The organism is Candidatus Gastranaerophilales bacterium (genome assembly GCA_028693235.1).
In the GTDB taxonomy this organism is placed as follows: domain Bacteria; phylum Cyanobacteriota; class Vampirovibrionia; order Gastranaerophilales; family Gastranaerophilaceae; genus JAQUVW01.
The window spans coordinates 1-115,343 of record JAQUVW010000003.1 but is presented as its reverse complement, the minus strand read 5'-3'; the positions used below and the strand labels follow the sequence as shown (position 1 = coordinate 115,343).

General features: G+C 34.3%; 115 protein-coding genes and 1 pseudogene (1 of these 116 running past the window's edge). 56 read left to right on the top strand and 60 right to left on the bottom strand.

Annotation, left to right across the window (positions count from 1 at the left end):
- Together PHV37_06025 and PHV37_06020 are read right to left on the bottom strand one after the other, a co-directional pair.
- Positions 1 to 99: the beginning of a SpoIID/LytB domain-containing protein gene (locus PHV37_06025; protein MDD3237640.1), read on the bottom strand. 732 nt of this gene lie to the left of the window's left edge; only the first 99 of its 831 coding nucleotides appear in the window; it begins with the start codon at positions 97 to 99; its stop codon lies off the left edge, out of view.
- Positions 100 to 157: 58 nt separating this feature from the next.
- Positions 158 to 463, bottom strand: coding sequence for a hypothetical protein (locus tag PHV37_06020; GenBank protein ID MDD3237639.1), 306 nt, complete (start codon positions 461 to 463; stop codon positions 158 to 160).
- Between the two features lie 176 nt (positions 464 to 639).
- Between PHV37_06020 and PHV37_06015 the strand changes: the two genes are divergently transcribed.
- The 11 genes from PHV37_06015 (at position 640) to PHV37_05965 (ending at position 10,810) form a co-directional block, all read left to right on the top strand.
- Complete coding sequence (locus PHV37_06015) at positions 640 to 1,332, top strand: flagellar basal body rod C-terminal domain-containing protein (GenBank protein MDD3237638.1); 693 nt, start codon at positions 640 to 642, stop codon at positions 1,330 to 1,332.
- 14 nt (positions 1,333 to 1,346) lie between these two features.
- A complete protein-coding gene (locus PHV37_06010; protein MDD3237637.1) occupies positions 1,347 to 2,060 on the top strand; it encodes a flagellar hook basal-body protein in 714 nt (237 codons plus the stop codon).
- A 33-nt stretch (positions 2,061 to 2,093) separates the two neighbouring features.
- Positions 2,094 to 2,441 carry a flagellar basal body protein gene (locus PHV37_06005; protein ID MDD3237636.1) on the top strand — a complete coding sequence of 116 codons (348 nt, stop codon included), beginning with the start codon at positions 2,094 to 2,096 and terminating at the stop codon, positions 2,439 to 2,441.
- A gap of 2 nt (positions 2,442 to 2,443) precedes the next feature.
- Entirely contained in the window at positions 2,444 to 2,887 is a 444-nt protein-coding gene (locus PHV37_06000; protein MDD3237635.1) for a flagellar basal body rod C-terminal domain-containing protein, read from the top strand.
- Positions 2,888 to 2,923: 36 nt separating this feature from the next.
- Positions 2,924 to 3,559 carry a lytic transglycosylase domain-containing protein gene (locus tag PHV37_05995; GenBank protein MDD3237634.1) on the top strand — a complete coding sequence of 212 codons (636 nt, stop codon included), beginning with the start codon at positions 2,924 to 2,926 and terminating at the stop codon, positions 3,557 to 3,559.
- A 12-nt stretch (positions 3,560 to 3,571) separates the two neighbouring features.
- Positions 3,572 to 3,910, top strand: coding sequence for a flagellar hook-basal body complex protein FliE (fliE, locus tag PHV37_05990; GenBank protein MDD3237633.1), 339 nt, complete (start codon positions 3,572 to 3,574; stop codon positions 3,908 to 3,910).
- 120 nt (positions 3,911 to 4,030) lie between these two features.
- Positions 4,031 to 5,689: a flagellar M-ring protein FliF C-terminal domain-containing protein gene (locus tag PHV37_05985; protein MDD3237632.1), complete on the top strand. Its 1,659-nt coding sequence runs from the start codon at positions 4,031 to 4,033 to the stop codon at positions 5,687 to 5,689.
- A gap of 18 nt (positions 5,690 to 5,707) precedes the next feature.
- The gene (locus PHV37_05980) at positions 5,708 to 6,655 is read left to right on the top strand and encodes a hypothetical protein (GenBank protein MDD3237631.1); all 948 of its coding nucleotides are present in this window, start codon (positions 5,708 to 5,710) and stop codon (positions 6,653 to 6,655) included.
- On the top strand, positions 6,633 to 7,343 hold the full coding sequence (locus PHV37_05975) for a flagellar assembly protein FliH (GenBank protein ID MDD3237630.1): 711 nt from the start codon (positions 6,633 to 6,635) through the stop codon (positions 7,341 to 7,343). The genes PHV37_05980 and PHV37_05975 overlap by 23 nt, the downstream gene beginning before the upstream one ends.
- Positions 7,344 to 7,352: 9 nt before the next feature.
- Positions 7,353 to 9,464: a flagellar biosynthesis protein FlhA gene (locus tag PHV37_05970; protein ID MDD3237629.1), complete on the top strand. Its 2,112-nt coding sequence runs from the start codon at positions 7,353 to 7,355 to the stop codon at positions 9,462 to 9,464.
- On the top strand, positions 9,461 to 10,810 hold the full coding sequence (locus PHV37_05965; GenBank protein ID MDD3237628.1) for a FliI/YscN family ATPase: 1,350 nt from the start codon (positions 9,461 to 9,463) through the stop codon (positions 10,808 to 10,810). Before PHV37_05970 ends, PHV37_05965 begins: the two co-directional genes overlap by 4 nt.
- A gap of 2 nt (positions 10,811 to 10,812) precedes the next feature.
- On the opposite strand, the gene PHV37_05960 is transcribed toward PHV37_05965, so the two are convergent.
- From PHV37_05960 to PHV37_05935, 6 genes are all read right to left on the bottom strand, one after another.
- Entirely contained in the window at positions 10,813 to 11,250 is a 438-nt protein-coding gene (locus tag PHV37_05960; protein ID MDD3237627.1) for a hypothetical protein, read from the bottom strand.
- 87 nt (positions 11,251 to 11,337) lie between these two features.
- Positions 11,338 to 13,824: a leucine--tRNA ligase gene (gene leuS, locus PHV37_05955; GenBank protein MDD3237626.1), complete on the bottom strand. Its 2,487-nt coding sequence runs from the start codon at positions 13,822 to 13,824 to the stop codon at positions 11,338 to 11,340.
- A 95-nt stretch (positions 13,825 to 13,919) separates the two neighbouring features.
- On the bottom strand, positions 13,920 to 14,684 hold the full coding sequence (locus PHV37_05950; protein MDD3237625.1) for a trehalose-phosphatase: 765 nt from the start codon (positions 14,682 to 14,684) through the stop codon (positions 13,920 to 13,922).
- A gap of 433 nt (positions 14,685 to 15,117) precedes the next feature.
- Entirely contained in the window at positions 15,118 to 16,107 is a 990-nt protein-coding gene (locus PHV37_05945) for a glycosyltransferase family 9 protein (protein MDD3237624.1), read from the bottom strand.
- 2 nt (positions 16,108 to 16,109) lie between these two features.
- On the bottom strand, positions 16,110 to 16,457 hold the full coding sequence (locus PHV37_05940; protein ID MDD3237623.1) for a hypothetical protein: 348 nt from the start codon (positions 16,455 to 16,457) through the stop codon (positions 16,110 to 16,112).
- A gap of 64 nt (positions 16,458 to 16,521) precedes the next feature.
- On the bottom strand, positions 16,522 to 18,066 hold the full coding sequence (locus tag PHV37_05935; GenBank protein MDD3237622.1) for a hypothetical protein: 1,545 nt from the start codon (positions 18,064 to 18,066) through the stop codon (positions 16,522 to 16,524).
- Between the two features lie 86 nt (positions 18,067 to 18,152).
- On the opposite strand from PHV37_05935, the gene pheS reads away from it, so the two are divergent.
- From pheS to PHV37_05900, 7 genes are all read left to right on the top strand, one after another.
- Positions 18,153 to 19,187, top strand: coding sequence for a phenylalanine--tRNA ligase subunit alpha (pheS, locus tag PHV37_05930; protein MDD3237621.1), 1,035 nt, complete (start codon positions 18,153 to 18,155; stop codon positions 19,185 to 19,187).
- A gap of 11 nt (positions 19,188 to 19,198) precedes the next feature.
- Positions 19,199 to 19,969, top strand: coding sequence for an imidazole glycerol phosphate synthase subunit HisF (gene hisF, locus PHV37_05925; protein ID MDD3237620.1), 771 nt, complete (start codon positions 19,199 to 19,201; stop codon positions 19,967 to 19,969).
- Positions 19,962 to 20,549 carry a hypothetical protein gene (locus PHV37_05920; GenBank protein MDD3237619.1) on the top strand — a complete coding sequence of 196 codons (588 nt, stop codon included), beginning with the start codon at positions 19,962 to 19,964 and terminating at the stop codon, positions 20,547 to 20,549. The genes hisF and PHV37_05920 overlap by 8 nt, the downstream gene beginning before the upstream one ends.
- Before the next feature lie 80 nt (positions 20,550 to 20,629).
- The gene (locus PHV37_05915) at positions 20,630 to 21,595 is read left to right on the top strand and encodes a HEAT repeat domain-containing protein (GenBank protein MDD3237618.1); all 966 of its coding nucleotides are present in this window, start codon (positions 20,630 to 20,632) and stop codon (positions 21,593 to 21,595) included.
- Positions 21,588 to 22,268 (top strand): 7-cyano-7-deazaguanine synthase QueC, encoded by a 681-nt coding sequence (gene queC / locus PHV37_05910; protein MDD3237617.1) that lies wholly within the window; start codon positions 21,588 to 21,590, stop codon positions 22,266 to 22,268. Before PHV37_05915 ends, queC begins: the two co-directional genes overlap by 8 nt.
- Positions 22,269 to 22,282: 14 nt before the next feature.
- Positions 22,283 to 22,864 (top strand): DUF366 family protein, encoded by a 582-nt coding sequence (locus PHV37_05905; protein MDD3237616.1) that lies wholly within the window; start codon positions 22,283 to 22,285, stop codon positions 22,862 to 22,864.
- Positions 22,848 to 23,519 (top strand): SPOR domain-containing protein, encoded by a 672-nt coding sequence (locus PHV37_05900; GenBank protein ID MDD3237615.1) that lies wholly within the window; start codon positions 22,848 to 22,850, stop codon positions 23,517 to 23,519. Before PHV37_05905 ends, PHV37_05900 begins: the two co-directional genes overlap by 17 nt.
- An 82-nt stretch (positions 23,520 to 23,601) precedes the next feature.
- On the opposite strand, the gene PHV37_05895 is transcribed toward PHV37_05900, so the two are convergent.
- On the bottom strand, positions 23,602 to 24,147 hold the full coding sequence (locus PHV37_05895; GenBank protein ID MDD3237614.1) for a hypothetical protein: 546 nt from the start codon (positions 24,145 to 24,147) through the stop codon (positions 23,602 to 23,604).
- A gap of 269 nt (positions 24,148 to 24,416) precedes the next feature.
- On the bottom strand, positions 24,417 to 25,283 hold the full coding sequence (locus PHV37_05890) for a radical SAM protein (GenBank protein MDD3237613.1): 867 nt from the start codon (positions 25,281 to 25,283) through the stop codon (positions 24,417 to 24,419).
- 238 nt (positions 25,284 to 25,521) lie between these two features.
- Between PHV37_05890 and PHV37_05885 the strand changes: the two genes are divergently transcribed.
- From PHV37_05885 to PHV37_05875, 3 genes are all read left to right on the top strand, one after another.
- Positions 25,522 to 25,692: a hypothetical protein gene (locus PHV37_05885; GenBank protein ID MDD3237612.1), complete on the top strand. Its 171-nt coding sequence runs from the start codon at positions 25,522 to 25,524 to the stop codon at positions 25,690 to 25,692.
- 96 nt (positions 25,693 to 25,788) lie between these two features.
- Positions 25,789 to 26,184 (top strand): thioredoxin family protein, encoded by a 396-nt coding sequence (locus PHV37_05880; GenBank protein ID MDD3237611.1) that lies wholly within the window; start codon positions 25,789 to 25,791, stop codon positions 26,182 to 26,184.
- Positions 26,177 to 26,890, top strand: a complete 714-nt coding sequence (locus tag PHV37_05875) for a cytochrome c biogenesis CcdA family protein (protein MDD3237610.1) — start codon at positions 26,177 to 26,179, stop codon at positions 26,888 to 26,890. Before PHV37_05880 ends, PHV37_05875 begins: the two co-directional genes overlap by 8 nt.
- A gap of 1 nt (position 26,891) precedes the next feature.
- Here PHV37_05875 and PHV37_05870 read toward each other — a convergent pair whose 3' ends face one another.
- Positions 26,892 to 27,893: an acyl-CoA dehydratase activase gene (locus PHV37_05870; protein MDD3237609.1), complete on the bottom strand. Its 1,002-nt coding sequence runs from the start codon at positions 27,891 to 27,893 to the stop codon at positions 26,892 to 26,894.
- Between the two features lie 180 nt (positions 27,894 to 28,073).
- Between PHV37_05870 and PHV37_05865 the strand changes: the two genes are divergently transcribed.
- Entirely contained in the window at positions 28,074 to 29,879 is a 1,806-nt protein-coding gene (locus tag PHV37_05865) for a hypothetical protein (protein MDD3237608.1), read from the top strand.
- Here PHV37_05865 and PHV37_05860 read toward each other — a convergent pair.
- The 5 genes from PHV37_05860 to clpP form a co-directional block, all read right to left on the bottom strand.
- Complete coding sequence (locus PHV37_05860; GenBank protein MDD3237607.1) at positions 29,876 to 32,170, bottom strand: DEAD/DEAH box helicase; 2,295 nt, start codon at positions 32,168 to 32,170, stop codon at positions 29,876 to 29,878. The genes PHV37_05865 and PHV37_05860 overlap by 4 nt on opposite strands.
- 15 nt (positions 32,171 to 32,185) lie before the next feature.
- Positions 32,186 to 33,235, bottom strand: coding sequence for a 3-deoxy-7-phosphoheptulonate synthase (aroF, locus tag PHV37_05855; protein ID MDD3237606.1), 1,050 nt, complete (start codon positions 33,233 to 33,235; stop codon positions 32,186 to 32,188).
- A 13-nt stretch (positions 33,236 to 33,248) separates the two neighbouring features.
- Entirely contained in the window at positions 33,249 to 34,244 is a 996-nt protein-coding gene (locus PHV37_05850) for an NDP-sugar synthase (GenBank protein MDD3237605.1), read from the bottom strand.
- An 81-nt stretch (positions 34,245 to 34,325) separates the two neighbouring features.
- Positions 34,326 to 35,711, bottom strand: a complete 1,386-nt coding sequence (gene ffh / locus PHV37_05845; protein MDD3237604.1) for a signal recognition particle protein — start codon at positions 35,709 to 35,711, stop codon at positions 34,326 to 34,328.
- Between the two features lie 127 nt (positions 35,712 to 35,838).
- Entirely contained in the window at positions 35,839 to 36,447 is a 609-nt protein-coding gene (gene clpP / locus PHV37_05840) for an ATP-dependent Clp endopeptidase proteolytic subunit ClpP (GenBank protein ID MDD3237603.1), read from the bottom strand.
- A 101-nt stretch (positions 36,448 to 36,548) separates the two neighbouring features.
- On the opposite strand from clpP, the gene PHV37_05835 reads away from it, so the two are divergent.
- Complete coding sequence (locus tag PHV37_05835; protein MDD3237602.1) at positions 36,549 to 37,067, top strand: hypothetical protein; 519 nt, start codon at positions 36,549 to 36,551, stop codon at positions 37,065 to 37,067.
- A gap of 65 nt (positions 37,068 to 37,132) precedes the next feature.
- A complete protein-coding gene (locus PHV37_05830) occupies positions 37,133 to 38,590 on the top strand; it encodes an FHIPEP family type III secretion protein (GenBank protein ID MDD3237601.1) in 1,458 nt (485 codons plus the stop codon).
- A gap of 55 nt (positions 38,591 to 38,645) precedes the next feature.
- Here the strand turns inward: PHV37_05830 and PHV37_05825 are convergent, their stop codons facing one another.
- From PHV37_05825 to rlmN, 9 genes are all read right to left on the bottom strand, one after another.
- Positions 38,646 to 39,656, bottom strand: a complete 1,011-nt coding sequence (locus PHV37_05825) for a hypothetical protein (protein ID MDD3237600.1) — start codon at positions 39,654 to 39,656, stop codon at positions 38,646 to 38,648.
- Entirely contained in the window at positions 39,656 to 40,813 is a 1,158-nt protein-coding gene (locus tag PHV37_05820; protein MDD3237599.1) for a hypothetical protein, read from the bottom strand. Before PHV37_05820 ends, PHV37_05825 begins: the two co-directional genes overlap by 1 nt.
- 190 nt (positions 40,814 to 41,003) lie before the next feature.
- A complete protein-coding gene (locus PHV37_05815; protein MDD3237598.1) occupies positions 41,004 to 42,035 on the bottom strand; it encodes an alcohol dehydrogenase catalytic domain-containing protein in 1,032 nt (343 codons plus the stop codon).
- Between the two features lie 2 nt (positions 42,036 to 42,037).
- Positions 42,038 to 43,045, bottom strand: coding sequence for an alcohol dehydrogenase catalytic domain-containing protein (locus tag PHV37_05810; GenBank protein ID MDD3237597.1), 1,008 nt, complete (start codon positions 43,043 to 43,045; stop codon positions 42,038 to 42,040).
- Between the two features lie 57 nt (positions 43,046 to 43,102).
- The gene (trmD, locus tag PHV37_05805; protein ID MDD3237596.1) at positions 43,103 to 43,843 is read right to left on the bottom strand and encodes a tRNA (guanosine(37)-N1)-methyltransferase TrmD; all 741 of its coding nucleotides are present in this window, start codon (positions 43,841 to 43,843) and stop codon (positions 43,103 to 43,105) included.
- The gene (gene rimM, locus PHV37_05800) at positions 43,840 to 44,352 is read right to left on the bottom strand and encodes a ribosome maturation factor RimM (GenBank protein MDD3237595.1); all 513 of its coding nucleotides are present in this window, start codon (positions 44,350 to 44,352) and stop codon (positions 43,840 to 43,842) included. The genes trmD and rimM overlap by 4 nt, the downstream gene beginning before the upstream one ends.
- A 2-nt stretch (positions 44,353 to 44,354) precedes the next feature.
- Complete coding sequence (locus PHV37_05795) at positions 44,355 to 45,413, bottom strand: hypothetical protein (protein MDD3237594.1); 1,059 nt, start codon at positions 45,411 to 45,413, stop codon at positions 44,355 to 44,357.
- 109 nt (positions 45,414 to 45,522) lie between these two features.
- Positions 45,523 to 47,466 (bottom strand): DUF115 domain-containing protein, encoded by a 1,944-nt coding sequence (locus tag PHV37_05790; protein MDD3237593.1) that lies wholly within the window; start codon positions 47,464 to 47,466, stop codon positions 45,523 to 45,525.
- Between the two features lie 20 nt (positions 47,467 to 47,486).
- Positions 47,487 to 48,524 (bottom strand): 23S rRNA (adenine(2503)-C(2))-methyltransferase RlmN, encoded by a 1,038-nt coding sequence (rlmN, locus tag PHV37_05785; GenBank protein ID MDD3237592.1) that lies wholly within the window; start codon positions 48,522 to 48,524, stop codon positions 47,487 to 47,489.
- Between the two features lie 51 nt (positions 48,525 to 48,575).
- Here rlmN and coaE point away from each other — a divergent pair, with 51 nt between their 5' ends.
- Positions 48,576 to 49,175 carry a dephospho-CoA kinase gene (gene coaE, locus PHV37_05780; protein MDD3237591.1) on the top strand — a complete coding sequence of 200 codons (600 nt, stop codon included), beginning with the start codon at positions 48,576 to 48,578 and terminating at the stop codon, positions 49,173 to 49,175.
- On the opposite strand, the gene PHV37_05775 is transcribed toward coaE, so the two are convergent.
- The 4 genes from PHV37_05775 to leuD form a co-directional block, all read right to left on the bottom strand.
- Positions 49,156 to 51,654 carry a DUF3536 domain-containing protein gene (locus PHV37_05775; protein MDD3237590.1) on the bottom strand — a complete coding sequence of 833 codons (2,499 nt, stop codon included), beginning with the start codon at positions 51,652 to 51,654 and terminating at the stop codon, positions 49,156 to 49,158. The two genes, coaE and PHV37_05775, sit on opposite strands and share 20 nt — an antisense overlap.
- A 30-nt stretch (positions 51,655 to 51,684) precedes the next feature.
- A complete protein-coding gene (locus tag PHV37_05770; GenBank protein MDD3237589.1) occupies positions 51,685 to 52,197 on the bottom strand; it encodes a hypothetical protein in 513 nt (170 codons plus the stop codon).
- A 314-nt stretch (positions 52,198 to 52,511) separates the two neighbouring features.
- A complete protein-coding gene (gene leuB / locus PHV37_05765; protein ID MDD3237588.1) occupies positions 52,512 to 53,594 on the bottom strand; it encodes a 3-isopropylmalate dehydrogenase in 1,083 nt (360 codons plus the stop codon).
- A 5-nt stretch (positions 53,595 to 53,599) separates the two neighbouring features.
- Positions 53,600 to 54,100: a 3-isopropylmalate dehydratase small subunit gene (leuD, locus tag PHV37_05760; protein MDD3237587.1), complete on the bottom strand. Its 501-nt coding sequence runs from the start codon at positions 54,098 to 54,100 to the stop codon at positions 53,600 to 53,602.
- A gap of 105 nt (positions 54,101 to 54,205) precedes the next feature.
- Here leuD and PHV37_05755 point away from each other — a divergent pair, with 105 nt between their 5' ends.
- From PHV37_05755 to cysE, 5 genes are all read left to right on the top strand, one after another.
- Positions 54,206 to 54,403 (top strand): winged helix-turn-helix domain-containing protein, encoded by a 198-nt coding sequence (locus PHV37_05755; GenBank protein ID MDD3237586.1) that lies wholly within the window; start codon positions 54,206 to 54,208, stop codon positions 54,401 to 54,403.
- Between the two features lie 103 nt (positions 54,404 to 54,506).
- Positions 54,507 to 55,709 (top strand): tryptophan synthase subunit beta, encoded by a 1,203-nt coding sequence (trpB, locus tag PHV37_05750; GenBank protein ID MDD3237585.1) that lies wholly within the window; start codon positions 54,507 to 54,509, stop codon positions 55,707 to 55,709.
- A 10-nt stretch (positions 55,710 to 55,719) separates the two neighbouring features.
- Complete coding sequence (gene tyrS, locus PHV37_05745; GenBank protein MDD3237584.1) at positions 55,720 to 56,958, top strand: tyrosine--tRNA ligase; 1,239 nt, start codon at positions 55,720 to 55,722, stop codon at positions 56,956 to 56,958.
- Entirely contained in the window at positions 56,959 to 57,879 is a 921-nt protein-coding gene (gene cysK / locus PHV37_05740; GenBank protein MDD3237583.1) for a cysteine synthase A, read from the top strand.
- Between the two features lie 2 nt (positions 57,880 to 57,881).
- On the top strand, positions 57,882 to 58,535 hold the full coding sequence (gene cysE, locus PHV37_05735) for a serine O-acetyltransferase (protein ID MDD3237582.1): 654 nt from the start codon (positions 57,882 to 57,884) through the stop codon (positions 58,533 to 58,535).
- Between the two features lie 80 nt (positions 58,536 to 58,615).
- Here the strand turns inward: cysE and PHV37_05730 are convergent, their stop codons facing one another.
- The 3 genes from PHV37_05730 to PHV37_05720 form a co-directional block, all read right to left on the bottom strand.
- The gene (locus PHV37_05730; GenBank protein ID MDD3237581.1) at positions 58,616 to 59,287 is read right to left on the bottom strand and encodes a hypothetical protein; all 672 of its coding nucleotides are present in this window, start codon (positions 59,285 to 59,287) and stop codon (positions 58,616 to 58,618) included.
- Between the two features lie 122 nt (positions 59,288 to 59,409).
- Positions 59,410 to 59,958, bottom strand: coding sequence for a chromate transporter (locus PHV37_05725; protein MDD3237580.1), 549 nt, complete (start codon positions 59,956 to 59,958; stop codon positions 59,410 to 59,412).
- On the bottom strand, positions 59,955 to 60,500 hold the full coding sequence (locus tag PHV37_05720) for a chromate transporter (protein ID MDD3237579.1): 546 nt from the start codon (positions 60,498 to 60,500) through the stop codon (positions 59,955 to 59,957). Before PHV37_05720 ends, PHV37_05725 begins: the two co-directional genes overlap by 4 nt.
- Before the next feature lie 37 nt (positions 60,501 to 60,537).
- Here PHV37_05720 and PHV37_05715 point away from each other — a divergent pair, with 37 nt between their 5' ends.
- Positions 60,538 to 61,095 carry an HNH endonuclease gene (locus tag PHV37_05715; GenBank protein ID MDD3237578.1) on the top strand — a complete coding sequence of 186 codons (558 nt, stop codon included), beginning with the start codon at positions 60,538 to 60,540 and terminating at the stop codon, positions 61,093 to 61,095.
- Positions 61,096 to 61,285: 190 nt separating this feature from the next.
- Here PHV37_05715 and PHV37_05710 read toward each other — a convergent pair whose 3' ends face one another.
- From PHV37_05710 to PHV37_05700, 3 genes are all read right to left on the bottom strand, one after another.
- Positions 61,286 to 62,674, bottom strand: a complete 1,389-nt coding sequence (locus PHV37_05710) for a hypothetical protein (GenBank protein ID MDD3237577.1) — start codon at positions 62,672 to 62,674, stop codon at positions 61,286 to 61,288.
- Between the two features lie 96 nt (positions 62,675 to 62,770).
- Positions 62,771 to 64,462, bottom strand: coding sequence for a hypothetical protein (locus tag PHV37_05705; protein ID MDD3237576.1), 1,692 nt, complete (start codon positions 64,460 to 64,462; stop codon positions 62,771 to 62,773).
- Positions 64,463 to 64,642: 180 nt separating this feature from the next.
- Positions 64,643 to 65,269 carry a DedA family protein gene (locus tag PHV37_05700; protein MDD3237575.1) on the bottom strand — a complete coding sequence of 209 codons (627 nt, stop codon included), beginning with the start codon at positions 65,267 to 65,269 and terminating at the stop codon, positions 64,643 to 64,645.
- Positions 65,270 to 65,429: 160 nt separating this feature from the next.
- Here PHV37_05700 and PHV37_05695 point away from each other — a divergent pair, with 160 nt between their 5' ends.
- From PHV37_05695 to PHV37_05685, 3 genes are all read left to right on the top strand, one after another.
- Positions 65,430 to 65,777: a hypothetical protein gene (locus PHV37_05695; protein MDD3237574.1), complete on the top strand. Its 348-nt coding sequence runs from the start codon at positions 65,430 to 65,432 to the stop codon at positions 65,775 to 65,777.
- A gap of 64 nt (positions 65,778 to 65,841) precedes the next feature.
- Positions 65,842 to 67,008, top strand: a complete 1,167-nt coding sequence (locus tag PHV37_05690; GenBank protein ID MDD3237573.1) for a tetratricopeptide repeat protein — start codon at positions 65,842 to 65,844, stop codon at positions 67,006 to 67,008.
- Entirely contained in the window at positions 66,975 to 67,436 is a 462-nt protein-coding gene (locus PHV37_05685) for a YkgJ family cysteine cluster protein (GenBank protein ID MDD3237572.1), read from the top strand. The genes PHV37_05690 and PHV37_05685 overlap by 34 nt, the downstream gene beginning before the upstream one ends.
- Position 67,437: 1 nt before the next feature.
- On the opposite strand, the gene folP is transcribed toward PHV37_05685, so the two are convergent.
- Positions 67,438 to 68,631: a dihydropteroate synthase gene (gene folP, locus PHV37_05680; protein MDD3237571.1), complete on the bottom strand. Its 1,194-nt coding sequence runs from the start codon at positions 68,629 to 68,631 to the stop codon at positions 67,438 to 67,440.
- 79 nt (positions 68,632 to 68,710) lie between these two features.
- Between folP and PHV37_05675 the strand changes: the two genes are divergently transcribed.
- Complete coding sequence (locus tag PHV37_05675; protein MDD3237570.1) at positions 68,711 to 68,992, top strand: hypothetical protein; 282 nt, start codon at positions 68,711 to 68,713, stop codon at positions 68,990 to 68,992.
- Between the two features lie 129 nt (positions 68,993 to 69,121).
- On the opposite strand, the gene PHV37_05670 is transcribed toward PHV37_05675, so the two are convergent.
- Positions 69,122 to 69,766 carry a hypothetical protein gene (locus PHV37_05670; protein ID MDD3237569.1) on the bottom strand — a complete coding sequence of 215 codons (645 nt, stop codon included), beginning with the start codon at positions 69,764 to 69,766 and terminating at the stop codon, positions 69,122 to 69,124.
- Positions 69,767 to 69,929: 163 nt separating this feature from the next.
- A complete protein-coding gene (locus PHV37_05665; GenBank protein ID MDD3237568.1) occupies positions 69,930 to 70,817 on the bottom strand; it encodes a mechanosensitive ion channel family protein in 888 nt (295 codons plus the stop codon).
- A 152-nt stretch (positions 70,818 to 70,969) separates the two neighbouring features.
- On the opposite strand from PHV37_05665, the gene secA reads away from it, so the two are divergent.
- The 5 genes from secA (at position 70,970) to rpsR (ending at position 76,129) form a co-directional block, all read left to right on the top strand.
- On the top strand, positions 70,970 to 73,774 hold the full coding sequence (secA, locus tag PHV37_05660) for a preprotein translocase subunit SecA (protein ID MDD3237567.1): 2,805 nt from the start codon (positions 70,970 to 70,972) through the stop codon (positions 73,772 to 73,774).
- A 2-nt stretch (positions 73,775 to 73,776) separates the two neighbouring features.
- The gene (locus tag PHV37_05655; protein MDD3237566.1) at positions 73,777 to 75,048 is read left to right on the top strand and encodes a 3-deoxy-D-manno-octulosonic acid transferase; all 1,272 of its coding nucleotides are present in this window, start codon (positions 73,777 to 73,779) and stop codon (positions 75,046 to 75,048) included.
- A gap of 98 nt (positions 75,049 to 75,146) precedes the next feature.
- Positions 75,147 to 75,440 carry a 30S ribosomal protein S6 gene (gene rpsF, locus PHV37_05650; protein ID MDD3237565.1) on the top strand — a complete coding sequence of 98 codons (294 nt, stop codon included), beginning with the start codon at positions 75,147 to 75,149 and terminating at the stop codon, positions 75,438 to 75,440.
- Positions 75,441 to 75,453: 13 nt separating this feature from the next.
- Complete coding sequence (locus tag PHV37_05645; GenBank protein ID MDD3237564.1) at positions 75,454 to 75,849, top strand: single-stranded DNA-binding protein; 396 nt, start codon at positions 75,454 to 75,456, stop codon at positions 75,847 to 75,849.
- Positions 75,850 to 75,895: 46 nt separating this feature from the next.
- On the top strand, positions 75,896 to 76,129 hold the full coding sequence (gene rpsR, locus PHV37_05640; protein MDD3237563.1) for a 30S ribosomal protein S18: 234 nt from the start codon (positions 75,896 to 75,898) through the stop codon (positions 76,127 to 76,129).
- An 80-nt stretch (positions 76,130 to 76,209) separates the two neighbouring features.
- Here the strand turns inward: rpsR and PHV37_05635 are convergent, their stop codons facing one another.
- The 3 genes from PHV37_05635 to PHV37_05625 form a co-directional block, all read right to left on the bottom strand.
- Positions 76,210 to 76,644 (bottom strand): GtrA family protein, encoded by a 435-nt coding sequence (locus PHV37_05635; protein ID MDD3237562.1) that lies wholly within the window; start codon positions 76,642 to 76,644, stop codon positions 76,210 to 76,212.
- A 139-nt stretch (positions 76,645 to 76,783) separates the two neighbouring features.
- The gene (locus tag PHV37_05630; protein ID MDD3237561.1) at positions 76,784 to 77,656 is read right to left on the bottom strand and encodes a hypothetical protein; all 873 of its coding nucleotides are present in this window, start codon (positions 77,654 to 77,656) and stop codon (positions 76,784 to 76,786) included.
- 70 nt (positions 77,657 to 77,726) lie between these two features.
- Positions 77,727 to 78,320: a hypothetical protein gene (locus PHV37_05625; protein MDD3237560.1), complete on the bottom strand. Its 594-nt coding sequence runs from the start codon at positions 78,318 to 78,320 to the stop codon at positions 77,727 to 77,729.
- 109 nt (positions 78,321 to 78,429) lie between these two features.
- On the opposite strand from PHV37_05625, the gene PHV37_05620 reads away from it, so the two are divergent.
- Positions 78,430 to 79,218 (top strand): glutamate ABC transporter substrate-binding protein, encoded by a 789-nt coding sequence (locus PHV37_05620; GenBank protein ID MDD3237559.1) that lies wholly within the window; start codon positions 78,430 to 78,432, stop codon positions 79,216 to 79,218.
- On the opposite strand, the gene PHV37_05615 is transcribed toward PHV37_05620, so the two are convergent.
- Positions 79,215 to 80,129 (bottom strand): hypothetical protein, encoded by a 915-nt coding sequence (locus PHV37_05615; protein MDD3237558.1) that lies wholly within the window; start codon positions 80,127 to 80,129, stop codon positions 79,215 to 79,217. The genes PHV37_05620 and PHV37_05615 overlap by 4 nt on opposite strands.
- 154 nt (positions 80,130 to 80,283) lie before the next feature.
- Here PHV37_05615 and PHV37_05610 point away from each other — a divergent pair, with 154 nt between their 5' ends.
- The 5 genes from PHV37_05610 to PHV37_05590 all read left to right on the top strand — a co-directional run bounded on the left by PHV37_05610 (position 80,284) and on the right by PHV37_05590 (position 84,249).
- Entirely contained in the window at positions 80,284 to 80,883 is a 600-nt protein-coding gene (locus PHV37_05610) for a tetratricopeptide repeat protein (protein MDD3237557.1), read from the top strand.
- A gap of 63 nt (positions 80,884 to 80,946) precedes the next feature.
- Entirely contained in the window at positions 80,947 to 81,867 is a 921-nt protein-coding gene (gene bioB / locus PHV37_05605) for a biotin synthase BioB (GenBank protein ID MDD3237556.1), read from the top strand.
- Positions 81,867 to 82,499 carry a Holliday junction branch migration protein RuvA gene (gene ruvA, locus PHV37_05600; protein ID MDD3237555.1) on the top strand — a complete coding sequence of 211 codons (633 nt, stop codon included), beginning with the start codon at positions 81,867 to 81,869 and terminating at the stop codon, positions 82,497 to 82,499. The genes bioB and ruvA overlap by 1 nt, the downstream gene beginning before the upstream one ends.
- Before the next feature lie 9 nt (positions 82,500 to 82,508).
- The gene (locus PHV37_05595) at positions 82,509 to 83,954 is read left to right on the top strand and encodes a glycogen synthase (protein ID MDD3237554.1); all 1,446 of its coding nucleotides are present in this window, start codon (positions 82,509 to 82,511) and stop codon (positions 83,952 to 83,954) included.
- Positions 83,955 to 84,009: 55 nt separating this feature from the next.
- Complete coding sequence (locus PHV37_05590) at positions 84,010 to 84,249, top strand: hypothetical protein (GenBank protein MDD3237553.1); 240 nt, start codon at positions 84,010 to 84,012, stop codon at positions 84,247 to 84,249.
- A gap of 38 nt (positions 84,250 to 84,287) precedes the next feature.
- Here the strand turns inward: PHV37_05590 and PHV37_05585 are convergent, their stop codons facing one another.
- Together PHV37_05585 and PHV37_05580 are read right to left on the bottom strand one after the other, a co-directional pair.
- Positions 84,288 to 87,281 carry a DEAD/DEAH box helicase gene (locus tag PHV37_05585; GenBank protein ID MDD3237552.1) on the bottom strand — a complete coding sequence of 998 codons (2,994 nt, stop codon included), beginning with the start codon at positions 87,279 to 87,281 and terminating at the stop codon, positions 84,288 to 84,290.
- 196 nt (positions 87,282 to 87,477) lie between these two features.
- The gene (locus tag PHV37_05580) at positions 87,478 to 87,750 is read right to left on the bottom strand and encodes a hypothetical protein (GenBank protein ID MDD3237551.1); all 273 of its coding nucleotides are present in this window, start codon (positions 87,748 to 87,750) and stop codon (positions 87,478 to 87,480) included.
- A 177-nt stretch (positions 87,751 to 87,927) separates the two neighbouring features.
- Here PHV37_05580 and uvrC point away from each other — a divergent pair, with 177 nt between their 5' ends.
- Complete coding sequence (gene uvrC / locus PHV37_05575) at positions 87,928 to 89,760, top strand: excinuclease ABC subunit UvrC (GenBank protein MDD3237550.1); 1,833 nt, start codon at positions 87,928 to 87,930, stop codon at positions 89,758 to 89,760.
- Here the strand turns inward: uvrC and PHV37_05570 are convergent.
- Entirely contained in the window at positions 89,757 to 90,332 is a 576-nt protein-coding gene (locus PHV37_05570; protein ID MDD3237549.1) for a hypothetical protein, read from the bottom strand. The two genes, uvrC and PHV37_05570, sit on opposite strands and share 4 nt — an antisense overlap.
- A 41-nt stretch (positions 90,333 to 90,373) precedes the next feature.
- Between PHV37_05570 and lysA the strand changes: the two genes are divergently transcribed.
- The 4 genes from lysA to gcvPB are packed head-to-tail and all read left to right on the top strand — an operon-like array spanning position 90,374 to position 94,769.
- Complete coding sequence (gene lysA / locus PHV37_05565; protein ID MDD3237548.1) at positions 90,374 to 91,768, top strand: diaminopimelate decarboxylase; 1,395 nt, start codon at positions 90,374 to 90,376, stop codon at positions 91,766 to 91,768.
- Between the two features lie 8 nt (positions 91,769 to 91,776).
- Positions 91,777 to 92,670: a diadenylate cyclase CdaA gene (cdaA, locus tag PHV37_05560; protein MDD3237547.1), complete on the top strand. Its 894-nt coding sequence runs from the start codon at positions 91,777 to 91,779 to the stop codon at positions 92,668 to 92,670.
- 11 nt (positions 92,671 to 92,681) lie between these two features.
- Positions 92,682 to 93,302 carry a bifunctional 4-hydroxy-2-oxoglutarate aldolase/2-dehydro-3-deoxy-phosphogluconate aldolase gene (locus PHV37_05555; protein MDD3237546.1) on the top strand — a complete coding sequence of 207 codons (621 nt, stop codon included), beginning with the start codon at positions 92,682 to 92,684 and terminating at the stop codon, positions 93,300 to 93,302.
- 27 nt (positions 93,303 to 93,329) lie between these two features.
- Positions 93,330 to 94,769, top strand: coding sequence for an aminomethyl-transferring glycine dehydrogenase subunit GcvPB (gcvPB, locus tag PHV37_05550; GenBank protein MDD3237545.1), 1,440 nt, complete (start codon positions 93,330 to 93,332; stop codon positions 94,767 to 94,769).
- Positions 94,770 to 94,921: 152 nt separating this feature from the next.
- On the opposite strand, the gene aroE is transcribed toward gcvPB, so the two are convergent.
- The 14 genes and pseudogenes from aroE to PHV37_05480 form a co-directional block, all read right to left on the bottom strand.
- Complete coding sequence (gene aroE / locus PHV37_05545; GenBank protein ID MDD3237544.1) at positions 94,922 to 95,773, bottom strand: shikimate dehydrogenase; 852 nt, start codon at positions 95,771 to 95,773, stop codon at positions 94,922 to 94,924.
- Positions 95,766 to 98,024, bottom strand: a complete 2,259-nt coding sequence (topA, locus tag PHV37_05540; GenBank protein ID MDD3237543.1) for a type I DNA topoisomerase — start codon at positions 98,022 to 98,024, stop codon at positions 95,766 to 95,768. Before topA ends, aroE begins: the two co-directional genes overlap by 8 nt.
- Before the next feature lie 2 nt (positions 98,025 to 98,026).
- Entirely contained in the window at positions 98,027 to 99,136 is a 1,110-nt protein-coding gene (dprA, locus tag PHV37_05535) for a DNA-processing protein DprA (protein MDD3237542.1), read from the bottom strand.
- Positions 99,137 to 99,188: 52 nt separating this feature from the next.
- Positions 99,189 to 99,443, bottom strand: a complete 255-nt coding sequence (locus tag PHV37_05530) for a hypothetical protein (protein ID MDD3237541.1) — start codon at positions 99,441 to 99,443, stop codon at positions 99,189 to 99,191.
- Positions 99,444 to 99,534: 91 nt separating this feature from the next.
- Entirely contained in the window at positions 99,535 to 100,203 is a 669-nt protein-coding gene (locus PHV37_05525) for a response regulator transcription factor (GenBank protein MDD3237540.1), read from the bottom strand.
- 93 nt (positions 100,204 to 100,296) lie between these two features.
- Positions 100,297 to 101,169, bottom strand: coding sequence for a glycosyltransferase family 2 protein (locus tag PHV37_05520; protein MDD3237539.1), 873 nt, complete (start codon positions 101,167 to 101,169; stop codon positions 100,297 to 100,299).
- A 1-nt stretch (position 101,170) separates the two neighbouring features.
- The gene (gene rfbA, locus PHV37_05515) at positions 101,171 to 102,034 is read right to left on the bottom strand and encodes a glucose-1-phosphate thymidylyltransferase RfbA (protein MDD3237538.1); all 864 of its coding nucleotides are present in this window, start codon (positions 102,032 to 102,034) and stop codon (positions 101,171 to 101,173) included.
- A gap of 1 nt (position 102,035) precedes the next feature.
- Complete coding sequence (gene rfbD, locus PHV37_05510; GenBank protein ID MDD3237537.1) at positions 102,036 to 102,884, bottom strand: dTDP-4-dehydrorhamnose reductase; 849 nt, start codon at positions 102,882 to 102,884, stop codon at positions 102,036 to 102,038.
- Positions 102,884 to 103,894: a hypothetical protein gene (locus PHV37_05505; GenBank protein ID MDD3237536.1), complete on the bottom strand. Its 1,011-nt coding sequence runs from the start codon at positions 103,892 to 103,894 to the stop codon at positions 102,884 to 102,886. The genes rfbD and PHV37_05505 overlap by 1 nt, the downstream gene beginning before the upstream one ends.
- Positions 103,895 to 103,897: 3 nt before the next feature.
- Positions 103,898 to 105,187: a UDP-glucose/GDP-mannose dehydrogenase family protein gene (locus tag PHV37_05500; GenBank protein MDD3237535.1), complete on the bottom strand. Its 1,290-nt coding sequence runs from the start codon at positions 105,185 to 105,187 to the stop codon at positions 103,898 to 103,900.
- Positions 105,184 to 106,135, bottom strand: a pseudogene (locus PHV37_05495) (SDR family NAD(P)-dependent oxidoreductase). The gene PHV37_05500 and the pseudogene PHV37_05495 overlap by 4 nt, the downstream one beginning before the upstream one ends.
- Positions 106,136 to 107,116: a dTDP-glucose 4,6-dehydratase gene (gene rfbB / locus PHV37_05490; protein MDD3237534.1), complete on the bottom strand. Its 981-nt coding sequence runs from the start codon at positions 107,114 to 107,116 to the stop codon at positions 106,136 to 106,138.
- Positions 107,113 to 107,670, bottom strand: a complete 558-nt coding sequence (rfbC, locus tag PHV37_05485; protein ID MDD3237533.1) for a dTDP-4-dehydrorhamnose 3,5-epimerase — start codon at positions 107,668 to 107,670, stop codon at positions 107,113 to 107,115. Before rfbC ends, rfbB begins: the two co-directional genes overlap by 4 nt.
- The gene (locus tag PHV37_05480; GenBank protein MDD3237532.1) at positions 107,660 to 108,586 is read right to left on the bottom strand and encodes an NAD-dependent epimerase/dehydratase family protein; all 927 of its coding nucleotides are present in this window, start codon (positions 108,584 to 108,586) and stop codon (positions 107,660 to 107,662) included. Before PHV37_05480 ends, rfbC begins: the two co-directional genes overlap by 11 nt.
- An 84-nt stretch (positions 108,587 to 108,670) precedes the next feature.
- On the opposite strand from PHV37_05480, the gene PHV37_05475 reads away from it, so the two are divergent.
- From PHV37_05475 to PHV37_05455, 5 genes are all read left to right on the top strand, one after another.
- Positions 108,671 to 109,897 carry a glycosyltransferase family 4 protein gene (locus tag PHV37_05475; GenBank protein MDD3237531.1) on the top strand — a complete coding sequence of 409 codons (1,227 nt, stop codon included), beginning with the start codon at positions 108,671 to 108,673 and terminating at the stop codon, positions 109,895 to 109,897.
- A gap of 184 nt (positions 109,898 to 110,081) precedes the next feature.
- Positions 110,082 to 111,344 carry a hypothetical protein gene (locus PHV37_05470; GenBank protein MDD3237530.1) on the top strand — a complete coding sequence of 421 codons (1,263 nt, stop codon included), beginning with the start codon at positions 110,082 to 110,084 and terminating at the stop codon, positions 111,342 to 111,344.
- The gene (locus PHV37_05465; protein ID MDD3237529.1) at positions 111,344 to 112,114 is read left to right on the top strand and encodes an SDR family NAD(P)-dependent oxidoreductase; all 771 of its coding nucleotides are present in this window, start codon (positions 111,344 to 111,346) and stop codon (positions 112,112 to 112,114) included. Before PHV37_05470 ends, PHV37_05465 begins: the two co-directional genes overlap by 1 nt.
- 1 nt (position 112,115) lies before the next feature.
- Positions 112,116 to 113,300: a glycosyltransferase gene (locus PHV37_05460; protein MDD3237528.1), complete on the top strand. Its 1,185-nt coding sequence runs from the start codon at positions 112,116 to 112,118 to the stop codon at positions 113,298 to 113,300.
- Between the two features lie 6 nt (positions 113,301 to 113,306).
- Positions 113,307 to 114,110: an SMP-30/gluconolactonase/LRE family protein gene (locus PHV37_05455; GenBank protein MDD3237527.1), complete on the top strand. Its 804-nt coding sequence runs from the start codon at positions 113,307 to 113,309 to the stop codon at positions 114,108 to 114,110.
- Here the strand turns inward: PHV37_05455 and PHV37_05450 are convergent, their stop codons facing one another.
- Positions 114,111 to 115,202 carry an FkbM family methyltransferase gene (locus tag PHV37_05450; GenBank protein MDD3237526.1) on the bottom strand — a complete coding sequence of 364 codons (1,092 nt, stop codon included), beginning with the start codon at positions 115,200 to 115,202 and terminating at the stop codon, positions 114,111 to 114,113. It lies immediately after the preceding gene.
- Positions 115,203 to 115,343 lie beyond the last annotated feature (141 nt).

The window sequence follows — 115,343 nt, the reverse complement described above, 5'->3', positions numbered from 1 at the left end:
TCTTGCGTTAATCAATTGTGCTTTATTTGATGATGCAATGTAGGTTTGAGATGCATCAGTAATTAAGCCGACCTTTACAGCTTCTGCTTTGGTTGACATCGTTAAAATTGAAATAAACGTTAATAATAATATTAAGTATTTTTTCATAACTTTAATCTTATTTTATTTCGGCTTGTTCTAATATTTTAATTAGCTCAAGTGCGATTGTTTTTCTTAAAGACTCCGGTGACAAACGTAGATATTCCATTGCGTCTGACAGACTTTTTTCTTCATCATACCATCTGCGAAAGACGGCATTGATTTTTGGGACAATTCCTTGTGGAAATTCAATGTTATTGTTTTTTGCTTCAGCAATTATTAAATTTGCACAATCAAGCTTGCTGTTTTCTGATGAATTTTTCATCAAACTTACGGCTAAACTTACGGTTGGATTTTTATCGTACCATCTTTGTCTTTTTTTCATTCTTGCTCTCCGACATTTTAATTTTATCATATAAATCTAAAAAATATTACCCATTTCATACAAATAATGTAGAAAACAAATTGCATACTGACATATTTCTTCTAAATAGATGATTTATTTTGACTTTCAATCCTATATTATTATATAGAAAATATGTATTTGATAAGGGAAATTGTATGTACTTACGTGGTGGCATAAATTTTATCGAGAACGGATTGACTTGTAATATCAGGGCAATGCATTTGCAAACAGAATTAATGGGGATTACGAGTGAAAATATAAACGGATTTGATAAGATTGGTTATCAAAGAAAAGATCCTGTTGTATCTTCATTTTCTGAATATATTGGAGCACATGGGCTTTCAACTGCTATAGATGATACTGTTGGCAGGTTGGGGCAGTCTGAAAATCCTTTGGACATTGCTCTTGGTAATAAGGGCTATTTTCAATATTTGGGAAAACATGGTGTTAAACTTTCCAGAGATGGTAGGTTGAAAGTTGATAAAACAGGAAATCTTATGAATGAAGCAGGTGAAAAAGTCCTTGCAAACGACGGAACTGCAATTAAGCTGCCCTTTTTGCCCGATGAACTCAGCCAAATAAAAATAGACACAGAAGGTAATGTAAGTGTGTTTAATAAAAAAACGAATAAGCTTGATTATGTATCGACACTTTCTGTAGTTACAACTGAGGGCGTAGCTGTGATGGCACCTAACGTAAGGCAAGGTTTTAATGAATTTTCAAACGTTTCTCTTTCAACTGAATTTATGCAAGCAATGCCGATAGTCAGAAATTTTGATGCAAATCGTCAGCTTTATCAAATGCAAGCAAATTTGCTTTCTAAAGCAGTTCAACAATTAGGTAGTTAATTTTAGAGGTTTTTATGTCTAGTTTTCAAGGTGTAATAAGAAGAAATATTATTAACGCAAATACTCAATTTGAGAAGTTGGGTTATATTTCAAGTAACATTTCAAATTATAATACAACTGCTTATAGGGCGGTTCGTTTTGATGAAATGCTAGGCGAAAACGGATATTTAGACGGTGTTGTTCGCCGTAGTTTTACAGTGGGGGCTCCATTGAGAACCGATCAACCTTTTGATGTTTCATTGTCAGGTGCAGGATTTATTCCCGTTACATCAAGAACAGGTGATGTAACTTATACTCGTGACGGGGCTTTTAAATTAGATAAAGATGGTTATTTAATCACAAATGATGATTGTTTGGTTGGTGATGGAATAAAAATTCCTGCAAATTATGATGCAATAATAATTAAGCCAAATGGTGACGTAACTGCTGTCTTAGAGGCAGGTGGTAAAGAAAAAAAATTGGGTACAATTCCTGTTGTTAATTTCTTAAATCCCGAAGGCTTAAAAGGTGGCGATGGCAATAAATTTATATGTACAGATGACTCAGGTGAACCTATCCTTATGACCAATCATCATAGTGTTATGCAAGGTTATTTGGAAAGACCTAATGTTGACATGTACGATCAGGTCAACACCGTAATGAGATTGAATGCATCAATGCTTGCAAGTTTTAAAGTCATGAAAGCAGTGGATGACATGTACAATAAAGCTGTTACACTAAATCAATAGAAACAATTAAAAAATAGTATGTAGAGGTAAAGTATGTATACTCCGAGTGATTCATTTGGAAAAATTAATTTGATGTTGGATTTGGTTGCCCAAAGACAAAGGGCTCTTTCTGCCAATCTTGCTAATATGGACACACCGGGTTACGTTAGAAAAGATATTAAATTTGATTCTTATTTGGGAACTATGAATAGCCCATTAGAAACAGAATTATCATCTAAACTCGGGCCTTCCGCCATTATTGAAGATAGACAACAAGGTCCTATTAATGCGGCTAATGAATTAACTGAGATGCAAAAAAATTCCTTGATGTATTATGTTGCATCAAGAAATATGACCTCTTTGATAACTAATATGAAGACAGTAATGAATGTAGGTAAATAATTATGAGTTTATTAAATTCAATTGATATAGGTGCAAAAGGGATGACCGTACACGGAAAGCGTATGGATATAAGTGCTAAGAACATTGCGAACTTAGATACGCCTAATTATGTAAGAAAAATCCCTGTTTTGACAGCAACTGATAATATTTCGTTTGCAGGTTTATTAAGCTCAATGAAAGAAGATTTGTTTGGTATGGGGACAGTTCCTTTTCTTCAAGGCGGAGTGGCTATGTCTGGCGTGGTAGAGGATCCTACGCTTGGTGATAGGTTATATCGCCCGGGGCACCCTGATGCTGACTCTAACGGCTATATAAGGACATCTAATGTAAATCCGCTTGTTGAAATTGCAGATGCTTCAATGGCACAAAGAGCCTACGAAGCCAATTTGGCGGTGGTGAATATTACCAAAACAATGGCTCAAAGAGCTTGTGAAATAGGGAAATAGTTAATTTATATATAACAGAGGGTACAGGGTAGGAAGTTGTTTTCACAAAATATACAAAACTTAATAAATACAAGTGGTAAAGAAGCCGCAATTAAACGTGCAGCTCAGATTAACACCTATGTTAATAATCTTGAGAAATCAGTTTTAGAAGAACCTTCAAATAATACGGTTCAGCCTTTTTCTGATGTTTTAAAGTCCAGTAATGCAATTGATTCAAAGTTTAAAGTTCTAAACGCTGATGATGTTAACGCTGTTTCTGCTTTGCCTTCTGTAAAGCACGGAGTAAAGGCATCAAAATCTCAAATCATGAATATTATTTCTCACATGGCTAAAAAATATGACATTGATGAAAAATTAATTAAAGCATTAGTAAAGCAAGAATCAGGTTTTAGATCTGATGCGGTTTCTTCTTGTGGAGCCATTGGACTAATGCAGTTGATGCCTGCTACAGCTCGTGGGCTCGGGGTTAAAGATCCGTTTGACCCTATTCAAAATATAGAGGGCGGTGTCAAATATCTTAAATCAAAATTGAAAAGACATAACGGAAATTTAATACTTGCTCTAGCTGCATATAATGCGGGTTCGGGCAATGTAGATAAATATAATGGAGTTCCTCCGTTTAAAGAAACTCAAAATTACGTAAAAAGTATATTGGCAAATTACTTAGGATAAGGATTATATAGGATGATTAAGCAAAATTTAGTACCAAATATTGATTTGTTTCAAAGAATAGAGCCTTCAAAATATACCGATTTTGGAATTGAGGGTATGAGAATGAAGTCAGTAGAGCAACCTGAAACTGAGAATTTTAAATCAGTAATGTCAGGTTTGGTTTCTAATTTAAACCAAGAAATGTCAAAACCTGACGAATTGTTAAAAGATCAAATGATGGGAAATTCAAATGTTGATATCCATGATGTTACAACTGCAATGGCTAAAGCTGAACTGGGAGTAACCTTGGCAACTCAAGTCGCTGGGAAAGTCATTCAAACGTATGAAAAAGTTATGCAAATTTCAATATAACATTACCTTATATTTAAAATAATAGTATAATATTAGCATGGGTGAGGTAAAATCGTAGAGCATGAACTTTTCGATTGACACTGATTATGAGTGTAATTATTAATTATAGATAGATTAAGGATGAACTTTCAAGAAATACTAAAAAATAAGCCGTTGTTATACACAATCATTGGGGTGATTGCGTTGATTTTGGTTATATTTGTTTCTATGGGTATGGTAGCTGCAACAAAAGGCTCTACCGGTGGTTCTAATGTTCAAGTTGAAAAAAAAGTTAAAGAAGATGCTACTTTATTGACTACCGATAATCTTGGTAAGGCTCTTGAAATTCAAGCCTTGCTTGCAAAACAGCAAATTGAAGCTCAAAGAGTAAATGAAGGAAATAAATCTTCCATTGTCTTAAAGGGTGGAACTTATACTCAATCTCAACGTGATGCTGCTCTTTTGGCTATTGTTCAAAGTGGATTGATGGATCAGTTTGTCGGTCTTGAAATATTTGACAAAGGTGATTTTACTTCGACTAAAGAAGACAAGAGAATCAGGCTTTCGCGTGCTATCAATGGTGAGTTGTCCAGATTGATAAGAAAAATTGAAGGCATTGAAAATGCTTCCGTTTTTATCTCTATTCCTGAACAAAATTCTATGTTTACAGCTGATAAAAAACCTATTACAGCTACAGTTCAACTCGTTGTTCCAAGTGGCGTAAAGCTAGACCAAACAAAAATAAAAGCTATTACAAATTTGCTTTTAGGTAGTGTTACCGGACTTACTTCTGAAAATATTTCTATTACCGATACAAACGGGAATGTTTATCATAGTTTAATAAATTCAACAGATGACCAACTTTCAAGATTGCAGGAAAATGACCAATATATGCAAGGTAAAGTCGCGTCTCAATTAGACAGGTTGCTTGGAAAAGGTAATTATGTCTGCACTGTAAGTACATTTCTAAGACAAGTTCCTATTGAAAAATCAAGCATATTGTATAATCCGAAGCAAAAAACCTCAGTTTCTGAGCAAACTTTCTCAGAGGGTTTAGGCGATTCAACTCAAGACAGCAATAAAGGCTTGAATGCTGTCAGTGTTTATTTGCCTAATGGGTTGCCTGCAAGTGGAAGTGATTCAGCTCAAAACCGCAGTTATTCAAGAATAGCAAAAGAAACCCAATACGGAGTTTCAAAAACTCAAGTTAATGAGTATATTAAACCGGGCGTAGTTGAAGATATTTCTATTGCAGTAACGATTGACGAGGGTGCCATTCCGACAAATATTACAGAAGACGAATTAAAAGCTTTAATTGCAAAATCAGCATCTCCAAAAGTTTCACCAAACAATGTTTCAATTGCTTATTCAGATTCTATCGAACCGTATTTGGCTTCCGATAGACCGGTTAGTTTGCCAAAAGTTGAACAAACAGGAAATCCTTGGTGGATAGCAATAGCTTTGTTGGTTGGTGGTTTGATGTTCGGATTTAGTTTTATTTCTAAAAAACTTAAAGCCGCAGCTTTAAAACAAAAAGAAGAGTTAGAATCTTTAAGAGCCAAATCTCAAGAACAAGAGAAACAACTCAGAGATGTTAATTTAAAGGCTGCAGAATTAATAGAACGTCAAGCAATAATGCAACAAGGACTTATGGAGCAACAAGCTCAACAACAAATATCTCAAAATCCGAATGCCGTCGAAGATTTGAAAAACACCATTACTGATGTGTCTTCTGACATCGCTTTTGCGGAAGATGATGCTGTTATTGAACAAGTAAAAAGTTGGATTGAAAAGTCTTAAACAAGGGGATAACTTAAAATGTCGATAGAGGGGTTTAACTACAAGGAGTTCGCAGCTGACCTTGCTCAGCAAGCAAAAGCTGTCTTGCCTCGTGATTTGTCTGATGAAGACAAGAATTATATTGTAAATATTGTAAATAACTTCTGTTTTTTAGCAGGCGAAGCTTTATCTAAAGATAAAACTGTTACCTTTGATGTCGGGCAAGCTTCTGTTGTTACACAGTTTATTGGTGAATGGTCTTTTCACAAATCTGTTGATTTAATTAGAGGCGGTGTTCCTCCTCAATTTAGAGATCCTATTTTACAAAAAATTGCATTTACTGTTTTTGAAATTGCCAAACAGTCTTTGTCGAAAAATTTACCACAGGGTCAAATGATTGATTTAGTGGAACATCACGTCAAAAAATGTTTTGATGAAGCTTTAGCGGATTTAAAGAAAAAAGGTGCATTAAATGATCAACAAATGAAAAATGCCATGAGCCAGTCAAATATTGATGCTATGGCTCAGGCTGATAATGCAGCTATTGAAAGTGCCAGTGATGCTAAAATTTTAAAAATGGCTGCTTTTGCAATGATTTTAAAACAGTTGCCCAAAGACAAAGTCGGCACAATTTTGAATAAATTCGCACCTTCCGAGGCTCAAGTTTTAATTCAATATATGCAAATGGATGACCTTGAAACAAAAATCGATACAAGTGTTGTTCTTAAATGTTTGCAAGAGATAAAAACTTCGTTGCCACAGCCGAAAAAGGTCAATATTAATAAAACTTTGGGGCAATTTAGTAGGGCTTTGGCTAAAGTTGATGTCAAAGTTTTGGAAAATATTGTCGAGCAAGAGCGTCCATTGGTCAAAGAATTTATATTAGATGAAGCATTTGATGAAAGAAGAAATCTTTCACCATGGGTGATACAATTGATTTGTAAGCATGTAGAAGACAAAATAGATGATTATCAAAAGAAAGCGTAATATCGAAAAAAAAATAGACAAACAAGAAGTGACTCCAACAGAGGTTGAAAAAACTAAAGTTGAGCCACCTGTTGAAGAAGATATTCTTGCAAAATTTAGTATTGATAACATAAATTTTGAACAAAGGGCTGAACGTAGGCAGGGAAGCAGACGTCGTGGCTATCGCAGGATTGATGATAGAAATTTGATTTCAAGAGCTCAAGAAGAAGCTATTTCTATTAAGGAAATTGCAACTAAAGATGGTCGACTAGCCGGTATTGAATCTGCAAAAGAAGACCTTGCTCGTTTGAATTCTTCAATTGACGAGTTCTTTGCATACAAGGATAAAGTCTACGAGGAGTTGACTTCGGGTATTTTTGATATTTCTGTTGAAATTGCAAAAAAAATCCTTAATAATGAATTGAAAACTAATGATGAAGCTATTTTGAATATTATTCAAGGTATTTTGGATGATAATGCAAAAGGCGAAAATCGAATAACCATAAAAGTTATGCCCGATGACGTTGATAATGTAAAGGAAAACTTGCCAGATAAGTTGGCAGACTCAAAATATGATGTGAAAATAAATGTAGTTCCAGATGCTGATATTTCTATGGGGGGAGCAATTATTGAAACCTCAAATGGAATCATTGATGCTACAATAGAGTCACAAATCCAAATAATACAAGAAGCTTTCAAGAAAATATAGGGGGAACAATTGGCAGCCGGAGGCTCAAAAAATCCAGTCAGTGAAATAATGTTAGCATCAGGTGTAATCTTGCTAATATTAATTTTGCTTGTTGAAATGCCTCCTTGGGTTATTAATTTTTCAATTTCTTTCAATATTACTTTAGGAATTGTTTTATTGATGATTTCTTTGTATATACAGAAACCTTTAGAATTGGCGGCATTTCCTTCTATCATTTTGATTGGTACAATGTTTCGGTTGGTTTTGTCCATTGCTTCTACAAGGTTAATCTTGGCTAAAGGTAATGCTGGCGAAGTTGTTGAAGCTTTTGGTAATTTCGTTACGGGTGGTAACCTAATTGTAGGTTTTGTTATATTTTTGATTATAACAGTTGTCCAATTCATGGTTATAACAAAGGGTTCTGAACGTATCGCAGAAGTTGCTGCGAGATTCGCCTTAGACGCAATGCCTGGAAAACAAATGACTATTGATGCCGATTTTAATGCGGGGTTGATTTCACCAGAAGAAGCTGTAAAAAAACGTGAAGACCTCCAAAGAGAATCAAGTTTATTCGGTTCTATGGATGGTGCCATGAAGTTTGTAAAAGGTGATACTATTGCAGGTATTATCATTGTAATAATTAATATTGTCGGTGGTTTAGCAATTGGGATGCTTCAAAACGGTATGCCGGCAGGGGACGCCGTTCAAAAATATACAGTGTTAACAGTAGGTGATGGATTGGCTGCTCAGTTGCCGTCATTATTGATGGCTATTTCAGCAGGTATCGTAATGACACGTTCTTCAGCTACAGGGGCTTCTTTAGGTGGTGATTTAGCTGCTCAAATTTTGAGTAAACCTTATAGCTTAGGATTTGCTTGTATTTTCTTGGGGCTTATTGCTGTTACAAGTCCGTGGACAGGGCTTCCTGCTTTGCCTTTTGTTATTTATATCATTGTTATTGCTGTTGCAAGTTTTTCTGTTTTAGTTAATCAAGATGTCCAATCTCAGTTAGGGCAGTTGGAAAATGTTCGTCAAAACATGCAAGATTTGGTTAATCCAAACAGAATGTATGAAAGACTGGGGGTTGATGTATTAAGTTTGCAGGTTGGTTCAGGCTTGTTGATTATTGCGGACCCGGATCAAGAAGGTCAATTGTTACCGAAAATTGCTGCTTTACGTCAAAGAGTGACTGATGAGCTCGGATATATCATTCCTAATGTAAGAATTATGGATTCTTCGGCTCTTGATGCCAATGAGTATTTGATTTCGATTCGTGGTAATACTGTTGCTACGGGTAAGGTTTACCCTGGAAAAAACATGGTTATTGCTGACCAATGGGACGCTTTAGGCAAAGATGTTCCCAAAGATGCTATTGTTGGAGTGGATCCTACTTACCAAACACAGGCTTATTGGCTAGATCCAACGTCTATTGAGGCTGCTGATAAAATTACTGCTGTTGATTCAGTTGATGTTATAGTAACCCATTTGCAAGAAGCTGTCAGAAAATATGTAGATGAAGTTATGACTAAAACTGATGTCTTGAAGCTAATGGAGCTTGTTAAGAGTCAAGACCCGACTTTGGTTAATGACTTGGTCCCGACTATTATTTCGACTAGTGATTTGCGGAAAATATTTGTTAATTTGATTAGAGAAAAAGTATCCATAAAAGATATTATATTTATTTTTGAGAGACTTTGTGATTATGCACGTTTTTCAAAAGAGCCTGATATTTTATCTGAAAGGTTGCGAGCAGCCTTAGGGCGTCAGATTTGTCTTGCTAATGTAAATCCAGAAAAAGTATTGTATGCACTTACTTTGTCGCAAGATTGGGAAAAAACATTAGATGATAGTTGTCAAAGAACTGAGCTTGGTACTATGTTTTTGCTAAATCCTTTGCAAGTGCAGGAGCTTATTGAGTCTACGGCGTCAACTTTGATGAGAGCCCATCAAAATATCGGCAGACAGCCTGTTATTTTGTGTTCTCCTCGTATCAGATTGCCTTTATATCAATTGTTAGAAAGACATATTCCGACTATTGTTGTCATTTCTTATTCTGAATTAATTACTGACATTCGTGTCGAAGCTGTTGATACAATTGGTGAATCGTACATTTCAGATTATAGTTTCGGCGGTGAATCGTGATAGAACAAAGCACCGAAAAATCTATTGAATATATGAAAAAAAGAGCTTTTGAGATTATTCACAATACTCAATTATTTCATTATAAAGGTTCCGTTTCGAAGCTTGTTGGCTTGACTGTTGAAGTAAAACTCCCCGGTCTGAAAATTGGCGATTTGTGCTTTATTGAAACAACCGAAGGCGAAAGAAAAGCTGCAGAAGTTGTTGCCTTTAAAGGTGAATATGCTCAATTATTGCTTTTGTATGATGGTGCCGGGATTGGTCAAGGAAGTTTGGTTCAGTCTACAGGAAAACCGATTACTGTTCCTGTCGGGGATTTTTTGTTAGGCAGATTAATAAATCCTTTGGGTGAGCCTATCGATGGAAGACCCCTTGATACATCTGTTGCAAAATGGGTTAATATTGATAATGCACCACCAGGGGCGTTTGACCGACCGATTATTAAAGATACGTTTTCGACCGGTGTAAGAGCAATAGATTCGCTATTAACCTTGGGTGGTGGGCAACGTATGGGATTGTTTGCAGGCTCTGGTGTTGGTAAAAGTACAATGCTGGGAATGATTGCTCGTAATTCTGAGGCGGATGTCAATGTAATGGCGTTAATCGGTGAACGTGGGCGTGAAGTCAAAGAGTTTGTTGAAAATTCTCTTGGTGTAGAAGGTATGAAAAAATCCGTTTTGGTTTGTTCAACAGGTGACCAGCCACCTTTAATCAGACAGAAGTGCCTTTTAACGGCAACGGCTGTGTGTGAATATTTCAGAGATCAAGGCAAAAAAGTTTTTCTAATGACGGATACTGTTACTCGTTGTGCTATGGCAGGGCGTGAAGTTGGACTGTCAATCGGCGAGCCTCCTACTATGAAAGGTTATCCACCATCTATTTTTTCTTGGCTTCAAAAGGCTCTTGAAAGAACGGGGAACAGTCCCCGTGGCTCTATTACCGCCTTATACACCGTTTTGATGGAAGGTGACGATATTAACGACCCGATTGTTGATACTGTCCGTGGTATTGTTGACGGACACATATTCTTATCCAGAAAAGTTGCGGAGATGAATCATTATCCTGCAATAGATGTTTTAGGTAGTATCAGCCGTTTGTTTACGGAAATTTGTACCCCAGAGCATAAGGCTGCTGCTGCCAAAATGAGAACTCTATTGGCTTTATACAGGGAAAATAAAGATTTGATTGATGTTGGTATGTACACGCCAGGGTCAAACCCCAGGCTTGATATTGCTATTGAGTTGATGCCGCAAATTAACGGTTTCCTTCAACAAAAAGTTTCTGACAGCGTTAATATGCAAAATACTATAAATACTTTGATATCAATGATGCAAGATGTCGAAATATAATATTATTCGATTTTTTGTGATTTGCAGACTACATCATATAAAAGTTCACCATAGGAATCAGGGACTATACTGTGCCAATCTGACAAAAGGATATTATATTCATCGCTTGTAATTACTTGCTCCTTTAAATCATATACTATTAATGATTCCAATCCTAATTTTTTGTTTGTGCAGTCAACTACCTGTTTGTTTAATTTGTACCATGGCTTTTTATGGTAATTTTTTTCAATAAATGTATATAGTTGAGTTTTGTCGTTCAATGATTTAGTCCAAAAGGAATATTTATTTGTTGAGCGATAGTTCAAAGTATCAGTAAAATATTCGATACTTTCTGTATCTATAAAATTTTTGTTATCATTAGTAATCGGAACCCAATTAGTGGCGTAGGTTTGTATAGTCGATAAAAATAACGCAGTTATTAATAAAAATATTCTTCTCATATACATTCCTTATTCATTTTTTTGTTTATAATACTAAATTCTTAACAAAAAAGCAAGGGGGTAGGCCTCGCTTTTTGATTGTTTGTTTTATTTAACAACGATATTTACAAGTTTTCCCGGGACAACAATGACTTTTACGACTTGTTTTCCGTCGATTTGAGTTTTTATCTTTTCGCTGTTTAATGCTATGTTTTGCAAATCCTCTTTGCTAGCTTCAGAGTCAGCTTCAATTTTGTCTTTAACTTTTCCGTTTACTTGAACTACAAGCGTAATTGAGCTTGTTTTTGCAAGATTTTCTTCAAAGTTCGGCCAAGCTGAGTCAAAAATCGAGCAAGTTCCGCCGAAATCTTTGTATAATTCTTCTGCGATATGCGGAATTACAGGCGAAGCCAACTTTAAAAGTGTAATAGTCGCAAAGCTCAATATCTGCTTATCTTCATCTGTAAAGTCTTGCTTTTTAGCCAAGTAATCATAAATTACATTTGTGAATTCTCTTAGTTTTGATATTACAGTGTTAAATTGGAATTCATTTGAAATATCGTGAGTAACTTTTTTTATAGCCATATGCGTTTCTCTTACAAGAGCGTTGTTGTCTTTTGTTAAAACAGATATTTCAGGGATTTTGTAATCCATTGTAATATTATTTTGATTCGTGCTGTATAAACGCCAAAATCTGTTTAAGAATTTGTAGCACCCTTCAACGCCTGCGTCAGACCAGTCGAAATCTCTAGCTGGAGGTGAATCTGATAAGATAAATAATCTAGCTGTGTCTGCTCCGTAATTTTTGAAGATTTCGTCAGGGTCTACAGTATTTCCTTTAGATTTAGACATTTTGGAGCCGTCTTTTAGTACCATTCCTTGAGTCAAAAGGTTTTTAAAAGGTTCATCAAAATCTAAAACTTTCAAATCTCTCAATACTTTTGTGAAAAATCTAGCATATAACAAGTGTAATATTGCATGTTCAATTCCTCCAACGTATTGGTCAACAGGTGACCAGTAGTTGATTAAATCTCTATCAAATGGTTTTTCTTGATTTCTTGCGTCTACATATCTGTGGTAATACCAATTTGAGCACATAAATGTGTCCATTGTGTCGGTTTCTCTTGTAGCTTTGCCGCCACAAATCGGGCAGGTCGTTTCTTTGAATGTAGGAGATGTCGTTATTGGAGATTTTCCTACTACTGAAAAATCAACGTCTTCAGGAAGTAAAACAGGTAGGTCTTTTTCGTCAACAGGCACTGTACCGCATTTTTCGCAATACAACATTGGAATAGGTGTACCCCAATATCTTTGTCTGGAAATAAGCCAATCCCTCAATCTGTATTGGGTAGTTGCTTCACCAAACCCACCTTTTACAGCTCTTTCAATCATTGCGAGTTTTCCGTCTTCGTTTGATAGTCCGTCACATTCACCTGAATTTACCATAACCCCGGGGTCAACATAGGGCATGTCGTCTAGGGTTAATGTTTTTTCTTTATTTTGGATGACGATTTTCATTGGCAATTTGTATTTTTTAGCAAAGTCATAGTCACGTTCATCATGAGTTGGAACTGCCATAACTGCACCTGTTCCATACTCTACTAAAGCATAGTCCGCTGTCCAAATCGGGAATTCTTCACCTGTAAAAGGATTAATCAAGTGAGTTCCTAAAGGAACTCCTGTTTTGATGCGGTCTGTTGAGAGTCTTTCAATTTCTGTCATCTTGCGTGCGTTAGCTCTGTATTCCTCAACTGCTTGTTTGTTTTCTGGTGTAGTTAGTTTTTCAATATCTTTATATTCAGGGGCTACAACCAAATATGTGATTCCGCATGCTGTATCGGGTCTTGTTGTATATACAGGAACTTCCATTCCTTCAATTTCTTTGACTTTAAATTTTAAGATGGCACCTTTTGATTTGCCAATCCAGTTTTTTTGCATTGTTTTAACGCTGTCCGGCCATCCGTCGAGTTTGTCGATATCTTGCAATAATTCATCAGCATAATCAGTAATTTTTAAGAACCATTGAGATAAGTATTTTTTTTCGACAACACTGTCACAACGCCAGCATTTACCGTCAATAACTTGTTCGTTAGCTAAAACAGTGCCACATTTGTCACACCAATTAACAGCAGCTTCTTTTTTGTAAGCTAGTCCTTTTTTATACATTTGAATAAAGAACCATTGAGTCCATTTGTAATATTCAGGAAGGCAAGTTGTTACTTCTCTATCCCAGTCAACCATAAGCCCCAATGATTTAAGCTGTTTTTTCATATACGAAATATTGTCTAAAGTCCAAGTTCTAGGGTTTATGCCGTGTTGAATTGCCGCATTTTCAGCAGGTAAACCGAAGCTATCCCAGCCCATAGGGTGCAATACATTAAAACCGTGCATTCTTTTATAACGAGCTACAACGTCGGAAATAGTATAGTTTCTGACATGTCCCATGTGTAGTTTGCCTGATGGGTATGGCAGCATAGACAGGATATAATATTTTTCTTTGCTCTGGTCATTTTCAACTTTGTTTGCATTTGTTGCATCCCAATGTTTTTGCCATTTTGGTTCAATTTCTTGTGGGAAATAGCGTTCTTCTATCACTGTCTGCTCCTTTTAATCTCTCATGTGGTTCTATTATAATCAAAACATGCTCATTTGTTAAGAAAAAAAGGCATATTTGCTATGCCTTTACTTGTTTATAAATATAAGTTGTTTGTATCTATAAGAAATTCTTCAAGTTCATTTTGAGTTATTGTAAAATCGGATAGTTTCATTGAGGTTTGAGAGAGCGGTCTTATGCCTATTGCCGTGATTTTCTGTTTTTTTGCTTCAGAGATTAATTTTTCGTCGTCGCCAATATAGCAAATTTTATTACCCTCGAATTTTGTTATAACTCTGTTTAATATGCCTATTTTACTGATTGAAGAAGGCATAATCTCAAAATATTGTTTCTTTTCTATTAGCTTTATATCAAAATCTTTAATATTTTTTATAACATTTTTTGTTGTAGTTTTAATTTCAGATATTAGTGTTTTGTCTACTGATTTGAGCTCTAGACGTATTAAATATTTTTCATTTTTTATTCCAAGTTTTGCATAATCTGTCAAATTCTTTTTTAGTTTTGAAAATATACTTGTCATCTTTTTAACTACATTTGTATCAATGTCGCTCTTCCTTTCTTTATTGAACTCAATTTCAGCTCCGTAGTTTCCGCACAATTTTATATTTTCTGTATTTATTGCGAAATCTTTTTTGAACTCATCGATTTTTTTGTTTGTTATTAAAACGATGTTGATATATTCTTTTTTTGCAAAATTTTCCAATATTCTTTTAAAGATGCTGTTTAAAAGCGGCGGATTAAGTTCCGGGCGTAACGGGGTGATATCGCTGTCGTAGTCGATAACTAATACCAATTTGTCTTTATCTTTAATTTTTTCTTGTAAATTATCTAATGAGTTCATTTTAAATCCTTTCAAAATGCAGTATAGCGACGATGCACGAATAAAACATCCGTGTAAAATATAGTAATTGTTCTGGCGAGATAGAGAAGTTGCTACCCCGCTATTTTATACTAATTTTTCGCACCTGGAAATATTGTTTTTTCCATTTTGTTTTTGTGCAGCAAAAACATGGCTGAGTGTGTTCAATAAACTCAGACAATATAAGTTAAAGTTTTTAGCTCTAGCTGATTTGTGCACGATGATATCCTTTTTTGATAGATATTATACTATAACATAATATTGGTCTATATTCAATAATTTTGCAATTTTGTAGAATTATTTACCTAATAGTTTAGATTTTGCCATTTTAACCGCATCAATGATTTTTTTTATTGTGGAGTATAAAACTTGGCTTTCGTGTAATGTGAGCAACTTTTATTTTGGTAACCTTGACCTATAAGAGCTCTGTTATTTGCTCTATTTTTAAGTCTAAGCATTCTTTTGTTTCGCAACTTGTTTGACGTTTATCCCAAAGGCAAGGTCTACAGTGGATATTGTTTTTTATTGCGGTATATTTTTCACTTTTTGGTAGTAGTTTACTTTCATCGGTGGGGCCAAAAATGGCTATTGTCCTTGTATCTGTGGCGACTCCGATGTGCATTGGGGCAGAATCTGAGCATATTAAAATTTCATTTTTTTTAATTAGTTTCGCAAGGTCGATTATATTTTTTGTTTTGCCATACATATCTGAGAAATTTGCAGTGTTTTTATCTTTCAAATATTCTCTTATTTCTTCGATACATTCTTTGTCATCAGGACCACCTGCGAGCATAACATTTTTGCCTTTTTTCAGCAGTTGTTCAATGAGTTTTGCCCAAGTAAGATTTGACCAACTTTTTATGATGTTTTTTTTGATGCTCATTTTGCTGACGCCAGGGTGCACGATAACCGAGTTCTGGATGGTTGGTTCATCTTCTAATACAATCTCAGGGTTTTGATATTCTTGTTTTGTTAAATCCTGAATTAAATCATGGTACATTTTGCCAGCATATTGATTTTGGTTTAATTTGGGTGTTTGAGTCAATAATTTTTGAGAAATTAACCCTGTGTCATAGCCGATTCTTGTTTTTATTCCTGTAAAATATAAAAGAAACGGTATGAGCTTATTTCCTCCAGATGAGACAACAAGGTCGTATCTGCCAAACAAAGCTTTGAAATAAAATTTCAAAAGTTCAAAATACTTATGCTTACCTTTTATGTCGACGCCGATAGTATTATCAATAATCGGCGAAAGGTTTTTAATACTCCCGCTTCTTGGCTCAAGAACCAATGTGATGGTAGAATTCGGATATGTTTTTTTTAAGCTTTTTATCGTCGGCAAGAATAATATCTCATCACCTATTCCGCCAAAGTTTATTAAAAGTATATTTTTGAATGTTTTCATAGTTAAAAAGGTTTAGTTTGGTTTAATTTATTTCTAAGTTCTCTAAATCTGGCAATGTCTTCTTGAGCTCTGTTAGATTCTTTGAACACAATTTGACTGGAAGGATGAACCATCAAAATATAGTCGATATGAATTTCTAAGAAATTATACTTTCTAGGTGGTGCAGTACCGTTTTTAGGCATAATTTCAGCATTGGTAACAGCTAAAAATCTTTTTTCTTTATCATTTAATAGATCAGTCAAATCTCTGTTGTTGTTTGTGTATTTAGAAACGTGAACGACACCCTTGATGTCGTGATCGACGGTCAAAATACAAACTTCTATTGGAACTGTATCTACATGCTTTACCATTGTAAAATCCTTATCTGTAATTCATAACTTGATTATAGTATAAAATCCGAATTATGGCTATAACTTAATTTGAAAAGTTTTCCGAGTAGAATACCACGCATTCACCCGGTGACAATTTGCCTCGTAGCGTGTTTTTGGTTAAAAGAGGGGCGTTTGTTAGGTTTACGGGAATTATATCTGCATTTTTCTTTAATTTACGAATGGTTATTTTGTAGTTTTTTTCTGTTTTGAGATTGGTATTTATAATAACGATAATACCTTTACCTTCATAGTCTCTGGTATAGGCGAATATTTGTTTGTCAGCTATGTTTAACATATTAAAATTACCTTTAGAAATAACGTTAGATGCTTTTGTTTTTAAGCGAATTGAGCGATTTAACATTTCTTGAAGTTTTGTGTTAGTGCCTCCCGGTTTTCTTGAAAAATTAAAAATATCAATTTTGCCACGGTGCACGTGATAAAAATCATCATCAGTGTATGTAACATCAGCCTTTTTGTTTGAATATTTATATAAGTATGAGTCCCCAGTCGGAAATCCGTCGATATAATATGGATTTAGGGGCAAAGTTGCGTTTAGCCAAATCATAATTTCTGAAAGTTTTGGACTTGTTAATATTGGGCTAAGTTCATCATGGGTTGCAAAACTACCGATAGCAGCTTTTTTCCCTGTTTTTGCGTTATTTAAAGCCATATCCTTTTCGACTTGTTTTTTCAATTGGTCGGAGCTTGTCCAGTTCTTTAACTCAAAATAGCTGCTGTAGTAACCGTCAAAGCCTGCTTGTAGCAGTTTCTCATAATTTGTAAAAACAGCTTTGTCTGATGCCGGTTCTGTCCAAGAGTCAGAAGATTCTGCTAAAAATAAAAATTCAGGGTCTCTTGAACGAGCGTATTTGATAATTTGAACCCAAAAATCGTATGGCTTTATAGTTGCTACATCTGCTCTTATGCCGTCTGCACCTATCGTAAATACCATATTGATAAACTTTTTATGTGCTTCTAGCAAATCTTCATTTAAAGAACCGTTATCATTTTGGGTTTTAAACAAACGTACATCTGTCCAATCTGCAGGGATAACCGGTTCTTGGTTTTTATCTTGCAAGAATAAATCAGGATTTTTTATAAACATTTCGTAAGAACCACAACTCGGAAGGTCCACAATCACTCTTATATTTCTGGCATGACACTCGTCAACAAAGGCACGAGCTTGTGTAAGTGCCGACATAGAACTTTTTTTGTCAACAAGTTGCGGGTTTAGCGACGTAATATCGCTCATTGAATATACAGAACCTGCAGTTCCTAATGCTTTAATCTTGCCTGTTGGAGTTATCGGAAGCAGGTGAATAGTGTTTATTCCTTCATTTTGAAGTTCGTTCAATCTTTGAATTGCGTTCAAAAAAGTACCCGATTCTTCACCTTTTTCAGGCTCGATTATATCGTTTCCGTTTAGGTCTTTTGCGTTAAAAGTTCTCAAATTTACGCCATAAATTATCGCTTTGTTGTTTAAAAACAAAGTTCGTAAGTCATTTCCTCTATATTCAGGTGTCGCAATCCCTTTTGTCGGAATTGAGATTATTAATAATGCTAATAATATTTTTATAAATCTTTTCATGCTTACATTATAGCAAAAATTTTTATTCTGAATGACATTGTTTGTTCTATAATGTTTCTATAATTAAATTATTTTGTGAGGGTAATATGAAATCTAAACTTGAAAATATAAAATCGGAAGCCATTGCAGCTATCTCTAATGCTACATCTACGGCTGATTTGGATGAAATAAAAAATACATATTTAAGCAGAAAAGGTGAGTTAAATAATATTAAAAAAAATTTAAAAGACCTTTCTGTTGATGAAAAAAAGGTTATTGGAGCTTTGGCTAATCAAATATCTAATGAATTAGAACAATTATTGGCTGAAAAATCACAAGATTTTTATAAAAAAGAATTAGATGAAAAATTAAAAAAAGAGACCATTGATATTACGCTCCCAGGGGATTTCGTTCCTCATGGAAAAGTTCATCCTCTTACTCAAACAGTCAATGAGATTGTTGATATTTTTCAAGGCATGGGCTTTACTTTAGCTGAACCTAAAAAAAGTCCTGAAGTCGAAACTGAATATATCAATTTCGACATGCTTAATTTCCCTCAAGACCACCCTGCTAAAGATATGCAAGATACTTTCTATACAAAAGTTGCTCCGAATGTTATTTTGAGAAGTCAAACATCCGGTTCACAAATTAGAGAAATGCTTGACCATAAACCTCCGATTAGAGTTATAGACCCAGGTAGAGTTTACAGATGTGAGACGGTTAGTGCCCGCAAAAATAACCTTTTTCACCAAATTGAAGGACTTGTCGTTGATAAAGATATCACCTTTGGCGATTTGAAGGGTGTTATGAATGAATTTTTGAGAATATATTTTGGCTCCACTAGACCAACTCGCTTTAGAACAAGCTATTTCCCATTTACAGAGCCCAGTGTTGAAATAGATGTTCAATGCATAATGTGTGAAGGAAAAGGCTGTAGAACCTGCTCCGGTACAGGTTGGCTTGAAATTTTGGGTGCAGGCATGGTTGATGTTAATGTACTTAAAAATGTTGATATTGATTCTGAAGTCTATTCGGGTTTTGCTTTCGGCATGGGGATTGAAAGACTTGCCATGCTTAAATATGCGATAGATGATATTCGTTTATTCTTCAATAATGACAAACGATTTTTAAAACAATTTTAAAGGATATTGGAATGCTTGCAAAGAGAATTATCCCTTGCTTGGACGTTAAAAATGGTGAAACCGTAAAGGGGGTAAATTTTGAAAATTTACGTTCGGCAGGTGACCCGGTTGAACTTGCTAAACGTTACTCTGATTGCGGTGCTGATGAACTTGTCTTCTTGGATATCACTGCGACAAACGAAGCACGAAAAACAACCGTGAAAATGGTCGAAGCAGTAGCAAAACAAGTCTTTATTCCATTTACTGTCGGTGGTGGGATAAAATCTGTTGATGATATGAAAATATTATTGCAAGCCGGTGCTGATAAAATAGCTATAAATTCTGCTGCTGTAAAAAATCCGCAATTTGTAAAAGAAGCTTCGGATTATTTTGGCTCGCAGTGCGTTGTTGTTGCTATTGATGCAAAATTTGTTGATAATGATTATTTTGTCTTTATTAATGCAGGTACAAAAAATACCGGAATTAAACTTTCTGATTGGTGTAAACAAGTCGAAGAACTTGGTGCGGGTGAGATTTTGTTAACCTCTATGGATGCTGACGGCACTCAAAACGGGTTTGATATTGAAATGACAAAGTTGGTGTCTACTTCTGTTGGTATTCCGGTTATTGCTTCTGGTGGTGCAGGTGCTGATTCTCAACATTTCGTTGATGTTTTTAAAGATGCAAAAGCTGATGCCGCATTAGCTGCTTCAATTTTCCATTTTGGCATGCTTCCTGTTCCTAAGTTAAAACAAAAATTGATTGAGCAAAATATATGTGTCAGAGAGGTTGAAAATGCCTGAAGTTGTACCTTTTGACCCTGGATTTGCTCCACTTGTTGAAAATTTTTCATCTTCTATTGACATTGTCCATCAAGTATTATTTTCTATCAAAAATTTTAATCAGAAAAAGCTCAAATACAGAATGTTTGAGCCCAAAATCTTTGCTTTGATAAAGAATAACGTTGGCTTTTATGCAGGTTGTTTGCTTTGGGCATATTTTCTTGTCAATGAATACAAAGATTACCCCAGATCCCTTTCAGGAAATGTATTTGCGTCCATGACTCCAGATGAAATTGAAAATTATGATTTTAATCAAGAAATTGATTTTATTACGGTTTATTTAGAAACGTATGTTCGAGATGCAAAGTATTATTTGAGTAAAAATGTAAATTTGGATAAAAAAATAACAATAATTCTCTCTTTATATAAAGAATTTTTAAATCTTAACGATGGCAGCTTTATAGGTGTTAAAACCACTGCCGATATATGTTTGCCGAAAATGTTGTCTGATTTTATGCCTGATTTCAATGTTAAAAAAGAAATTGATATTGCTATAAATACAAAAAGTCTTGAACATTTTTTAACGTTGAACCTGTTTTAAAAATCTTCTAAACACTTAAATTCCTTGAATTTATTTCGTTTTTTTTATATGCTAATAGGAAATAAGAAGACAGTGGATATATGCAAAACAATAATTCTTTAAATTTAGAAGAACTCGCATTGCAATGTAAACTCAACACTGCTGTTGAAGCATCTGAAACAATCGGTCTAATTAAAGAGCTCGCCAAACAATATGACGAGTCTGATTTGGTGCTTATTTATAATTACTTTTTTGATAGAAGCACTGTCTATGAGGTGATTATGCTCCTCATCAGACTGATTGATAAATTGCGTGACAAGTCTAGTGTCAGCGTTCTTGTTGATACTTTGATTATGCGTGAAAAATTTAAAGACAGAATTAAAGACGAAGATTCAAGAACTCAAATTAGAGTTATGGTTGCAAAGGCACTTGCTAATTTGAAAGATACTCAAGCCGTTTACCCGTTGCTGTATTGCCTTAATAATAAAGATGAAAATTATAAAATTCGTTTAAGCTGTGCAGAAGCTCTGGGCAAAATCGGAGATAAATATGCAGTTTCACCATTGGTTGATTTGCTCGAAGATGAAAATGAATCTTCTGTTTATATCAAAGAATCTGCTGCTACCGCTTTGGGCATGCTTGGTGATATGAAAGCTGTTGACCCGCTTGTTTCTATTCTTGAAACGAAAAAAGGCATTATTGATAAGTTTACTTTTTTAAAAGAGCGTGCAATCGAAGCCTTGAATAAAATTAATTTTAAAAGTGATAGAGTCTTTAAGGCTTTGAAAAATTCATTGATAGATGAATCTGTTCAAGTCAGGATTAACGCCATTGAAGCGTTAATGAATACAGATGACGATAGAGTTATTCCTTTAATAAAGTCAATGTTGAATGATATTGACCAAGAAGTTGTAAAAAATGCTGTTATTGCCCTTTATAATCTTGAAGGGGAAGAAATATTGGCAGAAATTTTACATAAAGAAGATTCTTCTGATTTTGCAAAACTTGAAGCGAGTTCTTTGCTTGATGAGATTGCTCATGATGATGAGGATGATGAAAATGAATAAAGGGTTGATTCTACTTTCAGGTGGTTTGGATTCATTGGTGAGCCTTGCTTGTGCCAAAGATGAGTACAATATTTCCACTGCATTGACTTTTGATTATGGTCAAAAAGCCTTTGTTAAAGAGAAAGAGGCTTCCTCTAATATATGTAATTATTATGGTATTCAGCACAGAGTTATATCTTTAGATTGGCTTGCTTTGATTACGCATACTTCTTTAGTCGCCAATGAAGAAGTGCCTTATTTGGATAATGAAGACCTAGATGAAAAAATTCTTACCGAAGAAAGTTCAAAGGCTGTTTGGGTACCGAATAGAAACGGACTTTTTATAAATATTGCAGGCTCTTTTGCTGATTCTTTCGGATTTACTCATATAGTTTTTGGTGCAAACAAAGAAGAAGGTGCGACTTTTAAAGATAATACTCCTGAGTTCGTGGACGCTGTAAACCTATCCTTGAAACATTCTGTAAATCAACCAGTCAGAGTTATTGCCCCTTTAATTGACTATGATAAAAACCAAATTGTTGATATTGCGGTCAAAAAAAATGTCCCGTTGAAATTGGTTAGAAGTTGTTATCTCGATGGTGATTCCCATTGCGGAGAATGTGAATCATGCCTTAGGCTGAAACGGGCTTTGGCAAGTAACAACAGGCATGACTTGATAAATTTACTATTTTAGATGAAAATGTAATTATGAAAATAAAAGTTGTTGATGAACCAATAAAATATACAGGGGCTGAATTGGCTCCTCATTGGATTTATAAAAAATTTCACATACTTGGTGATGCTGCTGTCGCTTTTATCGGTGAATGCGAAGTTAATTTAACCGAAATGGTCGATATTGAAGACGTTATTAACAATGAACCCATATACAGTAAGTCTATGATAAATATTATCTTAGAGCATTTCAATATCAATTTACCAGAAGGTGTTTTACGTCAACGTCTTTTGATTACTACGATAAAGGAATATATCGAACAAAATTATCCAGATGTGAAAATTCGTAGAAATGGTGACGACATTTTTATAAATGATAAAAAACTTACAGTGTCTATTGCAACAAAATCTATAAATTCAGTATTAATTCATACAGGTATAAATATTGACCCGACTGGTGCTCCTGTTAATGCTTCAGGTTTACAAACTGACTTAAACGTGACAGATTGCAAAAAATTTGCTAAAAATATATTAGAGAATTACAAAAATGAGATTGCAGATATAAAAGATGCAACTTGTAAAGTTAGAGGAGTAATGGAATATGGAACCCGAAAATAATGAAAGCTTGCAAAAAGCTAAAAATAAAAGAGTTCTTTATTTGTTTTTTGCGACATTCTTTTTGAGTATGTTTATTGTTGGTTTTTTAATTAAAGCCCTTTCTCCAAATGTTGATGTCGAAATCGGTGACGATTCATCTGACCAAATTACAGAGGAAACTCCTGATGAAGCAGAATCTGCCTCATCTGCGGTTGATGATAGATTAAAATGGATACAATTTGAGGATAATATGCCTGGCGTTTCAAAACGCTTAGGTGAACAGAATGCTCAAACAGAGGACGATGCACAGGCTCAAAAGGATAAAATTAAAGAATTTAAAAACCCTGCATCAACTCAAAATTCTCAAGATGGTACTACTGTCAAAAAGTTGACGCCTCCAGTGCCGACAAGTTCTGAGGCAATTAGACATTCGACTTCTGCTACTGAACCATTACGTATGTCCAAAGTTATTGTTGGTTATTACTCTTCTTTAGACCAAGCTATATCTGTTCAAAATCGTTTGATTGATTCAGATTTGAATATTTCCCCGTTTATCAAGCAAGTCAACGGATATTATGTTGTGCAGGCTGGTTCTTACGCTAACAGGCAGAAGGCTCAAACACTACATTCTCAAATATCTTCAATGGGGCTTCCAGCCAAATTAATTGCAGAGTAAATATTTTTTGCAAATAAAAAAGCCCCTGATAGGGGCTTTTTGATATAGTAGAGAGATTCGGTTATTCGGTTGGTAATTATTGTTAGCCGCTGTATTTTGGAGCGGATTTTTCGATTGCTTTTGTTTCTGCTTCTTCGACCTTTGTAAGTTCAGCTTGAGCCGCATTTAATTGAGTTTCTAATTTCAATCTTTGTTGGTCAAGTTCTTTTTCAATCGCTTCGATTTTCTTTTGTTCAGAGTTGCCTGCAGCTTGCATAGCTTGTTTTAAGTAAGATTGGTATAAAGCACTTGTGTTCAATGAAGAAGTAGTTCCACTCGGGTCAATTGTATTAGCAAGTGAGCCGTTTGATTGTTGATTTAAAGCATTATATTGAGCAGTATAAGCTTGTGTAGCTTGATTTGCTTGAGCCATAGAGTTGTTGAATGTTGTTGACATATAATTGCTTTGACGTTGGAACAAAGATGCTGATGAGTTAGCAGCTTCTTCAGGTGTTATAACACCATCAGAGATATTCGCTGCATAATTAGCTAAATCCTGAGTCTTTTGTGAGATTTCCATTAATTTTGCGTTTAAATTGTTGACTCTGTTTGTGAGCATCAACTTACGCATTGTAAAAATCGCGTACATAACCTTTTCTCCTACCTTTAAGTTTTTATTTACTAACCGTACTTTAATAAAAACAAATTAAAATAGAGAATTGCTTTTTCCTTTTTGTTTTTTTAAAATAAGCGAAATTAGAGAAAAAGCCTGATATTATTGGATATTAGGTGTATTTATTATCCAAAAAACAGGCTTTGATAGGTAGATAGTATATATTGTTTATATTTTTTGTATTTAAAAAATATTTATAAAAATCAAAAATAAATACTTAATATTCGTTTACAATTCAACTTTAATTAAGATTTATTAAGTCTTAAAGAGAATAATGGCTGCTTGTTTTTTATACATTGTGAACAAAAATTTGTTTCAAGATAATTTTTCTTTGAATATTCTTCAAAGTTTGAGCCACACCTTCCTCGGTGGTCGCCAATTAGCAATAGGCAGTTGTAGATGCCTGAGTTCGTCAAGACTCTGCCTTTTGCACAATCAAGCATGGAAAGGTCGTAATTTGTGCTTTGTTGAGATTGTGCAAGCTCGTTTTTGTTCATATAGGGGACAATGTTGTAGTTTATTTCGTCTGTTTCTATGTCAAATTTGTTAAAAACTAATTTGAAATTGTCGATTATTTCATTTTCGTCCATGTTCCAGTAATTGACGATTGTTAAAATCGGATTGAAACCGTATTTAACAAGGCTTTGTATTGCATGTATGGCTTTTCTGTAGGCACCTCTGCCTCTTAATTCGTCATTTTTTCTTTCGTCAAAATTGTCGATTCCGATACGAAAAATTATTTCGTGACCGGCATCATTTTCTTCTTCAACTTTTCTTAGGAATCTTGCTTTTTTGTCATTAATGCTCATACCGTTTGTATGAATTACGACTGATGTATGCTTTAGACAATATCGAAGTATTGAATTAAAATCCGGATGAAGCATTGGCTCCGCTCCAGAGAGATGTATAAATTTTAGTTTTTCATTTTTCAAGGTTATTAGTGCATTTTTTATTTTATCCAGCGGAATGAAATCTTTAATTTTTTTCTGTTCATTAAATTCTATATAGCAGTGTTTACATTTTAAATTGCAATTTTTGCCTGTCATTTCGATAAATAGTGATTCTAAATCTTTCATTTCTACGCTTGGTGCTGTAAGTATGGAATTGTTCATAGTCTTGTTACCTTCTAACTCTACTTATGTCTCGAAAGTATTGTAGCTGACTAAAAGCTATTCGAAAATTAGACACACGAGTAAAAAACATGGACTGGTTAGCTATTTACATCTGAGGTATTTGTGAGATTCTTATTATGATAATTATATTTTGTATGATGATTTTTAAACCAAATCGCTGATTATATTTACCTTTTGGAGAATTGTGTCGATATCTTTATTACAAAGGAGAGAGAAAATGGCTACAATAATTGAAAATCCAAAAGGAAGAAGAATTGTAAAAGTTTCGACAGATGATGTAATAAACATTGTAAGAGAATATCAGTCAATTACATATGCAAAGAAAAGTTATTATGAAATCCGAGCAGCATTAAATGCACAAGAATTGTATATTCCCGAAGACATTTAAAAGTATAGCTTTAAAAATAACCGACTATGCAATATCCGGCGGTAATATGTTATAGTAAGTTGTGTTAGAATTTACATAAGACAAGGGAGAGAGTCTATGAAAAATTTGGTCATAATTTTACTTGTAATATTGTTGCCGGTTATTGCATATATTACTTTAGATAACAAAAAAAATTCCGATATAATTTCAGTTGCCGAAGCCGGGGATAAGCCTGTGGTTATGATATTCAGCTCAGCAATGTGTTCTGATTGTCAAAAACTTAAAAAAATTATTGCTGTTGTTGAGCCAAAATATACAGACAAAATTTCTTTTATGAAGTTAGATGCGGCATCTGCTGATCCAAAAATTCAATCTTTAGTCAAAAAAAATAAAATCTATTTGGTTCCGACAATGATATTTTTAGATTCAAAAGGACAACAAAAAATGAGAACAGAAGGCTCTATGACACAATCAGAGCTTGAAAAAAAACTAAAGGCGTTAATTGATGGATAATTTGATTTCAACATTAACTCATTTTGTTCAATCCGGCAATATGCCGTGGTTGATTTTGTTGGTGTCCTTTTTGGGTGGAGTGTTGGCTTCTTTGTCACCGTGTAGCTTAGGTGTTTTACCTTTGGTTATTGGATATATCGGAGGCTATGCGAAAGACGGAAATAAAAAAATCGCTATTCAATTAGTATCTTTCGCCTTTGGCTTGTCTGTTATGCTTAGTATCATTGGAGTCGCCTGTGCTCTTACCGGTAAGGCTTTCATTGGGTTCTCATCTCCGATATGGATTTTGCTCTTGGCATCATTGATAATGTTGTTCGGGCTTAATATATTAGGGGTAGTGGACATTCCTTTTCCGACTTTGGTTAAGCAGTTTCCCCAGACGAAAGGCAATAGTTATTTTGTATATCCTGCGTTAGTCGGATTATTCTTTGCATTAGCATCTACGCCATGTTCATCACCCATATTAGCGTCAATTATGGCTATGGCATCATTATCTGCAAATATTTTGTTTTCTGTCGCAATGTTGTTTTTATTTGCTTTGGGACAAAGTTTAATTGTCATAATTTGCGGTTTATTTACTTCGATGCTTAAAAATTTAAGAGCAATGATAAAATTCACGGAAATACTTATGAAAATGAGCGGCGTGCTTTTTATAATAATGTCGCTTTATATATTTTATAAAGTATTCAGTCGGTTTATGGTTTAGTTTATATATCCCATTTTCCGCAAGTGCCACCCCAACGAGCAATAATATTTTGGTGTGCGTCTTTTGCTTTTAAAAGTTCATGGTTTGAAACTTCACCTTCAACAATTGTGATAATTTCGCAACTGTTAGAGCAGCCTGAGCATTGGTTTGTAAACGAATTAAATGTCATTTCACCGACTTCAAAACCTTTAAAAGTTGTAGGAGTTTCGGTATATTGGTGGTTTTCCATAGCGAGCAAAGCAGCACCGATTGCACCCATATTTTGGTGATTTTCAGGAACAACAATTTTTGTATTCAAAGCTTCTTCAAATGCTTTAACCATACCTTTGTTAGTCGCTACGCCACCTTGAAAAGTTACGGTTGGTAAAATTTCTTTACCTAAAGCCAAATTGCTTAAATAGTTACGAACTAAAGCTTGGCAAAGTCCATACAAAAGGTCTTCTACTGGATAACCGAGTTGTTGTTTATGGATGAGGTCACTTTCTGCGAAAACGCCACAACGCCCTGCGATTCTTGCTGGTGATTCGGATTTCAAAGCCACATCGCCAAAGTTTTCGATAGGTACATTAAGTCTTGAGGCTTGTTGGTCCAAGAAGCTTCCAGTTCCTGCAGCACAAACAGTGTTCATCGCAAAGTCTGTAACTATTCCATCTCTTAATATAATAATTTTACTATCTTGACCGCCTATTTCCAAAATTGTTTGAACGCCTGGTACATAAGTGCTTGCAGCTACAGCGTGTGCTGTGATTTCGTTTTTTATAATATCTGCACCAACAAGAGCTCCTGCCAAGTTTCTTCCGCTTCCTGTAGTCCCTACTCCCATAACGCTGTATTCGCAAAGTGCTTGTTCTATAATATGTCTAAGACCCGTTTGGACAGCTTTAACAGGTTGACCTGATGTGCGAACCATGTAACTGTCGACAAATTTTCCTTTTTCATCAACTAAAGCTATTTTAGTTGTTACAGAACCTACATCTATCCCCAAGTAAACGTTTAATGACATTTATTATATTCCTTCTCAATCGATAATTTATTATTATGATAACCCAAACAATATTGATTTTAAAGCTAATTGAGCCCTATTTTGTTAATATTTATAAACGTTATTCTCTCAAAACGCAAAAAAAATATTTTTTCAATTTAAAATGTATGTACTTATAGCATAATAAAGGCGATATATGAGTTGACAATACTTGATACATACAGACTTTTTAGGGGATATGAAACTCCATATAATAATTGGAAAAATGAACAAAATAATTTGGACAACAAACGCCAGGTTCTAAACTCCCAGGGGAAAAATTTGGATTCTAATATTGATTTGTCCCAAAAAAAAGCACGAGTTGTTGCTGATTCAATGCTTGTTTTGGATAGTATTGCACAATCCAAGGCGGAAGATGTTGAGGCCGTTTTTCAAACTTTGCAAATAGAATTGCTTGCCGGTTTGTCTGCCGTCACGTCTATCCCTACTTTAATCAAAAAGACTATACCTGCTTTAGAAAAACATAGTGAAAATTCACAAATTGCAAAAAAATCAGCTTCTTTATTGCAAAAATATGATAAAGCGGAATTAAAAATCGGTAAGTTTAAAATACCTGTTTCTAAGGCTCTTACAGGCGTTGCGGCAGTTGTTTCTGCTTTTGTCTATATCCCGACCGTTACTGATTTTGTAAAAAATCAAATAGGTGCAACTCGTAGAGCAAAATTTGAAACTATGCAAAATGAACTTTCTGATATGCATGATTTTTCAGTTTTAAATGATGCTCAAGAACAAGAAGTTAAAAATACTGTAGCTTCTAATAATAAATCTGTAAAATCTAACGAAGAAGCTAAGTTTACAGATACTATTCAAGATGCTTTAGATAGAATAAATATACCAAAATCTATTAACGAAGTGAAAGACTTATTGAAAGGTAAACAACATTATTTGGCTCAAAAAGAGCAATATGAAACTAATTTGAAAAAATCTGAAGCATATTTTAATAAGCCTTTGTCACTTGAAGATGAAAAGACAGCAAAAGAAGATAAGCAAATTTTTCAAAATATTTTAAAACAAGTTGACTTAAATTCCCAAGACGATTTAGAAAGAGTTGAAAAAATTGTAAATGTCGGATACGGCTCTTTGTTTGTTGGTGGCTTTTTGGAGTATTTGCTCTCTGATACTGCAGTTAAAGCACTTCATATAAAAAATCCTATAGCAAACAAAGCATTGTCTTTAGGGATTCCATTGCTTACATATATGCTTTTGAATAAAAATCTTGCAAAGTTTCAAAATGGAGCAATTAAGTCTGTCCGATACAAAAACCTTACAGACTTGGTTAATAATAAAAAAGACTTCAATGTCTATAGTGACGAGGATTTGAGCAACGTTAATGATGCTAAAAATGAAAACCAAAAGACGAAAGAAGGGATTATTCCGTTTGTTAAAAGAATTTGTGCTGAAATGAAAGAATATAAAAGGTTTAGGGCTGAAGATTTACCTTTGTTAAAAGAAAATATAAAAGCAAAACGCAAAATCCAATTAACAGATGAACAACAAGACGATGCACGTTTGTTGCAACGTAACACTTTTATGACTATAAATTCTGTCGAAGACAATAATCAAAAGTTATCTGAAAGCATTGAGGCATTGTCTGAAATAGCGTTGGCTCCTATTGAAATTGCATCGACAGCTATTGGAGGCTTTCTTGGTGATAAATTGGCAAAGACAGTCAAAGCTACAAAATGCAAAGGATTATATACTGCATTAGGTGCCGTTGTAGGGTTTATACCAAGTGCACTTGCTGAAATATATACTACTGGGCAGCAACGCCAAGCTTTGAGAATTTCAAGCATGTTGACAATGGAGGAGTTAAAAGATTATAAATCATTTGCCGATTATGACAAACGGTCATTTAAGCAGCAATTAGACTCAAAATTTGCTTTTAGCAGTAATGTACCCAATACATTTGTTCCTTTTCAACAAAAGTTCGGGCATTATATTCGTTAGTCAATGTCAATTGGTTCGCGTTGTATTTTCATGATAGCTTCTTTCGCTGTTAATGCGATTGATTCGGGCACATTCGGTACAACGCAAAGTTGACGCAAAACATCAATTGTTCTTTTGAAGCATCTTACGATATCGCCTTCAGCTTGCTCAACTTGGTTGATGATAAAGTCCCAATCGCTACCGTTTACCCACATCTCAATTAATGGTGAGTAGAATGAGTTTATATACATTTCAGTTTTAATATCCTCATCTCGTTGCCAAACTGCGACACGTTTCCTTATATCTTTAATTTTGTTGAGTGCTCGTTTTACATTTGTACTAATTGGTTGTTGAGCATAGACTTCTGTCCTTAAATCTTCTGTTGTTACAGCACAAATAACGCTTGCAAGTTCCCCTGGTGAGAGCTCGTCTAAAATTCCTTTTAAAATTACTTCTGATAGAAATAATTCGTTTTCAGCTCTTAATGCTGAACATGTTTTTCCTTTTTCGGTCGGGTAATCATCAACGATGTAGCCTGCATTTTTTAATACATTCATATGCGAAATGAAATTTCTCCAATAAATATCTTTTTCATTTTCAATATTTTTAGATAATTGTTTATATCTTTTTTCGTATCTTTCTACTACTTCAAGGTCTTTCATGTGTTTTTTATAGTTTCTGCAGATGTCGCATTGATAACCTTTCAACTGGTTTTGGAAGCCTTTAGTTTTTGCCATGTATTCATTGACTTCGGGAGCATCTTTTTCGCCCCGCCCCTTTGCTTGCTTAATCAATGTTTTTGTTAATTTGCGGTAAGTTACAAAAGTTTCTTTAAGCTTGTTGAAATCAATCAAGTCTTTGTTTGACAGGTCGTAAGGGCATTTGAAACCTTTTAATTTTTCTAAGGTTTGTGACATTTGTTCTTCTTGCGAAAGAAGAGGCTTTAGCCTGTCTGTTGAAGAAAAATATCCGAAACTTTTTAAGATAAGTTGTTGAGCTTCTTCTACGGTGAATTTTTGAAGCAGATTTAATACCATTGAATAGCTCGGTGCAAAACGGCTTTCTAATGGGTTTGAGTTGCTTGTAACAAGCTCTGCAACCTCCTCAGGGCTTTGAAAAGGAGTTCCGACAACTACGACATACCCGATTTCATCCATTCCACGACGACCAGCACGTCCTGACATTTGCAAAAATTCGTTTGCAGTTAATATTCTGTGTCCAGAGTCGGTTCTCTTGCTTATTGCACTAATTATGGTTGTTCTTGCCGGCATGTTTATACCTGCAGCAAGTGTCTCCGTTGAAAATACAACTTTAATTAAACCTTTTTGGAATAACTTTTCAATCAAGACTTTCCAGCCCGGAAGCAATCCGGCATGGTGTGAGGCAACGCCGCAGTATATGTAATCTAAATGTTTATTTTTTGCTAAATATGGATTTTCTTTTAAGTACGTGTCGACAATCTTTCTGATTTCTTTTGCTTCATCTTTTGAAACCAAGCATAAATCAGAACATTTTTCCATTTGTTCATCACATTTTTTTCTTGAAAAAGTGAAATATATTGTAGGTAGCATATTTTTTTCATGTAAAACTGATATTACATCTTTTGCTGTGTTTTTTAGTCCAAAGTTTCTTTTAAATCCTTTTTGTTTTTTTTCAGGTTTAATTTTTTTGTTAAGTTGACCGTCTGGTGTTAAAAGGGGCAAAATATCGTTCGGTTTTGATGAATCGTAGTAGAAAAATCTTAACGGAACCGGTCTGAAGTCTGTATAGACAAGTTGTGTTTTAGAATGGACGGTGTTTATCCAGTCGCATAATTGTTGAGAATTTGCAACAGTTGCACTTAATGCGATAATTTGGATATTGGGAGGGCAATAGATAATGCTTTCTTCCCATACGGTTCCTCTTTGTTCGTCATTCATATAGTGAACTTCGTCTAAAACTACGTATTTAACATTTTTAATGTTTTCAGCAATTGAGCCCAAATTTGTGCCGTAAAGCATATTACGAAAGACTTCTGTTGTCATGACAACAATTTGTGCATCACGGTTAATTGAGGTGTCGCCGGTTAGCAGTCCGACTTTATCTTCGCCATATTTTGTTCCGAAGTCAGTAAATTTTTGATTTGAAAGAGCTTTCAGCGGAGTAGTATAGAATATTCTTGTTCCGTCTTCTAGAGCTTTGTGTATAGCATGTTCAGCAATACAAGTTTTTCCGGCTCCTGTAGGAGCACAAACGACAATACTTTTGCCGTCATTTATATAATTGACAGCTTCTTTTTGAAAGTCATCAAGTTCAAAATCAAATTTATACAATTTATACCTATTTTTCTATTTATTGGCTTGAGCCAATGCTTTGTTGTCGTAATCAATCCTACCGATTAATTTATTAAGGCGTTTAGCAACTTCTTTGAATTGTTTAATATTAAGGCTTTGAGCTCCATCAGAAGATGCGTTTTCAGGATCATGATGTACTTCCATCATAACGCCATGAGCACCGACTATAAGTCCTGCTTTTGCCATAGGCTCTACTAAATATCTTCTGCCGGTTCCATGACTAGGGTCAACGATTACTGGCAAGTGTGAATATTTTTTGATAATCGGTACAGATGCAATATCCATAGTATTTCTGCTGTAGTTATTGTCTACACCTTTTATTCCTCTTTCGCAAAGAATAACTTTGTCGTTGCCGTTACACATGATGTGCTCTGCAGCGAGTAAAAATTCTCTTATTGTTGCTGCTCCACCTCTTTTTAGAAGTACGGGCTTTGTTGATTTGCCGACAGCTTTTAGCAATTTGAAGTTTTGCATATTTCTGGCTCCGATTTGTATAACGTCAGCATATTGTTCAACCAATGACAATTCTTGAGTGTCCATAACTTCTGTAACAACTAAAAGACCTGTTTTTTCTCTGGCGATAGCAAGGTATTCCAGTGCTTTTTCTTCTAGTCCTTCAAAATCATAAGGTGAAGTTCTTGGTTTAAATGCACCACCTCTAAGAAATTGACAGCCCATTTCCTTTGCTGCGTCTGCAACTTGTAAAAGCCCGTTGATATCTTCTTCGACGCAGCATGGTCCAACCATCATTACTGGTTTTTCAAGTCCACCGATTCTTACGCCGTTACTAAATTCAATTACAGTATCTTGAGAGCGTCCTTCTCTTGAAGCAAGTTTGTAGGGCTCTTGGATAAGTTTTACACGTCTGACACCTTCAAAAGAAGCTATTGCGTGTGGCTCAATAAGTCTTTTATCGCCAATTGCAGCGATGACCGTCATAACATCACCTTTGTTTATGATTGTTTTAAATTCTTTTTTTTCAAGGTGGTTTACAACATTTCGAATTTCTTTTTCTGTTGCGTTTGGTTCCATTATTATTATCATATTTTTTGTCCTTTTATATAAGTTCTTTACATTCAAAAATTTCGTTTTCAATTGACTGGTTGACAATAGCTCCAGAGTCTATAATGCAATTTTTTATTTGGACGTTAGGTTTTATTTTGACATTATTCCAAATTATAGAGTTATCAATAGTTACGTTTCCGTTAATATAACAATTATCCCCGATAACGATATCGTTTAAAAGAGTTACATTGTCAGCTATAAATGTATTTTTTCCTTTGACTAATTTATAAGTTGATGTGATTTCTATATCGACATCAGGAATAGTTATTTTTTTATTCAAAATATCATGAGTTGATTCTATATATTGTTCTAAAGAGCCGATATCGCTCCAATAGCAGTCAGTTGTATAAGTATTTATTTTAATCCCGTTTGCAAGTATATTCGGGAAAACGTTTTTAGCAAAATCGTAAGTCGTATTTTTAGGAATAAAGTTAAAAATTTCATATTTGAAAATATAAATTCCGGTGTTGATTAAAGTACTTTTAGCTTCTGTAATAGATGGCTTTTCTTGAAATTCTTGAATAAATCCCTTGTCGTCAATTACGACTACACCGAATTTATTTACTTCGTTTTTATCAACATTTTTGGTTACCATTGTTGCAATGGCGTCAGATGATTTGTGAGCGTTAATTGCCTCTATAATATTGATATCAGTGACCCCGTCAGCTGACATGACAATAAAATCTTCATTCTTATCGAAGAAAAATTGGCATTTTTTTACGCCGCCGGCAGTTCCTGATAATTCTGTTTCATTTAAAAATTCTATAGAGCAATCAATATCAGAGTTTCTGTATTTTTCGTTAATTTTATCACCAAGGTAAAATGTATTTGCAATAATATTTTTGATTCCAGATTTAGAAAGATTTTTAAGTAAAATATCCATTGGGGGAATATTGGCTATTGGAACCAAAGGCTTTGGAATATTTTGGGTCAACGGGTCTAATCTTGAACCTACGCCAGCCGCCATTATCATTGCTTTTTTGACCATTTTGTCTCTCTTAAATATATTTTTCTATTTATCCAACTTAAAATATTCATATACTATTTTAGCACAATCGTCAAAGTCGGGCTACTTAAAGGGAAATCCTTTGCCAAATCCTGTTGGCATATTACCCATTCCTTTTGGGATTTTAAGTTTGCCTTTTTTAACTTTTTCTTTAACGTCCGAGAATCCTTTCATCATCTTTCTCATTTGGTCAAATTGAGTGATGATTTGGTTAATCTCATGCATAGGCAGTCCGCAGCCTGCAGATATTCGTTTTTTTCTGCTGGAATTTATTAATTCAGGGTTAGCTCGTTCTTTTGGTGTCATGCTTGAGATAAAAGATTCGATTTTTTTGAATTGTTTTTCACCTTCTGTTGCGATGGCTTCTTTGTTTTCTTTGTTAAGCCCGGGTATTGGCAACATTCCCAAGATATTTTCAATAGAGCCGAACATTTTCATTTGTTTTTGCATTTTTAAAAAGTCATCGAATGAAAATTCGGCTTTTTTCATTTTTGCTTCAAGTTCAACAGCTTGTTTTTCGTCAAAAACTTCTTGAGCTTTTTCAACAAGAGAAACGATATCGCCCATCCCCAAGATTCTGTCAGCCATTCTTGCAGGATAAAAATCATTAAGCGGTTCTATTTTTTCGCCCATGCCTGTAAATTTTATGGGCTTGTTAGTGCAGTGTACGACGCTTAAAGCGGCACCACCACGGGAGTCGCCGTCTAGTTTTGTTAAAATGACGCCAGAAATCTCTAATTGAAGATTAAAGTTTTCCGCAATATTGATAGCTTCTTGACCTGTCATTGCGTCAATTACGAGGAGTTTTTCTTGTGGCTGGAATACTCTATCAATAATTAAAAGTTCAGCCATCATTTCGTTATCGATTTGTAAACGTCCTGCGGTATCTATTATAACAGGATTAAAATTATTTTCTTTTGCATAGTTGATTGCAGAGCTAACGATATTTTGGACATCTTTAGAACCATCTATGGTGTATACGGTTGTATTTGTTTGTTCTCCGAGTGTTTTAAGCTGAGAAATTGCAGCAGGTCTATAGACATCAGCTGCGACTAAAAGAGGTTTTTTACCTTCTTTTGATAGCTTCATTGCCAATTTTGCACTGGAAGTTGTTTTTCCGGAACCTTGCAATCCGAGCATCATAATTAAAGCAGGATTTCCCTCCAAATTTAACGTGGATTGTTCTTTCCCGAGTAAATTTGCGAGTTCATCATGGACAATTTTTATGAGTTGTTGAGTTGGGCTCACGCTAGTTAAAACGGATTCTCCCTCAGCTCTTTCTTTTATTGTGCTTATAAAAGATTTTACAACTTTTAAGTTTACATCAGCTTCAAGTAATGCTCTGCGAACTTCTCGCAAGGCATCTTGCATGTTTTCTTCAGTTAATGTGTCATTACCTGAAGTTTTTCTTATTATTTCTTGTAATCTTTCTGATAAATTATCAAACATCGTGGCTTAATGATACTATGAATAGAGAAATTCTTCAATCGCAATCCTAATTATTTTACACTTATACAATATAAAAAGAGTGCTAAATGAATGAGCACTCTTTTGTCTTTTTGCAATGTTTAATATATTATGCTTGATTAACGCTTTCAATAACTTTGTCTATTAAACCGTATTCGACGGCCTCATCTGCACCCATATAGTGGTCACGTTCTGTATCTTCTTTTATTTTTTCAATTGGTTGACCGGTATGCTTTGCGAGCAATGAATTTAAGGTGTTTTTCATTCTTAAAATTTCTTTAGCCTCAAGCTCAATATCAGAAGCTTGTCCTTTTGCACCGCCTAACGGTTGGTGAATCATTATTCTGGAGTGTGGAAGTGACATCCTTTTACCTTTTGTACCTGCGGAAAGTAGGAAAGCTCCCATGCTTGCTGCTTCCCCGATACAGATTGTACTTACATCGGCACGGATATGCTTCATTGTGTCAAATATTGCCATACCTGCAGTAATAACACCTCCAGGGCTGTTAATATACATCATAATGTCTTTTTCTGGATTTTCGCTGTCCAAAAGCAAGAGTTGAGCAACTATTGAGTTTGCCATTTCATCGTCAATTTCTTCTCCCAAGAAAATAATTCTTTCTCTTAAAAGTCTTGAAAAAATATCAAATGAGCGTTCACCTCTGGATGAAGCTTCAATGACAGTAGGTACGTAGTTTAAAATTTGTCTATCGTTCATTTTATCCTCTGTTTCTGATTATTTAGAACTATGTTTTTAATTATAGCCACTTTGTATAAATTGAACAATACTTTAATGTGACTATATGATAATATTATATTATGAACATGGACATGATTGCGGTAAAACTCAATAATCCGGAGGATTTGTTGCCAAATCCAAGTTGTCCTTCGGGGGTGATGGACAATCAAAAGACTATTTATACCCATGCTTATGAGTCTTCAAAATATCCGGTGATTGTTCTTCCTGAAAAAATATATGATAATACAGGTGATTTTTTATCTGATGGCTATTATTCCATTGCATTGTCTGATGACAAAAAGTTTTTGTTACTTATTCAAAGTAATATTCTTAAAGCTAAAATTCCTGCTTTTGATGTTGTGATTGCTCAAAAAACTCAACAAGAGCTTGAAGAAGAACAAGAATATTTGAATAAAATAGAATCTGAAAATCAGAAAAAACGATATCGAAAATATAGACAAGCTAAACAAGAATACGAAAATTATAAATTGAAACAACAAGCAAAAATGCGTGCTGAGATTTTGGATTCAGGGCAAGGCTTTTTTATCGTAAAATATAATAATGTCGACGTTTCAGCAAAAGGCTATATATATAAATAAGAGATGAAATTCTCTGCGAAAAATGTTATGATTAAAATGCAGAATAGTTTTATGAGGTAGTTTTAATGATTAAACAGTCGCATGCACAATATTGCATCAAATCTTGTCCTTGTGACGATGTTGAACAGTTGGAAACTTTGCTTAATTCAATGTCAGAACTCGGTTGGGAATTGTATTCTATGCATGAAGCAGAAAACGATGATTCTATCAATTTTAATTGTATTTTTGTAAAAGATTCTTCTCCTGAAGATGACGATGATGATTCACTCGATTTCTTGGGCTTTAAATCTAAAATGGAAAGAATAATGAACCCTGCTCTGGAGCCTATTGATATCTGCCTTGATATTCAGAAAAAAATACGTGATAAAAGACAAAAAATTGCACAGATTAAGTCTTTTTTGGATTCTACTTCAGAAGATAGTAGAGCTGATTTGAATGTGGAAATGTCTGTTACCTTAAAAGAATTATCTGATTTAAAAAAGAAATTATTACAGATTATGTCCCCTGATGTGATGGAACATAAACTCGGCGAACATAAATTAAGTATTGCTTTATCAGAAGAACTTCTTGATATTGTCAATCCTGACAGTGAAGCAAATCTCATTGCACAAATTGTGAAAGTTAGACAAGATTTCACTGAAAGACTCGGTTATATTATTCCCAAAATTATGATTACCGAAGATGATGACTTGCAAGCAAATGAGTTTTTTGTAAATGTTCGTGGTATCCCTGTCTTTAGAGCCACTGCTTATTCTGGACATATTATGTATTTCCGTGACGATTTGGCTGTCTCTAAGTTGCCAAAAGACTCAATTAAGGAAATCGACTATATTACAGGTAAAAATATTGTTTGGATAGAAAAATCTAAAACAAAAGATTATTGGACTCAAGGGCTTGAACCGAGAGAATATATATCCCGTGCAATTGAGTTTGTCGTGACTAAGCATATTGAAGAAATTTTTGATTATTCTGACGTAAATCGTTATATTGAAATAGTCGGAAATCAAAATTTGTACTTAATCGAAAATATTATACCCGATTATCTCTCTATAGCAGAGTTAAAATACATTTTAGCAAATCTTGTCAAAGAAAAAGTTTCTATAAAAGATATTATGTATGTATTTGAGAAAATTAATGATTTTGCAGATGAACCCTCAAAAGAAGATTTGTTAGGAAGGCTTAGAATTGCTCTGGCTAGACAAATTTGCCGTTCTGTAGCAACAAAAAATAGTACAATTCAAGCATTTGCTCTGGATGAAAAAATGACTGCATATTTGACAAAAGCTACAGATACAGATGATGTTGTTAGAATTGAAAGTTCAAAAATTGAAAAAATTGCTTCTCGCATAAAATCATCTATAAAGAAAAATGATTTAGATTTGCAAGATATCGTTTTGGTTGCACCAATGGCAGTAAGACATGTCCTTTTTATTGTTCTATCTCAATTTATACCAAACATTTCTGTTATAGCAAAAGAAGAAATAATGTTTGAATATCCTCTTGATGTTATTGATTATGTTTAAATTTAAAAATTTATACAAAAAAACAGGGATTTAAAAAATCCCTGTTTTTAATTATCTAATCATCTTTTTTGTCTTTTTTGTGGTCATCATGATCATGGTCATCATCGTGTTCTTTGTGAACTTCCGGTTTGGTATTTTGTGCCGGTTGGGCTTGTTGCGGAGCTTGTTGAGCTACAGTTTGGGGCTTTTCTTCTTGTTGTTTTGCATTTTGAGCAGTTACTTGAGTTGTTGTTGGTTGAGCCGCTGCTGGTTGTGCACCTTCTGCGTTTGCTTTTTTTCTATGTTGAATTTTAGAACTTAATTTGTTTGCAATAGGTGTCATAAGAACCGGTCCTAAGTATCTGTAGATAAATCCGAAGATTACGAGCGACTTAGCGGCAGAAAGACCTCTGGCTGCTTTGTCAATGTTTTTTAATGATTTTGTTACTGCGTCAGATGCACCAGAAACCGCATTGTCAGTTAATCCTTTTCTAACGGCTTTTGCTGTGCTTTCATCAACTACTGAGCTGATATTTTCGATTAAACCGTCAATTCCTTTTTTCAAGCCGTCTTTTTTTATTGAACCGGCAGCAGCTTTTAATTTGTCTTTAGGTACAGCTGATAAGATGCCTGTTTCCATAATCGTTTTGTTTTTTACTGATTCTTTAAAGCAATCTGTTACATCGCTTACCGTTTTATTGATTTTTCCATCAACAGCATATCCTACAGCAGTTGCAAATGCTGTTACTAAAAAGTCGTTTAGCATCAATGGGAACTTTTGATTTTTTTCCATTTTTTTGTTTCTTGATGTATTAAACATATAGAAACCTGTTATGATGAAGCTTTCCAATGTTAGCAAATGTTTGTAAGAATTGCTGCATTTAGAAAATTTACCAACAGCTTTTTGGAAGCCGGACTTTTCAGCCAACCCAGCAAGTCCTTTGCCTAAAGGTTTACCAACTGTTTTGAGCACATCATCGTAGTTTGGAAGTTTGTGACCAAAACTTTGGTTTTTAGAAGAAGGTTTTTTAAACTTGTCTAAATTAGCATTTTGAGCGTAATTAATAGTAGAATTTGTAATTTTCATTATTTTGTTACTCCTGCAAAGCTTTGGAACACTTGTTTTACTTCCATATTTGGAGGTAGAGGCGTTGCCGCATTTTGAATAGGTGCAGCTTGTTGAGCTGATTGAGCTGGTGGTTGGTTTGAAGCAGTTGTGACAGCTTCTTTTGGTTTGCTTGGTGATTTCTTAATTCCCAAGGCACCTAAGATAATCGGGACTAAAGCGATAGTTGCCATAGCTCTTAATGGCAAGAATACAGGTGAGTGTACTCTTTCTAGGACACCGCCGACGGTACTTTCATAATTGCATAATCTTTTTTCTAAAGTTTTCGTTAATTGTTTTGTTACATCTTTGGCTCCATCAGCAGCGGCTTCCGCTACTTTTTTAGGATGTTGGATTTTGTCTAACATTTTGTCCAAATCTTTGTCAGAAACCAAATCTTTTGCTTTTTTAAGTAAAGTATCAATAGTTTCAGTAGTTGGAGCTTTTTTCATTATTTCGTCTTCAACTATTGCTTGACCTGCGTCTTCAAGTTTTGAAATAGTTGATTTTTTGAAAGCAGTTCTAACGTTTGTAATTAATTCTTCTTTTAAAGTTTCAGGTGCAGTTTTTGAAAGTTTAGATTTTGCTAAATATTCCGCATAAGATGGGATATAATCACCGTCGATAATTTGGTTATTAGCTTTTAATTGTTTTTTAGCAACATCAGTTCCGCTTTTAAATGGTTGAGATATCAAGAATGTAGCACCCAAGCCGATTAAACCGGAAGAAACTGATTTTGCAGCTGCATATCTGTTTTTTTGTTTATTTTCTTCATCTTTTGAAGGTGTAATCATAATTGTAAGAGGTCTTAAAACGCAAGTTAGAGCGACAGCGAATATCGCTTCTGATAGCATTTTATTGTTGTTGACCCAAGTTAATAATTTTTGGGCACTTTTTGAATAAGCAAGTTTTTCGCCCATATTTTGTGCAAATTCAGAAGCACCTTTATTAAGTGTACTTGATGCACCTTTAAAACTTAAACGACCGCTCGTAGCATTTCTCATCTCACTCGCGGTCGTATTAATTCCTTGTAAATTCTCTCTGATTGGCTGTGCACCATACTGCACTTGAGTCGTATTTGACCCCACCATTCCTTGTTTGCCCCTAAAGGCCAAGTGTTCATTTAAACCTATTTTCATGTTTACACTTTCCATTAGCCTACACATATATCTCAACAAGCCTCAAAAAATAATTTGCTAGTTGGATATGAAAATTCTAACAAAAATCTTGTTTTTTGTGTTTAAAATTAGTCTGTTGGGGTTCCAAACGGCTAATTTCCTTGATTATTGTATAATAAAATTTAACTTTACAAAACTTAATAAATAGCTGCTATGGCGTCAAAAGTACTTTTATTGCTTCACCTTTGGCATGCATTTCGAGTGCTTGTTTGGTAAATTCAAGCGGCATTCTTAAGGTTATTAGTTTCTCTACATCAACCTTCCCGTCAGCAATAAGCTGTAAAGCTTGCCTAAAGTATTTTGGTGTGTGATGGAAAACGCTAATTACTTTTATTTCATCATAATGTAGACGCCTAGTGTCAATGTTAATACTTGTACCACCTTTGCAACCTCCGAAAAGATGCACCATTCCGCCTTTTCGGACAAAAGTGAACATTCTTTCCCAAATTTCAGGTTGCCCAACGCATTCAATTGCTACATCAAGTCCTTTTTTTTCTTCAGAGAAAGCTAAAAATATTTTTTCAGGGTTGGGGTATTTCTTCAAATCGACAACCTCATCAACTCCTGCGAACTCTTTTGCAAGCTTGAGCTTTAATGGGTTTCTTCCTGCTGCAATTACTCTGGCTCCTTTTAGCTTTGCAAGTTTTGCAAACATTAAGCCTATTGGTCCTATTCCTACAATGCCAACTGTTTGACCTTCTTTAATTCCCGTTCTTTCAATACCGTGTACAACATTTGCTAAAGGTTCTGAAAAAGCGGCTTTTTCAAAGCTTAAATCGTCAGGCAATTTTATCAGATTTTTTTTGACAATTTGCTCAGGAATTGTGATATATTCGGCATAAGCACCATTTAGAAAACTTAAATTTTCGCATAAATTGTATTCACCTTTTCTGCAAAAAAAACATTTTCCGCAAGGGGCTGAATTTGCAGCTACAACCCTGTCACCTACTTGAAAATCGGTTACGTTTTTTCCGACTTTTTCAATTATTCCGGAAAATTCATGCCCAAAACCGGATGGGGTTTTTTTTATTAAAACGGGGTGTCCTCGTCTATATGTTTTCAAGTCTGTACCGCAGGTTAAAGCAGCTTTGATTTTCACTAAGACTTCGTTAGGATTTGGGTCTTTTATGTTTACTTCTTCGTATCTTATATCTTGAGGAGCGTAAAATTGTACCGATTTCATTTTCATAATTCAATGTAAGCTTTCAATATTTTGTTACTAACAGTATCGTTTATTGCTTTATTTATGTCATCAATTTTGTAGTGTGTGGATAAGTTGTGAACTTTTACTTTTCCTGATTCTAAAAAATTAAAGGAATCTTCTAAATCCATGGGTGATGGTGAGTAACTTCCAAGTATTCTTAGTTCTCTATAATAGATGTCGTTATTTTTAAATCCGGCATCTGTTTTTATACTTGAAAAGATTGTCAATGTGCCGCCGTCACGAATGGCTTTTAGTGCAAGGTTTAAAGTTTTGTCTGAACCTGATGTCATAAAAATTGCATCCATTCCTATAGGGGAAATTTTAGATTTAATTATCTTTTCAACCTGCTCGTCATTTTGAGAAATAAAGGCATTTTCAAACCCAAGTTCTAATGCAAGATTAACCCTTTCTTCTAATAGGTCACAACCATAAGCTTTATATCCTAAGGCTTTTGCGGCTTGTCCCATTAAGAGTCCTATTGAGCCTAATCCAATTACCAAAATGTTTGAATCTGGTTTTAGTTCGCTTCTTTTTACGGCTCTTACACAACATCCTAATGGTTCTAAGAAAGATGCTTCTTCATCAGAAAGATGATTTGAAGGGCAAAAAGCTGTGTTTAATAAGTGTAGTTCTGACACGAAAATGTATTCAGCGAAGCCCCCCGGGAGAATATTTGTTTCTTTGAATTGCTTGCACATGGAGTAATTTTCACCCCAGCAATAGTGGCAATCAAAACATGGCACGTGGTGTCCAAGTATTATTCTATCTCCCAATTCAAAATTTGTATCAGAATTTATTTCAACAATCTCTCCGACAATTTCATGCCCTAAAACAGTGCCTTCTTTTGCTTTACCTGTTCTTAATTTTACTAAATCAGAACCACAAAGCCCGCAACCGTTTACTTTTACGATTGCACCTTTTTTATTTAATGTTGGTCTGTCTAATTCGGCTATTTCTAGTTTGCCGTTTTTTATCAACGATACTTTCATTACATATTCTCTCAAATTTCCAAATATGATTTTAGCACTTAAAAAATAATGTTCAATTTATTCTAAAATATCTTTGTACTCTTTTAATATTTTAATGTCAATTTTAGATAAATTTTGTTTTAAAAAGTTAATCCACATATCGGGGCGTTTTTGTTTAGTCCTGATAAATTGTTGCAGTCTTCTCCATTTGTTGATTTCGGCGTGATTCCCGTTGAGTATTACTTCCGGGACATCTAAATTTTCGTATGAACGAGGTTTTGTATATTGAGGATATTCCAAAAGACCTTCTGAATGACTGTCGAATTTTGCCGAATCATCATCTCCAAGTGTCCCTTTGATAAGTCTTGAAACGCTGTCTATAATGCATAATGCCGGATATTCGCCACCAGTTAAAACAAAATCTCCTAAAGAAATTTCTCTTGCTTTAGATAATGTTCTGATTCTTTCGTCAAAACCTTCGTAGTGACCGCAAATTATGTTTAGTTGGTCTTTTTTTGCAAATTCCCAAGCAATCTGTTGTGTATATTTTTCACCTTGAGGAGTTAGTATTATTGTTTCAGCATTATCGATTTTTTCTATGCTTTTTAATGCATCTAAAAAAGGTTGGCATGCCAAAACCATGCCTGCTCCGCCACCATATGGTGAATCATCAACTTTTTTGTGCTTATCAAGGGTAAAATCACGAGGATTTATTGTATTTATTTGTATAAAATTATTTTCTTTAGCACGTTTTATAATGCTATGATTGCAAGATTGTTTGATTAATTCTGGGAACAGAGTTAAGACATTAAAATTCAATTTATAAGTCCTTCTATGTTGTTAATAATCAATTTTCTGTTTTTTAAATCAACATAAGGAACGAGGTCTTTTACGAATGGAATTAAGTGTTTTTTGTCATTTGTGTCGATAACTGTAAGTAGGTCATTTGCGTTATTTTCTCCAACGGAGCAAACCACGCCGATTTTTTTGTTGTCAGTATCAAATACCTCTATACCTTGGAGATCGCTAACCAAATACTCATCTTGAGCAAGATTATTTTTGACCAGTGATTCTTCAAGATACAAGTTGAATCCTTTGTATTTTTCGGCGTCGTTAATTGAGTTAATTTCATCAAATTTAATTATTGCATACCCCTTGTGAAATTTGACTGAATTGACAATTAGTTTAGTTGTCGAGTCGTTCACTTTTAGGTAAAAGCATTTTGTAGAAGCTATTTGCTCGTCTTTACCTTTTGTAAAGCCGACTTTTACTTCACCTTTAATTCCGTGAAAATTCACTATTTTAGCAACTGAAATAAGATTTTCCATGATTAATCTTTTTTCTTAAATTCCTCAGGTGCATCAGGTCTATCAGGATTCCAACGGTCAAGTCCCATTTGTTTCCTGACAAGTCCGATACCTACATGAACTCGCCATTCGTCCATTTTCAATTGGATAGCGATAATCTTGTGACAGCCGATTGGAGGCAATGGAAGTAATGGTTCATAAAGTGCTTTTATTGCCATTAGTTGATCTGGTGAAACTGCCAATTTTCTTTTTGGGAAAGGAAGTTTCGGTAGCATCATTTTTTGTCTGATTAAATTGATACCAAAGAATACTTTTCTTGCTTCCAAATCAATAGCAGAGCCAATAACTTCGTGAATATCAGGATTTGGCAAAGGTAAAGTTTTTTTATAAAGTATTTCAATTTGTTCAAGTTGTTCTTTGCTGACCAAAAGTTGTTTAGGTCTTTGAGGTCTTCTGTTAAAACCAGGTCTGCGGTTAAATCCGCCTTGAGGTCTGTTGCCACCGCCACGGTTGTAGTTGTTATAAGGTCGGTCACCGCCATGGTCGCCACGGTTATAGTTGTTGTATGGTCTGTCAGCTGGCTGATCGCCTCTGTTGTAGTTGTTGTATTGAGGTCTGTCACCTCTGTCACGGTTGTAGTTGTTATAGGGTCTGTCACCACCACGGTCGCTACGGTTATAGTTGTTGTATGGTCTGTCAGCAGGCTGCTCACCACGGTCACGGTTGTAGTTGTTGTTATAAGGTCGGTCGCCACCACGGTCACGGTTATAATTGTTGTAAGGTCTGTCGCCACCACGGTCACGATTATAATTGTTGTTATAAGGTCGGTCGCCTCTATCACGATTGTAGCTGTTGTATTGAGGTCTGACACCGCCTCTATCAGCATTATAAGGACGTCGTTCTCTGTCACCGTACTCGGCTTCAGAACTATAGGATGCTCTTTGTACAGGCTTTTCAGCCTCAGTTCCAGATTGAGATTCTGTGGATTTTTTTTCAGGATACAAACAATTAGGACAAATAACACGCTTAGGGTTCTTTGTCTCAAACTCTGCTCCACATTTAGTGCACTTATTAATATACATTTAGGTTAGCCCCTTTTATGTTGCAAGTAAAAATGTAATTCCTCTCCGTAACTTGCATAGGATATAATTCATTTTCTATTTTATATGTAAAAATAAGAAATGACAAGTATTAAATTTTTTCAATTTGATTGTTTTTTGCTAATGATTGGTTTATTTCGTCTAAAAGCTTCGCTATAGCTGAAATATTTGTTATTGTGATTTCAAAAAATCCTTGTAAATCATCTGTTAGATATGGGATATCCGCAATTATATTTGTCGAATTTGTTTGGCAAATATGCTGATTTATCATGTCTTGTTCTTTTATACATGCTGCATTTAAAAGAGGATTGTCCCCAATTGTGTTTTGTATAAAATCCATATAAAAATTTAACGTTGTTTTTATTGATTTTATTGCATTTTCGTCCAATATATTGTGCTTTGAGAGGAGTTTTTTTGTAGTAATTGTTTCTTTTAATCCTTTTTCAGATTGAGTTAATGCAGTTTTACATTTTTCTGAGTCGAGTTTCAATTTTTTTAAAATATTGTTTATATTCGGTTCATAGTTTATATTTTGTATAAATTTGTCAACATTTGGCTTTTGGGTGTTTAAGGTTATATCATTAAGACTTATATTTTTAAAACCGTCAATTTGAGCACCTCCTGTTGATGTATTTATTAATTCAAGATTAGTATTTTTTTCAGCAAAATCTTGAATGTAATCTATAAAACATGCATATCCCAATTCTGTCGGAATTAGCTCTCCATCTTGGCTTTTAACTAATGTTAGACTTTTGTTTAGTGTGTCAATTCTTGACTGTGCAATTTGTCGTTTTAGTTCAGATGGTATATCAGGGTTGCCTAAAAGTGCATTTGCAAATTCGTCAATATCATCTGCAATTATTTGCGGTTTTATACAATTGGCTTTTTTTCTGCATTTTAATGTGGCATAGGGTGAATTCTTTGAGTAACAATTCTCATCTGTGTAAGCGAGGTCTTGCCCTAATAAAATTATCGGGTTGCAGCCCAGTAATTTTGCACAGTTCAATGCCTGATAGGATACTGTTCCATTTGCTTCGTAGCCTTTTGGGTCTTGTTTTGTAAGGTCTGAAAACCATTTGTTTATTGGAGATGAGTCTGAAAATGTTATAAAAGTTGTTTTATTGTCAATTTCAAAGAAACCTTTGTTTGTAAATGGTTCAGCGATTATGTTTAAATTTGCAGTATTGAGCCTTTTTATCTGTGAAGATGTGTCGTATGGCTCAATCACATTTATAAAATCAGGTTTTATTTTTGCCTCAAGTATTGTATTTAAAGCGGGGGCGATGCAAAATATTAGAGCTTTGTTTTCTAGCTTTTTTAGAGCTTCAAGATTTTTGTGTAAAGAAGGCCCCGCTGAAACAATTATTGCTGCTATCCCTTGAGCTTTGTTTTCAAGTTCTTTGAATGGAATAGCTTCTATTTTGTTTTTAAATCCGTTTAAAGTTGAAAGAAGAAATCTCATGGCGTTGTTTTTTGAAAAATTTTTTCCATCAAGTGTTTGCGAATATAACCTTGATAATTTTTGATTAAAGGCTTCAATATCGTTGGCAAATAAATTTTTATGAAAATTTAAAAAGTTAAGTTTAATATTTGAATTTCTATTGGATAATATTACAAGTGCTTGATATAAAGCTTCTGTGGTGCTGCATATAATAATATTTTCTTTTTGAAGTATGTCTGAAAAATCGACAATTTCCATCACGATACGCAAAAATTCCAAATTCGGCTCATATAATATGATTTTGCCTTGGCTTTTTTCTGCGAATATTTTTAACAAGTATCCAAGCCCAAGCCCATATATAACATGAACGCTTTTGGGAGAATCTTTTGACGCATTAAAAATCCTCAAGGCTTCGTTGTCTGCACCAGATTCGGAATGGACGCTAATGCCGTTATACAAAAGATTTGGCTCTTTTAAAATAGTTTCTGAAAGTTCAAAGTTGTTGTCAACTTTTTGAATATTTTCTATTTTTTTTGCAAGTTCATCATCATAACGAGAAATTGCTGTTAAATTTTTTTCAAAAATTGTTGCCATATGTGGAATTATAGCATTTATTACTTTTTCGGGCTATTGGTTTTTGCACTAAGTTGCCCACAGGCTGCATCAATGTCGCCACCACGTTCAAGTCTTACGGTAACTTTTTTGCCTGAAGCTTCTAAAATATATTTAAATTTCATTACATCTTTTTTGTCAGGTTTTTGATACTTGCAAAATTCATTTGCATTATACACGATGAGATTAACATTGCTTTTTAGGTTTGTAAGCAGTAACGCTAATTCTTTGGCATCATCGATAGAATCATTTACGCCTTTAATTAAAGTGTATTCAATAGTTACTCTGCGACCTGTTTTTTGAGTGTAAGATTTAAGTGTTTTAATTAAATCGTCGATGGGGTATTTCATCTCTACAGGCATTATTCTTGCCCTGGTTTGATGGTTTGAAGAATGGAGCGAAATTGCCAGCGTTGATTGCGTGTTTAGGTCTGCAAGTTTGTTTATTTGTGGAATAATTCCGCATGTTGAAATCGTCATTCTCCTAGAGCCGACTTGATAGTCTTTGTTAAAAATAGTCATTGCGTTTATTACGTTGTTGAAATTTAACAAAGGTTCACCTTGCCCCATAAAAACAATGTTGGTAATTTTTAAATTTGTATCGTTTTGTATAAGGTGAATTTGTTGAATAATTTCTTCAGTTTTTAAATTTCTTTTAAATCCTAATTTACCTGTTGCACAAAAATCACACCCCATAGGGCAGCCCACTTGAGAACTAATGCAGGCAGTCAGATTTGCTCTGTTGTCAAATCTCATTAATACTGATTCTGTAAAATTCCCGTCATTAAGTTCAAAAAGATATTTTATAGTACCATCTCTACTGACTTGTTTGTCTTTAACAGACATTGATGACAGTGTAAATTTTTCATCTAATTGTGCCCTAAAATCTTTTGGTAGATTAGTCATTTCTTCAAATGTATTTGCAGATTTTAGATATATCCATTGATACACTTGCTTTGCTCTATATGGGGTTGCTCCCATCTTTTGTGTCAAAGCTAAAATTTCTTCTTGGCTTTTGCCTGTTAGTAATATTTTTTCCATTTTCGTTCCTCAATGTTATAATCTTATCATTAAAATCTTTAGGTGGAAATTATGTTAAAAATCGGCATTACGGGAAATATTGCATCTGGTAAGTCTTCAGTTGAAAAAATATTGTTGCAACAGGGCTATTCGGTTATGGATACAGACAAAACCTCACACAAATTGATGAGCCATGATAATGATACGATGATGGAAATTACCGAGCTTTTTGCTGGACAAGATATTTATACCTCTCAAGGTTCTTTGTCCCGAGAAAAAATCGGCAAAATAGTTTTTAATGATTCTGATAAACTGGAAGGTCTTGAAGCAATTATTCACCCAAAAATAAAAAAACAAATGGACAATTATTTTGATTCTCAATCAGAAAAAGACTTTGCCTTTGTTTCTATTCCTCAGCTTTTTGAAACTGGCTTTAATACTATGTTTGATTACGTTGTGCTTATTGTTGCTGATTATAATACAAGGTTGCAACGCCTTATTGCCCGCAATAGTTTTTCAGAAGATTATGCACGAAAAAGGCTAGAGTCGCAAATTTCTCAAGAGGATAAAATTCTTGCTTCCGATTTTGTCATTGACAACAATGGTGATTTAGCCAAACTTGAACAACAGGTAAACAAATTGTTACAAGAGCTTAAACAGATTTTGCCGTGATTTTGAGTAAAGCTGTTTTATAAAAGTCAGTGTTTATATTCAAATATTCACCGAGTCTTAAAACGGCAAGCAGTCTTGCTCTGTTAGCTTCAATTTCATTTTCTTTTGCAATCTTTTCTATAATAGATGAGAATTTGCTGAAAATCCTTTTGAAATAAACATTTTGAGCTTCAGCAATGTCGACTTTAATTTCTATAGTATCAATGTATTTGAAAATCTCAAGTGCTTTTTCAAGCTTGTGAGCGTCAAGAGTTTTTGCAAAGTTGAACACACGATTGGAAACTTCTTGAGAGAAGAATTTACTTGTTTCTTCTTTATCCAGTTGTAAACCGAGATATCGGGCTTCGCTGTTAATTTCGAGAGCTTTTTGAATTACGCTGTCTGTAATTTGAGGAGAGTTTACGAATAAAGAATTGAAAGATTGGGACAGTACATATTGTGCTGCAAGTTTAAATTCTTGAGGAACCTCAAGCCCCAAAGCTCTAAGCTGAACGATAGAGCCTTTTCCTTGGTTGTAGACGTCTTTGTATATATTTGAAAAACGAGCCAATTTTTTCTTTATCATTTTGTTTAAAACATCTCTGCGTTCTTCGATGAAAATGTCTTTTAATGTATAGAAATCACGCCCGAAGTGCTCGTCAATATATCTGATAGTTTCAGTAATAGAACCGCCTAAGTATATTTCAATTAATTCTTTTGCGATTTTGTTGCATTCAGCGGTGTCGCCATATTCCTTGATAGCACAGTGGAAATCACCTTCAGAGTGTTGTAAAAGAGTGAAAATTAAGTCTGATTTTTCATAGGTAACTTTTGATTTTATCTCAATTCTTCCCATGACGAGATTTGTTGTTCCACGTGTAACATGCTTATAAGCGTGTTGGGTTACTTCGTAGCAATAAAGATTTTCTGTTTTGTCAAAATCTTGATATAAAGATAAAAGTGCCCACAAACTTGCAATTTGCTTTGTCGTAACAATTGAAGGTTTAACAAACATTTTGTAAATGTTTCTGCCGTTTCCGAACTCTTTTATGTTGCTTTCAGCTTTTTGTAATATATTAAGGAAATTTTCTTCAATGTTAATATCTGAAAAATCAGCAGTAAGCTGAATTGCCCTTGCCGCATATTTCATTATTTGAGTGGTTTCAATCCCTGAAAGTTCAGAGAAAAACCAACCGCAACTGGTGTACATTAATAAAGCTTGGCGTTGAATTTCCATCAATTTTAATGCTTTAACTTTGTCATTGTTTTCAAGGTTAGGTTTACATTGTTTTTCAAAGAATGTTTTAACAGTGTTGTCGTTTCTGTTTAAAATGACGTCAATGTATGCTGTTCTAGCTTTCCAGCCATCTTTAAAGTATTTAGGTGCTTCTGCTTCAAAGATTGAAATGATTTCATCTCTCAAATAATCAAGAGCTTCTCTAAGCGGTTTTCTCCATTTTTGATTCCAACCCACGGCTCCACCTGTTGAGCAACCGCAGTCATCACACCATCTTCCGACTCCATGAGCACAGCTCCAAGACGACACAGGTTTAACGACAACTTCGTCTAATACAGGTTCTGAATCCAAGTAGTTTGCGTAATTGGTAATAGTAAAGCCTTCGTCTTTTGCTCGAATTCTTAAGATATAAGCAAGAGCCATGTCGCCGAATTTTGTGTGGTGTCCATAGCTTTCGCCATCGGTGGCAATATGTACGAGCTGGTTATATTCTCTTGAATAAGAAACGCCGTCTTTTAATCTTGAGATGAATTTGTTGCCATCGGTGCATAATTCGTCAAATGCAACAGATTTTGAGATTGCACCGTCATAGAAAAATAAATCGATATATTTTTCAGGATTATTTTTTATAAAATATCTGTACGGTTTAGCCGGGTCAATATTTCCCCAACTCACGTCAATCCAATCTTTAGAACCGATTTTTCGGCATTTTTGAGCTTGGTAAGGCGAAAGTATGGTGAATTTTATTCCGCAGTCGACTAAAACTTCTAAAGTTTCATCGTCGCATGCTGTTTCAGCCAGCCACATGCCTTCAGGCATTCTCCCGAATCTATATTGAAAATCTTTAATGCCCCATTTAACCTGAGTAACTTTGTCCCTATAATTTGCTAAAGGCATAATTATGTGGTTGTAAACTTGAGCAATTGCATTTCCGTGACCTGAATTTTCATAGCTGCTTTGGACATCAGCCTGAATAATTCTTTCATATGTGTACGGTGTGTATTTCTCAAGCCATGACATTAATGTAGGTCCGAAGTTGAAGCTCATTAATGAATAATTGTTGACAATATCTAATATCTGGTTTTTGTAATCGACAATTTTTGAAACCGAATTTGGAGTATAGCATTCGCACGCTATTCTTGAATTCCAGTCGTGAAAAGGTTGAGCACTATCTTGCATTTCGATAGTTTCAAGCCAAGGATTTTCTCTTGGTGGTTGATAAAAGTGCCCGTGTATTGTTAAGTATTTTTTATTAGATCCCATCTTCAACTCCTAAACAGTCAATAAATTTAATTATTTTTTATCTTTTTTTGCTTTTTGTGTTAAAACAGTAAATTGATTGATTTCCAACCAAGGGTCGCCCAAAGCTGATGAAAAAACTTTTGCTGTAATAGATACTTTGTCACCTGATTCAAGGTCAATATATTTTTCAGCGTCAGTGCGTTTCATAAACAATTTCATTTCAGAAAGAGGCACTGTATGGTCAGTTATGTTGTCACGTTTTATTAGCATACCTATATAATTTTGAGAAGAACGCATTGCTTTTTTGTAGTCTAAACCAAGTGTTGAAAATTTATCAAAAGTTGCCTCAAACTTAACATTTTTGTTTAGGTATTTGTTTGGTGAAGCTACAATTTCGAGTGGACTTACTGCAATTATTTGATTTTGCTGAGTAGCGGTTACTTCAACAGGTGCTTTAGTCGCAGGCGTAGAAGCGTTTAACGGTGCATAACTGATAGCAAATGCTGCCCCTGCTGTAATGATAAAACTGACGATTAAAAAACGTATATCAAACTTTTTTTTCATATTAACCTCTGTAAATAATATTTTTCACTCTATATATTACCATATAAAAGACAAAAAATTAATAAGCCGAATAAGCGAGGTGAAATGCTATTCGACTTTTATAAAAATATGTATAAACAAAGAAATAGACCGATAGTCTCACCAAACCTTGAAAAAGAATAAATCTTTATCGCAACCCCGAATAAGTGTTTGGACTATTGTCTATCGATCTACATTCATATATTAAAGTATTTTTAAGATGTTTTCACTGGTCTAAAGAATGGTTATAGAGTATAGTTTATAGCTATTTTTTGCTAATTCTTTAGAGTTATTAATTAGGCTTCGAGTGTATGTGCTGCAATGATGTCACCCATTTCTTTTGTCCCGACTAACGTCATGCCTTCAGAGAAAATGTCTTTTGTTCTGTAACCTTCTTGAAGGGTTGTCTTTACAGCTTTTACGATTGTGTCATGGGCTTTATCGTCGTTGAAACTGTATTTTAGCATCATGGCTGCTGAGAGTATTGTTGCAATCGGGTTTACAACATCTTGCCCTCTTAAATCAGGTGCTGAACCGTGGATAGGTTCGTACATGCCCGGACCTTCTTCTGCTAAAGAAGCACTTGGTAAAAGCCCTAAAGAGCCTGATAGCATAGAAGCTTCATCTGATAGAATATCGCCAAAAATGTTACCTGTTACAATAACATCAAATTGTTTTGGGTCTCTGATTAATTGCATTGCAGCGTTATCTACGTACATGTGTGATAGTTCGACTTCGGGGTAGTCTTTAGCAACTTCAAGAACTATTTCTCTCCACAATCTTGATACATCAAGGACGTTTGCTTTGTCTACTGAGCACAATTTTTTGTTTCTTTTCATTGCTGTCTCAAATGCGATTTTGGCAATTCTTCTGACTTCAGATTCTTTGTAAATCATGTTGTTGTAGCCTGTTTTTTCGCCGTTAATAACCTCGACACCTTTGGGTTCTCCAAAATAGACATCGCCGGTTAATTCTCTAACAATCATGATGTCAACGCCTGAAACTATGGCAGGCTTCAAAGGTGATGATGAAACCAGCTCAGGATACACGGTTGCCGGACGAAGATTTGCAAACAAGTTCAAGCCTTTTCTTATGCCCAAAAGAGCTTTTTCCGGTCGAACTTCAGGAGGTAATGTGTCATATTTCCAGTCTCCTACTGCACCTAAAAATACCGCATCAGAATCTTTTGCTATGTCTAAAGTTTCTGTCGGCAAAGGATTTCCGTATTTTTCGTATGCACAGCCACCGATTAAAGCTTTTTTGTATTCAAATTTATAGTCGAATTTTTTTTCTATAGCTGCTAAAACTTTAACTGCTTCGTCCATAATTTCAGGACCAATGCCGTCACCCGGTAATAGAGCGATTTTATATTCTTTCATTATATTTAAACTCCCATTTTGTCTTTAGTGTAGTTTATAAGTCCGCCTTTGTTGATTAAATCTTGGATAGCAGGTGGAAATTTAGCACATGTATATTCTTTTCCGCTGGAAAGGTTTTTAACGATACCTTGAGATAAATCCACTTCTATCTCGTCACCTTTTTTAACTTCATCAGGTAATGTAGGATGCTCTAAAATTGGTAAACCTATGTTTATTGCATTTCTGAAAAAGATTCTGGCAAATGTTTTAGCGATAATAACAGAGATGCCGGCTGTCTTAATTGAAATCGGGGCATGCTCTCTTGAGCTTCCGCAACCAAAATTTTCGCCTGCAACCATAATGTCGCCTTGTTTTACGTTTTGTGCAAACGTTTTGTCTATATCTTCCATACAGTATTTAGCAAGTTCCTTTGCATCCGAAGTGTTAAGGTATCTTGCGGGAATAATTACATCAGTGTCAACGTTGTCTTTATAAACCCATGCCTGTCCTTTTAGTGTTTTAGCCATATAGCCCCCTTTACAATTTAGTCAATTTGTATTATATATTAAATTATAAACTAAATACAAATTTTAATTTTAACTAGACTTATTTTGATACACGAAGGAGGCATTATGATGGAAATGATAGGACAATCTGCAGGACAAATTTGGGAATATTTAAGCTCAAACGGTGAAGTTTCTTTGGCAAAAATGAAAAAGGATCTTGACTTAAAGGCAAACTTTGCTGAAATGGGTCTTGGTTGGCTAGCTAGAGAAGGCAAAGTCGATATTTCTAAAAAAGGTACTGCAACAAAAGTTAAATTAGTATAACTGTTGATAAAAATTAATTTTAGAGAGTCGGCTTGTGGGTCGGCTCTTTTTTCGTATAAAAATGTTATAGAAATAAAAATAAAAGTAATAGAAAGAGAAAAATATGTTTGTTCAACACAAGAATTACAATCTTCCCGATAAAGACGGATTTTTTGGTGAATTTGGAGGAGCGTTTGTTCCTGACAATTTCAAACCTGTTCTTACAAAATTGAATGATGAGTTCGAGAAGGCATGGGCTGATGAATCTTTCATGAGCGAAGTATATGCAATGATGCAAGATTATTCAGGTAGACCAACTCCTCTTTATTATGCGAAACGTCTTTCTGACCATTATGGTAAAGGCAAAATATATTTAAAACGTGAGGATCTCAATCATACAGGTGCCCATAAAATAAATAATGTTATCGGACAAGGCTTGTTGGCTAAACGTATGGGAGCTAAGAAAGTTATCGCTGAAACAGGTGCAGGGCAACATGGTGTTGCTACTGCTACAATAGCTGCTTTATTGGGGCTTGAGTGCATAATTTTTATGGGCGAAACTGATATTAAACGTCAATACTTAAATGTCGAAAGAATGAAATTATTAGGTGCAAAAGTTCATTCAGTTGATACAGGGGCGAAAACATTGTCCGATGCTTGTGACGCTGCTATCGATTATTGGTTAAGACATGCTGATGAAGTTTTTTATATCCTTGGCTCTGCTGTCGGGCCTCACCCGTATCCGAAAATTGTAAGAAATTTTCAATCAATTGTTGGTGCTGAAATCAAAAGTCAAATTCTCGAAAAAGAAAATAGACTTCCTGACTATGTCTTGGCTTGTATCGGCGGTGGCTCCAATGCAATTGGTGCTTTCTATGCCTTTTTAGAAGATGAGAATGTTAAGCTGATAGGTCTTGAAGCAGGTGGCGAAGGCGTTGAAACAGGTAAAACAGCTGCAAGTATTACAGCAGGTAAAAAGATGATTTTGCACGGCAAACGTCAATATGTTTTAGTAGATGACGCTGGGAATGTCAAAGAGTCATATAGTATTTCAGCAGGACTTGATTACCCCGGATGCGGACCCGAACATTGCTATTTGCATGACATCGGTAGGGCTCAGTATTGTCCTATAAATGATGATGAGGCTGTCGAGGCTTTTGCCCGTCTTTCTCGATTAGAAGGTATAATCCCCGCGATTGAATCTTCACATGCCGTTGCGTATTTGGAAAAATTAATGCCGAATACGTCTAAAGATGATATTATTGTTGTAAATATTTCAGGTCGTGGTGACAAAGACACAGAACGACTTTTGCAGATGTTAGTATAAAGGAATTAAAATGACTGAAACAGAAGAAAAAATTGTTATAAGAGAAGAATTTTTAGACCAAGCCGTGCGTTTGGCTCGTGGTGCTGAAGTATTGCCCGGTGGCGTGAACGAGCTTGCTATGAAATTACAAAAAGCACACGATGAAAATCGACCTTTAAGAATAAAACTGGGTATGGACCCGTCAAGACCGGATTTGCATTTGGGACATACCGTGGTTATGAGAAAAATTAAACAGTTCCAAGAAATGGGACACAAGGTCGTTTTACTCGTTGGTGGTGCTACTGCTATGATTGGTGACCCGTCTGGGAAATCTGATACAAGACCGAGTTTGTCAAAAGAGGAAGTTGAAGTCAATTCTAAAACTTATTTTGATCAAATGTCAAAAGTTGTTGATATCTCAAAATCAGAGGTCGTAAACAATGCTGATTGGCTACATAAATTGAATTTGTTAGATATTATTCAACTATCGTCAAAAGTTACGGTTGCTCAAATTATGGCACGTGATGACTTTGCCAAAAGATATGCAGAGGGGCGACCTATATCAATCCATGAATTTTTCTATCCTTTAATGCAGGCTTATGATTCAGTTGCGATTGATGCAGATATTGAGCTTGGTGGTACTGACCAAAGATTTAACGTACTTTTGGGTCGTGAAATTCAATATGCATACGGCAAAAAAGACCCTCAAATGGTAATTTTGTTACCATTGCTCGAAGGTACAGACGGCGAAAAGAAAATGTCAAAATCTTATCCTGAACATTGCATAAGCTTGACTGATGATGCAAAAAATATGTACGGAAAGCTTATGTCTATTCCTGATGAGTTGATTGCTAAATATTATGCCCTTTTAACTGATATCTCAAATTCTGATTTACGTATAGTTGAAGAAAATTTAAAAACGCAAAATCCTCGTGATATAAAAATGAAACTGGCACATTTGATTACATCAATGTATCATGATGATGTAGCTGCTGATAACGCTCAAAATGAGTTCGTAAATGTGGTCCAAAATAAAGGTATCCCCGAAGATATCCCTGAAATTAAATTGACTCAAGATATACCGCTTTTGGATTTTATTTCAGATAATAATTTGGCACCAAGCAGAGGTGAGGCAAAGAGATTATTTGCTTCAAATGCAATAAAATTAGACGGCGAAAAATGTACTGATGTCAAACACGTTTTGACTTTGGACAAGCTTCCTGTTGTCGTTCAAGTAGGTAAAAGAAAATATATGAAAGCTGTGCAATAAGTGAAAATATACGAAAATATTACTGAATTAGTCGGTAATACACCACTTGTTAAGATTAATAATATAAATCATGGCAACGCCACAATCTTAGCGAAATTGGAGTATTTTAACCCCTCGAATTCTCTAAAAGATAGAGCTGCAAAATATATGCTAGAGATGGCTCAAAAAGAAGGTCTTGTCAATAAAGATACAGTCGTTATCGAACCTACAAGCGGAAACACTGGTATCGGGCTTGCAATGTGTGCAGCTCAAAAAGGACTCAAAATGATTTTGACCATGCCCGAAAGCATGAGCGAAGAAAGAAAAAAAATGCTTAAAGGTTATGGTGCGGAGCTCGTTTTGACGCCAGCTACGGCAGGCATGCAGGGTGCTGTTGATAAAGCGATTGAACTTTCGAAAGAATATCAAAACAGCTTTATTCCTTCGCAATTTACAAATAAATATAATCCACAAATTCATGAGTTGACAACAGCAGAAGAAATTTGGAAAGATACAGATGGTAAAGTTGATGTCGTGATTGCCGGTATAGGCTCTGGTGGCACTATAACAGGAACTGCAAAACGTCTAAAAGAGCTCAAGGAAAATGTTTATTCAGTTGGCGTCGAGCCAAAAGAAAGTCCTCTTCTTTCCCATGGACACGCTGGTTCTCACGGAATTCAAGGTATTGGTGCAAATTTTGTGCCTGAAAATTATAAATCAGAGTTTGTAGATGAGATTTTTGATGTTCCTACTGAAAAAGCCATAGAAACTGCTAAAAATCTTGCAAAAAAAGAAGGCATTTTGACTGGTATTTCTTCAGGTGCTGCAATGTATGCTGCACTTGAACTTGCAAAACTGGATGAGTATAAAGGTAAATTTATCGTTGCAATTTTGCCGGATTTTGGCGAAAGATATTTGTCAACACCGTTATTTAAGGATTAAAAATGAGACTTTTGAAAAAAGCAATTACCCAAATAAAAGAAGATATTAAGACTATTTATGAAAAAGACCCTGCAGCAACTAATATACTAGAGGTTATTTTATGCTATCCCGGGCTTCATGCTCTTATTGCTCATAGGATTGCTCATAAACTGAATTATTGGAACATTCCATTTATTCCACGTTTTATATCTTTTGTTTCAAGGTTTTTTACGGGAATTGAAATTCACCCTGCTGCTACAATCGGAAGACGTTTTTTTATTGATCACGGAATGGGAGTTGTAATTGGTGAAACTGCTATAATTGGTGATGATGTTCTTTTGTATCAGGGAGCTACTTTGGGCGGTACAGGCAAAGAACACGGAAAACGTCACCCGACGGTTTGTGACAATGTTGTGGTAGGCTCGGGAGCAAAAGTCCTCGGAAATATAACTATCGGCTCAAACTCAAGAATCGGTGCAGGCTCTGTTGTTATTGATGATGTTCCTGATGATTGCACTGTTGTTGGTATTCCGGGACGTATTGTGCATCAAAAAGTCTTTATTCAAGGTCAACTTATGCACAACAGAATTCCTGACCCTGTTACATGCCAATTAAACCGTATGAAATATGAAATTCAAGAAATACGAGAGCAACTTCAAAATAAAAATAAAAATTAAAAAAAATGGGCTGTTAAAGCCCATTTTAAATTTGCTAGGTATAGTTTTGGTTAGTTATTTGGTTAGTTGTTAAAATTGATTTAGAACAATGATTTCAAGAAAGAGCCGACTCCTCCGATTGCACCGCCGATTGCTGCACCAATCGGACCGCCTACGGCAAATCCTATGCCTGCTCCTGCTGCAGCTGCACCTGCAATACCAATTGCTGAGCCTACAACTTTTGCTTCGTTAGCACCTTTTTTCTTCTTAGTTCCGTTGATTTCAGATATTAAATCGTCTTTACTTGTTTTGTCATCTCCGAATGGATTAATTGCATTTTTTAATCCCGTCATAAAGCTACCTGAGCAGTTTTTGTTAATAGCTTCATTAAGAGATACACCAGTTGTGTTTTGGAATATATTTCTTGCTACTGCTTTTAATTCTTGGTCAGAACATTGAGAATATTGGTCTTGAGATTTCAATGTAGTGACAAGTTCATTGAATTCTTCTAAAATTTCATCTTCTTGTCCACCGCCTACGACTGTTGCTATAGCTGCACATTGGTCTTGAATTGCCAGATTTTGTGCACCCATTTTGTTGTTATAAGCCAAATACGGATTATTGTAACCATAAGCACTGTTTGTGCCCCAGATGTTTGAACTGTTGTAAAGTGATGATGTACTTGTTGCTGTTGAAGTACCTGAGTTCAAACCAAAGTAATCTTGAGTTGAATCGTAAGCATAATTGCCTACAGAATTTACTGCTGTTGTCATAACTAACCTCCACCAAATTTCTATTTGGATTTTTAACTAACCTACCGTATTTATATAAAAAAATTTTCTTATCAGAAATTTACTAAATAAACTTTTTTCGTGAAGTTTTGTAAACAATGCAACTAAAAACTTTTAATTATAATTCCTAATATTCCGCCGAAAAGTATTATAAAAATAGGCTTGTTTGCTTTTGTAAAAGAGATGATAAAAATAATTATAAAGGCTACTAGTGTTTTTGTGTCAATCTCTTTTGTTGAGGTATTTATCATTAATTGGTATAACATTTTTAGTCCGACAGCTGTAATCATCGCACAAGCTGTTGGTCGTAATCCTGTGAACAAGCGATTGATTTTTTCGCAAATATTATCTTGTTTCATTAATTTTGCTACGGTTGTTACTATTAACAAAGAGGGAAGTACAAGACCAAGTGTTGCTATACAACTACCGATAAAACCGGCAGTGCTGAAGCCTGCGTAGGTTGCCATGTTTAAGCCAATAGGCCCCGGGGTTATGTTTGCAACTGCAATCATATTTGTTAGCTCTGCCGGTGAAAACCAAGGATAATGCTCTGCTAAATAATAAAGAAAAGGGATTGTTGCGTATCCTCCACCGATAGATAGCAAGCCGATTTTGAAATATTCAAAAAAAAGTAAAAAGCATGTTTTTATCATAAATTAGCCTTTTTGCTTCTGTTTTTTGTATATAGCCAACCAATTAACCCTGCAGTAACAACCACTAATGCAGGTGAAACTTTGGTTAGCATTACGATTGTCACAGCTAAAAACATTATTTTCCCGAATACACCTTTTGTACTTGGTTTGAATAAGTCCGCAACTGTCATAAACAGCAAAATAACAACAGAAATCCTAACGCCCCAAAATATATTTTGAATAAGAACATTATTTGAGTGGTATAAAATTATGTTTGCTAAAAATATTATTATTAAAAAAGGTGAAGTGATAACTCCTAAAATTGCAGCAATAGCACCTTTTAGCCCCTTTAATTTGTATCCTATCAAGATAGAAACATTTATTGAAATTAGTCCGGGGAGGCATTGACTTAAGGTTACATAATCTATCATTTCAGTTTCTTTTAGTATTTTATGTTGTGTAACAAATTCATCTTTCAGCATCGGCAAAATCACGTACCCGCCTCCGATAAGCTGTAGTCCCAACTTTAAGAAAATGAGATATATAGAAAATACGTTTATCATACAGTCATAATAGCATGAATGTTTAAATCTAATTAAAATGTGGAATACTACAAGTGTAGAAGAAAATGAGCAGGCTATGTCAAAGGTATTGTTGTTAAATTCAGACGATGAACCGCTTAATCTTACGAGCTGGAAGCGGGCATTGGTCTTGATTATCAAGGGCAAGGCTGAATATTCAAAATTGCTCGATAATATTGATGACTATATCCAAATAGACAATACTTATATCCCAAAAGTAATTCGATTAACTTATGATTTGGCGGTTCCATGTTTGGAACTGCCTTTTAGTAGAGAGAATATTTTTATTCGTGATGATTATACGTGTCAATATTGTGGCAAAAGACTTCCTGCGTCAGAACTTACTCTTGACCATGTTTTTCCAAAATCAAGATTTGGACCGGATATTTGGGAAAATATTGTCGCCTGCTGTAAAGAATGTAATCAGCATAAAGCCGATAGAACACCGAAAGAAGCCCACATGAAGCTTTTACGAAGACCATATCGTCCAAATGATTATTTTGAATTTGAGCGTAAAAAATTCTCTAAAAAAGAGGCTTATTTATGGGAAAAATATTTTAATGAAAAAGTCTCCTGATAATATTAAATACAGTAATTTGCACTATTTTTTGTCCGTTTGAAGTTTCTTTGTTATTAACTACGCAAGAAGCAGCCCCTGCGGCTGAAACAGACATCGCATTTAAATATTGGCAATTAGTAATGGCAACAAACAGAGGCAATTTTACTTGCCCCTGTTTGTTTTAGTTGTTAAAAAGTTTCAAAATTATTTATTTTTGCATAGCTTTTTTTACTTCTTTTTTGTATTTTTCAACATTTGGTTGAAGAACTTCAGGCATAGCTTCTTCTGCAGGAGTAACATTACCTTTTTGTTGTCTTAGGATATTTCCTGTATATAAAGTTTCAAAATGTTTTAATTCAATAAATCTTGCTATAGATTCAGGACTAAAGTCTTTCAAAACTATTTGTGAAACAGGGTGTTGAGCTGAATAAGCAGCCAAAACACCTTCTAAAACAGCACTAGTTGTTTTATCTTGCGGTTTAGCATAAACAAAAGTGAAGAAAGAATCCTTGTTAGCTTCATCAAGGTCAGCTTCTGCGTTGTAGTGGAGGTATCCTGGTCCAACATTTGTGTCAGTTGAAATATTAGCTTTTAAAGATTCATTTTTAAGCTGTTTTTCCCACAAGGTTGTACCTTGGAATGCGTCACCGAAATATTCTACAAATTGTTTGTTTTTGCCTGCATTTTTAGAATTTACATTGAAAGCTGCAAGTTGTAGAGCTTGGTTTTCGTTGATTTCAGGGTTTAAAAATTCTTTTTGAGCTTCAAGTGATGATTTTAGCATTTTTATAGTGTTTTCCTTTGAAACTCCAGCGTAAGCCATTGTGAAGATAGTAGCGTCATCAAAGATTGAGAAACGACCGCCGACATCGTCATGAACCAAGCCTGAAAGTTTGATTTCACCGGAGTCAACAATTCTTCTTAAGTTGCTTTTTTCGCTTGAAACGTCAGTCATTGCTATAAATCTATCAGAAACATCTTCTTTGCCTAGGTGTTCTTGCATAAGTTTTTTAGCTTCATTGTAAGCGGTTGTCGTTTCTAGAGTGCCACCTGATTTAGAAACTACTAAAAAATTAGTTTTGTCTAAATCCAAAGTGTTTGCAAATCTTTTGAAAGATTCTGGGTCAACTGAAGAATAGAAGTGAACGTTTGAATCTTTACCAAGCATTTTCATCATAGCTTCAGTAGTATGGCGAGAACCGCCTATACCGAGAACAGCAATATCAGTATATTTACCTTCTTTTGCTTCATTTGCCAAGTCATAAAGAGAGTCAATATTTTGTAATTGGTTTTCAGGAAGTTTCCCAATCCAATTCAAAAATTGCCCTTTTTTACCGGCTCTTGATTTTACATCTTGAACCGCATTTTCGCCCATTTCAGCGTATTTTGATAAATTAGTTGAACCGACTTTAGTTGTTACGTCGTTTTGCATAGTGTTTTGCATAAATGTTACTCCTCTATATGCCCAATTTGGAACCTTAACTGTATTATCCAATGAACGAGCTTGATTTGCAATAGGATTTGTTTGTTCTTTTGCTTCAGTAGGTAGAGGGCGTATGGAAGTAGGTATATTATGGATGCAGTTGATATTTAACATTTTTTCTCCTTTTTTAATAAGTAACGCTTCAAAGAAAAGTGTCTCTGAAGCGTTGAACTTTTGGTGTAGTTATTTAGTTTGTTTTATGTAGTTTTTTTATATTGTAAAGACTTCATCAAGCTCTTTTCTGAGTGCGGATTTGTCTTTAGAGGTTTGTTCGTCGGTGTCGCCAATGCATTCTATATATGCTTTTACTTTTGGTTCAGTGCCGCTTTTTCTTACTAGAACAGAGTCACCGTTTGTAAAATATAATTTTACACCGTCGCCACCTTTTTTATATGATTCCATGCTGTCTTGATGTGCTTTTGTTCTATCTACATCAATTTCATAGTCGCCAAAGCTTGTTTTGCCATCAAGTGCGTCATTATAAATATCATTCATTCTGTTCATTATGACGGCTTTATCTTCTTCTTTTTCAAGTTTTTTGCTAAAGCTGTCAGCTTGGAAGCTTACGCCGAGGTCTTTTTTTACATCTGATAGGATTTGAGATATTGGTTTTCCTTCGGTTGCTACAAGGTCAAGCATTGTTAAAACAGCTAGTACTCCGTCTTTTTCAGGGATATGCTTGTTGACTGTCAAGCCTCCTGATTCTTCACCTGCAACCAAAATATCGCCACCTTTTTTTCTAAGGTCAATGATATCTTCACCTATATATTTAAAGCCTACGGGGGTTTCGATTACGTCTACTCCGTTATTTTTTGCGAAAATGTCAAGTTGAGAAGATGTAGCTTGACTTCTGATAATATCACCTTTTTTGCCTTTGTTATTTGCAAGGTGATGAGCTGTTAGTAAGATTACATCATTTGGCTCAATGAACTTGCCGTTTTCATCGACAACGCCAAATCTGTCAGCATCGCCATCGTTTGCTATTCCGATTTTCAAATTTGCTTTATCTCTTAAAATATCAGCTTTCATTTCTGTAAGGTTTGCACCTGTCGGGTTTGGACCTTCTTTTTCGCCTGAGTGAACTTTTTCCATAGGGATATTGTAATCAGCTAAAAGTTTAGGCAAAGCGTTTTCGCCGGTACCTCTTAGCGGGTCATAGTGGATTGAAATATTTGATTTTTTTATGTTGTCCCAATCGATAATGCCATAGCTGTTTAAAGTATTTTTATATTCTTCATAAGGGAACATTTTTGTAGCCTTAGCTTTAGACGCCTTATTTTCAACAAATGTGCCTTCTTTAGCAATTTGAACCATGTTTTTAGCTACTTCTTTTGTAACTTCTGGTGGAGCAATTGCACCTGCTTTAGTAACCAAGTTGTATCCGCCGTCAGCCCAAGGGTTGTGACTTGCTGTCATAAGAATGGCAACATCAATGTCGTTGTCTTTTGTTGCTAATGCATGTAATGGTGTCGGAACGGGCTTGTCAATATATAATACGTCAACGCCTTGTCCTAATAGAGTGTCTTTAACCATTGGCAAGCATTCTTTAGAAGCTTGTCTTGTGTCGCCACCTATTAGTACAACAGGTTTCTTGTCTTGCTCTTTAGCTACGTCTTTAGCGTATTTAGCAACGCCAAGAGTTAAAAGTTGGACAACATCTTTGCTGAATTTTTCAGAGCCATAAGGAGCTCTGTGTCCAGATGTTGATGTAGATAAACTGTTTGCTACGAATTCTGCTGTATCTATATCGACATTAACAGGTTTAACTTGATAATTACCTGAAAAGGATACTTGATCTGCTTTTGAAACAGTTGAAATAAATTGTAAATTGTTACTTTGCGTTTTTTGGATACCTTGAGTTTTTGGTGCACAAAATACGCTGCCAATGGATGTTACTCTCATTTTCAGTCTCTCCTATAATAAACAACGTTGATATAATAACGCTAACAAAAAATTTGTTGCTAGATTGTTTACAATTGTTTACTTTTTATTGGAGGACTCCCCAAACTAATGATGAATTATTGGTTATAAGTCGCTAATATAACGCTGCAACCTTTATCACAAATGTTTGAATAATATCTTTTATGACTCTTGCAAGTTTTTGAAGTGGTGCCATATATATAATACAAACAGAACCGCACATATTACAACGATTGCGATATCGAATTTGTGCCAAACAGCTTTAAGCATTTCGCTGTGCTCGCCGAGTTTTAATCCTGCAAAAACAAGTACATAGCTCCAAACCAATGAACCTAAGAATGTATATGTAAAAAATGTTCTTTTTCTTGCTCTTAAAATGCCCGCAGGAAGTGAGATAAAAGTTCTTATAACGGGAAGCATTCTGCAGAGGAAAAATGCTGGTTCTCCCCATTTGTCTGCCCATTTGTCTGCTATATCCAAGTCTTTTTTGCTGATTAAAAACCATTTGCCGTATTTTTCGATAAAAGGTCTTCCTCCGAAGTATCCGAGATAATATGAGGGTATGGAACCAATTACGCAACCTATTGCACCTGCAAAAGCAGCTGTATGAATTGTCATTATTCCTTTAGAAACTAAATAACCCGCAAAAGGTAATATTGCTTCGCTAGGGAGTGGTATGTTGCAAGATTCTATAGCCATTAAAAACGCAATTCCTGCAGGTCCGAAGTGACTTATCACATGTTCTATAAAAATGCCTAAAGTAGCAAGCATTGTATTAATATGTTCCATTTTTCTCCTCTTTCGTTCTCGATTTGTTTTTTAATAAAAACTATTCAATTCAATTCTACACTAAAAAGACGAAAATTGACCACATGGTCTATTTAAATACATCATTGGGTTTATGGATTTCTTGCAAAAATCAGTAATAATGTATATGTGAGGAGTAGAGATGCTAAACGGTATAAACAATAGTACAGATTTACAAAAACAGCAAGTTTCTCAAACAACCGGGATGGATAAAACCGGTATTCTCGGCAAAAGTAATCCTTTTGAGAAAATTGATAAGAATCTTCTTGTTGATGAGCTTGATATTTCGCAAAATGCTTTCAAGCTCTACGAAAAAGACTTGGATATTAAGAAGTTTACAAAGTTGGCTATTTCTGACCCTGAAAACAATTCTCATAACAGTCAGGTTGCAGAAAAAATTGCATCAGGTGATATTCAATTTGATGACAATGAAATTATCAATTCTTTGTTTAATAATAATAAATTCTTAAATGACTTAATCGGACAATAATGGAAGAGACTGAAAATAGTAGGCAGGGAGAACAAATTGTTCTTTCTCCTGAACATAAAAAAAATTGATAGCGGCAATTGCTCTTTTTGATAATGGTGATAATGCTGCAGCTTTAGCTTCTTTTTTAGAAATAGTGGAGGTCGCTAAAAACTCTCTGCCTTTTACTTGTATTGGTAATTGTTATAAAAAAATGGGCGATTTGCAAAAAGCAAAAGTCTATTATGAAAAAGCTATTGAGCTTCCCGTAACTACGCCCCACCCTTATATTGCTTTGGGGAATATGTATTATCAAGAAGGTGATGTCCATAAAGCAATTTTGCTTTGGACGGCTGCTAATACTTTGGTCGTTGACGATTCGTCTTTGCTCCTTAATCTTGCATCTGCTTATTCTAAATTAGAATTACGAATTCAAGCTGTTCAATATTACCAAAAAATAGTGACTTATTCTTCAAAAAAAACTTTTTCAATATATGAACAAATCCACTCAATGGTTTCAAAACTTAGAAATATTGCATCTAAAAATAATCAAATAGGTACTAGATACTACAATGCTAAGCATTATGACAAGGCTTTGGAGTGCTATTTAACTTCAATAAAAAATTATCCTTTGCAGCCCAAAATACAATATCTTGTCGGCAACATGCTTTTTATGATGAATGATTATCAAGGTTCTATCGATTGTTGGTCTGATGCTTATATTGTTTCGGATTTTAACCCTGTTTATATCGGTATGATGCCTTTAGCGTATGAAAAACTTAACAAACCAAGCTATGCTTATGCTTATTATTATACTTTGATGTCTAGTCAGTCGCAAACTGCATTGTCCCCCGAAATTATTAAACAGAAGCTTTTAAACCTCGGTGTTATTGTTTATACAAAAGATTCTAATTATTCTGATTATCATTTTAATCTGGCTAAAAAATATGAACAAGAGAGTAATTTTTTGATGGCAAATATTGAATATCAGCACTCCTTGGTTTTAACCAAATCAAATAAACAAAAAATCGAATCATGTTTAAAAAAAATGCACGACTTTTTACATCCTGAATTGAGAGTCATATCTTCTATGCAACTAATGGTTACCAAGCTGATGAAAGATTCAAATTATGATGCCGCTATAAATCTTTGTGATAAAATTTTGGGATATGCACAAGATAATACGCAAATTATCGCTGTTATCAGAAGAAAAAAAGATGAATGTTTACGATTATCAAAAATATCAAAAAAATAATCTATAAATATATACTAAAAAGAACCTATTACAGGCATGGAAAATGTGCATGTTGCGGCATTTGCTGCCAAAGAATATATGTTCGTCACAAAAAATCTGTTATTGATACAAAAGAAGAATTTGAAAAGCTAAAACATCTTCACCCGTTTTATACGTATTTGAACATTATTGATGAAGATGACTTGGGTCTGGTTTTTGAGTGCACTAAATTTGATAAAGAAAACAAAATTTGCACAATTCACGACAAAAGACCCGGGATTTGCAGAAGATACCCATCGGAGCAGATTTTTACAATGGGTGCGATTTTAGCCCCAGAGTGTGGCTATTCATTTTCTCCGATTGAGGAGTTTGATGAAGTCTTTGAAAATGTTATGAAAAAAGCATCTAAACAAAATAAAAAGACTATTAGTGCGGATAATTCAAAATAAATCAGAAAACCATTTTTAAAACATTTAAACAATTCTTATGCTTAGCTATTTCATGAGCTCTTATAATATTTGCTCCTTGCGAGAATAAGAACATATCAATGGCAATTGTCGCTTCGTCAAGTTCTTCGTTTGATATATTGAATTTTTTTGAGATGAATGATTTTCTTGAAATTCCCATTAAAATAGGGCAACCGATTGACGAAAATTCATTGATTCTTTTTATGATTTCATAGCTGTCATCGATGGATTTACCAAATCCGATGCCCGGGTCAATAATTATATTGGATTTATCTAAACCTTTTTCTATTAAGTCGTTAACTTTTTTATTTAGGTCAAAATAAATTTCCTCAACAATATCAACTGTCGCATTTTCGGTTTTTATGCTGCTTTGAGCCGGAACTTTGTTTGAATGCATAATTATAGTCGGTATATTATTTTGGCAAACATAATCTTTCAAATTAAGGTCATGTTCAAGAGCCGAAACATCGTTGACGATATCTGCACCTGCTTCTATAGACGCTTTAGCTGTTTCAAAATTTCTTGTATCGACACTGATTATGATATCTTTATCTATTGTCCTGATTGCTTTTATCGCAGGGATAACCCGTTTTGTTTCTTCTTCTTGAGTTATTTCCATAGCCCCCGGTTTGGTTGATTCGCCACCGATATCTATAATTTGAGCCCCATTCTTGATTAGTTTTAGAGCATGCTCCAAGGCTTTTTGTGGTGAATTGTAGCAGCCACCATCAGAAAATGAGTCAGGTGTAACATTCAGTATTCCCATAAGAATTGGTTCTGAAAAAGACAGTTCTCTGCTTCTTTTTAGCCTAATTGGAGTAAGAGTTTGCGTGAGCTTGTCTTTTAAAATTATTGACAATTCTTTTAGCCTAAAAGGTTGTAGTGCTAATTTCTTAATCAATTTATCCAATTGAGATTTTGTTGCATTCAATACGCAATCTGTCGTTTCGCATTTGCAAGTTATCGTATCTCGGCTCACTGCACAATCGAACCCTAATGACAAGCAGAGTTGTTTTAAGATATTAGCTTCAGCAGGTTTTAGTGAAAATATTTTAAAAGTATGATTTTGAAACTTTTTAGCTCCAACCTCAAGATATTCCTTATCATAATTGATTGATTTCAATTCAGAAGCTATATTATTTTTATTTGCGATTTTTACGTTAATATTTTTTTGCATAACGATTTTATTTTACCATATTTTTGTGTTTATATTATAATTAATAAATAAGATTAAAATTAATTTAAAGGAGAACAATATGACTGATACACTTAAATTGACAGCTGAAAAAAGAAATATGGATAAAAACCCTAGACAATTGAGAAGCGAAGGATTTTTGACAGGTACTATTTACGGAAAAGATATGGAATCTGTTTCTATCCAACTTAATGCAAGAGATTTTGCTAATACATACAAAAAAAATCCATCAGCAAAATTTGAAGTTGCAGTTGATAAAAAAACATACGCAACAGAAGTTGCAAATGTTCAAATGAATTATGCTACTTCTGAACAACTTAATGTTGAATTTAAAGCTGTATAGTTGATTTAATCTATATAAAAAAAGAGGGCAATGCTCTCTTTTTTTAGTGCTATTAATAATTATAAACAATAAAAAGGACTTCTAGTGAAGTCCTTTTTTACTTATTACTTATTATTTTAGAAACAATATTTAGCCGATAACATCTTGAACATCAGCTAAAGAAATTGCTTTGATAGCTTGTTGAGCAGATTGTTCAAATCTGTCAGCAACGCCGTTTTCATTTTTATCTTTCAATGCTGAGTGCATAGCTGTAGCACCAGAAACAACGGCAACACCGTTTACGATACCGTTAGCGGCAACTTCGCCAGTAGTTTTTGCAGTGTCACCAAGTCCGAATTTAGCAAATTTGTCATATCCGGAGAAAGCAGCTTTTTTAATATCGCCTACGCCTTTTTTTGCAAAATCGATTGCTTTAGCGATTTTTCCGTCGGGGTTAATTTTTGCAGCAATATCTTGAATGAATTTAGGAGCTTTTTTAGCGACATGTTCTTTAGAATTTGCTTTTTCTATAGTTTTAGTTATAGATTCTCCGATAGCGGGGAATAATTTCATACCTTTTTTAGCCAAGAAACCGGCAGTGATAGCACTTGTCAAACCTATGCCGACAATTGATAAAAAGTTTTTAGCTGCATTATTTTCTTGTTGAGGAACCACGTCCATAAAGTCTTTAAATTGACTAATAGAGTTTTTTGCACCTTCTTGGTCTTCCCAGTAGTTACCGCAGAAAGCTTGTGGTTTTAATGGTGTGCAATTATTAATTCCTGATACGTTCATTGTGTTACCCCACTTTTCAATTTACTTTACGCAATAGTAATAAGTGTCGTAAAGTAAAAAATTGCTATTTACAGATATTATTTTAATAAATATTTACAATTATGTAAACAGTTTTGTGAATTATTTTAAAGATTAGAAAATGCGGGCATCTAAGGACTTCAATTTATGAATTTTTATTAAGCTTGCTCATGTCCACTGATGATATTGTGAGATTTCTTTGCGGGAATGGAATTTCGATACCTATTTCATCAAATTTGTTTTTTATAAGTCGTTTAAATTCGTAACCGACTAGCCATTGAAACATTGGCTTAGTTTTTATCCTGTATTTGATATTTATGGCGTTGTCGCCAAAGGATTCAATACCGAATATTTGAATCGGCTCTAATATTTTGTCAGCTATATCTGGTTCTGTCATTAGATTTTCTTCAAATGTTTTTTGTAATGTTTCTATGACAAAATCCACTTTTTCTTTGTAGGCAACTCCGATTACCCCAATGCTGTATGAATAATCTCTTGTTAGATTGGTGACAATATCAATCATGCCGTTTCTTACGAAGTGAACTTTGCCTTCAAGGTCTCTTAAAACCACCATTTTGAGGTTCATTTTTTCGACAACACCGATTTTGTCAGTGATTTCAATTACGTCACCGACTCTGATTTGCCCTTCAAACAATATAATCATGCCGCTTATGATGTCTTCGATAAATCTTTTAGCACCGAAGCCTACTGCGATACCCAAAATCCCTGCCGCAGTAAGAAAAGGTCTGATATCAACGCCTAGTCGTGTCAAAAGAGCCATAAAAAACATTATGAATAAGAAAACATCAAGAATTGATTTTATAATCGTCATGACTGTGTGTATTTGCTTGATATGTTCTATATCTTGTGTTTTTGATAACAATTTGTTGGTAAATTTATCAACAATGATGTGGATAAGTTTTAAAATTGCTAAAAATATTATAACTCTAATTATTATTATAGATGGCGGTGAAAAAATAACTGCTTTGTAATCAAATGAAGTTAAATAATTTATAAAATTAAAATTTTGCATAATTTCTCCTTCTTCTTAATTATGCGAAAAGCATGTTTAGCTTGCAAGGATTAATTGTTAATTAATTATTAATTTTTTATTTATGTGGTAAAATTTGTGCGAGAATATTATTGCCCGTTTTTTGGGGTATTAGACTGGGGAAATACACAATTATGATAAATTTGTTACTTAAATTGCTAGGCGATCCTAATGAGAAAAAAGTTAAAAAAGTCATGCCTACAATTGACCATATAAATGCTTTAGAGCCTGAGTTTTCAGTTTTATCAGATGATGAATTAAAAGCTAAAACACAAGAATTTAAAGAAATCCTTTCAAAAAGAGAAACATCAGAAGATAAAAAGAAAGATAAAGCATTAGAAAAAGAAGCTTTAGACAAGATTTTGCCGGAAGCTTTTGCGACTGTCCGAGAGGCAGGTAAAAGAGTTCTGAATATGAGGCATTTCGACGTCCAACTTATTGGTGGTATTTTCTTGCACGAAGGTCATATTGCAGAGATGAGAACCGGTGAAGGTAAAACATTGGTTGCTACGTTGCCGGCTTATTTGAATGCTTTGACCGGTAAAGGTGTGCATATCGTTACCGTCAATGATTATTTAGCAAAACGTGACTCGGAGTGGATGGGACGTATTTTTAAATTTTTAGGCTTGACCGTCGGAGTTGTCATGGCTGACAGGTCGGATTTTGATTTTGAAAAGAAAAAAGCAGCATACGCATGCGATATTACATATGGTACAAATAACGAATTCGGTTTTGATTATTTGCGTGATAATATGTCAGGCAGTATTGAACAGCAAGTTCAAAGACCTGTTAATTATGCCATAATCGATGAAGTCGACAGTATCTTAATTGATGAAGCCAGAACGCCGTTGATAATCAGTGGGCGTTTGGAAAAGTCAGCTGAATTATATAGAACTATGGCAAAAATTGCTCCGTTGTTGAAAAAAGATGCGGACTATGAAGTTGATGAGAAAAACAAAAACGTTATCTTGACAGAAGAAGGTATTGATAAGGCTCAAGAGCTATTAAATATTGAAGATTTGTTTGACGTACATAATCAATACGCACATCATTTGTTGCAAGCTTTAAAGGCAAAGGAATTGTATGTCCCGGATACTGATTATGTTGTTAAAAACGGCGAAGTCCTTATAGTTGATGAGTTTACAGGACGTATAATGGAAGGGCGTAGATGGTCTGATGGATTGCATCAAGCTATTGAGGCTAAAGAAAATCTGCAAATTCAAGATGAAACTCAAACCTTGGCTAGTATTACATTCCAAAATTTGTTCAGATTGTACCCTAAATTATCCGGTATGACTGGTACAGCGATGACGGAAGAAGCTGAATTCGGCAAAATCTATAATTTGGAAGTTACAACTATTCCTACAAATAAAAAAGATATAAGAAAAAATCTTCCTGATGTTATTTATAAGTCAGAAAAACAAAAATATATCTCTGTTGTTGACGAAATAATTGAGATGAATAAGCTTGGACGTCCGGTTCTTGTTGGTACTGTCAGTATCGAAAAATCTGAGTTAATTTCTCACCTTTTGATAAAAAAAGGCATAAAACATAATATATTGAATGCAAAACACCATGAAAAGGAAGCGTCTATTATTGCTCAAGCAGGGCGTGTAGGTGCTGTTACGATTGCTACAAATATGGCAGGGCGTGGTACAGATATTCTTTTGGGTGGTAATTCTGAATTTTTGGCTAAGGAAAAGCTTGAAGAAATGAAAATTTCTCAGGATAATCCTGATTACGAAGCAATAAAAGAAAAAGTGTTAGAAGAAGCAAGAAAAATTACAGAAACTGAACATAAAAAAGTTGTTGAGATTGGTGGTTTGCACGTAATCGGTACTGAAAGGCATGAGTCCCGAAGAATTGATAACCAATTACGTGGTCGTGCTGCTCGTCAAGGAGACCCGGGTTCTACTCGATTTTTCTTGTCTTTAGAAGATAATTTGATGCGTATTTTTGGTGGTCAACATGTTATAAGTCTTATGGATTCTTTGAATGTTGAAGATGATATGGCGATAGAATCACCTTTGATTACAAGACAAATTCAAAGCTCTCAAAAGAAAGTTGAAACTTACCACTTTGACATCAGAAAACATGTCCTTGAATACGACGACGTCATGAATGTTCAGCGTGAAAAATTTTACAGCCAACGTAGAAAGGTTTTAGCCGGAGGAAATCTTTCAGTTGATATCGCTTATATGATTGAGTGTGAAGTCGATAGAATTCTAAAAAGTTATATAGCTCCAGGTATGAATCCGGAAGAATATGTCTTTGAAGATATGCAAGGCATGGTTAGAGAGCTTCATTCTATGATGCCTCAGTTATCCTATGTCGATGTAAAAGATGTTCAAGGTCTAAGATATGAAGATATTTTTGATAAAATCAAAGAATTTGCTATTGAGGCATATCGTGAACAAGAAGTCAAAACCGTCGATTTTTATAATGAAATCCTTTCTCAATATGAGCCAAACAATGAAAAACAAGTGGCTTTTTCTACGGATAACGTTATGCGTAATGTCGAAAGAGATTTGTTGTTGAGAATTATTGATAATAAATGGATTGATCACTTGCATAATATTGATATGCTTAGAGATGGTATAGGGCTAAGAGCATACGGGCAAAAAGACCCGCTTATTGAATATAAAAAGGAAGCCTATGATTTGTTTAATAAAATGATGTTTGAAATTCAAAGTGAAACAGTAAGACATTTGTTCAGAACAAAATTCGGCGTTCAAATAATAAATCAAAATGATGAAGAAGTTATAGAAACAGATTTGTCACGAGCTGCAGAAAGTTTTTCTTATAATGAAGAAGATGATAGTGACCTAGAGGAAAATCATACTCCTGTTACTCGTGAAAAAATTGGAAGAAACGATTTGTGTCCATGTGGAAGTGGAAAAAAATATAAAAAGTGTTGTGGATTAAAAAAACAGGATTAGTTATGTATTTTTTGTACAATTTAATTTTACCTATTATTGCTGGGCTTTGCTCACCTATTATTTTGATAGCATTTTTTGTGCAACCAAAATTTAGGGCAGGTTTTTTAAAGAAGCTTGGAGCGTATAGCTTGTATGGTATTTCAGAAGAAAAGCAAAAGAACGAAAATTCGATAGTTTTTCATGCTGTTTCAGTTGGAGAAGTCAATGCAATTGAAACATTAGTAAAAAAATATCGAGTTGTACACCCTGATTCTACTATTATTTTGACAACTACAACCAAGACAGGGCAAGAGGTTGCACATAAAAAGTTGGAAAAAATTGTGGATAAAATCACATATTTCCCATACGATTTTTCATTTAGTGTTAATTCTTTTTTTAATACTTATAATCCGAAAAATATAGTCATAGCAGAAACAGAAATCTGGCCATGTTTTGTTCATAACGCTCATAAAAAAAGTATTAATGTATATATCGCAAACGGAAGGATTTCGCCTAATTCATATAAAGGTTATCGCAAATTCCGTTTTTTGTTCAAAAATATTTTGTCAAATTATGCTCAATTGTTGATGCAATCGCCTTCTGATGCTCAACGAATTATTGATATCGGAGCGGACTCTTCAAAAGTAAAAGTCATGGGCAACTTGAAATATGATATCCATCCTACCTTGTCGGCTGCTGAAGTTACTCGTTTGGCTTATGGGCTTAATCTTTCCGGTCAACGTATTTTTGTTGCGGCAAGTACCCATTCCGGAGAGGATGAAATCGCTATTTCTGCATTCATAAAGGCGAAAGAAAAATATCAAGACCTTAAATTGCTCATAGCCCCTCGACACCCTCAGAGATATGCTCAAGTTGAAGAATTGCTAAAAAATACAAATTTAAAATACGGAAAACGTTCTGAAGACGCCAAGTTCTCAGATTGCGATATTATCATGCTTGATACAATGGGCGAGCTTTCTAATTTCTTCTCGCTTGCTCATCTCGCTTTTATCGGTGGAAGCTTCTCTAAAACGGGTGGTCATAACCCGTTGGAAGCAAATATATGGGGAAAACCTGTTATATCAGGTCCTAATGTCTTTAATTTTAAAGATGTTTATAAACTTTTAATAAATATGGGTGCTGCAAAAATTGTCTACACTCAAAAAGAATTGGCAGATGAACTTGTTTCAATGCTGGAAAATCGAGATAAATATTTAACAGCATGCAATGCTGCTTCAAATATATTCGATACAAATAGAGGTGCGGTCGATTTTGTTATAAACGAAGTTAAATAGTTTCATTTTATGAAGTATGAAAATTTCTTTGTTTGTATTAAAATATTGTTCGTGATAACATCTTTTTTACAGATATATTAAAACTCAAGGAGAAAACATTGAAAACTTACGAATTATTATCAATTATCAAACCAAACATTGATTCTGATGAAGCTGATAAAATTATCGCAAAAATTGAAGAATCAGTGAACGGCTATACAGGTAATGTTGTTGAAACAGAAAAAATGGGTAGAAAAAAATTAAGCTATGATATCCAAAACTTCAGAGATGGCTATTTTGTTACTCAAAAAATGCAATTGCCTGAAGATAAAGTCGCTGATTTTAAAAGAAACTTGAAATTGAACGAAAATATTCTTAGAACTATGTTCGTTGAAGTTTCTAAAGTAAAATAAGTTAGGAGACAAAATGTCACTTTCAAAAGCTGTATTATCAGGTATTATTTTTAGAGGTCCTGAAAAAAGATTTACATCAAACAATATTCCAATTGCGTATTTCACATTGAATATTGATGAAAAAGATGAAACTTTGGTCAGAGTTTTTGCAAAGGGTAATCTCGCTGAATTGGTTGAAAATACGCTTGCTAAAGGCGATAAGGTTGTTGTTGACGGCAAACTTCAAAACTCTACAATACAGCAAGATGACGGTAGCGAAAGAAAAATTGTCGAAATAGACTTATCAAGCTTTGAAAAAGTGGGTGGCGGTTCTGCTACTAAAGCAAAACCTGCAAAAGATGAAATTGTAAAATTTGCTGATGAAGAATTTTCTGATGACTTAATCGGTGAAGAAGAAATTCCATTCTAAATTAAATTTTAAGAGTAATAACTAAATAAAGAAAAAGGAAATTATAATGGCAAGAGAACAGCTAGACAAAAAGAAACGTAAAAATTGTAGCTTCTGTGCAGACAAAGCAGAAATCATTGATTACAAAGATGCACAAAAATTAAAAAAATATTTAACAGAAGCAGGTAAAATTCTTCCAAGAAGAATTACAGGAAACTGTGCTGAACATCAAAGAATGTTAGCTAGAGCAGTTAAAAAAGCAAGAGAAGCTTCTTTGCTTTGCTACGTTTTTGATAACTAGAACTTGCTGATTTAACAATATTTAAAAAGAGAACCTGATTGGTTCTCTTTTTGTTATGAAATAATATATTAATACATTTTTTAATAAATTCCAAATAATTTTTCGCCGAAAACGATTGTTTTGTTCAGAATGAAAGAAAGAGAGCCAAGAGGCAATAGCAGTATTGCACCCATTAAATAAACATTAATGTGGTGTGTCACGCCAATGTGAATAAGGCAGATGTTTAGTGTTGCTATAATTGAATATACAAGTGCAAATTTTAGAATTAAACGTGTATCGCACCTATTAAAGACATACCTGCCAATGGTGTTAAAATTGAACATAACAGATAAGATTGTGCCAAGGATTACTGCACATTGATAGTGCAAACCCAAAAATATCAATAGGGAAAAAACGCTGTAGCCGAAGATTGTATTAAGCACTCCTATTTTTGCAAATTTGAGGAGTTTAACCTCAATCATAGCCTTTAAGCTAAAAGAAAGCATTGAGAAAACAGTGTCTATTGACGAAGTCATGCTCTTTGACTTCTTTGAAATTAGTCTTAAACTTATGTGTGTGCGTGGCTTTTCTCTTGTAATCACCAAACTTCTCTCCATGAATTATGCAATTATTATAATATATGATTGCACAAATTCAATGCTATTATCCATTAGGTTAATTTAAAATTCTAACTCCACTTCCTGTTCCTGTATTTCTGTTGTATAGCCTGTATCCACGGTTAGATTGGGTATAATCGCTGAAACCTGCGGGGATACCGCCTGCCCAAAAATTTGCGGAAGAATTATTGTAATTATTTCCGTAATATTGAGGTAAATATGGAGAAGAACAATATCCGTATGTATCGTCATAAAGCTGTGGCGTGAAGCCAGTTATGACGCCGGGGGAGATTATTGATAATAAGTTTCTGAGAAAGCTGCCTTTGTTACTTGTTTGAATGTAAGGGTTGTTGTTTCTGTAGGCATTTGTGTTGATGTTATTACCCTCGTAGGGGAAGGCGTTATAGTGTTTTGCTGCAGTTGCTACTGTTTCATACCTTTCTTTAAGGTTGCCGTCTTGTATTGCACCGAGCATTTCTTTTTCCATTCTGATTATTCGGGATTCTGTGTCTTCATTTTGGTATGTTTTCCCAAATAGTTTGATTTCGATTTGAGATAGTTTTTGAGTCGGAATGTTGTACATTATTGATGGGTCTAGTTGTGAGGTTATCCTATCCATTCTTTCTGACAAGTTTGAAGTTGTATCAGCTCTTCTGTAGAGTTTAAATTCAATCCTGTTTAGGCGTTGATAGATGTCTTCATTTGCATAGCAGGTATTAAAAAGAGCTTTTTCAATCTGGTCAATTTTAGGGTAGTTTCCGTTATCCTGTATGTATTCATTAGATGAGTCATTGGTGTCTGAATAATCCCCGTAATATGGTGCTTGTTGTTGCGGAATTTGTGAAAACGGCTGAAAAGTTTTCACCTCTCTAGAATCTGCAAATCCCTGAAATAGGAGTGTCGTCAATGCTAAACAAATAAATTTTCTCATAATATAATTCCTCTGCTACTCATAAGCAGATTAAATTAATTTAAAAGAAATACCATTCGACAAATGATTATTAATCTATATTCTTTAATACGTAAAGAGAGGTGTTGACCGATGAGAGTAGTCTATCAAGGTATCTTTGAATATTTGATGGTGCATAGACTGCACCTGATGAGGAGTATGGCAAATATTTGTTGTAGACTTGTCCTTCAGTTCTTAGTACTGCAACGTTTCTAGCTTCATCAGAGAGGTTCAATAACGTTTTGTATGAAATATAATTTGCTTCAGGTTTATTTTTGTAGGTTTCTTGCATTAAAGATATATGGTCGATTAAATTGCTTACAATTGCGTTGAATTTTTGAATATCTTGCTTGTTTTCTAAGCAATTTTGTAATTTTTCAAGTATTTGTATAATATCGTTGGTGTCGTTTGCATATTGGGAAGATTTATCTTTTTTAACAATAATCTCAATGTAAGATTTGTTATCTCTGGGGATTTTTTTGAGTTCTGCATCAGTGTCATTGTCCCGTGGAGTAAATGGCGGACTTGATACTTGAGGGGTTGTTTTTTTGTATTCAAAATCACCTTCGATATTTGGTAGATTTCCAACATATCCTGCACCTGTTGTGAAAATTAATATAAATAAAATCGGAAAAATTCTTCTCATACCAAGATTATAACTATTTAAAAAATAAAGTCATCAAATAAATCGTGTAAATTCTTTTCTTTATTTATTTCTTTGAGCGTGATTTAATACCAATATCAAGGAGAAATTTATGTTTAAGTTTAATAGATTAGCTATGATATTTTTAGCCATTGTCTTTATGGTTACAGGTTGTTCAAAGTTTGAAAAGGAAACAGATGTTTATCAAAATATTTTGCAAAGAGATAAGATTATAATTGGCACGCAGTTTGAAGCAAAACCTTTCGGGTATATTACGCCAAAAGGTGCTTTGCAAGGTGCTGATGTTGATATAGCAAGAGAACTGGCAAAAAGATTACTAGGTAGTTCAAAAAAGATAGAGTTCAGACAAGTTACGCCGGCTAATAGAATTCAAGCTATTACAACAGGTGATGTTGATGTGGTTATTGCGACTATGTCTATAACCCCGCAAAGAAAGATGATAGTTGATTTTTCTAATCCTTATTATGTAGCAGGTCAGGCTGTATTGGTTCCAAAAAACAGTTCAATTTCAACCATTAAAGATTTAAACGGCAAGAAAGTCATCGTTATATTGGGAACAACAGGCGAGAAAAATTTAAGGTTCTTTGCTCCATCTGCAATTGCTCAAGGCTATAGAAATTATGATGAAGCCTTTAAGGCATTCAAAGCAGGCAAAGGCGATGCGTTGACTACAGATGATTCATTGCTTGTTGGTTTTATTATGGACAATCCTAATTATAAAATATTACAATCAAGAATGACGCAAGAGCCATACGGTATTGCTTTTAAAAATTCAGAAGACACATTAGCGTTAAAAACTAATCTTAATAGAGTTTTGAATGACATGAATCATGACGGTACATTGAGCAAAATTAAACATAAATGGAACTTGCCTAATTAGCCTAGAGAGCCGATATCTTGGAGCACATCTTGGAATCTGTCGCATAATACTTCCGCTAATTTTTCAGGGTCAAGTTGCGTAACAACTACTGCCATCAAGTCTTCTGGTAATTCGCTTACCATTTCAACCAAGTCCTCTTGTTCAAGAACAGATGTTGTTTTGACAAGTTCAGGTTTTTCGAGTTGTTTAAGCGGGAACATTAAAGCGTCTTTAGAAAATTCGCAGAATAAATCTGGATGTTTTTCGGTTAAAGCCAAGATTATTTGAGATTTATGCTTTCTGTCCATTGATTGAATAGCTTTTTTAAATTTTTGCGGAGATAATGACTGCAAAGTTTTTCCGACTTCTTTAGCATCAGGAGCTGAATTCGGATTTTGAGGTTGTCCTGTTATATTTTCCATAAGACCTTGTAATGCGTCAGGCTCGAGGTTTTGGACCTCTTTAATTATCTCATTTTTATCTAATTTTGATGATTCAAAGAAGTAGTTTATTTCTCTTTCCGGAATCATTTTTAAGAATTTTTTGGGTGAAAATTTAGAGAATAAACATTTTGAAATTTTTTCTTTAGGAAGCTCGTACATCAAATTTACGAGTTTATCTTTTGTAAAGTAGTTCAATCCTGTTACGAGGTCTTTTTTGTCCATGAACTGCATTAAATATTTCAAATCTTCTTGACTCATATTTCTCAAAATTTTAAATCGATTTCTAGGGCTCATCAATTTAAACACTTTTACAAGAGCTTTAGGGTCTTTGAGAACTTTTAAGTCAAAATTAGAAGCTGCAGAGTTGCCGTTAGCAGCTTCTGCTTCCATAATATCATCGATGGATTTTAAGCCATACTGGTTTATCCTTTGAGTTCCGACATCAAAGTACTTTGCAAGATATGACAAATCAATATCGAGATAAATCATGGTACCAATACTTTTCCTTAGCGCTATATATAATAATAAACGTATTTTAGCAGTGATTATTGAAGAAATTCTCGATTTTGCAATAAATATTTACATAACATTCATATTTAAAACAAAGGTGGCAATTAAAATCGAGTTTAGCTATAATATTGCCATGAAGAAATTGTTGTTAATCTTAAATATTTTCGTTTGTTTAACATTTTGTAGCAATTCTGCGTTTGCAGAAGATAATGAGGTAGCTATACAAACTCCGGTGGACAGAGAGGCAATTATAGCTCTTTATAACGCTAATAAATTGCAAGAAGCATACCAGTTAATTGCAACAATCCCTGAATCTGATAGGGACGCTGAGATGTGGTTCTTGCTTGCAAATATTACTCAAGACTATGACAAAGAAATGGATTCTGTTTTTCTTCTTCAAAAAGCGATTGAAGTGGAACCTACTTTTTATAAGGCATATTACAATTTAGGCTTGATATACTTGAAGGACAATAAGACGGTTTCTGCTATTCAAAATTTTCAGCAGGCTGTAAAATACAAGAAAGACTTTGCTTACGGTTATTACAATTTAGGTTGTGCATATCTCAAAGATTCTGAATTCAAATCTGCGAAATCCAATTTTATAAAGGCTATTCAGCTAAAAAATGATGAACCCGATTTCTTTTATAATTTAGCCCTTACTTATAAAAAAATGAATAAGAATAAGCAGGCGTCAAAAACTTTGGCTATTTATAATTCAATGATTAAGGGATAAATCTTTATTTTGAGTTATTTTTGTTATATCCTCTATTTGAATACAAGAATAGAAAGTTTTTAAATGTCTGAAAAATTTACAGCTGATGAGCTATTAAGATTATATTATTTGCCTTTAGATGAGCTACTTGATAAGGCTGCTGAACATCTTTCAAATAACGTTGAATTTTGTTCATTAATTAGTGCGAGAACAGGTAAGTGCTCGCAAAATTGTAAATATTGTGCACAAAGTTCACATTACAATACTGATATTGAAACAAATCCGTTGGTGACTGAAGAAGATGTCTTGAAAACAGCAGTTGAAGCAAGAAAAAATAAAGCGACAAGATTTGCTGTTGTAACATCCGGTAAACGTCCAAACGAGGAGGATTTTCCTCATATTTTAAAAATGATTAAACTTATTAATTCTATTGAAGGGCTTACGAGTTGTGCGTCAATTGGTATAATTACGGAAGAACAAGCGAAAGCATTGGCTGAAGCCGGACTTAACCGTTTCCATCACAATATAAATACCTGCCGTTCTTATTATTCTGATGTTTGTACTACTCATACATATCAGGACAGAATTGATACGATAAAACTTGTTAAAAAATATGGCATGGAACTTTGTTGTGGTGTTATTTTGGGAATGGGCGAGTCTATTCTTCAACGTATCGAGATGGCAATGGAGCTTGCGGAAATTGAGCCCGATTCTATTCCTGTAAATGTTCTTTGTCCTATAAAAAATACCCCGTTTGAGTCTTATATAGATAAAATCGACGAAGAGCATGTTTTAAGGACTATGGCTATATTTAAAATTGCAGTTCCTAATGCTATAATAAGATTTGCAGGCGGAAGAAAATTGCGATTGACTCCTGAAACACAAAAAATTGCTCTACAACATTGTGTAGAAGGAATGATAATGGGCAATATGCTCACTACTATCGGTATAGAGCCTTATGAAGATATTGAAACCGTTACAGAACTCGGGAAAAATATAAAATAATGTATGATTATATAAAAGGATTGTTGATATCCAAACAAACGCAGTCATACCGTGGCTCAAACGCAGTTGTTGAGGCTAATGGTGTGGGGTATCTTTTGTTGGTTACTCCTCAAACCATACAAAAATTACCTGATATTGATTCTAATGTCAAAATATTCATCTCTCTTATTCATCGGGAAGACTCAATGTCTTTGTGTGGATTTTTGACAAAAGAGGAAAGAGATATTTTTAATATTCTTCAATCAGTATCTGGCGTTGGAGTTAAATTGTCCTTGTTGCTTCTTGATGAGTTTCCTGTTTCAGAACTTATAAATGTCGTTGTGAAATCAGATTACAAAGAGCTTTCAAGGGCTAAGGGCGTTGGTCCTAAACTTGCTCAAAAAATTATTCTTGAGCTCAAAGATAAACTGATAAATTGGTCAAATGTCACCCCAGTACCCGTTGATGATGTTTCAGAAAATACCAATCTTTCAGCTGATTGCATTTCCGAAGCACAAAGTGTACTCTTGTCATTGGGTTATACAATAAATGAAGCCAAAGCTGCGATAAAAGCTGTTGTTTCATCAATAAAAATGCCAAAGGATTCAGAAGAGGTCTTGAGGTATGCTTTAGAGTTTTTGGCTCAACAATAGGATGTTTATATGAAGATATTATTTGCGTCTTTTGAGGTTGCTCCTTATATGAAAGTCGGTGGACTTGCAGATGTAATGGGTAGTTTGCCTTCTTTTATCGAGAAATTAGGTCATCAAGTGGCGATATTTGCACCTTTTATCGGCTCAATTGATTGCCAAAAGTATAAAATTACTGATGTCCCTAATTCTAAAATCAGGCTGAAATTCGGTATAAGTGAATATTTTTTCACATTAAAAATGGCAAAAGTAAAAGATACAAATATTAATATCTTTTTTATAGATAATAAAAAATATTTTTCTTGTTTTGACAAGGTTTATCCCTCTTGCATTGATGACAGATACGAGCAAGAACGTTTTATCGTATTTTCAAGGGCAGTTTTGGAATATGCTAAGCTTTTAAATTTTAAACCATCTGTACTCCATTGCAATGACTGGCATACGTCAATGATTCCGGTGTATTTGAAATCGACTTTTAAAAATGATGATTTCTATAAAAATACAAAAACAGTTTTGTCTATACACAATTTGGCTTATCAGGGTCGTTATTTTGAAGATATTCTTGATTTTGCGGGTATTGATAAACAAGATGTCTTTAATTCAGACGGGGTTGAACACTTTGGTTCTGTAATCTGGCTCAAAGGTGCTATCAACTACACAGACAAGATAATTGCTGTTTCGCCAAGATATTCTAAGGAAATAATGACACCTGAGTATGGAGAAGGTCTGGATTGGGCTTTGAAAAAGAATAAAGATAAAGTTGTTGGGATTTTGAACGGAGTTGATTATTCTGTCTTTAATCCGGAAACTGACCCCTATGTTGATTATCATTATTCGCCATCAAATATGCAAGCTAAATTGAAAAATAAAAAGGAGATATTAAATTATTTCGGACTCCCTTTTAACGAAGATAGACCGCTTATCGGAATTGTTTCTCGTTTGGTTGAGCAAAAAGGTTTCGATTTATTTGAACCAATTGAGTCAGAATTAAAAAATGTGCAAGCCGATATTGTAATTTTGGGTACAGGTGATAAAAAATATGAAGACTTTTTGGCAAAACTGGCGTCAGAATGTTCAAATATAAAAGTCTGTCTTGAATACAAGGTTGATATTGGGCAAAAAATCTATGCAGGTGCAGATATGTTTTTGATGCCCTCAAGGTTTGAACCCTGTGGCTTGAGCCAGCTAATTGCCCTCAAATACGGTACAATTCCTATTGTGAGAGCGACAGGAGGTCTTGATGATACGATTGTCGGCTATCCGTTAGATAATTCAAATGGCTTCAAGTTTTGGCGTTACGAAGCTTTCGACATGCTTGAGGCAATTCAATGTGCAATAAATACATTCCATTACAAGCATACATGGTCTGCGATGATGAATTCCGCAATGCACTACCAATACAGCTGGGATAAAAGTGCAGTAGAGTATTCAAATCTATATAATGATGTAACTTGTTAATATAAGTTAGTGAAACAATCTTGAAAAATTGACATATATGGGATAAAAAACTATAATGGTAGTAATAGATTTTCTAGGAGAAAATATGCTACTTAATTATTATGTTAGTAAAAAGATTAATGAAATTGGCTTTCATTCGGTTCATTCTGAAAAATGTGATTATTTGCCATTACCGCATAATATGCTTTTTTTAGGTTGTTTCGAATCATGTCATGATGCTATTAAAAAGGCATCAACTTATTATGACAAAGTAGATGGTTGTGAATCTTGTTGTGCACTTTGTCATTGCAAATAGTTATTTTATATTAAAAAAAGCTAAAAACAGATATTTATTTAAGCACTTAAAGTAAATATTTTGTAAATTTCTTCATCAGTAAGTTCTGTTATAGTCTTTTCGCCTTCAAATACTGCAAGATTTACAAGTTCTTTCTTTTGCTTAATCATTTCGTCGATTTTTTCTTCAAAAGTGCCGAGTGTCACCAATCTGTGAACCATAACGTTTTTATCCTGTCCGATACGGTAGCTTCTGTCTGTAGCTTGGTCTTCTACAGCAGGGTTCCACCACAAATCGTAGTGGATAACGTTTGTCGCAGTGGTCAAGTTTAACCCTGTGCCACCTGCTTTTAGTGATAAAATCATAACTTTTGCTTCTTCATCTTCGTCAAATCGAGTCAATAGAGCTTCTCTTTGAGACGGATTTAAAGAGCCGTGGAAGAAGAGTGGTTCCGTGTTCAATTCTTTTTGAATTATATCACAAAGGATTGTGCCCATTTCTTTGTATTGAGTAAATACAATGGTTTTTTCATCGTTATCCATTATTGAGCCTAATAACGAAATGAATTTTTCACATTTTCCTGAGTTATCTTTAGTCATTTCACCGTTTTTCAAGTATTGATAAGGGTGATTACAGATTTGTTTTAGGGCGGTAATCAGTTTGAAAATCATACCACGACGGTTTATGCCTTTTATTGTTGAAATTTGTCCCATCAGGTCGTTGAGGGTTTTTTCATATAGAGCTGCTTGGGATTTTGATAGATAGCAGTAGTCATCAATAACCATTTTTTCAGGCAAATCGTTAATGATTGTTTTATCTGTTTTTAATCTTCTCAAAACGAAAGGTGAAATTGATAATTTCAATTTGTCAGCTCTTGAAACCTGCTTAAATCGTTCAATTGGCGTTGCATAGCTCTTTTGGAAGTCTTTTATTGAGCCTAAATAGCCTTTGTTGATGAAGTCGAAAATACTCCACAATTCTGTCAATTTGTTTTCAACAGGAGTACCGGTCATTGCAATTTTGATATCTGATTTTAACGATTTGACAGCCAAGGTTTGCGACGTATCAGGGTTTTTGATATTTTGAGCTTCGTCGACGATAAGCATGCTCCAGTTAGTTTTTTTGATTTCTTCGATATCAATTCTCAAGATGGCGAAAGTTGTAATAATGATGTCAGCTTTTGTGTCGAGTTTTCTGTCCAAACCGTGGTAAACACTGACTTTTAAAGATGGGGCAAACATTCCGAGCTCTTTTCTCCAGTTGCCGAGTAAGGTTGTAGGACAAATTACCAAAGCCGGTTGTTTAAGTTTATTTTCTTCTTTTAGTTTCAAAATTAGTGTTATAACTTGAATTGTTTTTCCAAGTCCCATATCGTCAGCCATACAAGAGCCAAAGCCTTTTGTTGTGTTGGTGTAGAGCCATTTTAGCCCATTTTCTTGGTAAGGTCTTAGTGTTCCGATTAAAGAAGTTGGAACAGTGACTTCTTTGACTTTTGTAATATCTTTGATAATGTTCGCAAAAGCTTCATCATAATCGAATTCATATTCGTTAAGCTGCCCGGAAAAGGCAGAGTGGAGCATTTGCATTTTTGTGATTTTGTCGATTTTTGGGTGTTTAAGCTTGTCAATCAAGGCTTGATTTTCAGCAGGGTCAACGAGAATATATACGTTTTTGTAGCAAACAAGCCCGTTTGCATCTTTTGTAAGTTTTTCGAATTCTTCGACAGAAATTTTTTCGTCCCCAATGGCGACTTGATATTCGAAGTCAAAAATACTTGAAAGGCTTATGCTTGAGTTTGTTCCGTTCAAAATTTCGTAGACTTCAGATTCTCTTGAAGCTTTAATTTTTGCGTTTATAGAGGCTCTAGGCACGATAATGTTGTCGAGATTATCAGGAAGATTAACGACAATGCCTGCTTTGGTTAAGTAATAAGAAATGTGAGCAATAATTTTGTAGACATCATTTAAAGTCAATTTCATTTTGAGATTAGATTCATCTTCAAACATTTTTTCAAGTTCGGGGAAGTATCTCAAAGCGTAATTAATTTGTTTTTCAACCATGCTGACAACATAAGCCCCGTTGAGCTCGAAGATTGTATCCATATTGTACATGTCAGCAAGCTGAATAGGCTCGAAATTTGCTTTTTTAGAGGTTGCTTTGATTGAGATAGTGAGCTCAAAATTGTCTTCTGATATTTTTTTGATATCCAATTGCGGAGCAATTTCGTATTTACCGATATATATTTCGTCAAGCCATTCGCTGATAGCCATTCCGATGTCATTTGAGCGAACGTAGCGTTTGTTATTTAACGGCTTTGTAAAATATTGAGCGGCTTTAAGTTCTTTAAATTTAGAAATTTTGATATGTAAAAATTTAAAAACAATGTAGTTCAAATAGCTATCAATTAAAGCATCTATGGCATTTTTCTTATCAGCGTAAGCGTCAAAATTCAAGGAATACATAGCGTGCATGGAATCTTGCAGTGCTTCTGTTACAGAAAAAAGTTCGTATTTTAAAGTAAAGAAGTTGTCTGTAAACATAACTTTTGGCAAGAAATACAATTTTTGCACAGCTTTTAGAATAAATTGAGTAAGCTTGTTTATAGCGGCAAAAGAGGCAGTTAGGGCATCATTGTCTATAACTGTATCAAAGTTAGTGAAATATTCCCAAATAATATCGATAGGAACTTTGTAGCCTTCTTTTTCTACGAGTTGCCCGTCTTCTTCAATTTTTATAGTTGTTGAGCTGAAACGATATAGAGAGCCTTTTGATTTCAAATAGAAATCAAAGTTATTCATAGGGTAGACGAAAACTTCAGGCTTAGGACCGTCCAGTAAAAATTTGAAATCCGTAGCTCTTAGAATTGTGTTAGCTTGGTTAAAAGTTGCTTCAAATTCATCTTCAAAGATTTGATAGAGAGTGCTGAGAGTAAGTCGAAAGTCTTTTTTCTCTAGTCCGACAGGGTTTTCTGTTAGGTTTTGAAAAAGGTCATCAATGTTATTTTTTTTAAATGAAAACGAAAAGTCTTTATTAATTTCTTTATTGTTAGTCATATAAACCGGTTTCTAGTGCTTCGAATGATATCAGTTACAAGCACATCTCTGGTGTATGATTATAACAAAAAAGTAAAAAATTTGCGAATATAAAAAAACGGAGTTAAAGAAAATGCAAATAAAAGACAGCAATCGATATGATTACTGTCTTTAGACGTGTAGATGTTTTTGTTTGCGGGAAGTATTGACCAAAAAATCAGTCAATAAATTGAGTTTTAATTTCAGGTTTTTCGTTGTAGTTGGAAATAAAGTGATGATAGCGTTCCATTCTTAGTTTTAGCCAACTTAGCATTGTGTCCGAACCGTAGACTTCAATAATTCTGGTTCTGTCGACATTTCGGTTGACCCTATTGTATGCCTCATCAATGTAAGTTTGGCATTTGCAGTTCAATTCTTCGACGATGTCATAAAGCGTTTTAAGCCATGCCGCCTGAACTTCCTGTTCATTCACCTTGTACTCAAGTATCATTTTTATTTCCTTTTGTTATTAATTGCAGAAACTAATTTATGAAAAACGATAGCCAAAGAAGAGCCAATCTTACAGTTTTTTAATTGCCATCTTATTGTGCTTTCTAAACCTTTAAAAATTTGTTCATTAATTAATGTAAACTTTCTTAATACGAAAAAATGGTGTAAAATGTATGTTATGAAAGACTTGACAGAGCAATTAAAGATTTTACCTGAGTCCCCGGGTTCTTATCAGTATTTTGATAAGGAAGGGACTGTTATTTATGTCGGAAAAGCAAAAAATTTAAAAAAGCGTGTTGCGAGTTATTTTGTGAATCGAAAACACACATCAGAAAAATTGAGGGTTTTAGTTCCCAAGATTGTAAAAATCGAGTTTATTATAACAAATTCCGAAATCGAGGCTTTGATTTTAGAATCTCATTTGATAAAAAAATACAAACCGAGATACAACGTGCTTTTAAAAGATGACAAAAAATTCCCTTATTTTGTTGTTACAAATGAAGATTACCCGAGGATTGTTGTTGCGAGAAAAGGTAATAGAAATCCTGTGAAAGGTAAATATTTCGGACCTTATACCAATAGCAGAGCTATGTATGCAACGTTAGATTTGCTAAAAAAATTATTCCCGCTGAAGCAATGTAAAACTCCAAAGTTTAGAGATAGACCTTGCATATATTATAATATCGGAAGGTGCATGGCTCCTTGTCAAAAGCTTATTTCGCCTGAGGAATATCAAAAATTAATAAAAAATGTAGAATTGTTTTTATCAGGAAAACAATCAGAGCTTGTCGAGGCACTCAAAAAACAAATGGATTATTTCGCATCACGTGAGGAATTTGAAAAAGCAGCGAGGTACCGTGACAGCTATTTTGATGTTCAGAGGACGATTGAAAAACAGCGTGTTGTTTATGAAAATACATCAGTTAATCAAGATGTTATTGAAATATCAAAGGAGTCTAATATTTGTGCCCTTTCACTGGTGCAGATTAGGGATGGCAGATTGATTGATAAAAAAGATTTCGAGCTTTATGTTTCAGACTATGACAGCGATGCGGAGCTGTTGATGACTTTTATAAAAGAATATTACGAGCTGGTCAGTGATTTTGATATTCCGAATGAAATTATTATAGCTCCAGAGTTTACGCCTGAGGACAAAGAGCTTTACGAGTCTTGGCTATCTTCACGCCGGAGTGGTAAAAAAGTCAGAATTAATTTTTCAAAATCGAAGAGAAATGACGATATCTTGGAATTAGCAAAAAAGAATGCAGATTATTATTTGAAAAAGTTGCAGATTGATTCTTTAACAAAAATACAAAATGACTATAATGAAGTTGGTGCTTATGTCCAAGAAAAGCTGAATTTGAGCGTTTTCCCTTATAAGGTTGAATGTTTTGATATTTCTCACATTCAAGGTACAAATACAGTTGCTTCAATGGTTGTATTTGAAAACGGTTTCCCTAAAAAATCAGAGTATAAGAGATTTAAGATAAAATCTGTTGATAAACCTGATGATTTTCAATCGATGCGAGAAGTCGTCAGCAGGCGATACGGACGCCTGAAAGCTCAAAGTGATAAATTCCCCGACTTAATCATAATAGATGGCGGGAAAGGGCAACTATCGAGTGCTAAATCGATATTAGATGAACTTGGCTGTGAAAATCAGAATATAGTTTCGCTTGCCAAGAGAATTGAAGAAGTTTTTATTCCGAATAAAACAAAACCTATACTTTTTCCTTTAAATTCAGGTGCTTTGTACTTTTTTCAGCGAATAAGAGATGAGGCACACAGGTTTGCTATTACATATCATAGGACCTTGCGTGGCAAAGCTGCAGTTCAATCAGAGCTTGATAATATCAAAGGGCTTTTTGAAAAAAATAAAAAATTATTAATTGAAAAATATAAAGATGTTAAAGCGATTAAAAAGCTTCCAGTGCAAGAGTTGATGTTGCTTTTGAAAAAATCGCAAGGTCAAAAGGTTTATGATTATTTTCATAAATCGAAATCTGATTAAAATTTATTTTTCCTGAATAAAAGCCAATAGCAACTATTTGAATAATAAAATTTTATAATGACGTAGTTACCTTCTTCCAAAACATCTATATAAGAGTCAGGGGGAGGCATTCTGCCGGAATCACGTTTGTTTTTAAAAAAACATTTTTGTAAATTTTGAGCAATGGTTTTACTTTTTGTAAGTTTTGGTTTCGGAACTTGATATTGGTAGAAACCGACATCTGTGATAGTTTTTTTTACGACAGGGACGATGAATTTTACTTTGCCGTTGTCTTTGAAAAGCACGTAATCTTTGTCTTTTAGGTTTCTTGGTGTCAAAAGATAGTATCCTGGCTCGATAGTCAAGCTTTTGAAATATAAGGTTGAACTGGTTCTAAATAAAGGATAAGGCGACCAAGTGTATTTCATATATTCTTGGTCTTGATAGGGGTCAACATCATGCATAAACTCAGTGTCAAAAAGCTGTGCGTTGTAATATAACTCATCATAATTTGGAGCTTCGGCTGCAGTTGAGTATCCCGAAAAGGCTATCGTGACGATTATTAAGGCTAAAAAATATTTAAAATTCTTCATAATTATATAATAATACATTTTTTGCAATAATCAATTTTTAAGTGAAAAAAGAATATTTTGATGTTATGATTGACTCACGAGTTATTTTATTAAAAGGGGAAAATATGCAGACTGCAAACCAAAGTATAATGCCTGTAACAGCAAAGATTAATGATGATTGCCACTTGGAAATCGGAGGATGTGATTGTATAGAGCTTGCAAATAAATACGGAACACCGCTTTATGTTTTTGATGAGGCTACAATTCGTTCGATTGCAGGTGATTATACAAAGGCTTTTGAAGGGTATGACCATATTAATATGATGTTTGCCGCAAAAGCTTTTATGACAAAGGCTATGTGCTCTCTAATGGGTGAGCTTGGCTTTGGGCTGGATTTGTGCTCAGGTGGCGAAATCTATACGGCACACTCTGCGGGATTTGATATGTCTAAAACTATTTTTAATGGCAATAACAAATCATTTGATGAGTTGAATTTGGCTCTTGAAGTTGGTGTTGGTGCCTTTTCCGTTGACAATTTTTTAGAACTTGCACTTTTAAATCAGGTTGCACAGTCAAAAAATAAAACAGTAAAAATCTTGCTAAGAATTACCCCGGGGATTGAGTGCCATACGCACGAATATATCCAAACAGGTCACTTAGACTCAAAGTTCGGTTTTGATTTAACTCAACTTGATGAGGCGATTGAACTTATTCAAGACGAGTATAAAAATCTTAATTTGGCAGGGCTTCACTCACATGTCGGCTCTCAGATTTTTGAACCGAAAGTCTATTTTGACGAAATTGAAGTTTTGTTTAAAGAAATAGCAAGAATTAAAGAAAAATACGGCATTGAGCTTACTGATATAAACCTTGGCGGCGGATTGGGTATTAAATATACTGAAGATGATAAACCGATTTCGATTTATGAAATGGCTCAAGCAATCAACGACTCGATTGCAATAAATCAACCGAAATATGGTATCAAAATGCCCCATGTATATATTGAACCGGGAAGAAGCGTCGTAGGTACATCAGGAGTTACTCTTTATACCGTAGGAAGCTCAAAACAAGTACCACATGGCAGAAAATATGTGACAGTTGATGGCGGAATGTCTGACAATGCCCGTCCAAGCTTGTATCAAGCTGAATACACTGTTAAAGTTGCAAATAAAGCTACCGATGTCGATGTCGAAAAAGTAACCATAGCTGGCAGGTTTTGCGAGTCAGGTGATATTTTAGCAAAAGACATAATGCTTCCTGATTTAAACGAAGGTGATACGCTATGTTTCTTTAATACCGGTGCTTACGGCTATTCTATGTCTAGCAATTATAACAGAGTGTTAAAACCCGCAGCCGTACTTGTAAATAACGGAAAATCTGATATCATTATAGAGAGACAGACATACGCTCAATTATGTGAGTCAGATGTAATACCTGATAAATTTGATGCAGTTTAGGACTACCAATGTTTGAAGACCTTTTCAATTTGTTTAAGCTTCCTGCTGAGGCTTGGAATTTTAAATTAAATATGCTTAATATCGGTGAAATATTTTTCATCGCTTTAATCTTGTTTTATTTTTATAGAAAATTTATAAGAGGCACGCAATCAGAAAAATTGGTAAAAGGCATTTTTATCTTGCTTTTGACATGGGCGTTTAGTGAATTGTTGATTATGTTTGACCTTAGAATTGTCGGCGTGTTCTTGAAAACAATCGTGAGCATCGTAATTTTCAGTTTGGTTGTTATTTTTCAACCAGAACTCAGAAAACTCTTGGGATATTTGGGGCAAACAGGCTTTATGTCCCGCTCTTTGTTTAATAATAAAAAAAATATTCCAACAAATAGAATAAATGTTGTAAAAGAATTAGTAGAAGCTATCAAATACTGTAGCAAAGCTCGTTGCGGGTGTTTGCTTGTCCTTCAAAAAACAAATCAAGATTCACTGTATTCAGAAGTTGGTACAAAACTCAATGCTGATGTTTCTTGTGAGTTGATTTTGACGATTTTTCACCCGAATACTCCGCTTCATGATGGTGCTGTTGTAATCCAAGATGACAAAATTGTAGCAGCAGGGGTCTTGCTTCCGTTGACAGAAGATCCAAAATTGAGCTGGAGATATGGTACTCGCCACAGAGCCGCAATTGGTATGAGTGAAGTTTCTGATAGTGCATGCGTCGTTGTTTCTGAAGAAACCGGCGATGTATCTATAGCTATCGACGGAATTTTGAAAAAGTATGATGATATTTCAAATTTACGTTCAGATTTAGAAAATATACTTGGGTACAATGATGAACCCGATTCCAATGAGACAAATCTGATGTTTAATTTGATAAAAATAAAGAAGAAGAATAATAAATAAGGTAAATACAAATGAGTGCAATTGATGAAATTTTAAAACAAAAAATATTTGGTGTGGTTAGAGTCACTGATGCTGATAAGGCTGTCCAAATCTCCGAAGCTTTGATAAAAGGTGGTATTAATATTATCGAAATAATAGTTCAAAATGCCGAAATATTGGAGTCGATAAAATATCTTAAAAAAAATTCAAAAGCCTTGATAGCTGCAGGAGGTATTATTACTCAACGCCAAGCAAGTATTTCAATTTCATCAGGAGCAGATGTCGTTGTTTCGCCTGTGTTCCAAATGAATTTAGTCAGACTTTGTCAAAATAAAAAAATACCTTTGATTATGACTGCAACAACCCCAAATGAAGCATATTCAGCTTGGAAGGCCCGCACACCGCTCATTAAAATTTATCCTACAAAACCTATGGGGGGTGCTACATATGTTGAAGATTTGCTTAGACCCATGCCTTTTTTAAATATAATTGCAACCGGTAATATTGAAATTGATGATTTTACAGATTATTTAGATGCAGGTGCAAAAGCCGTAGGTATAGGACGTTCATTCTATAAATCAGCTTCTGCGGAAGAAATTACTTATCGTGCAATGAAAGCTGTTGAAACCAGAAATATTTATATTTCAAAATAAATTTTGGCTATAGACTAAGGGGATAAAATGGATTCAAATTATACAAAATTGATTTTTGAAAAATCTAAAAAAAACACTGTTGGCTGCAATTTGACAGATGAAAAAATAGATTTTTCTTTCATAAATAAAGATTATCTTGGCGAAAAAAGTTCTATCTTGCCCGAAGTTACTGAACTTGAGGCAATGAGGCATTACAAAGAACTTTCAGATAAAAACTTTTGCATAGAAACCGGTTTTTATCCTTTAGGCTCTTGTACAATGAAATATAATCCCAAAATAAATGAATTGTTAGCTTCGTTAGATGGCTTTTCAAATCTTCATCCGCTTCAAAATGATGAAGATTCTCAAGGTGCTTTGAAATTGATGTATAATTTGACAGACGCTTTGAAAAAAATCACAGGAATGGACGCATTGACGTTGCAACTTGCAGCAGGAGCTCATGGCGAGCTATGTGGAATGATGATTGTGAAAAAATATTTTGAAACAATCGGGCAAAATCGTAAAAATGTAATTGTTCCCGATTCTGCTCACGGAACCAATCCTGCGTCTGCTTCAATGTGCGGATTTAATATTGTGGAGATTAAATCAAAAGAAAACGGGCAAGTCGATATTGATGCATTGAAGTCTGTTCTTGACGAAAATACGGCGGCAATTATGCTAACAAACCCTAATACTCTTGGTCTTTTTGAGGAAAATATCCTTGAAATTTCAAAATTGGTTCACGAAGTAGGTGGTTTGCTATATTATGATGGTGCTAATTTAAACGCAATTATGGGACATACTACTCCTAAAAAAATGGGGTTTGATATTGTTCACATTAATTTGCATAAAACTTTTGCAACTCCCCACGGTGGTGGTGGACCTGGTGCCGGACCTGTCGGGGTTGTCAAAGATTTAAAAGAATTTTTACCCGTTCCTGTTCTTGAATTTGACGGAAAACAATATTCAAGAAAATATGATTTGAAACATTCAATAGGTAAAATGAAAGCTTTTTATGGTAATTTTGCAGTCATGATAAAGGCTTATGCTTATATTCTTATGCAGGGCAAAAATTTACGTTCTGTTTCTGAAGATGCTGTTTTAAATGCTAATTATCTTCAAGAAAAACTAAAGAATTCGTATTTATTGCCCCATGATACAACTTGCATGCACGAATTTGTATTGTCTGGTGATTTGCAAAAGGAAAAAGGCGTTCATACTATCGACATTGCAAAACGTCTGATGGACGATAATTTTCACCCCCCAACAGTGTATTTTCCTCTAATAGTTTCAGAAGCTATTATGATTGAGCCGACTGAATCTGAAACAAAAGAACGGTTGGATGACTTTATTCAAATCATGCTTAAAATTGCAAAAGAAGTTGAAGAAAATTCAGAAATTGTCCATAACAGACCTTTTTCAACTCCTGTTAAAAAGGTAGATGAAACCCAAGCTGCGAGACATTTGGATTTGAAATATACGCCTTAGCTTCCTTTGATAGCAACCTATTGGACGATAGTTGTCATAAATATTTTTATTTGAAAAACCCCCAATTGCCTTATTACAGTTGGGATCTGCTGAAAAAATAAAAAACAACTCTGATAAAAAACTTGTATATAGCTTCTATAAGGGCTTATACGTTATACAGCCAAGCTCTCTAAAGCTGCAATTTTCATATTTTGAGTATCGGGATATTTGCCAGTCCATATCTCAAACGCTTTGGCAGCTTGATATACCAACATATCAAGTCCCCCAATTGTTTGCAAGCCGAGCTTTTGAGCAATGTTGATAAATTCGGTTTTAATTGGGTTATAAACAATATCATAAATAACAGCATCAGGTTTTAATGTTTTCATAGCTTTTTCATCAACTGGTGAAAGCCCCATCGCTTTTCCTCTCATTCCAAGAGGCGTAGTGTTTACGAGCATTTTATAATCAGATAAATCATAAATGTGTTGAATTTGTTTTAGTTCAATTTTAATATTTGGAAAATTTTCCCTGACGATATTTACCATTGTTGAAGCGTTGATTATATTTCGAACATAAAAATCCAATTGTTTTACGCCGATATTTCCCAAAGCAACCGCAACTGCACGTGAAGCTCCACCATTACCCAAAATAGCTACTTTTGAACCTTTTAATTCATTTTTGACATTTGTCGGAATTGCTGCTGAAAATCCGTAGACATCAGTGTTGTAGCCATATAAAGATAGATTAGGCATGACTTTTACTGTATTTGCACAACCTGCTTGATTTGAGATGCTGTCAACTTCATCAAGAAACAATGTAATAGGCACTTTGAGTGGAATAGTAACGTTAAATCCAGCATAACCTCTCGATTTTAAAAATTTTACTCTATCGACTAAAAGTTCAGGCTCGGTTTCTAAAATTTCATATTCACCATCAAGCCCGCAAGACTCAAATGCTGCTTTTTGAATTATAGCTGACATTGAGTGCCCCAAAGGATACCCGATTAATCCGAGTTTAATCATTCGTTTCTTCCATTTCGCGATTATAGTCGCATTCTTTGCTTAAACATTCATATCTTTGATATTTTTTTGTTATTTTTTTAACTAAAATGTTACCGCATTTAGGGCATTTTGCATCAATAGGTTCATTCCAAGAAACAAAATCGCATTTTGGATATTTGTTGCAGCCGAAAAATACTCTGCCATATCTTGATTTTTTGAAAACTATTTCACCGTCACACCCGTCTTTAGGGCATTTAACGCCAGTTGATTTTACAATACGTTTTCTGTGTTTACATTCTTCGTTTAAGCATTGCAAATAAGGACCGTATGGACCGATTTTTTGAATCATGTCACCGCCACATTTTTCACATTTTTCTTCAACAGGCTTATTCATTTCTGAAACTGCGTCAGGGGCAGCATTTAACGGCATCATCGTTTTGCATTCAGGGTATCCGGAGCAACCTAAAAATTGGCTTCCCCAACGGCTTGTCTTTACTACCATTGGCTTTCCGCAGTTAGGGCAAACTTTGCCAGAGTCGATAATTACTTGCTCCATTTTTTCTTTAGCTGTATTTACGGTTTCGATAAAGGGCACATAAAAGTCTTTAATAACCTTGTTCCAAACGGCTTTGTCTTCTGCAATATCATCGAGTTTATTTTCCATAGAGGCTGTAAACTCGTAATTTATAATATCTGTAAAGTGTGCAACAAGTTGCTCTGAAACGGCTTTGCCTAAAAGAGTAGGGGCAAGTGCTTTTTCTTGTTTATCAACATAGCCTTTTGTTTGAATTTTTGAAATAATAGGAGCATACGTACTCGGACGTCCGATTCCGTGTTCTTCCAGTGCTTTTACAAGAGATGCTTCTGTAAACCTCGGTGGTGGTTGGGTAAAATGTTGTTTTGGATTTACTTTCTTTAAATCAACAGTTTCACCTTCTTTGAAATCAGGAATTTTTTTCAATTCTTCTACATCATCTTCCGAGTCGTTATAGACCTTCAAAAATCCTTCAAACATAATTTTGCTTGAGCCAAGACGTAATGTATAATCATCGGCTTTAATTTCAACGGTTGTATTTTTGACTTTTGCGTTATCCATTTGCGAAGCAATAAATCTGTCCCAAATAAGCTTATAGAGTTTATACTGTTCATTTGTTAAGTGGGATTTCAAGCTATCGGGTGTTTTGTCAACATAAGATGGTCTGATTGCCTCGTGGGCGTCTTGAACATTCTTTTTGCCGGCTTTTACGTAATTGTTGGGTGATTTCGGATAATATTTTTCGCCAAAACTGTCAACAATATAATCTTTGGCAGCAGCTTGAGCGTCATCAGATATTCTAACGGAGTCTGTTCTCATATATGTAATAAGCCCGACTGGACCGTCGCCACCTAAATCTATACCCTCATAAAGTTTTTGTGCCACTTGCATTGTTTTTGATACACCATATCCAAGTTTGCTGCTGGCTTCTCTTTGCAAAGTTGAAGTTATGAAAGGTGCTGATGGTTTCCTTTGGGTATCTTTTTGTGTGATTTTTGATACTTTGTATTCAAGCCCTTTTTTTTCTAAGTCCGCGACAACTTTATCAGCTTCTTTTTGAGATTTTATTTCAATTTTTTTGTTTTTATATTTTGAAAGTTCGGCTTCGAAAGTTTTTTTAGCTTTTAGCAAATCTGCGTTTATAGTCCAGTATTCTTCAGGCTTAAAGGCGTCAATCAGTGCTTCTCTTTCACAAATCATTCGAAGGGCGACGCTTTGCACTCTGCCTGCAGAAAGGTGATTATTTTTCATTTTTTCCCACAATACAGGGCTTATTTTATAACCAACGAGTCTATCCAAAATTTGGCGTGTTTGTTGTGCCTTAACTTTTTGCATGTCAATGGTTCTAAAATTTTCGACAGCATTTTTGATTGCTTTCGGTGTAATTTCATTAAATTCAATTCTGTAAATTTTATCCTCCGGCACATCAAGAACTTGTCTTACATGCCAAGCAATAGCCTCTCCTTCACGGTCTGGGTCGGAGGCTAGGTAAATTTTATCAGATTTTTTTGCTATATCATTTAATTTTTTAACGACAGCTTCTTTTTCCGGTATTACTACAAAGCTCGGAGTAAAGTCTTTTTCGACGTCAAAGCCGAGCACTTTGGGCGGAAAGTCCCTAATGTGTCCGTAACTTGCTTCTATTTGATATCCGTCGCCTAAAATCTTTTTGATTGTTTTAGATTTTGCCGGTGACTCTACTATTACTAATGCCTTTTCAGTTTTTTTCTTTGCCATAACTATCCTATAACTGCAAGGGCGGAATACTTTTCCCCCTCGATTTGTTGAATTAAACCTTTTATCTCTAATTTTGTTAATATTACCATTAAATCCCCGACGGTCAAATTGGTTTTTAGTATAATTTCGTCGACCGTCAACGAATCCATGCTAATTAGATTGTAAACAAGAGACTCCCCATCTGTCAAATCTGTTTGCAATTTATTTGGTTCAAAAGTTTGTTTGGTAAATTGCCAATCCATTGTGGTTAGTATGTCTTCTGCCGAAGTAACAAGGGCTGCTCCTTCTTTTAATAGTTTATAAATCCCCGCAGTATTTGGGTTTGTAATCATGCCCGGGATACACATAAGTTCACGATTGTGTTCAAGGCACAAATGAGCCGTAATCAAAGCTCCGCTTTTTAAAGCTGCTTCTGCTACAAGTGTACCTTTAGAAAGACCACTTACAATTCTGTTCCGATGAGGGAAACGCCATGCGATAGGTTCAGAAGTTGGCCAATATTCGGATAAAACTGCACCATAGGTGTCTTTTATTTGTTCGAAAAGTTGTTTATTAGAGGTCGGATACAAATGCTCGAAGCCTCCTGCTATTACTCCGATTGTTGCCAAATTGTTCTTGACAGCCGCAATATGTGCTGTTGTGTCAATTCCTGTTGCTAAGCCTGAAACTATACAAATGTCTGTACCTGCGAATTTATCTAATATAGAAGTTAGGATATCTTTTGAATATTTACTGGCACGTCTGGAACCTACTACAGCGAGAGTTCTATTCGGATTGCATCTATCAATATCCCCTGCCATAAAAAGTGTCATTGGAGGGTTGTATATTTGCTTTAAAAGCGATGGGTATTTATCATCGTCATAGTTAAAATAATCAATTCCCTTATTTTTTATATATGAATAGCAGTCATCTGGATTTCTTTTTTGTCTTTCGTGCGTAAATGCATCGAATTGTTTTTTAGTAATATCTTCAATTTCTAAAAGTTCTTTAACGTCTGCTTTCCAAGCATGCTCAATATCGCCTCCGAAATGTTCAAAAAGGCGTTGAATAAATGTACTACTGAATTTTTCTATTGATGCAAATGCAAGCCAATATTTATCTGTTTTATTCATAACAAAATAATTAAATCATATATAAAAGAAAACAGCAAAATATTATAAAAAATTAAGCATTACAAGCTTTTTGCTGTAATAATTGTTCATATTGTTGCTTATAAAATGCAGCTAATCTGCAAGCGAAATCATATTTTGCGTCTATATTTTGAGTATTTGACTGAAAGGTATCATTTTTAGGAGCAGTTTTATTTTCAAAAGTATCAGGAGCCATTGCTCTAAAAGCGACTTCTCGTAAAGGCACAGCAGAAACTGACTGTTTAAGTGGTTGACAACCTGCCAATGCATCAATTTTCGAAAGTTGCATGCCTTTCTCCTTCTCTTTAGTATTTCAGCCTAACAATATTATCACGTTTGCAAATTAAATTCAAGTACCTATGTGATTTATTTTGTTGCATTTACACTAGCCCTTCTTTTATTGCTTTCACTGCTGCTTGGGTTCTGTCATCTACTACGAGTTTTTGTATTATATTGCAAACGTGAGCTTTAGCTGTATGTTCGCTTATACTAAGTGTATGGGCTATATCGTTATTAGACTTGCCGTCGACTACAAGTTTTAAAACTTCGTATTCTCGTTCTGTTAAATTTGCGTGTTGAGAACGGAACGCCGCTCTTGTAGTCTGTTTCTTAGGGATTATTGTGCCGTTCTTTTGTCTTAAAATCGGTACAATTTTGGGGTCAAGCCATATCGCCCCTTCATTTACTGATTTTATTATCATCATCAATGTGTCAGTATTTATATCTTTTATAACATAGGCAAATGCCCCTATCGTCAGTGCATTATTGACCTCATCTTCCGTATTATGCGAGGTCAAAATTATAATTTTCGCATCAGGATTGTCCTCGAGTATTCTTTTTGTCGCCGTAAGTCCCGAGATATCAGGTAAACCTATATCCATTAATATTACATCGGGTTTATGGATTTTTGCTTTTTCTACCGCCTCTTTCCCGAGTCCTGATTCTGCTATAACTTGAAAATCAGGACTTTCTTCAAACAATGTTTTCATTCCGACTCTCATGAGTTTGTGGTCTTCAACCAGCATTAGATTTATTGGCAATTTTGACATTTCTCTCTCCCACTTTAATCTAATATTAGTAAGTGGGGTGCTAAATATCATTACCCGAAAGCATGCCTGAGGTGGGGAGTTAAAATAAAGTTTTTAGTTTGAGAGAATAAAACTCCAAGCTTTTGAAATCATAACGGGATGAACCAGCAATCTCGGCAGATGTGATGCCATAATAACAAGTTTAAACGGGCTGTATTTTGAAACTCCATAACATTTTTTGTAGTACAAAAATTCACTTATCAGCTTATAACTTCTCGTCTTCACCCTGTTTTTTGTCGATTTGCCCTCTAAGTGGCTTATTTTTGCCTCGGGTAAAATGAAAATTTCATAGCCTGCTTGGTTTATTCTGTGTTGAAGCTCGCTTTCTTCAAAGTACAAGAAAAAATCTTCGTCAAAACTTCCAACACTATCCAAAACAGATTTCCTCAAAAATAAATCTGCTCCGATTATCAAATCTACTTTTTTGAACTCGTTTTTCTCGTTGTTTCCTTTGTCTTTTACCTTTATTTGCTCGTTTTTAAAGAATGGTAAAAGTTGAAATGTTCTTAAAAATTTAGTTTTTTTCGTCGGCAAATAACCGTATGAATGGACATTTTCACCATCTGCGTTATATAAATTCCCCCCACAAGCTCCTGCTTTCGGGGTTTTTTCCATATAATCAAAAAATATTTTTATAGGGTTGTCTATCAAAACAGTATCAGTATTCAAAAGAAAAACATACTTTGAGTCAGCTGCTTCAATGGCGAGATTATTTGCAGCTCCAAAGCCTTTATTTTCTCTATTGCAAATAAGATTTACCTGTGGAAATTCTTTTTTAATCATTTCCGAGCTGCCGTCGTGTGAGTTGTTATCAACGACAAACACCTCAAAATCAACGCCAACTGTTTGGACATACAATGACTTTAAGCAGTTTCTCGTCAATTCTGCAGTATTGTAGCTGACCAAGACAACTGAAACATCGTGCATGTTATTTTATGCACCTCAAAACGTATTTGTAATAGTCGTTGTTTTTGAATTTAGAAACATTTTTTTTGATTTGTTCTTTTGTCAAAAATCCCATTCTGTATGCAACTTCTTCAAGGCATGCTATTTTTATACCTTGATTTTCTTCAATTGTTTGAACGTATTGACCTGCTTGTAAAAGAGATTTTTGTGTCCCTGTATCAAGCCAAGCGAAACCTCTACCAAGCGTTTCTACATTCAAGTTACCGTTTTCAAGGTATTTTTTGTTCAAATCTGTAATTTCGAGTTCTCCACGTGGTGAAGGTTTAAGATTTTTTGCATAATCTACAACCTTATTATCATAGAAATATAAGCCTGTAACCGCATAATTTGATTTTGGCTCTTTGGGTTTTTCTTCAATTGAAACAGCTTTATTTGTTGAATCAAATTCAACCACACCAAATCTTTCAGGGTCTTTGACCTGATAAGCAAACACAGATGCACCGTTTTTTCTTTCAGATGCTCTTTTTAACGTAGAAGAGAAACCTTGTCCATAGAATATATTGTCGCCCAGAACCATTGCAACATGGTCATCACCAATAAAATCGGCACCAAGAATAAAAGCTTGGGCTAGTCCTTCTGGTTTTGGCTGTTCGACATAAGAAAAATTCACGCCGAATTGAGAGCCGTCACCTAATAGTTTTTTGAAATTGGGTAAATCTTGTGGGGTTGAAATGATTAAAATATCCTTTATCCCTGCAAGCATTAATACTGATATAGGGTGGTAAATCATAGGTTTATCGTAAATCGGCAAAAGTTGCTTCGAAACGACCATTGTTGTCGGATATAGGCGTGTACCGGCACCGCCTGCTAAAACTATACCTTTCATATTACCTCAATTCTATATATTCTTTGAGCGATTTTTTCCAATCAGGGCATCTGTCCTCATTATCCAAGAAACTTGATTTTGGTCGAATTGCCGGACTCGGAAACTCATCTGATTTGCATGGTATTAAGTTTACATCAAAATTCATTAATTTGAAAATTTCTTTGGTAAAACCGTACCAAGAAACAGGCTTCCCCCCTCCTGTTAAGTGATATACGCCGTATTCCGGTTCTTCAATATCATCTTCTATAAGCTCAACAAGTGCGTTTGCTAAATCAACTGCCCAAGTCGGACGTCCTATTTGGTCATCAACCACTTTAATTTCAGGTAAATTCTTTTCAGCTAAAGTAATCATTGTTTCCACAAAATTTTTGCCATGAATTCCATAAAGCCAGCTGGTTCTTGCTATATAGTATTTTGAGCAATTCTTTTCAACCGCAATTTCACCTGCAAGTTTTGTTCTGCCATAAGCGTTTATTGGATTTGTTTTGTCATCAGGCTCGTAGGCTGAAGCTTTTTCGCCGTCAAATACATAATCTGTCGAAATGTAAATCATTGTTGCTGATATTTTTTCAGCAGCTTTTGCAACATTCTCCGCCCCTTTTGCGTTTAGAAGAAACGCTTTTTCTTCATCTTCTTCCGCCTTATTTACATTTGTGTACGCCGCACAGTGAATAATATAATCAGGTTTAGCCGTTTTAATTACATCAAAAGTTTGAAGTTCATTTGTTATGTCAAGGTTGTGAACATCTGTTTCTATAACCTCAAACCCTGCGTCTTCAAGAGTTGGGCATAAATCTTGCCCCAGCATTCCTTTGGCTCCTGTCACTAAAACCTTTTTTATTTTATCCATTAGTTATTCTCTCCAAGCATTTTATTTATTAAATCTACAATTTTTTGTGATGGAATATCACTTATTTCTTTATCTGAAATTATATGCTCAACATTGTTTTTTTCAAAGTCCAAAGACATTGGGTTTTCTTTTGAAAAGCAAATTATATTTTTATCGAGCATTAAAGCCATATGATAGGTGGCTGTATTTGGCGTAATTACAAGTTTAGCCCCTTCTAAAATTGACGGAAGCTCGTATTCATAGAATTTCCCGCAACCATTTATTAGGTTTTTGGGATTATTTACTATTTTTTTTAATCTTTTTGCTACAGGTTTATGATTTTTGAGCCCCAATAGCAAAACCGCATATCTGAATTTTTCATCGACAAAATCAGTTATCGTTTTCAGCTGTTCATCAGACAGCTCACCCATTGCAAACCCCGCAGGAACCAGCACTATATAGTCTTTTGAGGTTTCTGATGCGTTATCAATTATCGGTAATTCGTGTTTGAAATTTTGAGGGATATCGACAAACTGTGACATAATTAGGTCATTTCTTTTTTGATAAAATTCGTTTGTATAACCTTTTTGGTCGACAATATCACATGTGATTTTGTTATTTGAAGTTGCGTATTTGTTTATTTCTTTATGTAAGTTACCTTCAGGGAAAAAATTTATATAAGTATCAAATTTAAAGCATCTTAAAAGGAAAGTTTCCGTGAAAAGTGCCATATTCGGATTGTGAAAATTCATAAATATATCAACGTATCCATTGTCTATTTTTTTTGAAAGACGAAGCCATCTTTCTGTAGCAAGTAGTATAATGGCGGAATTCTTGTGTTGAGGGCTTTCTTTTATAAGTTTAAAATAATTCCTTATCCACAGATAATCGCCTAGTCCTGCAGCTGCATTTATTAATATAAGCTCCTTTTTTTGAAACTTGCATATTAATAACTTCAAAAAACTAAAGATTCCCATTAAGTCAAATCTTCTTTTAAATCTCATATAATCAATAATATCTTGAACTCTCATCTCTTACCTATGATATTCTATTCCCCTTGATGTCAAACGTTTTGCGTCATATATATTCCTGCCGTCAAATACAATTGATTGTTTCATCAATGATTTCATTTTATCAAAATCAGGGCGTCTGAATTCGTTCCACTCTGTCATTAAAATCATGCAGTCAACATCTTCAATTGCTTTGTACGCAGATTTCGAATATTCAATTTTGTCTTGAAAAATAGTTTTTGCAGTTGCCATAGCTTGCGGGTCATATGCTTTTATGTTTGCTCCATTCTTTAACAATTCATTTATTATCGTGACAGCCGGGGCCTCTCTCATATCGTTAGTTTTGGGCTTAAACGATAATCCCCACACTCCAAAAGTGAGATTTGACACATCATTATTAAATCTATTGAGTATTTTGTCTATAAAACGGTAGCGTTGTTTTTTATTAACATCGTCTACTGCTTCTAAAATTTTGCAATCTGAGTTGAATGATTTTGCCGTTGCGACTAATGCCTTTACATCTTTTGGGAAACAGCTTCCGCCGTAGCCAAGACCAGGGAACAAAAACTTTTTACCTATTCTTGAATCTGTTGCTATCCCTATTCTGACAAGTTCTGCGTCTGCTCCGACTTCCTCGCAAAGATTAGCTATTTCGTTTATGAATGAAATTTTCATTGCTAAAAATGCGTTAGCTGTATATTTAGTCATTTCAGCAGATTTTACGTCCATTAATATTATTCGATTTGCTGTTCTTAAAAACGGCGAATAAATTTCTTGCATTATCTCTGTTGCTCTTTGAGAGTCGGAGCCTATAATTACTCTATCAGGGTATAAAAAGTCGTCTACAGCCGCTCCCTGTTTTAAAAATTCAGGGTTTGAAACAACGTCAAAATCTGATTTCGTGTTTTTTTTGATTATTTCTGCAACTTTTTCTGCTGTTCCGACGGGAACTGTTGATTTGTCCACAATAACCTTATATTCCTTGATTTCATTCGAAATATCTTCTGCTACTTTATACACTTGCGATAAGTCAACGCTTCCATCGTTAGATTGTGGAGTGCCAACAGCTATAAAACATACTTGAGCCTCTCGAACAGCTTTTTTTAAGTCTGTTGTAAAATTGAGCCTTCCCTCTTTGTAATTGTATTTAACCAAATCTTCAAGCCCGGGTTCATAAATAGGAAGCACCACATTTTTTAATTTCATTATAATTTCTTCATTGTTATCAACGCAAGTTACATCATTACCCATATCTGCCAGACATGCCCCTGCAACTAAACCTACATATCCTGTTCCTATTACGCAAAGTTTCATTGTGCTTTTTTCCAATCTATAAATTTTTGTAGCCCATCAGCAAAGTTTGTGCTAGGAATATAATTCAATAATCTTGTTGCTTTGGTTATGTCTGCAGATGTGCTGTTTACATCTCCTATTTGCATAGGTAATTGATTAATTTGAGCTTTTTTATGTAACAAGTTTTCTATTATATCAAGCATTTCGGACAATTTAATAGGGTTGCCTCCCCCAATATTTATAATTTCAAACCTTGATTTATTATACTCTAATGCTGAAGTTATGCCAAAAAGTACATCATCTATATACGTATAATCCCTTTTCGTTTCTCCGTTTCCGTAGAATGTTACGGGTTTGTTCGTTTTAATTAAATTAATAAATTTGTGTATTGCTAAGTCCGGACGTTGCCTTGGGCCGAAAACTGTGAAAAATCTAAGACAAATTATATTTATATTGAATAAATCTGAATAATTTTTGCATAAGGTTTCGCAAGCAAGTTTTGTAACTGCATATGGAGATATCGGGTTAAGTGTTAATGTGGTTTCTGAAAATAAGTTGCTGTTATTATTCCCATAGACAGAGCTTGATGATGCTAAGATGATTTTTTTTTACGCCAAATTTCTTTGCTGCTTCTAAAATTACTGTCGTTCCATAAATATTCGTTTTAACATATTTAAGAGGGTCTATAATAGAAGCTCTAACTCCGACTTCAGCTGCAAGATGCACGATTTTATCAATTTTGTAGCTTTCAAACACTTTTTCAATAGTTTTTGAATCTGTAGTGTCACCTTCAACAAGATGAAAATCTTTAAAATGATTTGCAACAGTCAAATTATCCCGCTTTATTTCAGCAGGATAATTGTCTGTAAAACTATCTATAACTACAACTTTGTGCCCCTCGTTTAACAATTTGTCAACAAGGTTTGAACCAATAAAGCCAGCTCCCCCTGTTACAAGAATTGTTTGCATTTAAACGGCACTCGTTTCTCTGTTTTCTATAGCTTTAATCCAATCTTGGTTGCTTAAATACCAGTCAATTGTCTTTTCTATTCCTTCTTCAAAGGTTAAAGACGGTTTCCAACCGAGTTCAGATGTTATTTTGTCGTTTGAAATAGCATAACGTCTGTCATGACCCAGTCTATCTTGGACATATTTAATTGAAGTTTCATCTTTGCCCATTGCACCAAGAATAATTTTGGTTATTTCCATATTCGTTTTTTCATTGTGTCCGCCTATATTATAGACTTCTCCGACTCTGCCTTTATGAAGTACAACATCAATTGCCTCACAATGGTCATAAACATAAAGCCAATCACGAACATTCAATCCGTCACCATATACAGGAACCTTTTCACCCTTTAAAAGCTGTGAAATAAAGAAAGGAATAAGCTTTTCAGGGAATTGATAAGGTCCATAGTTATTTGAACAGCGTGTATTTAATACAGGCATTTTATAGGTTTCGTAATATGCTCTGACTAACAAATCAGCACTCGCTTTTGAAGCTGAGTAAGGTGAATTTGGAGCAATAGGAGTAGTTTCATAGAAATAACCTGTTTTTCCCAGTGTGCCATAAACTTCATCTGTACCAACTTGTAAAAATCTATCGTTTTTTGCTTCTTTAGCTGCTTGTAATAGGTTCAATGTGCCTTGAACATTTGTTTCTATAAAAATTTCAGGTCCTGTAATAGAACGGTCAACGTGGCTTTCTGCAGCGAAATTAACTACTGCATCAACTTCTGCAACAAGCTCTCTTACGAGTTTTTTGTCACAAATGTTGCCATGGACAAATTTATAATTCGGATTATTCTTTACGTCATCAAGATTTGCAATATTGCCTGCGTAAGTCAATGCATCAATATTTATAACTTTATAATCGGGGTATTTATTTAATATATGTCTAACAAAACAGCTTCCGATAAAGCCTGCACCACCTGTAACTAATAGGTTCAAAATAAATCCTCCTCTTTTATATCTTTTAAATACGGTTGTTTTGAGTCTTTTTCACTGATTAAAGGTTCAAACTCGATGCCCCATTTAACATTAATATCAGGGTCATTCCATCTTACTCCCCTGTCGTTTTCAGGTGAATATTCGCCTGATGCTTTATATAATATCTCAACTTCCTCGGTTAAGGCAACAAATCCATGAGCGAAACCTTGCGGAATATAAAGCATATTCTTGTTTTCTTCTGAAAGTTCCTCTGCGACCCACTTGGTAAATGTTTTAGAGTCTTTTCTTAAATCAACTGCAACGTCAAGGATAGCTCCTTTTACGCATCTTATAATCTTTGATTGGCTAAAAGCTCCTTTTTGATAATGAAGCCCTCTCAAAACGCCTTTAGTAGATTTCGAGTGATTGTCTTGGTTAAAGGCATCTTTAATTCCGTTTTCAACAAAATCAGACTTTTTATAAGTTTCCATAAAAAATCCTCTATTGTCGCCGAAAACCTTTGGCTCAATCAATACAATATCTTCAATTTTCAGCTTTTTAAAATTAAAAGGCATTTGTTGGCTCCTTTTGTATAAGACTTTCGTATGTACGTTTAATTCCTTCTTTTAATCCTACTTTAGGTGACCAATTCAGTCCGTTTCTTGCTAAAGTATTATCTAAATAATTAATTAGTATATCTATATTTCGTGAGTCTTTATAATCTACCTTAAATTTCTTTCCGCTGACTTCCTTTAAAATATCAATAATTTCATTAATAGAAGCAACTTTGCCTGACGAGATATTGCACATTTTTAGTTCATTGTCTGTGATTTTTATCAGTGCCTCTATAACATCATCAATATATATGTAATCTCTTGCGATTTCGCCGTCGCCCCAAACTTCTAAATCTTCACCTTTTGAAATCTTGTCTAAAAATACATTTATAACTCCGTGGATTGCACCTGTATGGTTTGGACCGTATGGATTTGAAAGCCTTATAATTGCGTAATCTAAGCCATAAATTTTGCGGTACATAAACAGATATTTTTCAATCGCAAGTTTATCAATGCCATAAGCACAAATAGGATTTGTTTGAGATTCTTCCGTTGATGGTAAATCTCTAGATTCCCCGTAAACAGTACCTCCTGATGAGATATAAACTACTTTTTTGACTTTTTTATCTAAACAAACATTTAACATTCTGATGGTTCCAATTACATTTGATGATATATCAAATTCAATCTTATCCCTGTCATTATTGGGTTTAGATGTACTGATTAGATGATAGACAATATCGATATTTTCGAAAATATTTGCGTAATCTTGTATATTGCAGAAATCGCCTTCAACATAATTTACGCCGTCTATTTTGCGTTCAGGGTTAATCTTACGCTCAAAAACAGTTACTTTATCTCCATCTTTGAGGCAACGCAATGTGAGATTATATCCTATAAAACCTTGTCCACCAAGTATTAAAATGTTTTTCTGCATTCTATTCTCATGCCCTAATGTTATGATACAATTTTATATTATATATTATATAACAAAATATGTATTTGGGAGAGAGCTTAATCAATGTTAAATAAAAAAAACAAATTGCTTCTAATTGGATTTGCAAAGGTTTTATTTGCACCTAAATATTTACCGTTAATATTTAGTTCAAAATGCTATTATGAGTTTAAATTAAATTTGCGTTCCATCGCTAATGGGTCTTTGTTTTTTAACTCAAATGATTATTCTGACTTTTTTCAAAAAAATATTGCAAAGAAAAAAGTTCTTTTAGTATCTCATGAACTTTCCTTTACCGGTGCTCCGAATGTCTTATATTCTGCGGCTCTCCACTTGAAAAATAATGGTTATGCACCTTTCGTTTTTACTCTTAAAGACGGGCCCATGAGGGAAAAATTTGAATCGATTGGTATTCCTGTTCATTATATTAATATTTGTAAATTTAACAAAGATGATGTTTTGCCTTTTGTTAAACAATTCGACTTTTCAATATCAAATACAATTGTTTCCTATGAATTTGTTAACCAATTTGATAATGATATAAAAAATATTTGGTGGATTCACGAAGCAACTATGCTTGCTCCATTTGTTAAAGCAAGAAGTAAATTTCTACCCAAACTTTTGCAAAATGCCAATATCGTTTGTTGCGGTCCCTATTATGTTAAAGAGAATATTCAAAAGTTTAGGAAAAAAGAAGTTCGCCAATTGAATTACTATAGAGATGAATTCTCTAAAATGTCCAGAACAGAAAATTTTGACAAAATCGTCTTTGCTATAATGGGCTCGGTTGAACCTAGAAAAGCTCAAGATATTGCTATAAAAGCATTTATCTCTATGCCTGAAAATTATAAAAATAAATCTGTTCTCAATATTGTCGGGCGTGGTGACCATTTTATGCTCAAATTAAAAGAAAAAACTAAAGTTGTTGAAAATATAATTTGGAAAGGCATAATTAAAGATACCAACCTTTATCGCCAAGAGCTTTCAAACACTGATGTAATGGTTTCGGTTTCCAGAGATGACCCCGATCCTGTTGTCGTTACAGAAGCCGGCATGATTGGCGTGCCTTCTATCATTTCAGACAAAGTTGGACAAAAAGCATATATCAATAACGGCGAAAATGGATTTATAGTTCCAGTCGAAGACGTAGATGCACTCAAAAACGTTATGATGAATTTGATTGACAATCCTGATAAAATCAAATCCGTGGGCACTAATGCCAGAAGTATTTGGGAAGATAATTACTCTGAAAAAGTTTTTTCCTTAAGTCTACATAAAATATTATTTGAATAGTTTTTTATCTTATTTATTGCTCGGTTTGCTTCACGTTTTACTCTAACAAATCGGTTGTCTTTTTTGTACTTCATCAGGGGAATAAATATTATCACAAAAATGATTTTATATTTATTTTGATTTTTCATTTGTATAATTTGTGTTATCATTGATATGAAAAATCAGTAGATAAAAGGTTTATGTTATGAAAAAACTACTAATTTTGGGTGCTAATCCAGAAACCGTTTCTCTTATCAATTTAGCAAAACAAATGGGCGTTTATACTATTGTTACCGATTATGACCCCAATGCTTATGCTAAACCGTTTGCTGATAAAAGTTATGATGTGGATGGTCTTGATATTGACGGACTTGTCAATTTAGCAAAAAACGAGCAAATTGATGGTGTGCTTGTTGGTACTGCTGACCCTTTAATTTCTGCCTATCAAAAAGTTTGTGAGATTCTGCAATTGCCCTGTTATGCAAATGAAAATTCGGTAAAAGCACTCACAAATAAGTATTTTTTTAAAAATGAGTGTAAAAAATTTAACATTCTTGGAATACCTGAATTTTCACTAGACAAGAGCTTGAAACCTACAGATATAAAAAATTTAAAATTTCCTCTTTTTATCAAGCCTGCGGATAGTAATTCCGGGAAAGGAATGACTATCTGCTATTCTGTGAGTGAGCTTGAACAAGCAGTTGAAAAAGCTTTATATTTTTCTCCTTCAAAAAAATTCCTCGTTGAACGATATATGACTTGTGATGATATGTTTCTTTATTACACATTTAAAGATGGAGAATGCTATTTATCTGCTACTGCTGATAAATATGTTTGTAAAGAACAAGGAGAGCTAAGCCCCGTCTGCTTAGGTTGTACTTATCCTTCTAAATATACTGATTTGTATTTAAATACAGCCCATTCCAATTTCGTTAAAATGTTCAAAGCTTTAGATATCAAAAATGGTATTCTTATGATTACCGCATTTGTCGAAAATAACACATTGTATGTTTATGACCCGGGATTTAGGCTACAAGGAGAGGCTCCTAATCTTCTGCTTGCTTCAATAAACGGATATGATCAACGTAAAATGTTGATTAATTTTGCTTTAGGAAATTCTTTTGTCGACAATAATATGGATAAATTGGGTAATTTTAATTTTGACGGGAAATTCGCTTCAACAGTTTGGCTCCTTCTAAAAGAAGGTGAAATAGCTTCTATTGAAGGACTCGAAAAAATAAAAGCTTCCTCTGAAGTGGTTAATATTGTCCAACGTTTTGATGTCGGTGATGTCGTTAAGAAAGAATTTATCGGCACTGAAAAACAAGTTTTTGCAAGATTGTATGTCGTTTGTAACTCTAAAGATGAATTTAAACAATTTGATAGTATAATCCAAAAAACAATAAAAATATTTGACGTAAACGGTAATAATATGCTCCTCAAAGGCTTTGATTATGAGGCTTTGTAATGGATAACATTTTTAATGAAAATATTTTGCTTAACAAAGTTATCGTTATTATTGGCGGAACTAAGGGGGTTGCAAAATCATTAGTTAAAGAATGTTCAAAATATGGTGCTAATGTAGTTTTCGCTGCAAGAGATAAAATCGTTGCTGAAAATATAGTTTCCAATTACAAAAATACTGATTTCTTTGAAGCTGACATATCTGATGTAAACCAAATTCGGAATTTTTTCCAATATGTGATTTCTAAATACCAACGCATTGATGGCTTTGTTAATTATTCCGGTATTACTCCTGTTGATTCTATTATAGAAACATCAGAAGATGTTTTCGACAATGTTTTCGATATAAATCTAAAAGCTCCGTTTTTTGCTTGTAAATATGTTCTTCAGCAAATGATGAACCAAAAAAACGGCTCAATTGTATTAATCGGTTCCCCTCACGCTTGGGGTGGCGATGAAGATAGAGCTGCTTATTCTGTTTCAAAAGGGGCATTGTTCTCTTTAAGTGAGCATATTTCGCATAATTATGCAAAATATGGCATTCGTTGTAATTATTTAACAATGGGGTGGACGCCGACAGAAGGTGAACTGGCTTTAAGGTCTTCACAAAATATTTCTCCTGAAACATTAATAGAAGACGCAAGCAATAAAATTCCTTTCGGAAGAATGAACACACTTGATGATTATATCCCTACTCTTATTTTATTACTTTCGGATTATTCAGAGATGGTTATTGGCTCTAATTTTAGAATTACCGGAGGGCTTTATATTTAAAATGAATGATTTAATCAGTATCATTATTCCAATTTATAATGCCGGAGAAAGACTTAGAAATTGTATTCAAAGTGTTCTTGACCAAACATACAAAAATTTTGAATTAATTCTTGTAGATGATGGCTCTACTGATGTAAGTCCTGCAATTTGCGATGATTTTTCTAAACAAGATAGTCGAATAAAAGTTATTCATAAAATTAATGGTGGCCTTGTTAATGCCAGAAAAACAGGTATAATTGCCGCTAAAGGTGATTTTATTGCTTATGTCGATCACGACGATATTATTGAAGCTGAAATGTATGAAGTTTTGATGGATGCTGAAAAAAATACAAATGCTGATATTGTAATTTCAGGCTACAAAGAAGATTTGGATAAAAATAGCTCTGAAATACTTAAAAATACTATACCTTCAGGTGTTTATACCGGCGATAGTCTGGTTCAAAATGTGTATTCAAAAATGATTTTCAATGAAAAATTTTCAAATTTCGGAATTTCTACCTATCTTTGGAATAAATTGTTTAAAAAAGAAGTTATTTATGATATTCAATTAAATGTTTTTGAAAAAATATCACTTGGCGAAGATGCTTGTGTTACTTATCCTGCGATATTAAATGCAAAGTCTGTTTGCATAATCGACTCTTGCTTATATCATTATGTTCAACATACCGATTCAATGATGAAATCAAGAACAAATTTACAAAAAGATTGGCAAAAGTTATCATATTTGTATGATTACCTAAAAGCTTCCGTAAATAAAAGTAGGTACAAATCTCTCGTTTTGCCACAGATTGAAAAGTATATACTAAGTTTAGCTACAGTTTTTATAAGTGGTATAAACAAGGGGGCTTTTCCTTTTGCTGAACTCGGGACAAATATAGTAATATGTGGTGCCGGTACGTTTGGTCAACATTTATATAAAAGATTTATTGAAAATGATGATTATAATATTGTAAAATGGGTTGACCAAAATTATATTAAATATCGTAGAGTTAATTTGCCTGTAAATTCAATTGATTCGCTCATCAATTCCGATTTTGACTCTGTTATAATAGCTTACATAAGTGAGTCTAATGCTGTTGCAATGAAGAAGGTTTTAATGAATTTTGGAGTCAATGAAAATAAAATTGTTTGGCTAAATTATGATTTTAAAAACCCTGTTGAAATGTTAAAAGAATTTAATTTGTAAGGTGACATGGAACTGATTTTTTATAATAACGATAAACTGCTCGAAGGTCCTGTCTTTGACAATGAAGGAAAATTCTTATATTTTGTTTCAATCTTAGATAACAAAATTTATCGAATGAATTTATTAACAAAAAATATTCTTGAAATAAAAACAGAATCTAATGTCGGTTGCGTTGCTCCATTAAGTAATGGTTGGATTCTATCAGCTGAATATCAAGGAATTTTTATGATTAATCCCGAAGACGGTACTAGAAAATTTGTCACCCATATTATTTCCGATAATAGAGTTCGATATAATGACGGTAAATTAGACAGCAATGGCCGTTTTATTGTTGGCACCAAAGGTTATATAGAAGATGTTGATGGTATTGGCAATCTTTATTCTCTAGACAAAAATTGTAATTCAAAAATTTTGGTTAAAAATACCACTATTTCTAATGGGTTAGCTTTCTCAAAAAATGACAAAATTTTGTATTTTATAGATACACCAACTAAAAAAATCGGACGTTATTCGTACGATTTGCATTCAGGCGATGTCAAGTTTATTGATTATTTATACGAAGTTTCAGAAGGATACCCTGATGGAATGTGTTGTGATGATAATGATAACCTTTATATTGCAATTTGGGGGGGCGGTAAAGTTATACAGATATCAAAACAAGGGAGGCTTTTAACCGAGATAAAGCTTCCTGTATTAAATGTATCCTCATGTAATATATTGAATAATGTTCTTTATATAACTACAGCAAAGTCAGAGCTTGCAGAGCAGCATGCCGGTGGGTTATATAAACATGATTTAAACAAAGCTTAATTATTTCTTAGTAAAAAAGATAACTGTTTCGTTCCAACCTTGCGAATAATGTCTTATATAAGGCTTTTCATAGCCGTTATTTGAGATTTCTGTTATAAAATCAAATACTTTATAAAAGTCACTAGCTTTGTGGTATATACAAATTGCCAAATTTGGTAGATATTTTGCAATTGAATTTGCAGCACCTTTTAGGGCATTCATTTCAGAGCCTTCTATATCCATTTTAATCAAAGCATTTTGTTCATTTAGGTAATCATCAATCGGGGTTACTGCTATAGTTATTTCGCCGTTTTCGCTAAAATTTGAACTTGAACCTAATGAAGTATTAAATCTCAATATTTTATTTTCATTAGAGGTCCCTTTGTTTATATATTCAATATTCTTATATGTTTTCAAATTCGATTTTGCAACATTTAAGTTTTCGATTGATGGTTCAAAGAAGTATATTTTTTTATAATTTGGGCAATTCTTTATATATTGTTTTGTAGTTTCGCCATCAAACCCACCACAATCTACAAAAATTTCGGTATTTTTTAAAGAAAAATTTTCAAAGTATTGGTTTATCAGACCAATTTCGTATTTTTCTAAATATTTTCTATCTGCTGTTAGTCTGAATAATAGAACGTCTGCGAATGTCTTTTTTGAAACTTCATCTGCCAAAAAATCGTAAACATTTTGGAATTTTTCAGGATGTTCAATTACTTCTTTTCTTGTATCTTTAATCCAATAAGGAGGCTCAACTTTTTCCGGTAGTGCATTGCATACATCTAAGTAATCAATTGGTATAGCACCTTGTTCCTCAAGCCTTTCATGGACTTCTGTATAACGGGCATTTAACACACAATTTGCAATATATACGCCTTGAGGTATATCATTAAATTTTATAATTTTGGCATTATGAAAAGTGTCATCATTTGTGTAATCATCTACTATATAATCTAATCCATACATATTGCATAGCATTTCAGAATATTCGTTTCTGCCAATTGCATATTTGACATCTGCTTTTAAAAATTGTTCGACTAATTTTTTAGATAGAGCGTCTATTTCATAATTTTTATACTCTTTTATTATTTCTTCTATGATTGGCATTAATTACTCCTTTTTAATGTCAATGCAACATTATAATATAATGTTGCATTGTAATACATATTAAATATTAGCACAAATTACTATAAAATAAAATTTTTATATGTATAATTTATTTGCTCTTGTTCAATCCCAATATATCTG

Excerpts from the sequence above, each read along its gene's own strand:
- PHV37_06020 (MDD3237639.1), bottom strand. The coding sequence starts at position 463 with ATGAAAAAAAGACAAAGATGGTACGATAAAAATCCAACCGTAAGTTTA.
- PHV37_06015 (MDD3237638.1), top strand. The coding sequence starts at position 640 with ATGTACTTACGTGGTGGCATAAATTTTATCGAGAACGGATTGACTTGT.
- PHV37_06010 (MDD3237637.1), top strand. The coding sequence starts at position 1,347 with ATGTCTAGTTTTCAAGGTGTAATAAGAAGAAATATTATTAACGCAAAT.
- PHV37_06005 (MDD3237636.1), top strand. The coding sequence starts at position 2,094 with ATGTATACTCCGAGTGATTCATTTGGAAAAATTAATTTGATGTTGGAT.
- PHV37_06000 (MDD3237635.1), top strand. The coding sequence starts at position 2,444 with ATGAGTTTATTAAATTCAATTGATATAGGTGCAAAAGGGATGACCGTA.
- fliE (MDD3237633.1), top strand. The coding sequence starts at position 3,572 with ATGATTAAGCAAAATTTAGTACCAAATATTGATTTGTTTCAAAGAATA.
- PHV37_05985 (MDD3237632.1), top strand. The coding sequence starts at position 4,031 with ATGAACTTTCAAGAAATACTAAAAAATAAGCCGTTGTTATACACAATC.
- PHV37_05980 (MDD3237631.1), top strand. The coding sequence starts at position 5,708 with ATGTCGATAGAGGGGTTTAACTACAAGGAGTTCGCAGCTGACCTTGCT.
- PHV37_05975 (MDD3237630.1), top strand. The coding sequence starts at position 6,633 with ATGATTATCAAAAGAAAGCGTAATATCGAAAAAAAAATAGACAAACAA.
- PHV37_05960 (MDD3237627.1), bottom strand. The coding sequence starts at position 11,250 with ATGAGAAGAATATTTTTATTAATAACTGCGTTATTTTTATCGACTATA.
- PHV37_05950 (MDD3237625.1), bottom strand. The coding sequence starts at position 14,684 with ATGAACTCATTAGATAATTTACAAGAAAAAATTAAAGATAAAGACAAA.
- PHV37_05945 (MDD3237624.1), bottom strand. The coding sequence starts at position 16,107 with ATGAAAACATTCAAAAATATACTTTTAATAAACTTTGGCGGAATAGGT.
- PHV37_05940 (MDD3237623.1), bottom strand. The coding sequence starts at position 16,457 with ATGGTAAAGCATGTAGATACAGTTCCAATAGAAGTTTGTATTTTGACC.
- PHV37_05935 (MDD3237622.1), bottom strand. The coding sequence starts at position 18,066 with ATGAAAAGATTTATAAAAATATTATTAGCATTATTAATAATCTCAATT.
- pheS (MDD3237621.1), top strand. The coding sequence starts at position 18,153 with ATGAAATCTAAACTTGAAAATATAAAATCGGAAGCCATTGCAGCTATC.
- hisF (MDD3237620.1), top strand. The coding sequence starts at position 19,199 with ATGCTTGCAAAGAGAATTATCCCTTGCTTGGACGTTAAAAATGGTGAA.
- PHV37_05920 (MDD3237619.1), top strand. The coding sequence starts at position 19,962 with ATGCCTGAAGTTGTACCTTTTGACCCTGGATTTGCTCCACTTGTTGAA.
- PHV37_05915 (MDD3237618.1), top strand. The coding sequence starts at position 20,630 with ATGCAAAACAATAATTCTTTAAATTTAGAAGAACTCGCATTGCAATGT.
- queC (MDD3237617.1), top strand. The coding sequence starts at position 21,588 with ATGAATAAAGGGTTGATTCTACTTTCAGGTGGTTTGGATTCATTGGTG.
- PHV37_05905 (MDD3237616.1), top strand. The coding sequence starts at position 22,283 with ATGAAAATAAAAGTTGTTGATGAACCAATAAAATATACAGGGGCTGAA.
- PHV37_05900 (MDD3237615.1), top strand. The coding sequence starts at position 22,848 with ATGGAACCCGAAAATAATGAAAGCTTGCAAAAAGCTAAAAATAAAAGA.
- PHV37_05895 (MDD3237614.1), bottom strand. The coding sequence starts at position 24,147 with ATGTACGCGATTTTTACAATGCGTAAGTTGATGCTCACAAACAGAGTC.
- PHV37_05890 (MDD3237613.1), bottom strand. The coding sequence starts at position 25,283 with ATGAACAATTCCATACTTACAGCACCAAGCGTAGAAATGAAAGATTTA.
- PHV37_05885 (MDD3237612.1), top strand. The coding sequence starts at position 25,522 with ATGGCTACAATAATTGAAAATCCAAAAGGAAGAAGAATTGTAAAAGTT.
- PHV37_05880 (MDD3237611.1), top strand. The coding sequence starts at position 25,789 with ATGAAAAATTTGGTCATAATTTTACTTGTAATATTGTTGCCGGTTATT.
- PHV37_05875 (MDD3237610.1), top strand. The coding sequence starts at position 26,177 with ATGGATAATTTGATTTCAACATTAACTCATTTTGTTCAATCCGGCAAT.
- PHV37_05870 (MDD3237609.1), bottom strand. The coding sequence starts at position 27,893 with ATGTCATTAAACGTTTACTTGGGGATAGATGTAGGTTCTGTAACAACT.
- aroF (MDD3237606.1), bottom strand. The coding sequence starts at position 33,235 with ATGATAATAATAATGGAACCAAACGCAACAGAAAAAGAAATTCGAAAT.
- PHV37_05850 (MDD3237605.1), bottom strand. The coding sequence starts at position 34,244 with ATGGTCAAAAAAGCAATGATAATGGCGGCTGGCGTAGGTTCAAGATTA.
- ffh (MDD3237604.1), bottom strand. The coding sequence starts at position 35,711 with ATGTTTGATAATTTATCAGAAAGATTACAAGAAATAATAAGAAAAACT.
- clpP (MDD3237603.1), bottom strand. The coding sequence starts at position 36,447 with ATGAACGATAGACAAATTTTAAACTACGTACCTACTGTCATTGAAGCT.
- PHV37_05835 (MDD3237602.1), top strand. The coding sequence starts at position 36,549 with ATGAACATGGACATGATTGCGGTAAAACTCAATAATCCGGAGGATTTG.
- PHV37_05830 (MDD3237601.1), top strand. The coding sequence starts at position 37,133 with ATGATTAAACAGTCGCATGCACAATATTGCATCAAATCTTGTCCTTGT.
- PHV37_05825 (MDD3237600.1), bottom strand. The coding sequence starts at position 39,656 with ATGAAAATTACAAATTCTACTATTAATTACGCTCAAAATGCTAATTTA.
- PHV37_05820 (MDD3237599.1), bottom strand. The coding sequence starts at position 40,813 with ATGAAAATAGGTTTAAATGAACACTTGGCCTTTAGGGGCAAACAAGGA.
- PHV37_05815 (MDD3237598.1), bottom strand. The coding sequence starts at position 42,035 with ATGAAATCGGTACAATTTTACGCTCCTCAAGATATAAGATACGAAGAA.
- PHV37_05810 (MDD3237597.1), bottom strand. The coding sequence starts at position 43,045 with ATGAAAGTATCGTTGATAAAAAACGGCAAACTAGAAATAGCCGAATTA.
- rimM (MDD3237595.1), bottom strand. The coding sequence starts at position 44,352 with ATGGAAAATCTTATTTCAGTTGCTAAAATAGTGAATTTTCACGGAATT.
- PHV37_05795 (MDD3237594.1), bottom strand. The coding sequence starts at position 45,413 with ATGTATATTAATAAGTGCACTAAATGTGGAGCAGAGTTTGAGACAAAG.
- PHV37_05790 (MDD3237593.1), bottom strand. The coding sequence starts at position 47,466 with ATGGCAACAATTTTTGAAAAAAATTTAACAGCAATTTCTCGTTATGAT.
- rlmN (MDD3237592.1), bottom strand. The coding sequence starts at position 48,524 with ATGGAAAAAATATTACTAACAGGCAAAAGCCAAGAAGAAATTTTAGCT.
- coaE (MDD3237591.1), top strand. The coding sequence starts at position 48,576 with ATGTTAAAAATCGGCATTACGGGAAATATTGCATCTGGTAAGTCTTCA.
- PHV37_05775 (MDD3237590.1), bottom strand. The coding sequence starts at position 51,654 with ATGGGATCTAATAAAAAATACTTAACAATACACGGGCACTTTTATCAA.
- PHV37_05770 (MDD3237589.1), bottom strand. The coding sequence starts at position 52,197 with ATGAAAAAAAAGTTTGATATACGTTTTTTAATCGTCAGTTTTATCATT.
- leuB (MDD3237588.1), bottom strand. The coding sequence starts at position 53,594 with ATGAAAGAATATAAAATCGCTCTATTACCGGGTGACGGCATTGGTCCT.
- leuD (MDD3237587.1), bottom strand. The coding sequence starts at position 54,100 with ATGGCTAAAACACTAAAAGGACAGGCATGGGTTTATAAAGACAACGTT.
- PHV37_05755 (MDD3237586.1), top strand. The coding sequence starts at position 54,206 with ATGATGGAAATGATAGGACAATCTGCAGGACAAATTTGGGAATATTTA.
- trpB (MDD3237585.1), top strand. The coding sequence starts at position 54,507 with ATGTTTGTTCAACACAAGAATTACAATCTTCCCGATAAAGACGGATTT.
- tyrS (MDD3237584.1), top strand. The coding sequence starts at position 55,720 with ATGACTGAAACAGAAGAAAAAATTGTTATAAGAGAAGAATTTTTAGAC.
- cysE (MDD3237582.1), top strand. The coding sequence starts at position 57,882 with ATGAGACTTTTGAAAAAAGCAATTACCCAAATAAAAGAAGATATTAAG.
- PHV37_05730 (MDD3237581.1), bottom strand. The coding sequence starts at position 59,287 with ATGACAACAGCAGTAAATTCTGTAGGCAATTATGCTTACGATTCAACT.
- PHV37_05725 (MDD3237580.1), bottom strand. The coding sequence starts at position 59,958 with ATGATAAAAACATGCTTTTTACTTTTTTTTGAATATTTCAAAATCGGC.
- PHV37_05720 (MDD3237579.1), bottom strand. The coding sequence starts at position 60,500 with ATGATAAACGTATTTTCTATATATCTCATTTTCTTAAAGTTGGGACTA.
- PHV37_05715 (MDD3237578.1), top strand. The coding sequence starts at position 60,538 with ATGTGGAATACTACAAGTGTAGAAGAAAATGAGCAGGCTATGTCAAAG.
- PHV37_05710 (MDD3237577.1), bottom strand. The coding sequence starts at position 62,674 with ATGTTAAATATCAACTGCATCCATAATATACCTACTTCCATACGCCCT.
- PHV37_05705 (MDD3237576.1), bottom strand. The coding sequence starts at position 64,462 with ATGAGAGTAACATCCATTGGCAGCGTATTTTGTGCACCAAAAACTCAA.
- PHV37_05700 (MDD3237575.1), bottom strand. The coding sequence starts at position 65,269 with ATGGAACATATTAATACAATGCTTGCTACTTTAGGCATTTTTATAGAA.
- PHV37_05695 (MDD3237574.1), top strand. The coding sequence starts at position 65,430 with ATGCTAAACGGTATAAACAATAGTACAGATTTACAAAAACAGCAAGTT.
- PHV37_05685 (MDD3237572.1), top strand. The coding sequence starts at position 66,975 with ATGTTTACGATTATCAAAAATATCAAAAAAATAATCTATAAATATATA.
- folP (MDD3237571.1), bottom strand. The coding sequence starts at position 68,631 with ATGCAAAAAAATATTAACGTAAAAATCGCAAATAAAAATAATATAGCT.
- PHV37_05675 (MDD3237570.1), top strand. The coding sequence starts at position 68,711 with ATGACTGATACACTTAAATTGACAGCTGAAAAAAGAAATATGGATAAA.
- PHV37_05670 (MDD3237569.1), bottom strand. The coding sequence starts at position 69,766 with ATGAACGTATCAGGAATTAATAATTGCACACCATTAAAACCACAAGCT.
- PHV37_05665 (MDD3237568.1), bottom strand. The coding sequence starts at position 70,817 with ATGCAAAATTTTAATTTTATAAATTATTTAACTTCATTTGATTACAAA.
- secA (MDD3237567.1), top strand. The coding sequence starts at position 70,970 with ATGATAAATTTGTTACTTAAATTGCTAGGCGATCCTAATGAGAAAAAA.
- PHV37_05655 (MDD3237566.1), top strand. The coding sequence starts at position 73,777 with ATGTATTTTTTGTACAATTTAATTTTACCTATTATTGCTGGGCTTTGC.
- PHV37_05645 (MDD3237564.1), top strand. The coding sequence starts at position 75,454 with ATGTCACTTTCAAAAGCTGTATTATCAGGTATTATTTTTAGAGGTCCT.
- rpsR (MDD3237563.1), top strand. The coding sequence starts at position 75,896 with ATGGCAAGAGAACAGCTAGACAAAAAGAAACGTAAAAATTGTAGCTTC.
- PHV37_05635 (MDD3237562.1), bottom strand. The coding sequence starts at position 76,644 with ATGACTTCGTCAATAGACACTGTTTTCTCAATGCTTTCTTTTAGCTTA.
- PHV37_05630 (MDD3237561.1), bottom strand. The coding sequence starts at position 77,656 with ATGAGAAAATTTATTTGTTTAGCATTGACGACACTCCTATTTCAGGGA.
- PHV37_05625 (MDD3237560.1), bottom strand. The coding sequence starts at position 78,320 with ATGAGAAGAATTTTTCCGATTTTATTTATATTAATTTTCACAACAGGT.
- PHV37_05620 (MDD3237559.1), top strand. The coding sequence starts at position 78,430 with ATGTTTAAGTTTAATAGATTAGCTATGATATTTTTAGCCATTGTCTTT.
- PHV37_05615 (MDD3237558.1), bottom strand. The coding sequence starts at position 80,129 with ATGATTTATCTCGATATTGATTTGTCATATCTTGCAAAGTACTTTGAT.
- PHV37_05610 (MDD3237557.1), top strand. The coding sequence starts at position 80,284 with ATGAAGAAATTGTTGTTAATCTTAAATATTTTCGTTTGTTTAACATTT.
- bioB (MDD3237556.1), top strand. The coding sequence starts at position 80,947 with ATGTCTGAAAAATTTACAGCTGATGAGCTATTAAGATTATATTATTTG.
- ruvA (MDD3237555.1), top strand. The coding sequence starts at position 81,867 with ATGTATGATTATATAAAAGGATTGTTGATATCCAAACAAACGCAGTCA.
- PHV37_05595 (MDD3237554.1), top strand. The coding sequence starts at position 82,509 with ATGAAGATATTATTTGCGTCTTTTGAGGTTGCTCCTTATATGAAAGTC.
- PHV37_05590 (MDD3237553.1), top strand. The coding sequence starts at position 84,010 with ATGGTAGTAATAGATTTTCTAGGAGAAAATATGCTACTTAATTATTAT.
- PHV37_05585 (MDD3237552.1), bottom strand. The coding sequence starts at position 87,281 with ATGACTAACAATAAAGAAATTAATAAAGACTTTTCGTTTTCATTTAAA.
- PHV37_05580 (MDD3237551.1), bottom strand. The coding sequence starts at position 87,750 with ATGATACTTGAGTACAAGGTGAATGAACAGGAAGTTCAGGCGGCATGG.
- uvrC (MDD3237550.1), top strand. The coding sequence starts at position 87,928 with ATGAAAGACTTGACAGAGCAATTAAAGATTTTACCTGAGTCCCCGGGT.
- PHV37_05570 (MDD3237549.1), bottom strand. The coding sequence starts at position 90,332 with ATGAAGAATTTTAAATATTTTTTAGCCTTAATAATCGTCACGATAGCC.
- cdaA (MDD3237547.1), top strand. The coding sequence starts at position 91,777 with ATGTTTGAAGACCTTTTCAATTTGTTTAAGCTTCCTGCTGAGGCTTGG.
- PHV37_05555 (MDD3237546.1), top strand. The coding sequence starts at position 92,682 with ATGAGTGCAATTGATGAAATTTTAAAACAAAAAATATTTGGTGTGGTT.
- gcvPB (MDD3237545.1), top strand. The coding sequence starts at position 93,330 with ATGGATTCAAATTATACAAAATTGATTTTTGAAAAATCTAAAAAAAAC.
- aroE (MDD3237544.1), bottom strand. The coding sequence starts at position 95,773 with ATGATTAAACTCGGATTAATCGGGTATCCTTTGGGGCACTCAATGTCA.
- topA (MDD3237543.1), bottom strand. The coding sequence starts at position 98,024 with ATGGCAAAGAAAAAAACTGAAAAGGCATTAGTAATAGTAGAGTCACCG.
- dprA (MDD3237542.1), bottom strand. The coding sequence starts at position 99,136 with ATGAATAAAACAGATAAATATTGGCTTGCATTTGCATCAATAGAAAAA.
- PHV37_05530 (MDD3237541.1), bottom strand. The coding sequence starts at position 99,443 with ATGCAACTTTCGAAAATTGATGCATTGGCAGGTTGTCAACCACTTAAA.
- PHV37_05525 (MDD3237540.1), bottom strand. The coding sequence starts at position 100,203 with ATGTCAAAATTGCCAATAAATCTAATGCTGGTTGAAGACCACAAACTC.
- PHV37_05520 (MDD3237539.1), bottom strand. The coding sequence starts at position 101,169 with ATGCACGATGTTTCAGTTGTCTTGGTCAGCTACAATACTGCAGAATTG.
- rfbA (MDD3237538.1), bottom strand. The coding sequence starts at position 102,034 with ATGAAAGGTATAGTTTTAGCAGGCGGTGCCGGTACACGCCTATATCCG.
- rfbD (MDD3237537.1), bottom strand. The coding sequence starts at position 102,884 with ATGGATAAAATAAAAAAGGTTTTAGTGACAGGAGCCAAAGGAATGCTG.
- PHV37_05505 (MDD3237536.1), bottom strand. The coding sequence starts at position 103,894 with ATGAGAGTTCAAGATATTATTGATTATATGAGATTTAAAAGAAGATTT.
- PHV37_05500 (MDD3237535.1), bottom strand. The coding sequence starts at position 105,187 with ATGAAACTTTGCGTAATAGGAACAGGATATGTAGGTTTAGTTGCAGGG.
- rfbC (MDD3237533.1), bottom strand. The coding sequence starts at position 107,670 with ATGCCTTTTAATTTTAAAAAGCTGAAAATTGAAGATATTGTATTGATT.
- PHV37_05480 (MDD3237532.1), bottom strand. The coding sequence starts at position 108,586 with ATGCAGAAAAACATTTTAATACTTGGTGGACAAGGTTTTATAGGATAT.
- PHV37_05475 (MDD3237531.1), top strand. The coding sequence starts at position 108,671 with ATGTTAAATAAAAAAAACAAATTGCTTCTAATTGGATTTGCAAAGGTT.
- PHV37_05470 (MDD3237530.1), top strand. The coding sequence starts at position 110,082 with ATGAAAAAACTACTAATTTTGGGTGCTAATCCAGAAACCGTTTCTCTT.
- PHV37_05465 (MDD3237529.1), top strand. The coding sequence starts at position 111,344 with ATGGATAACATTTTTAATGAAAATATTTTGCTTAACAAAGTTATCGTT.
- PHV37_05460 (MDD3237528.1), top strand. The coding sequence starts at position 112,116 with ATGAATGATTTAATCAGTATCATTATTCCAATTTATAATGCCGGAGAA.
- PHV37_05455 (MDD3237527.1), top strand. The coding sequence starts at position 113,307 with ATGGAACTGATTTTTTATAATAACGATAAACTGCTCGAAGGTCCTGTC.
- PHV37_05450 (MDD3237526.1), bottom strand. The coding sequence starts at position 115,202 with ATGCCAATCATAGAAGAAATAATAAAAGAGTATAAAAATTATGAAATA.